This window comes from Geodermatophilus sp. SYSU D00525 (assembly GCF_054050475.1).
This window is the reverse complement of the sequence record NZ_JBJGZK010000003.1, coordinates 227,731-313,211: the sequence shown is the minus strand read 5'-3', so window position 1 is coordinate 313,211 and position 85,481 is coordinate 227,731. Positions and strand designations below refer to the sequence as shown.

Genomic DNA, 85,481 nt, shown 5'->3' with positions numbered 1-85,481 from the left:
CCCCCCCCCCCCCCCCCCCCCCCCCCCCCCCCCCCCCCCCCCCCCCCCCCCCCCCCCCCCCCCCCCCCCCCCCCCCCCCCCCCCCCCCCCCCCCCCCCCCCCCCCCCCCCCCCCCCCCCCCCCCGCGGGGGGATGCTCGGCGGCGTGAGGTCCTCGCCCGCCCTCCTCGTGGCCGCCGTCCTGCTGGTGACCGGCTGCACGAGCGACGGTGCCGGCGGGACCGGCGACCTGCCCGGTGCGCAGGAGGACGAGGCGGCCACCGAGGCCCCCGACGGCGGGGTGACCGCGCCCGCCGGCCTCCCCCCGCTCCGGGTGGAGACCGTCCTCGGCGGGCTCGACCACCCCTGGGACGTCGCCCAGGCGCCCGACGGCACCCTGCTGCTCGACGAGCGCGGCGGCGGCCTCACCGCAGTGCTGCCCGACGGCACCGCCCGGGAGCTCGACGCCGACTTCTCCGACCTCTTCGCCGACGGCGAGACCGGCCTCATGGGCCTGACCCTGGACCCGGCCTTCGCCGACAACCGCCGGCTGTACACCTGCCAGGGCGTGCAGGAGGACGGCGGCGCGGAGATCCAGGTGATCGCGTGGACCGTCGACGCCGGCTGGACCCGAGCCACCCGCGTCGCCGCCCCGCTTCTCGGCGGCATCCCGGTCAACGAGCGCAGCGGACGGCACGGCGGCTGCCGCCTCCGCTTCGCGCCCGACGGCGCGCTGCTCGTGGGCACCGGCGACAACGCCGTCGGCAGCAACGCGCAGGACCGCACCACCCTCGCCGGCAAGGTGCTGCGGGTGGACGCCGCCACCGGTGGCCCGGCGCCGGGCAACCCGTTCGCCGCCGACCCCGACCCCGTCACCCGGCTGCTGCTGTCCTCCGGGCACCGCAACGTGCAGGGCATCGCGGTCCGCCCCGGGAGCGGGGAGGTCTACACGGTCGAGCAGGGGCCCGACCGCGACGACGAGGTCAACCTGTCGGTACCCGGCGGCAACTACGGCTGGGACCCCGACGGCGCCCGCGGCCGCTACGACGAGAGCGTGCCGATGACCGACCCCGGGCTGCCCGGCGCGATCCCGGCGGTCTGGTCCTCCGGGGACCCGACGATCGCCACCTGCGGCGCCGACTTCGTCAGCGGGACCGCGTGGGGTGGCTACGACGGCGTCCTGCTGGTCGGGGTGCTGAAGGACACCGGGCTGCTGGCGCTGCGACTCGACGACACCGGGCGGCTGGTCGAGCAGTTCCGGGTGCAGGAGCTCGAGGACGGCTACGGCCGGATCCGCACGCCGCGGCTCGGCGTCGACGGCGCGCTGTACGTCACCACCGACAACGGCGGCGGCGAGGACGTCCTGCTCCGCGTCACACCCGCGTAGCGGTCGCCGCGCCGAGTGGGCCCCGGAGGGCTCCGCGCAGGCGCGGCGGGTCCGGCTCAACGCGGGCCGGGGCGGCACCTGGCCGCGGTGTCGGCCGGCAGGCCGACGGTGTCATCGCGTCACACCCGCCGGCTGAGGACCCGGTCGGGCACCGGCGTCCCCTCGGGCAGCAGCGGGCAGGGCTCCGGCTCCCCGACGACGGTGCGCAGCGGCAGCACGCCGGCCCACACCGGCGCGGACAGGTCCTCCTCGTCGTCGACCGGCGGCCCGGTGCGCACCTTGACGCTGGCCTCGGTCAGGTCGAGGGCGAGCAGCGCCGTCGCGGCGAGCTCCCGGCGCGTGGGCCGCCGGGTCGCCGCCCAGGACCCCGGCGCCAGGTGCTCGGTGAGGACCTCCAGCCCGAGCAGCCGCTCCCCCGGGCCGGTCACCGGCCGCGCGGTCCCGTGGACGACGGCGCAGCGGTAGTTCACCGAGTGGTGGAACGCCGAGCGGGCGTAGACGACGCCGTCGAGGTGGGTGACGGTGAAGCACACCGGCGCCCCGGCGGACGCGGCGCGCAGCGTGGCCGCGCCGGTGGAGCCGTGCAGGTAGAGGGTGTCGCCGCGGCGCCCGTAGCCGGTGGGCAGCACGACCGGGGCGTCGCCGAGCACGATGCCGAGGTGGCCGACCAGCCCGGCGTCGAGGACGGCGTGCAGCTCGGCGCGGTCGGTGCGGGCACGCTTCGCGCCCCGGCGGACGGTGCTGCGGGCGGTGGGGGACAGCGGCGGCGCGGTGCTCACGCCGACCACCCTGCGACACCGACTGGCCTCCTCCAAGGGCCAGTACGCTGCCGTTCCGCCAGGCCAATCCGAGAGGGGTGAGCGTGCCGGTCCCGCCCGTGGTCCTCGACCGCACCGCCGCCCGCCCGCTCGCGGCCCAGCTCGCCGACGCCCTGCGGGCCGCGGCCACCGGCGGGGTGCTGTGCCCCGGCGACCGGCTGCCGTCCACCCGCGAGCTCGCCGCGGCCCTGCGGGTCAGCCGCACCGTGACCGCCGCCGCCTACGACCAGCTCGTCGCCGAGGGCTGGGCCGCGGGCCGGCGGGGCGCGGGGACCTTCGTCGTCGGCGCCGCACCCTCCGGGCGGCCGGCGCCCCCGCCCCGGCCCGGCCGGTCCCGCACGGTGCCCGCGGCGGTCGACCTCCGGGCCGGGTCCCCGTGCCTGGAGGTGCTCGACCGCGCCGCCTGGCGCCGCGCCTGGCGCGCCGCCGGGGACGAGCCTCCCGACGCCGCGCCCGAGCCCTCGGCCGACCCCGCGTTCCAGACCGCGGTCACCGCCCACCTGCTGCGGCACCGCGGCCTGCCGGTGGACCCCGCTGACGTCCTCGCCACCGCGGGCACCTCCGCCGCCGTCGCGGAGGTCGCCCGCCTGCTGCCGCCGGGCAGCCGGGTCGGCGTCGAGGACCCCGGGTACCAGCGGGCGGCCGGGGCCCTGCGGGCGGCCGGCGTCGAGGTGGTGCCCTGCCCGGTCGACGACGACGGCCTGGTCGTCGACGCCGTGCCCGGCGGGCTGGCCGCGGTCTACTGCACCCCGGCGCACCAGTGGCCGCTGGGCCGGCGGATGTCGGCGGCCCGCCGCGTCGCGCTGGTCGCCCGCGCGCGGGCCGAGGGCTGGTGGGTGCTCGAGGACGACTACGACGGCGAGCTGCGCTACGACGTCGCCCCGCTCCCGCTGCTGGCCGCGCTGGCCCCCGACGTCGTGGTGCACCTCGGCACGAGCAGCAAGATCGTCAGCCCGACGCTGGGCACCGGCTGGCTGGTGGCGCCCCCGGGCCTGCGCGCGGAGCTCGTGGCCGCCCGGACGGTCACCGGCACCCGCCCCGCCCGCGCCGGGCAGCGGGTCGTCGCCGCCCTGGCGTCCTCGGGCGACCTGGCCCGGCACCTGCGGCGACTGCGCCGGGAGCTGTCCGAGCGGCGGGCCCTCGTGGTGCGGGAGCTGGCCGCTGTGGGCGTGACCGTCGCCGGGGACCCGGCGGGCGCGCACGTGTTCGTCCCGCTGCCGGACCGCGCGGCCGAGGAGGCGGTGGTCGCGGCCGCTGCCGCCCGCGGGCTCGCCGTCGACGGCCTGGCCCGGCACCTCACCGGTCCGGGGCCGCACGACCCGGCGGCCGGCCTGGTCCTGGGCTTCGCCGCCCCGTCCCGCGCCGAGCTCACCCGGGCGCTCCCGGCGCTGGCCGAGGTCGTCGGGGAAGAGATCGTCGGCGAACGCGACCGGCCCGCCTCCCGGGTGGGAGACGGGGCGGTCGCGGGCGCACGGACCTAGGCGGACACGGTCCAGGTGTCGCTGCCGGCCAGGAGCGCGTCGAGGTCGCCGGCGCCGCCGGTGCGGGCCTCCTCGAGCTGGTCGAGCATCATCCGGTCGTAGGTGGGCTTGCGCACCGACCGGAAGACGCCCATCGGCGTGTACCGCAGGTCCTGGCTGGACAGCCGCGACAGCGCGAACGCGTAGGACGGGTCCTGGCGGGTCGCGTCGTGGACGACGACCTCGCTCGCGTCGACCTGGTTGGTCTCGGCGATCCGCAGGCCCCCGAAGTCGTCGCGGACCACGCACGAGGCGCCGTCCGGGCCGAACACCAGCGGCTCGCCGTGGACCAGCGGGATCGTCCACATCGGGCCGGTGGCCGGGTCCTTGAGCAGGTCGAAGGCGCCGTCGTTGAAGATGTTGCAGTTCTGGTAGATCTCGACCAGCGCGGTGCCCTCGTGCTCGGCCGCCTGCCGCAGCACCTCGGTGAGGCCCTTGCGGTCGGAGTCCATGGCCCGGCCGACGAACGTGGCGTCGGCGCCGAGGGCCAGCGACACCGGGTTGAACGGGTGGTCCAGCGAGCCCATCGGCGTGGACTTGGTGACCTTGCCGACCTCGGACGTCGGCGAGTACTGGCCCTTGGTCAGCCCGTAGATCCGGTTGTTGAACAGCAGGATCGTCATGTTCACGTTGCGGCGCAGCGCGTGGATCAGGTGGTTGCCGCCGATCGACAGCGCGTCGCCGTCACCGGTCACGACCCACACCGACAGGTCCGGCCGGGAGGCGGCCAGGCCGGTGGCGATGGCCGGGGCGCGGCCGTGGATCGAGTGCATCCCGTAGGTGTTCATGTAGTACGGGAAGCGCGAGGAGCAGCCGATGCCCGAGACGATGACCATGTCCTCGCGGGCGATCCCGAGCGAGGGCAGGAAGCTCTGGACGGCGTTCAGGATGACGTAGTCACCGCAGCCGGGGCACCAGCGCACCTCCTGGTCGGTCTTCATGTCCTTGGCCTTGAGGGCCGTCTGCTTCTCGCCCTGGCCGGCGACCGAGTCGGCGATCGCCTGCTGGATGCGGTCGTCGATCGGCGTCCCCGGCATGCCGAGGTCGTGCACGTGCGGGGAGGTGGTCACTGCAGGCCTCCGGTGCTGGCGGTCGGAGTGGTGGAGTCGATGACGTCCTGGACCACCCCGGCCAGCTCGGCGGCCCGGAAGGGCAGCCCGCGCACCTGGGTGTGGCTCTGGACGTCGACGAGGTACTTCGCGCGGAGCAGCAGTGCGAGCTGCCCCGTGTTCATCTCGGGGCAGACCACCCGGTCGTACCGGCCCAGCACCTCGCCGAGGTCGGCCGGCATCGGGCTGACGTGCCGCAGGTGGATCTGGGCGACCTTGCGGCCCGAGCGGCGGATCCGCCGGCAGGCGGCCCCGATCGGCCCGTAGGTGGAGCCCCAGCCGATGACCGCGACCCGCGCGTCGCCGTCGGGGTCGTCGACGTCGGTGGGCGGGATGTCGGCGGCGATGCCGTCGACCTTGGCCTGCCGCAGCCGGGTCATGAGGTCGTGGTTGGCCGGGTCGTAGGAGATGTTGCCGGTCTTGTCGGCCTTCTCCAGCCCGCCGATGCGGTGCTGCATGCCCGCGGTGCCCGGGACCGCCCACGGCCGGGCCAGGGTCTCGGGGTCGCGCAGGTAGGGCAGGAACTCCGGCGTCCCGTCGGCGGTGGCGCCGTTGGGCTCGGTGGCGAACTCCACCCGCAGGTCGGGCAGCTCGTCGGCGGCCGGGATGGCCCACGGCTCGGCGCCGTTGGCCAGGTAGCCGTCGGACAGCAGCATGACCGGCGTCCGGTACTTCAGCGCGATCCGCGACGCCTCGAGCGCGGCGTCGAAGCAGTCGGCGGGGGAGCGCGGCGCGATCACCGGCAGCGGCGCCTCGCCGTTGCGGCCGAACATGGCCTGCAGCAGGTCCGACTGCTCGGTCTTCGTCGGCAGGCCGGTCGAGGGCCCGCCGCGCTGCACGTCCACGATCACCAGCGGCAGCTCGGTCATGACGGCCAGGCCGATGGTCTCGGACTTCAACGAGACACCGGGGCCCGACGTCGTCGTGATGCCCAGCGCGCCGCCGAACGAGGCGCCCAGCGCCGCGCCGATGCCGGCGATCTCGTCCTCGGCCTGGAAGGTCCGCACGCCGAAGGCCTTGTGCCGGGACAGCTCGTGGAGGATGTCCGACGCCGGGGTGATCGGGTAGGCGCCGAGGAAGACCGGCAGGCCCGACCGCTGCCCGGCCGCGACCAGCCCGAGCGCCAGCGCCTGGTTGCCGGAGATGTTGCGGTAGCGGCCCGGCGCCATCGGGGCCGGCTTGACCTCGTAGGAGACGGCGAAGGCCTCGGTCGTGTCGCCGTAGTTGTAGCCGGCGCGGAAGGCGGCGATGTTCGCCGCGGCGATCTCCGGCTTGCGGCGGAACTGCCGCTCCAGGAAGCGCACGGTGCCCTCGGTGGGCCGGTGGTACATCCAGCTCAGCAGGCCGAGGGTGAACATGTTCTTGCTCCGCTCGGCCTCCTTCTTGCCGAGCCCGGAGTCCTTGAGCGCCTCGAGCGTCATGGAGGTCAGCGGCACGGCGACGACCTGCCAGCCGTCGAGCGAGCCGTCCTCGAGGGGGTTGGTCGCGTAGCCGACCTTCGCCAGGTTGCGCGGGGTGAACTCGTCGCTGTCGGCGATCACCAGCCCGCCGCCGGGCAGGTCGGCGAGGTTGGCCTTGAGCGCCGCGGGGTTCATCGCGACCAGCACGTCCGGGGCGTCGCCCGGCGTCATGATGTCGTGGTCGGCGAAGTGCAGCTGGAAGGAGCTGACGCCGGGCAGGGTCCCCGTCGGCGCGCGGATCTCGGCGGGGAAGTTGGGCAGCGTCGAGAGGTCGTTGCCGAAGGACGCCGTCTCGCTGGTGAACCGGTTGCCGGTCAGCTGCATCCCGTCGCCGGAGTCGCCGGCCAGCCGGATGACGACGCGGTCGAGTTCGACGACGCTCTTGACGAGCCCGCCGGGGGCCGAGCTGCCGGGCGTTGCGGGCGATCCGGTGACGGTCATCAGGGTTACCTCCGACGGCTCAGATTACGGGCCGGGTTGACGCGCCGGTCCTGTGAGGCGGCTCACGGGACCCGTCGCCGAGTACGGCATCCTGGGCTCCAACCCTCCCCGACGGGCCGCTGTTCCGCTCCCCTCCCGTCCGTGACGGGGGTCGCAGCGCGGGGGCCGGGAACGGCGGTCGCGGCCGTTCCGTTCACCGGGGCGTGCGGCGATGGGACAACGGGGTGCGGACCGCGCTCCTCCTGGGCCTGGTGGCCGGTCTCGCGCTCGCCGCCGGGGCACTGGTGGGCGGACGGGGCGGCCTGCTCGTGGCGCTCGCCGTCGCGCTCGGGGTCAACGGCTGGGCCTGGTACGCCTCCGACCGGCTGGCCCTGCGCGCGATGCGCGCCTTCCCGGTCACCGAGACGCAGGCGCCGGGGCTGTACGCGATGGTGCGCGAGCTGGCCACCCAGGCCCGCCAGCCGATGCCGCGCCTGTACGTCAGCCCCACCGACCAGCCGAACGCCTTCGCCACCGGGCGCACGCCGCGCCGGGCCGCCGTCTGCTGCACCCAGGGCATCCTCGAGTTGCTCGACCGCCGCGAGCTGCGGGCGGTGCTCGCCCACGAGCTCTCGCACGTCCGCAACCGCGACGTCCTGGTCGGTTGCGTCGCCGGCGCCCTGGCCAGCGTCGTCACCTACCTGGCGCACCTGGCCACGTTCGCCTCGGTGTTCGGCGGCCGCTCCGACGACGACCGCGACGGCGGCGTCCTCGGGACCCTGCTGCTGGTGCTGCTCGGCCCGCTGGCCGCCGGGCTGGTGCGGCTGGCGGTCACCCGCAGCCGCGAGTACGAGGCCGACGCCGACGGCGCCCACCTCAGCGGTGACCCGCTGGCCCTGGCCAGCGCCCTGCGCCGCATCTCCGCCGGCGCCACGGCCCGCCCGCTGCCCGCCGACGACCGGCTGGTCGCGCAGAGCCACCTCATGATCGCGGCACCGGTCCGCGCCGCGGGGCTGGCGGCACTGTTCTCCACCCACCCGCCCATGGCGCAGCGGATCGCCCGGCTGGAGCGGATGGCCGGGGAGTCCGGCCGCGGCTGACCCGGCCTCAGGCCCAGGACGTCGACAGGCGGACGCTGGTGCCCGCGTCGTCGCGGCGGATGGCCACGTGGTCGCACAGCTGGCGGGCCAGCCACAGGCCCATCCCGCCGTGGGACAGGTCCTCGCCGTGCGCGGGCCCGTAGCCGGCGAACGGGTCGTCGAGGCCGCCGCCGGAGTCGCGGATCGTGGCGACCAGCCGCCCGGGCGCCGTCCACAGCCGCAGCCCGGCGGGCGGGGAGCCGTGCCGGACCGCGTTCGAGGTCATCTCGTCGACCGCCATGAGGAAGTCCTCGAGCACGTCGGCCGGCCCGTCGACGGAGTCCAGGTGGGCGCGGACGGCGTGCCGCAGGCCGACGTAGTCGGCGATGTCGTCGTCGGCCAGCGCCGGGGCCGTGGCCTCCAGCGGCTCGTCGGGCACCGGCAGGGCCCTCAGGTAGGTGGCCGGGTCGACGAAGTCGGGGTTGTCCGTCCGGCCGTCGGGGGTGAGCACGCCGGGGTGGGTGTGCAGCGCGGAGGCCAGCAGCGGGTCGGGGAGGGCGGAGCTGAACACGCACAGCCCCCACAGCGGGAGGGGGGCGAACGCCTCGTTGATGACCGACTCGTAGGCCTGCCACTCCCGCCAGTCGGCGGGGCCGGCGCCGAAGTCGACCTCGCCGACGCAGCGGACCAGCCCGCCGGACGCGGCGTGCTGCTCGGCGAACCGGCGGAAGGCCGTGATCGCCGTGGGGGTGCGGGACCGGTACAGCTGGTGCCGCTCGACGACCACCACCCGCGGGTCCCGGCCGATGGCCTCCCACAGCGGGCCGGCGGTCTGCGGTCCGGTCGCGATGACCGCGGTGTCCCCGGCCGCCAGGCCCTCGAGCAGCCACGGGGCGGCCACGGCGGCGACGTCGTCGGCCGCGTCGTAGACGAGCGCGTCGTGGCGTGCGTCCGCGGGCGGTGGCGGACCCGCGTCGTGTGCGTCGTGGCCGGCGGTGGCGGACTCGTCGCGGCGCGCTGCGCCGTCCCCGGGCTCCCCACCGGTCCGCCGGCTCCCGTGGAGGACCATCACCCCCACCGTATCTGCCCCACCGGAGGAGACGCGCGCCCGCGGCCGGTGACCGCCCCGATCGGGGCGGCCACCGGCCGCGGACCCGCTGGTCAGCGGTAGTTGTCGAACTGGAGGGCGACGTCGAGGTCCTGCGCGCGCAGCAGCCGCTGCACCTCCTGCAGGTCGTCCCGCTTCTTGCCGCTGACCCGCAGCTGGTCGCCCTGGATCTGGGCCTGGACGCCCTTGGGGCCCTCGTCGCGGATGATCTTCGCGATCTTCCTGGCCACGTCGGACTCGATGCCCTGCTTGATCCGCGCCGACAGCTTGTAGGCCTTGCCCGAGGACTGCGGCTCGTCGGCGTCGAGGGCCTTGAGCGAGATGCCGCGCTTGACGAGCTTGTCCTTGAAGACGTCGAGGGCGGCGTTGACCCGCTCCTCGGTGTCGGCCTGGAGGAGGACGCCGTTCTCCCCGGCCCAGGCGATGCTGGCGTTGGTCCCGCGGAAGTCGAAGCGCTGGGCGAGCTCCTTGCCCGCCTGGTTGATCGCGTTGTCGATCTCCTGGTGGTCGACCTTGCTCACCACGTCGAAGGACGAGTCGGCCATGTCTGCTCCTCACCCCGTGCGGAGACCCGCGACGGGACCTGATCGGGCCGGTCCCGGCCCGTCTTGTACGCTCTCCCCGTGGGTCCACGGCGGGTTGCCCGAGTGGCCAATGGGAGCGGACTGTAAATCCGTCGGCTTAGCCTACGAAGGTTCGAATCCTTCACCCGCCACCCCCGGCAGAGCGGCCCCCGACCAGCAGGTCGGGGGCCGCTCTCGCGTTCTGCAGCCCGTGCGGGGGAGTCAGGGCAGCGTCGGCGAATGCGCGCCGGCCACGGCGGTGACCTCCAGCGGCCGCCCGCCGAGGAACAGCCAGCCGAAGGCGATCTCCACCGACCGCGTGCAGCGGACCGTGACCTCGGTGCCGTCGGTCTCCGCCGACCAGGCGTCCAGGGCGGTCCCCCCGTCGGCGAGGTGGTCGGCGACGGCGGCCCGTGCCGTCTCTCCGGTCAGGGGCAGCGCCGTGCCCACGCCGGTCGCGTAGACCCGCCCCTCGTCGGCCCGGTTGGCGGCGGCCAGCGCCGCGCCGTCGCACACCGCCTGCACGTCCTGGTGCTCGAGGAAGGCGTCGGAGGCGGCGACGGCGCCCAGCGCCATGAACGCGGCGACCAGCCAGCAGACGAGGACGAAGGGCATCGCGGAGCCGCGATCCGCCCAGGGGCCGGCCGGCCTCCTCCCTCGTCGCACGGCGCGCAGCGTAGGTGGGGGACGTCCTCTCGGACCGCCGTCCACAGACCGGGTCGATCACACGGGCACCACCCGTCACCCGTGCCGGTGACGTCCTGCTGATCAACAACCACCCTCCGTAGTGACACTACGGGCCGTCACCCGTTCGTGATGCTCCGTGCTTGCCTCGCCCGAGTGAGGGAAACGATGGTTCCGGGCGCGGTCCGTACTCGAACGACGCTCTGCCCCCGCGCCTGGGTGACAGCCGCAGCTGACAGCTGTCTTTTCCATGCCTGAGGAGGCGTCATGAGCGCGAACACCACCGACCGCGGCACCCGCTGGAACCGTGGCACCCGCTGGAACCGGGGCACCCGCTGGAACCGCGGTACCCGCTGGAACCGCTGATCCTCCGGTGGCAGGGGCGGCCGGCGTGCCGGCTGCCCCTTCCGGGGTAGGACCCCCAAGCGAGCAGGAGCTCAGAGGCCCGCGACGCTGTTAGCCTCTCGGCCGCATCTCTCCCTCACTTGCCGAGAACGGGTGGCCGTGTCCGAAGTCGATCCAGGCGCGCCCGCGCGGTGGTCGGCCCTCCGGCGCCCGGCCGTGGTGGCAGCAGGCAGCATCGTCCTGGCGCTGCCCGCCCTCGTCCACCTGCTGCGGACCGCGACGGCCTCGACGCACCTGTGGATGGTCGCGGCTTTCTTCGTGGCCTTCCTCGTCGCCGAGCAGCTGACGCTGGCGGTCGAGGTCCGCTCGCACACCTTCACCTGTTCGGTCGGTGAGGTCGTGCTGGTCGTGGCCCTGATCAACACGGGCGGCCTCTGGACGGCGGTCGCGTGGGCCGCCGCCATCTGGGTGATCAGCGTCCGTGACCCGATCGCCGTCACGAAGCAGCTGACCAACGTCGCGGTGACCGTCGTCCAGGTCGGGGTCGCGGTCCTGCTCCTGGACGCCCTGCCGGTCGGCTCGCTCAGCGATCCGGTCACCTGGCTCTGCTACGTCCTGGCCGTCACCACGGCCACCGCGGTCGGCACGCTGATGGTCGTCGCGGCCATCGCCATCACCCAGGGGAACCCGGGCCGGTTGCTGGCCCGGCTCTTCGTCCCCGTCCTGGTGGTCTACCCCCTGTCGGTCGTCATCGGGCTCGTCGCCTCCCTGCTCGTGGAGCGCACGGCCTGGGCGTGGCTGCTGCTCCTCCCGGTGCTGGTGGTCCTCGCCCTGGTGTACCGGCGGTTCGCGAAGGTCACGCGCGAGAGCGAGCGACTCGAGCGGGTCTACGAGTTCGCCCGGCGGATCGAGCAGGTCGACCCCGCCGAGGACGGCACCCGCCGGATCGTCGAGGCCGTCCGGGAGCTCCTGAACGCCGACCGGGTCGGGCTGTGGCTGCCGCCCTACCTCGACGAGCCGCCGCGGCTGGTCGTGGCCGGCGACGGCGGTGTCACCTGGTACGACGGGCCCGCCGACCCCGAGGACGTCCTGCGCCAGCGGGTGCTGACGCCGGGGTCGTCGGAGCCGGTCCTGGTGACCGCCGGCCGCGCGACGCCGGCCGAGACCGCCGCCCTGGCCCGCCGCGGCGCTCAGGAGGTGCTCGGCGCCCCGGTGGCGACGGCGGCCGGCGAGCCCGGCTACCTCGAGGTGTGCGACCGGCGCAGCGACGTCGTGTCCTTCTCCGGCAGCGACCGCTCCGCGCTGGACTCGATGCTGACCCACGTCAACGCGGCCATCCGCCAGCAGCAGCTGCTCACCCAGATCCGCTACGACGCCGACCACGACCGGCTCACCGGGCTGCCCAACCGGCAGCGGCTGGCCGCCGAGATAGACCAGATGCTCGGCGCCGACCCGGTCGGGGCGCGGGCCGGCCTGGTGCTCGCCGCGCTGGACAACCACACCGAGATCGTCGACACCCTCGGCCACGCCGCGGCCGACGAGCTGCTGCTGGTCACCGCGGGCCTGCTGCGCGAGCACGCGCCGCCGGACGCGCTGGTCGCGCGGATGGAGGGCGAGCAGTTCGCCGTCCTGCTGCCGGGGCTGTCCCTGCCGGCGACCGAGCGGGCCGCCCGGCGGCTGCGGGAGGCGACCTCCACCCGGGCGCGTGTGGCGGGGCTGGACCTGGAGGTCACGCTCACCGTGGGCGTCGCGGCCGCGCCGGTGCACGGCACGGACTCCGGCACGCTCATGCAGCGGGCCGACGTCGCGCTGCTGGCGGCCGCCTCCGAGAGCGGCGGCGTCGCCAGCTACCACCAGGTGCTGGACCAGCAGAGCCTGCGCCGCCTGCAGCTGGGCACCGAGCTCGAGCAGGCCATGGCCGACGGGCAGATCAGCGTCGTCTTCCAGCCGATCATCGACGCCCGCACCTCCGACATCGTCTCGGTGGAGACCCTCGTCCGCTGGGCGCACCCGCGCTTCGGCGCGATCCCGCCGGACGACTTCATCCACCTCGCCGAGCAGATCGGCCGCATCGGCCCGCTCACCGACCACGTGCTGGACCTCGCGCTGGCCCGCTGCCGGCGCTGGCTGGACCAGGACATCGCGCTGTCGGTCGCGGTGAACCTCTCCGCGCGCTGCCTGGCCGAGCCGGACCTGGTCGAGCGGGTGCAGCGGGCGCTGCGCCGCCACGGCGTCCCCGGGGAACTGCTCATCCTCGAGCTGACCGAGGGCAGCGTCGTCGACGACTCGGTGCGCTCGGGCACCGTCCTCACCGACCTGCACGCCCTGGGCCTGCGGCTGTCGATGGACGACTTCGGGACCGGCTACTCGTCGCTGTCGCAGCTGCGGCAGCTGCCGATCGACGAGGTCAAGATCGACAAGTCCTTCGTGCTGGGGATGTCCACCAGCCAGGGCGAGTCGTTCATCGCCCGCTCGATCATCGAGCTGGCGCACAACCTCGGCCTGCGCGTGGTGGCCGAGGGCGTCGAGGACGAGCTGACCCGCCGGCTGCTCACCGAGATGGGCTGCGACAAGCTGCAGGGCTTCCTGGTCAGCCGGCCGCTGGCGGACGAGGTGCTGGAGAAGTGGCTGCTCGCGCGCACCGGTGTCCGGTCCGCCGCGCCCGGTGCCCAGCACCGCCGGCTGTTCGTCCGCGCCTGACTGTTACAGTCGTCTGGCACACCCCGGAGGGGGTGCGAGACCGCCGGAGACGGTGGGGTAGAGTTCCCTCCGGCTCAGTGAGCACGCCCCTTTAGCTCAGTCGGCAGAGCGTCTCCATGGTAAGGAGAAGGTCTACGGTTCGATTCCGTAAAGGGGCTCCGACCCACCGGTCCTGTCGCGAGACCGGGCCGCGCGGTCTTCCCGGCGGTGTAGCTCAGCCTGGCAGAGCAAGCGGCTCATAATCGCTGTGTCACCGGTTCAAATCCGGTCACCGCTACCCCAGACGGACCCCGTGCCCCGGGGTCCGTCGCCGTGTCGGCACCCGCCGCCACGGTCCCCGGCCTCCGGGCCGGTCCGCACAAGGCGAGGAGTGCCCCGTGGCAGCCACCGACGTCCGTCCGAAGATCACCCTGGCCTGCCAGGAGTGCAAGAGCCGCAACTACATCACCCGCAAGAACCGGCGGAACGACCCCGACCGGCTCGAGCTGAAGAAGTACTGCCCGCGGGACAAGAAGCACACGGTCCACCGCGAGACCCGCTGACGCCGGTCCGCGAGGAGCGAGGGAGGGCGGGAGTGGCGCTGGACGCAGGACTGGTCGGGCGCAGCTACCCGCCCTCCGCCGTCTACGAGGTCGGCCGCGCGAAGATCGCCGAGTTCGCCGCCGCCGTCGGCGCGGTCGACCCGGTGCACACCGACGCCGACGCCGCCCGCGCGCTCGGGCACCCCGACGTCGTCGCGCCGCCCACCTTCGCCATCGTGGTCACCCTGGGCGCCGCCGACGTCGTGCTCGCCGACCCCGACGTGGCCCTCGACTACAGCCGGGTGGTGCACGGCGAGCAGCGCTTCACCCACCACCGCCCGATCCGGGCCGGTGACCGGCTGGTGAGCACCACGACGATCGAGGCGGTGCGCAGCGTGGCCGGCAACGACCTGCTCACCACCCGCGTCGACGTCGCCACCGAGGACGGCGAGGCCGTGTGCACCGCCACCTCGATGCTCGTGGCCCGGGGGACGGCGTGAGCGCCGGGCTGCGGGCCGCCGACGTCGCCGTCGGCACCGAGCTGCCCGAGCAGACGCACCGGGTCACCCGCGCGGACCTCGTCCGCTACGCCGGCGCCTCCGGCGACCTCAACCCGATCCACTGGAGCGACCGGGTCGCCACCGGCGTCGGCCTGCCCGGCGTCATCGCCCACGGGATGCTGACGATGGGCCTGGCCGCCCGCGCGGTGACGGACTGGGCCGGCGACCCGGGCGCCGTCGTCGAGTACCAGGTCCGCTTCGGCCGCCCGGTGGTCGTGCCCGACGACGACACCGGCGCCGAGGTCACCGTCCGCGGCAGGGTCGGCGCCGTGCTCGACGGCGGCCGGGTGCGCGTGGACCTCACGGTCACCAGCGGCGGCGAGAAGGTGCTGTCCCTCGCCCGCGCCACCGTCGCACTGGCATGACCCCCCGGCGGGCCCTGCCGACCGCGGCCGCGGCGCTGCTCCTGCTGGCCGGCTGCGGCACCTCCTTCAGCGACACGCTCGCCGCCGAGGACTCCGCGTCCGCGGCGCCGTCGTCGCCGGGCCAGGAGGGGGACACCGGCGGGGACGACGGCCCGAGCTGCCCGGCGGAGCGCGCCGAACCCGACCCCGACCGCCCCGTCGTCGACCTGGAGTTCCGGCTCTCCGACGACGGGCGCACCGTCACCGGCACCGAGAACGTCGTGTTCACGCCCGATCGCGCCACCGACGAGATGGTGTTCCGGCTGGTGCCCAACAGCCCCGGCGCCAGCGAGCTCGGCAACCGGATCACCGTCGACGACGTCCGCGGCGACGACGTCGACCAGGCCGGCTACGAGGACGCCGGCGCCGAGGGCCCCGGCGGGCTCTACGTGCTCCAGCTCGACGGCGAGCTCGACGCCGGCGAGTCCACCGAGGTGGAGCTGGACTTCACCGTCTCCCTCGGCGGGCGCGGCTTCGAGCGGCTCGGCACGGCCGAGGACGTGTCCTGGTGGGCCAGCGGCTTCCCCCTGCTGGCCTGGGAGCCCGGCGTCGGCTGGGCGCGCGACCCGTTCGTCGGCATCCTCGGCGAGACCGCCACCAGCCCGGTCGCCGACACCACGATCAGCGTCTCGGCGCCCGAGGACCTCGTCGTCCTCATGACCGGCGACCAGGACGAGCCCTCCGGACCCGAGGGCGGCCGGCGCACCTGGACCTCGCACGAGCCGGTCGCCCGCGACGTCAGCGTCGCCGCCGGGGAGTTCCGGACCGCCACCCTCACCTCACCGAACGGCGTCGAGGTCACCACCGGGGTGCTGCCGGACTCGCGGACCGGCCCGGGCGAGCTCGCCGACTGGGCCAGCGAGGACGTGACGGCCCTCGCCGACCGGTTCGGCCCCTTCCCGTACGACACGCTGACCGTGCCGCTGCTGCCCGACGAGGGCGGTGGCATCGAGTACCCGAGCTCGATCCTGCTCGCCGGCGCCAGCCGGGTCGTGCTCGAGCACGAGGTCGCGCACATGTGGTTCTACGGGATGGTCGGCGACTCGCAGTTCCGCGACCCGTGGCTCGACGAGGCCTTCGCCACCTACGCGGAGAGCGACGGCGACGTGCCGCAGGAGCAGCTCGACCGCACGCTCGCCACCCCCGGCGACGTCGGCGCGGCGATGGACGGGTTCGCCGACACCGGCACCTACTTCGACGTCGTGTACGGCAAGGGCGGCGCCGCCCTGCTCGCCGCCCGCCAGGCCGCCGGTGCCGCGGAGTTCGACGCGGCGCTGCGCTGCTACGTGCAGGTCAACGCGTGGACGATCGCCACGCCCGCCGACCTGGCGCAGGCGCTGGCCGACCTCCCGGCCGCCACCGAGGTGCTGGTGGCGGCCGGCGCCCTCGACGAGGACGACCTGCCGGACTGAGTCAGCGCAGCAGGCGCTGCAGCCGGCCGACGCCCTCGGCCAGGTCGTCGTCGCCGAGCGCGTAGGACATCCGCACGTAGCCCGGCGTGCCGAAGGCCTCCCCGGGGACGACGGCGACCTCGGCCTCCTCCAGCACGATCTCGGCGAACTCCGCGCTGCTCGACGCGGTGCGGCCGTTGATCGGCCGGCCCAGCAGGCCCTTGACCGACGGGTACACGTAGAAGGCGCCCTGCGGCTCGGGGCAGGTGATGCCGGGGATCTCCCGCAGCATCGACACGATCGTCTTGCGGCGCCGGTCGAACGCCGTCCGCATCGCGTCCACCGCCGACAGGTCGCCGGTCAGCGCGGCCACCGCCGCCGCCTGGGACACGTTGGCGACGTTCGAGGTGGCGTGCGACTGCAGGTTGGTCGCGGCCTTGACGACGTCCGCCGGGCCGACGATCCAGCCGACCCGCCAGCCGGTCATCGCGTAGGTCTTGGCCACCCCGTTGACGACGACGCAGCGGTCGGCGAGGTCGGGCACCACGACCGGCATCGACGGCGCGGTGACCCCGCCGTACGTCAGGTGCTCGTAGATCTCGTCGGTGAGCACCCACAGCCCGGCCTCCAGGGCCCACCGGCCGATGGCCTCGACCTGGTCGGGCGGGTAGACCGCGCCGGTCGGGTTGGACGGCGAGACGAACAGCAGCACCTTGGTGCGTTCGGTGCGCGCGGCCTCGAGCTGCTCGACCGAGACGAGGTAGCCGCTGTCCTCGTCGGCGACCACGGGCACCGGCACGCCGCCGGCCAGCCGGATCGCCTCCGGGTAGGTGGTCCAGTACGGCGCGGGCACCAGCACCTCGTCGCCCGGGTCGAGCATGGTGGCGAAGGCCTCGTACACGGCCTGCTTGCCGCCGTTGGTCACCAGCACCTGCGCCGGCGTGACGGCCAGGCCGGAGTCGCGCGCCGTCTTGGCGACGATCGCCTCCTTGAGCGCGGGCAGGCCGCCGGCCGGGGTGTAGCGGTGCATGGCCGGCTGCCGGGCCGCGGCGATCGCCGCCTCGACGACGTAGTCCGGCGTCGGGAAGTCCGGCTCGCCGGCGCCGAAGCCGATGACCGGCTTGCCCGCCGCCTTGAGCGCCTTGGCCTTCGCGTCCACCGCGAGCGTGGCGGACTCGGCGATGGACCCGATGCGCCGGGACACCCGGCGCTCGGCGGGGGAGAGGGCGGACTCCGACGGGGAGACGGCGGTCATGGGTCCATCGTGTCAGGCGCCACGCCCGCGGGGCCGGTCAGTTCCCGGTCCCCCGCGGCACGACGTGCGTGGACGGCCCCCGGCACACGGACTCGTCGCCCGCAGGCGGGAGGTCCTCCGGAGCGCGGTCACGGAGCGGTCCCGCGGTCCCGTACACTGGCAACCCTGGGGCGTTCGACCCCGCCACCGGCGTGCCCCGGATCCTCCCCGGGACCGGCGCGCCGACGGCGAGGCCTGACCGTCCCGGGGCAGCCCGGGGCCACCGGTCCCGGGCACTAGGGGTGTAGCTCAATTGGCAGAGCAGCGGTCTCCAAAACCGCAGGCTGCAGGTTCAAGTCCTGTCACCCCTGCCCGTGCCGCCGGCCCGTGCCGGCGGGCAGCACGACCCGGCCCGACCGCGCACCGGCTCCCCGGACGCGGCCGCCGGCCGGCGAGCACCACACCAGACGGCCCGACAGCAGCGGCCACCAACCACGACGCGAGCGAGGCGCAGTGAGCGAGAAGCCGGGCCGCGGGGAGGACCCCCGCACCGCCTCCGACGCCGAGCTGACCGACGAGCAGCTCGACCGCGAGGCCCCGGGCGTCGAGGACGCCGCCGAGCTGGAGGCCGCCGAGGACGAGGTCGCCGCCGAGGCCGAGGCCGACGAGGACAAGGTCGTCAGCACCCCGGCGCGCCGCCGCGGCGGCCGGATCACCGCCGGCGACGACGAGGACGACGAGCCGGCCACCCCGCGCACGCGGCGCCCGGCCCGCGAGAAGGCCGCCGGCGCCCGTCCCGCCGGACGCGCCGCCGAGGGCTCCGGCACCCGGTCCCGGGCCGCCGCGCAGCGCGCGCGGGCCGAGGAGGTCCGGCAGAAGCGCAGCCTGCGCCGGTTCCTGCGCGAGGTCGTCGCCGAGCTCCGCAAGGTCATCTGGCCGGGGCGCCGGGAGCTGATCACCTACACGACCGTCGTCATCCTCTTCGTGGCGTTCATGGTGGCGCTCGTCGCGGGCCTCGACGTCCTCTTCGCGCAGGGCGTGCTCGCCGTCTTCGGCTGACCGCCCCCTGCGCCTGACCGCACCCGACAAGGAAGAGACCACGTGACCGACCCCCGCGAGCCCTTCGACACCGACAGCGACGTCGAGGCCATCGACCTCGACGACGAGCGGATGGACGTCCGCGGCAGCGTCGACCTCGAGACCGGCGCGGACGAGCCCGGCTCCGCCGAGGGGTCGGTCGACACCACCGGCCAGGACACCGCCACCGGTGTCGCCGACGTGACCCCGGCGGTCGAGGGCGGCGGCCGCGACAGCCTGGTCGGCGACCCGCTGGCCGCGCCGGCCCCCGATCACGACCCGGTTGTGACCGAGGCCCTGGCCGAGGCGGAGGCCGAGGACCTGGACCCGCGCGAGACGCTCAAGCGGACCCTGCGCACCCAGTTCGGTGACTGGTACGTCATCCACTCCTACGCGGGCTACGAGAACAAGGTGAAGACCAACCTCGAGTCCCGCATCCAGTCGCTGGACATGGAGGACTACATCTTCCAGATCGAGGTGCCCACCGAGGAGGTCACCGAGATCAAGAACGGCAAGCGCACCCAGGTCAACCGGAAGAAGCTGCCCGGCTACCTGCTCGTCCGGATGGACCTCAACGACGAGTCCTGGGGCGCGGTCCGCAACACCCCCGGCGTCACCGGCTTCGTCGGTGCCACCTCGCGGCCCTCGCCGCTGTCGATCGACGAGGTCGTCAACCTGCTGGTGCCCGACGCCCCGCCGCAGGCGGCCAAGGCGACCGAGGCGGCCTCGCCCGCGGCGGCGTCCGCGCCGACCGCCGTCGTCGACTTCGAGATCGGCGAGTCGGTGACCGTCATGGACGGCCCGTTCGCCACCCTCCCGGCGACCATCAACGAGATCAACGCCGAGCAGCAGAAGCTGCAGGTGCTGGTCTCCATCTTCGGCCGGGAGACGCCGGTCGAGCTGTCGTTCACCCAGGTCGCCAAGATCTAGGTGCGCCCGAGCACCACCCCGGCCGTTCGAGCCTGAGTCACACGAGAAGGAAGTCATGCCCCCCAGGAAGCGGTTGACCGCGGTCATCAAGCTCCAGATCAACGCCGGTGCGGCCACCCCCGCGCCGCCCGTGGGTCCGGCGCTCGGCCAGCACGGCGTCAACATCATGGAGTTCTGCAAGGCGTACAACGCCGCCACGGAGTCGCAGCGCGGCAACGTGGTCCCGGTCGAGATCTCGGTGTACGAGGACCGCTCGTTCACCTTCGTCACCAAGACCCCGCCGGCCGCCCGCATGCTGCTCAAGGCCGCGGGTGTCGAGAAGGGCTCGGGTGAGCCGCACAAGACCAAGGTCGCCACGGTCACCCGCGACCAGGTCCGCGAGATCGCGCAGACCAAGATGCCCGACCTCAACGCCAACTCGCTGGACGAGGCCGAGCGGATCATCGCCGGCACCGCCCGGTCGATGGGCATCACCGTCACCGGCTGACGGAAGCCGCCGGAGACCGGCGGCGTTGCACCACCCGGGGCTCGTCCGAGCCCCGCACCTGTGGGAGGGCCTGCGCCAGGCCCGCACACCACGCGATCCCCGCACCCGCGGCGGGGGAGAGGAACCACCATGGCGAAGCACGGCAAGAAGTACCTCGAGGCGGCCGCCAAGGTCGACCGCGAGAGCCTGTACAGCCCGCTGCAGGCGGCGGGGCTGGCGAAGCGGACCTCGCCGACCACCTACGACGCCACCGTCGAGGTGGCCATGCGCCTGGGCGTCGACCCGCGCAAGGCCGACCAGATGGTCCGCGGCACGGTCAACCTGCCCCACGGCACCGGCAAGACCGCCCGCGTCATCGTCTTCGCGACCGGTGACAAGGCCGCCGAGGCCGAGGCCGCCGGCGCCGACGTCGTCGGCTCGGACGACCTGATCGCGCGCATCCAGGAGGGCTTCCTGGACTTCGACGCCGCGATCGCCACGCCCGACCAGATGGCCAAGGTCGGCCGGATCGCCCGCATCCTCGGCCCCCGCGGCCTGATGCCGAACCCGAAGACCGGCACGGTGACCCCCGACGTCACCAAGGCCGTCGCGGACATCAAGGGCGGGAAGATCAACTTCCGCGTCGACAAGCAGGCCAACCTGCACCTGGTGATCGGCAAGACCTCCTTTGACGAGACCAAGCTCGTCGAGAACTACGCCGCCGCCCTCGACGAGGTGCTGCGCGCCAAGCCGGCCGCGGCCAAGGGCCGGTACCTCAAGAAGGTCACCATCTCCACCACGATGGGCCCGGGCATCCCGGTCGACCCGAACCGCACCCGCAACCTGACGGTGGACGAGCCCACCGCCTGACGAAGGACCCCGTCCTCCCCACCCCTCGCACGCTCGGGGCGGGACCCGGGACGGGGCCACCCGCGAAGGACTCGGGGGCCCGCAGCGCACCGCGCTGCGGGCCCCCGTCGCGTCCGGGGCCGGTGAGGACCGCGACAGCGGCGCCCCCGCGGCGCGGTGTATGCTGGACGGCGTTCCCCCCACGACCGCTGGTCGTCGCACGTCCGCGTGCGATCGAAGGTTCCGGATCCCCGGGCGGCCCGCGCAGGAGGACGGTTCGATCGCCGCGGCGCCCCGTGCCCGCGTCCCTCGCCCCGTGCGCCCTGCGCCGGGGCGTTCCTCGTCTCCGGGCCCGATCGCCCGCTCTCGTGCGGCGCACGGGTGGTCACCCGTCCGACGAGAGGAGGCCCATGCCCACGCAGGCGAAGGCCGCGGTGATCGACGAGATCACCGAGCGGTTCCAGAAGTCCAGCGCGGCCGTGCTCACCGAGTACCGCGGGCTGACCGTGTCGCAGCTGACCCAGCTGCGGCGTTCCCTCGGTGCGGGCAGCAGCTACGCCGTCGTCAAGAACACCCTGACGAAGCGGGCGGCGGACTCGGTCGGCCACACCGACCTGGCCCCGCTGCTCAACGGCCCGACCGCGATCGCCTTCATCGAGGGCGACGTCGTCGAGGCCGCGAAGGCCATCCGCGACTTCGCGCGCGCCAACCCGCTGCTCGTCGTCAAGGGCGGCGTCGTCGAGGGCCGCACCGTCAGCCCCGCCGAGGTCACCGCCCTCGCCGACGTCGAGCCGCGCGAGGTGCTGCTGGCCAAGCTGGCCGGCGCGATGAAGGGCAACCTGACCAAGGCCGCCGGCCTGTTCCAGGCCCCGCTGTCGCAGGTCGCCCGCCTGGCCGCGGCGCTGCAGGAGAAGAAGGAGTCCACCGAGGGCTCCGCCGCTCCCGCCGCCGACACCGCTGCTGCCGACACCACCACCGACTCCGCTGACGCCGCGGACGCCGCGGCCAGCACCGACTGACCCCAAGGAGAGATCATGGCCAAGCTGTCCAGCCAGGAGCTGCTCGACGCGTTCAAGGAGATGACGCTGCTCGAGCTGTCCGACTTCGTGAAGCAGTTCGAGGAGACCTTCGAGGTCACCGCGGCTGCCCCCGTCGCCGTCGCGGCCGCCCCGGCCGCCGGTGGTGCCGGTGACGGCGGTGCCCCCGCCGCCGAGGAGCAGGACGAGTTCGACGTCATCCTCGAGGCCGCCGGCGACAAGAAGATCCAGGTCATCAAGGAGGTGCGCGGCCTGACCTCGCTCGGCCTCAAGGAGGCCAAGGACCTGGTCGACGGCGCGCCGAAGCCGGTCCTGGAGAAGGTCGCCAAGGACGCCGCCGAGAAGGCCAAGGCCGCTCTCGAGGGCGCCGGCGCCACCGTCACCATCAAGTGACGCCGTCCCCGGCCTGAGCCGGGGACCAGCACCACCCAGCACGCCACAGGGGCCGCTCTCCTCCGGGAGGGCGGCCCCTGTCGCGTCTCCTCCCGTTCGGGTGGTGTGACAGCGACCCGTGTCACGTCGACGGCGTGACCCACGTAACCTCCGCCTCCGGTCCTCGTTACCCGTGAGTACGAGGAGGCGGTGTCCCCGGCACGAGGGGACCCGCGTCGGGACGCGGTCCCGGGGCTCCCGCCGCGCGCGGGCCCGGGTCCAGGCGAGGAGGTCGACGGTGGGCGTCGCGGTCCAGGTCGAGGGGCTGACCAAGTCCTTCGGCAGCCAGAACATCTGGAGCGACGTCACCCTCACGCTGCCGCCCGGGGAGATCTCCGTGCTGCTGGGCCCCTCGGGCACCGGCAAGTCGGTCTTCCTCAAGTCGCTGGTGGGGCTGCTCAAGCCCGAGCGCGGCTCGATCGTCATCACCGACACCGACATCGTCCGGTGCGGCGAGGCGAAGCTGTACGAGGTCCGCAAGCTGTTCGGCGTGCTGTTCCAGGACGGCGCGCTGTTCGGTTCGATGAACCTGTTCGACAACATCGCCTTCCCGCTGCGCGAGCACACGCGGAAGAGCGAGTCCGAGGTCCGCCGCATCGTCCTCGAGAAGATGGACATGGTCGGCCTGCAGGGCGCCGAGGGGAAGCTGCCCGGCGAGATCTCCGGCGGCATGCGCAAGCGCGCCGGCCTGGCGCGGGCGCTGGTGCTCGACCCCGAGATCATCCTGTTCGACGAGCCGGACTCGGGCCTGGACCCGGTCCGCGTCGCCTACCTCAACCAGCTGATCGTCGACCTCAACGCGCAGATCGACGCCACCTTCCTCATCGTCACCCACGACATCGGCACCGCCCGGACCGTGCCGGACAACCTCGGCCTGCTCTACCGCAAGCACCTGGCCATGTTCGGCCCGCGCGAGCAGCTGCTCACCTCGCAGGAGCCGGTCGTCCAGCAGTTCCTCAACGGCCGGCGCGAGGGCCCCATCGGCATGAGCGAGGAGAAGGACGTCGCGCAGGTGGAGGCCGAGATGGCCGCCCTGCAGGCCCGCGGCGGCGACCGGCACAACGGCGTCGGGCCGAAGGGCGCCGTCGGCGGCGACGCCGTCCCGCCGCAGCTGGACCCCTCCCCGGGCCTGCCCGAGCGGCGCGCCCAGCGCCGCCGGCAGGAGCGCGTGGCCCGCATGCTGCACGAGTTCGACCCGGTCACCGCCACGGCGATCCGCGCCTCGCTGCCCGAGGACCTGCTCGCCCAGGTCGACGCCGGGGTGTTCGCCCCGACGACGGGCACGACCGGCCGGCACCGGGACACCTCGCAGGTGGTCGGCGCGACGGCGGCCGGCGGTTCCCTGCCCGGCCCGCGGGACGGCCGGTGACGGCCACCGGGAAGCCGGAGGCGCCGGGCCTGCTCGACGGGAAGCTCTCCCCGGCCCGGCCGCTGCGCGCCAGCGGCACGCTGTTCGCCTTCGCGCTCGACACCTTCCGGGCGATGCCCAAGCGGCCCTTCCAGCTGCGCGAGTTCGTCCAGCAGACCTGGTTCGTCGCCAGCGTGACCATCCTCCCGACGGCGCTGGTCGCGATCCCCTTCGGCGCGGTCATCGCCCTGCAGCTGGGCTCGCTGACCCGCCAGCTCGGCGCCCAGTCCTTCACCGGCTCGGCGTCGGTGCTCGCCGTGCTGCGCGAGGCCAGCCCGATCGTCACCGCGCTGCTCATCGCCGGCGCCGGCGGCTCGGCCATCTGTGCGGACCTCGGCGCCCGGAAGATCCGCGACGAGATCGACGCCATGGAGGTGCTCGGGATCAACCCGATCCAGCGCCTCGTCGTCCCCCGGGTGCTGGCCGCGATGCTCGTCGCCACCCTGCTCAACGGCCTGGTCAGCGTCGTCGGCGTGGCCGGCGGCTACTTCTTCAACGTCGTCCTGCAGGGCGGCACCCCCGGCGCCTACCTGGCGTCGTTCGGCGCGCTCGCGCAGGTCGAGGACTTCTGGTCCGGGGAGATCAAGGCCCTCGTGTTCGGGCTGATCGCCGGGATCGTCGCCTCGTACAAGGGCCTGCGCGCCGGGGGCGGACCCAAGGGCGTCGGCGACGCGGTGAACCAGTCGGTGGTCGTCACCTTCCTGCTGCTGTTCGCGGTCAACTTCGTGATGACGGCGATCTACTTCCAGCTCGTCCCGCCGAAGGGGCAGTGACCCGATGGCACTGCTCTCCCCGGTCGACCGGGTCCGCGGCGGCGTGCGCCGGCTGGTCCGCCGCGTCTACGGCCGCCCGATGGACACCCTCGAGGACCTCGGCGACCAGCTGTCCTTCTACGGCCGCGCCCTGGGCTGGACGCCGCGCACGCTGCGCCGCTACAAGCGCGAGACGTTCCGGCTGCTCGCCGAGGTCACCTTCGGCACCGGCGCGCTGGCGGTCATCGGCGGCACCGTCGGCGTCATCGCCTTCCTGTCCTTCTTCACCGGCACCGAGGTCGGCCTGCAGGGCTACGCCGCCCTCGACCAGCTCGGCACCTCCGCGTTCACCGGGTTCCTCTCGGCGTACTTCAACACCCGGGAGATCGCCCCGCTGGTCGCCGGCCTGGCGCTGTCGGCCACCGTCGGCTGTGGCTTCACCGCCCAGATCGGCGCCATGCGGATCAACGAGGAGATCGACGCCCTCGAGGTCATGGGCGTGCCCTCGCTGCCGTTCCTGGTGACCACCCGCATCGTCGCCGGCTTCGTCGCGGTGGTCCCGCTCTACGTCATCGGCCTGCTGAGCAGCTACTTCGCCACCCGGACCATCACCACCGAGGCGTACGCGCAGTCGGCCGGCACCTACGACCACTACTTCAACCTCTTCCTACCGCCGCAGGACGTGCTGTGGTCCTTCGTCAAGGTGCTCGTCTTCGCCGTCGTGATCATCCTGAGCCACTGCTACTACGGCTACCGGGCCAGCGGTGGCCCCGCCGGCGTCGGCCTCGCCGTGGGCCGGGCGGTGCGCTTCTCGATCGTGGCGGTCATGGTCATCGACCTGTTCCTGTCGCTGGCCATCTGGGGTTCGACGACGACCGTCCGGATCGCGGGGTGAGCGGGGCGATGAGCGGGGGCAGGAGCGCGGTGGTGCGCCGTCGGCTGCAGGGCGTGGCGTTCCTCGTCGTCCTGGTGGTGCTGCTCGCACTGACCGTGGCGCTCTACACGAAGGCCTTCACCGACACCGCCCGCGTGGTGCTGCACGCCGACACCGTGGGCAACCAGCTGCAGGAGGCCTCCGACGTCAAGGTGCGCGGGGTGATCGTCGGCGAGGTGCGCTCGGTCGACGCCGGCGCCGAGGGCGCGACGGTCGAGCTGGCCATCCGGCCCGAGTACCTGGAGCAGATCCCCGCCGACGTCACCGCCCGGCTGCTGCCCAAGACCCTGTTCGGGGAGCGCTACGTGTCCCTCGTGGTGCCCGAGCAGCCCTCCGGGGAGCGGCTGGCCGACGGCGACGAGATCGGCCAGGACCGCACCGAGAACGCCGTCGAGCTGCAGCGGGTCATCGACGACCTGCTGCCGCTGCTGCGGGCGGTCCAGCCGCAGGACCTCAGCCACACCCTCGGCGCGGTCGCCTCGGCGCTGCGCGGCCGCGGCGACCGGCTGGGGGAGAACCTCGCCGCGATCGGCGGCTACGTCGGCGAGCTCAACACCGTGCTGCCCGAGCTGCAGGCCGACATCAGCGGGCTGGCCGACGTCGCCGACACCTACACCTCGGCCGCCGACGACCTGCTCGCGGTCCTGGACAACCTGGCCGTGACGTCGCGGACGCTGGTCGACCAGTCCGAGCAGCTGCGGCGCACGTTCACCGTCGTCGGCGCCTCGTCGGCCACCGCCGCCGGCTTCCTGGAGACCAACGAGCAGAACCTCATCTCGCTGGCCGCCACCTCGCGGCCGGTGCTGGGGCTGTTCGCCGAGTACTCGCCGGTGTACCCGTGCCTGCTCGACGGCCTGGCCCGCTTCAAGCCGATGATCACCGAGGCCTTCGGCGGCGACGGCGACCCTGCGCTCAACCTGGACATCACCGTGACGCTGCCGCCGCGCAACCCCTACCAGCCCGGCGACCAACCGGCGTACCTCGACCGGTCCGGCCCCGACTGCCAGGGCCTGGACGACATCGACGCGATCATCGCGGCGGCCGACCGGGGCGAGTACTACTGCCCGGTGCCGCCGGTGGACGGTGTCGACTCGGCGGACAACCCGTTCAGCGGCAACCCCAACTGCCTGGGCGGCCGCGGGCCCGAGGACGTCCCCGCCGGCGCCGGCGAGCCCGACGGGAACGTGACCACCGACCTGTCCGCGTTCGGCAACTCGGTGCCGGGCCGGCTGGCCGGGTCGACGGCGGAACTGGACTTCGTGCGCAGCCTCCTCGGCTACCAGACCGGCGTGGACCCCGGCGAGGTGTCCGACCTGGCCGCCTCGACGATGGCGCCGCTGCTGCGGGGGACCCAGGTGGCGCTGCGATGAGGGGCCTCGCCGCGCCGCTGACCAAGCTGGCCGTCTTCGCCCTGGTGACCGTGCTCGCCAGTTACGTCCTGGTCAGCACCATCACCAACGCCGGGTACGGCGAGCCGCGGGAGTACCGGGCGCAGTTCACCGACGTCGCCGGCCTGGTGGAGGGCGACGAGGTGCGCATCGCCGGCGTCCGGGTGGGCCAGGTGACCGGCATCGGCCTGTCCGACGGGACCGACCGGCCGGTGGCCGAGGTGTCCCTCGAGGTCGACTCCGACGTCCCGCTGCCCACCTCGGTGCTGGCGACCATCCGCTACCGCAACCTCGTCGGCCAGCGGTACGTCGCGCTGACCGAGGGGGAGGGGTCGGCCGGGCAGACCCTCGAGGAGGGCGACACCATCCCGCTGGCCCAGACGACGCCCGCACTGGACCTCACCACGCTCTTCGGCGGGTTCCAGCCCCTGTTCCAGGCGCTGTCGCCGCAGGACGTCAACCGGCTGTCCTTCGAGATCATCCAGGTGTTCCAGGGCGAGGGCGGAACGGTGGAGAGCCTGCTCGGCCACGTCGGCTCGCTGACCTCGTCGCTCGCGGACAAGGACGCCGTCATCGACAGCGTCATCGACAACCTGACCTCGGTGATGGGCACGGTCGCCGCCCGGGACGAGCAGCTGTCGTCGCTGGTCGTCTCGCTGCAGCAGTTCGTCTCCGGGCTGAGCGAGGACCGCGACGCGATCTTCGACTCGCTGCAGACCATCGACGGCCTGGCGGTGAGCACCGCGGGGCTGCTCGAGGACGCCCGCGCCCCGCTGGCCGCGGACATCGAGGGCCTCGGCGACCTGGCCGGCAACCTCGCCGACACCGGCGACGTCGTGGAGGACTTCCTGCAGCTCGCCCCGACCAAGATCGACCTGATCACGCGGACCGCCGTCAACGGCAGCTGGTTCAACTTCTACATGTGCGGGGCGTCCGGGTCGGTCACCCTCCCCGGCGCCGGCGAGCCGAGCACCATCCCCGCGGGCGGGCTGTCCTCCGGCGGGAGGGGCTGCTGATGGCCCGCCGTCCGGCCAGGCCGTTCAGCGACCGCAACCCGGTCGTCATCGGGGCGATCAGCCTCTCGCTGATCGCGCTGCTGGTGCTGCTCGCCTTCAACGCCCAGTCGCTGCCGCTCATCGGCGGCGGCACCGTCTACCGCGCCCAGTTCTCCGAGGCCGCGGGCCTCAAGCCCGACGACCCGGTGCGCGTCGCCGGCGTCAAGGTGGGCCAGGTCGAGAGCCTGGCGCTGGAGGACGGCGCGGTCACCGTCGAGTTCCGCGTCCGCGACGCCTTCGTCGGCGACCGGTCCGAGGCGGCCATCAAGATCGAGACGGTGCTCGGCGCGAAGTACCTGGCGCTGGTCCCGCGCGGCGCGACGCCGCTGGACCCCGAGCAGCGCATCCCGCTGCAGCGCACCGCCTCGCCCTACGACGTCGTCGAGGCCTTCGCGGACCTGTCCACGACCGTCGACGACATCGACACCGCCCAGCTGGCGAGCTCCTTCGAGGTGCTGTCGGAGACCTTCGCCGACACCCCCGACGAGGTCCGGACCTCCCTGGACGGGTTGGCCCGGCTGTCGGACACCATCGCCTCGCGGGACGCGCAGCTGCGCCAGCTGCTGTCGGCCACCCGGGACGTGACCCAGGTCCTGGCCGACCGCAACGGCGAGTTCACCCAGCTGATCCTGGACTCCAACACCCTGCTCACCGAGGTGCAGGAGCGCCGGCAGCTCATCGACTCGATCCTGACCAACACCCAGACGCTGGCCCAGCAGCTGACCGGGCTGGTCGCGGACAACCGCGAGGCCCTCACCCCGGCGCTGCAGCAGCTGGCGGCCGTCACCGACATCCTGTCGCGCAACCGGCAGGCCCTCGGGGAGACCGTCGCCAACCTGGCGCCCTTCGTCCGGGTCTTCACCAACACCCTGGGCAACGGCCGCTGGTTCGACAGCTTCGTGGAGAACCTGCTGCCCGGCGCCGTCGGGGCGGTGCTCTGCGGGGGCACCGCCCAGGTGCCCGGCGGTGTCGTCTCCTGCGAGGAGGGGCAGTGAGCGGCACCCTGCAGCGCGGCGTGGCGCTGGCGGCCGCGGTGGTCCTGGTGGCCGCCCTGGGCTGGACGATCCTGCGGCCGGCCGGCCAGATGCGGGTGACCGCGTACTTCGGCCAGGCCGTGGGCGTGTACCCGGGCGGGGACGTGCGGATCCTGGGCATCGACGTCGGCGAGATCACCGACGTCGTCCCGATGGGCGACCGGGTGCGCGTCGACATGCTCGTCGACGAGGAGTACGACATCCCGGCCGACGCCGACGCGGTCATCCTCGCGCCGTCGCTGGTCAGCGACCGGTACGTGCAGTTCTCACCCGTCTACGACGGCGGCCCGACCATGGAGGACGGCGCCGAGCTGGACCTGTCGCGCACGGCCACGCCGGTCGAGCTGGACGCGGTGTACGGCGCGCTCGACGAGCTCTCGGCGGCCCTCGGCCCGACCGGCGCCAACGCCGACGGCGCGCTGCAGGACCTGCTGGCCACCGGCGCGGACAACCTCGAGGGCAACGGCGACGCGCTCAACCGGACGCTGACCGGGTTCTCGACCGCGGTGCAGACCCTGTCGGACAACCGCGACGACCTGTTCGGGTCGGTGGAGAACCTGCAGGCGTTCACCTCGGCGCTGGCCACGATCGACACCCAGGTCGGCCAGTTCAACGACGACATGGCCGCCGTCGCCGCCCAGCTCGAGGGCGAGCGCGAGGACCTCGCCGCCGCGGTGCAGCTGCTGTCCCAGGCGCTGGGGGAGATCGCGACGTTCGTGCAGACCAACACCGCCCTGCTGACGACGAACGTCGACCGGCTGGCCGACGTCACCCTCACCCTGGTCCAGCAGCGGCAGGCGCTGGCCGAGGTGCTCGACGTCGCCCCCGCGGCCCTGGGCAACGTGGCGCACGCCTACAACCCCGACTACGGCACCCTCGACACCCGCGACAACTCGCTGGGGTCGGCCAACCCGGAGGTCACCGTCTGCCAGCTGCTGGCCCAGGCCGGGCGGCTGCAGGTCGCCGGGGTGGGCCTCACCGACCTGAACGCCTTCCTGCAGCTGCCGCCGACCGAGCAGATCTGCCTGCGGCTGCTGTCGGGCGACCCCGGCAACGACGGGCAGCTCGACGACCTCAACGGCAACGGGGTGCCCGACCTGCAGGAGCTGCTCGGCACGCTGTTCGGCCGCAGCGCCACCCCGCAGGCCGGCGGCACCCCGCTGGTCGGCCTGCCGCTGGTGCCGGGAGCGCAGCAGTGACCGGGACGGGCCGGCGGGTGGCCGCGCTGGGCGCCGGGGTGCTGCTGCTGACCGGGTGCGGCTTCCGCGGCGCCTACTCCCTGGACCTGCCCGGCGGCGCGGACGTCGGGGACGACCCGTACACGGTGCAGATCCAGTTCCTGGACGTCCTGGACCTGGTCCCGCAGGCCGGCGTCCGCGTCGCCGACGTCCCGGTGGGCCGGGTGGAGGACGTGTCGCTGGGGGAGGACTGGACCGCCCTGGTCACCGTCGAGATCAACGGCGACGTCGACCTGCCGGCCAACGCGGTCGCGATGATCCAGCAGTCCTCGCTGCTGGGGGAGAAGTACGTGGAGCTGGCCGCCCCGGGCACCGAGACGCCCACCGGCGAGCTCACCGACGGCGCGCTGATCGGCCTGGACCGCACCAACCGCAACGTCGAGGTCGAGGAGCTCCTCGGCGCGCTGTCGCTGGTGCTCAACGGCGGCGGGCTGGCGCAGCTGCAGACCATCAGCCGGGAGCTGGCCGACGCCCTCGAGGGCCGCGAGGACGCCGTCCGCGCCACCCTCACCCAGCTCGACACGTTCATCGCCGGCCTCGACGAGCAGCGCGACGAGATCGGCCGGGCGCTGGACAGCGTGAACGCGCTGGCCGAGTCCCTCGCCGCCCGGACGGAGACCATCGAGACGGCGCTGGACACCATCGGGCCGGGCCTCGACGTCGTCACCGAGCAGCGCGACCTGCTCGTCTCGATGCTCGACAGCCTGTCCCGCCTCGGCGACGTCGGCACGCGGGTGATCCAGCAGGCCGGCGCGGACACCGTGGCCGACCTGCAGCTGCTGCAGCCGATCCTCACCCAGCTGGCCGCCGCGGGGCCCGACCTCGCCGAGTCGCTGGACCTGCTGCTCACCTACCCGTTCCCGGCCAGCTCGCTGTCGGCGCTGCAGTACCGGCCCGACGCGCGGACCGGCGGCTACGGCCTGTTCACCAACATGACCGCCAACCTGGACCTCGACCTGCGCGAGCTGCTCTGCCGCTACGTCGTCGACCCGGTCACCGGCGGCCTGGAGACCCTCGACCCGCAGGACCTCGTCGGCGACAGCTGCGGCAGCGCGGGCACGCCGCCGGCCAACGCCGGCGGCACGGGCTCCGGGTCCTCCACGCCGGCGCAGTCGCTCGCCCCGGGGCTGGGCGGGCTGGCCGGCACCGTCCCCGGCGGCGGCGCGCCGGCCGGCCTGCCCGGGCTGCCCGGCATCCCGACGGGAGGCACGCCGTGATCACCCGCAAGGTCAGGCTGCAGCTGCTCGCGTTCACCGCGGTCGCGCTGCTCGGCATCTCCTACGTCGGCTTCAACTACGTCGGCCTCGACCGGGTGCTGCTCGGCAGCGGCTACGACGTCGCCGCCGACTTCGCCGACTCCGGCGGCATCTTCGTCAACGCCGAGGTCACCTACCGCGGCGTCGCCGTCGGCCGGGTCAGCGACATGCAGCTCACCGACGACGGCGTCCGGGTCACGATGACCATCGAGCCCGACGCCGACCCGATCCCGGCCGACACCGACGCCGTCGTCGCCAACCGCAGCGCGGTCGGGGAGCAGTACGTCGACCTGCGCCCGGCCACCGCCGACGGGCCGTACCTGGCCGACGGCGCGGTCATCCCGCAGTCGCGCACCGCCATCCCGATCCCGGTCGAGCAGCTGCTGCTCAACGTGGACCAGCTGGTCACCTCCATCGACCCCGAGGACCTGCGCGTCGTCGTCGACGAGCTCGGCCGCGCCTTCGCCGGCGCCGGCGACGACCTGAGCCGGCTCATCGACAACGGCGACCTGCTGCTGGCCCGGGCCGAGGAGTCGCTGCCGCAGACGCTGCAGCTGATCACCGACGGGCAGACCGTGCTGCAGACGCAGGTCGAGAGCCGCTCGGCGATCGAGCAGTGGGCCGCCGACCTGCGCGCGATCAGCGACACGCTGGTCGACATCGACCCCGACCTGCGCGGGCTGGTCGTCAACGCGCCCGACGCCGGGGCGGCGCTGCAGGACCTGGTGGACGACGCGGGACCCGGCCTCGGCTCGCTGGTGCGCCATCTCGACGTCCTCAACGGCGTCACCATCCCGCGCCTCGACGGCGTCGAGCAGATGCTCGTCACCTACCCCGACGCCGTCAGCGGCGGCTTCAGCGTCGTCCGCGACGACGGCGGCACGATGCGCGCGCACTTCGGGTTCGTGCTCAACAGCGACGACCCGCGGGCCTGCACCAGCGGCTACGTCTCGACCGGGCAGCTGCCCAGCCCCGGGTCCGTGGCCGGGCTGGACGTCGACTCGATCGGCTGCGACGTCGTCGACGGCGCCGACCCGGACCCGGGCGACGGCGTGGACGAGTCGGGCTCGAACATCCGCGGCGAGCAGAACATCGGCCGCGACGGCGGCGTCGGGTCGCCCGGCCCGCAGGGCCAGGCCGGCGGCGGCGCGCCGGTGGCGTCGGTGGTCGACGACGTCCTCGGCGGGCTGCTCGGTGCCCTCCCCTTCGCACGCACGGCGGGCTGAGTACGTCATGCTCATCACCCAGCGCACACGACACGGCACAGCACGAGAGGAGGACGCGGTGACGCGCACCGGGCAGGACAGCGGGACGGCCCCCGGCGAGACCGTCGCAGAGCCCTCCGCCGGGACCTCCACCGCCGGAGACGCAGCCCCGGGCCGCCGGGCCCGCCGCGCCGCTGCCGAGGAGGCTCCCGCCGGGGCGCCGGCCGCCGCCGAATCCTCGGACGACGACGCCACGCCGCGCGTCCGCCGCCGGCCGTCGGTCCCGCTGGTGCCCGTGCTCGCGGTGCTGCTCGTCCTGCTGCTCGCCGCGGCCGGGTGGCTGTGGTCGACCCGCGAGGACGGGTCGCCGGTGCGCACCGACAGCTACGTCGAGGTCCTGCAGGCGGCCCGCTCGGGGATCGTCGACCTGACCTCCTTCGACGCGGTCACCATCGACGACGACGTCGAGCAGGTCCGCCGCGTGGCCACCGGCGACCTGCGCGACGAGTCCCTGGCCCAGCTGCAGGACCGGCGGCAGGAGCTGGTCGACGCCCAGGCGGTCGTGCAGACCGAGGTCGTGGGCGCGGGCGTGGTCAGCGCCGACGAGGACTCCGGCACCGTGCTGCTGGTCATCCAGTCGACGCAGCAGAGCACCGCCAGCCCGCAGGCCCAGGTGCTGCGCTACCGCATCCAGGTGGAGCTCGTGCGCGAGGACGGCCGCTGGCTGCTGTCCGGGATCTCGGGGAGGTGACCGGCGTGAGCGACACCCCGGGGGAGCGCCCCCGCCCCACGCCGCGCCCGCGCGCGGAGCGGCCCCGCCCGTCCCCACGCCCGCGGGTGGCCGGCAGCCGCCGGGACCGGGAGGCACCCCTCACGGAGGCGCCGGTCGTCGAGGCATCCGTGGCCCGGGCCCAGGCCCCGGCAGGGGAGACCGGTTCCGGCCGGCGCCGGGCCCGTCCCGGCCCGGTGGGCGGCGGCGCGGCCGTCTCGCTGACCAAGGGCCCGGCCCCCTCGCCCAGCGCCGGCGGGACGGCGACCGCGACCACCGGCGAGGAGGCGCCCGCCCGGCACGGCTCCCGCCGCGCCCGCGCCGAGCGCCCGGCGCGGACCCGCGCCGCCGGGCCGTCGCCGCGTCGTCGCCGGCTGCCGCCGGTGGCGGTCCTCGCGGCGCTGTGCGTGCTCGCCACCGCTCTCGTCGGCGTCCTGGCCTGGCAGCGGCTGCACCCCGAGCACGTCTCGCCGTCGGTGTTCGCCGCGGCCCGCGAGGACGTGCAGGCCCTCTACGCCTACGACTACCAGGACTCCGAGGGCAGCGTGCAGCGCAAGCTCGACGTCCTGACCGGCGACCTGCGCGACCAGTACGAGCAGGACCTGTCCCAGGGCGGGATCGTCGACACCTACGAGCAGGTGTCGGCCACCACGCGGTACGAGGTGCTCGACGTCGGCCTGCAGCAGGTCTCCGACGACCAGGACAGCGCGACCGTCGTCGTGTTCGGCCAGTACGTCGTCGAGTCGGTCAACAGCGGGACCCAGCCCGCCCCCGAGGGGTCGGAGTGCACGGTCACCCCCGAGGGCGCGCAGTCGTGCACCCAGACCGTCCAGGTGCAGATGACGAGGGTCGACGGCGACTGGAAGATCAGCGACCTGACGCTGCTCACGACCAGCTGACACGGGGCCGCGGGCCGGTCCGGCTCGCGCTCCCGGCGGCGTGGCGGAGACAGGGAGCCCCTCGGGCTGGCATCATGGCCGCGCGGAACGCCGCCCGGTCAGCCGGACGCCGTCCTTCCCGGAGTGTGGCGGGGCTCGCCCCCCACCCCCCGACGTGGACAGCGTGCGCCTGCGGGGGTAGGGTTCTCTGTTGCGCTGCCCCCTGACTGCCTGCCCGCCGAGACGGGTCGCCTGGGCTGCCCGGGATCGCTCCCGGCGGCCGGTCGACGCCCCGTTCCCCCAGCGGGCCGGACGCCGCGGACAGCCCCGCCATCACCGACGACGACCCAGGACGAACCCGCACCCACCGCCCGCACGTCGTGAGGTCCTTGGAAGGACGCATCTTGGCAGGCTCTCGCCCCACCAGCATCTCCCCCAGCACGACCGAGTCCGGCGGCTTCGGCCAGCAGAACCAGACTCCCCAGGCCGGCCCCCGCACCGGGGAGGCCGACCAGCAGAAGATCCCCGGCGCGCCGCTGCGCGTCTCGTTCGCGAAGATCTCCGAGCCCCTCGAGGTGCCCGATCTGCTCGCCCTGCAGACCGCGTCCTTCGACTGGCTGGTCGGCAGCCCCGAGTGGCGTGCCACCCTCTCGCCGGAGGAGCAGGCGACCGCCGTCGGCGGCCTGGCCGAGATCCTCGAGGAGATCTCCCCGATCGAGGACTTCAGCGGCTCGATGTCGCTGTCCTTCTCCAACCCGCGCTTCGAGGACGTCAAGGCGTCCCTCGAGGAGTGCAAGGACAAGGACATGACCTACGCGGCGCCGCTGTTCGTCACCGCCGAGTTCATGAACAACACCACCGGCGAGATCAAGAGCCAGACGGTGTTCATGGGCGACTTCCCGATCATGACGAACAAGGGCACGTTCGTCATCAACGGGACCGAGCGCGTGGTCGTCTCGCAGCTCGTGCGCAGCCCCGGCGTCTACTTCGACAAGACCCTGGACAAGACCTCCGACAAGGACGTCTTCAGCGCCAAGGTCATCCCCAGCCGTGGTGCGTGGCTGGAGTTCGACGTCGACAAGCGCGACACCGTCGGCGTCCGCATCGACCGCAAGCGCCGCCAGCCGGTCACCGTGCTGCTCAAGGCGCTGGGCTGGACCGAGGACCGCATCCGCGAGCACTTCCAGTGGTCGCCGACCGTCCTCGCCACCCTGGAGAAGGACCACATCGCCGGGCAGGACGAGGCGCTGCTCGACATCTACCGCAAGCTGCGGCCGGGCGAGCCGCCGACGCGGGAGAGCGCCCAGGCGCTGCTGGAGAACCTCTTCTTCAACCCGAAGCGCTACGACCTGGCGAAGGTCGGCCGCTACAAGGTCAACAAGAAGCTCGGCGTCGAGGTCCCGCAGGGCACCCTGACGCTGACCGAGGACGACATCGTCGCCACCATCGAGTACGTCGTGCGGCTGCACGCCGGCGAGCCCGAGCACGGCGTCGACGACATCGACCACTTCGGCAACCGCCGCCTGCGCACCGTCGGCGAGCTGATCCAGAACCAGATCCGGGTCGGCCTCTCCCGCATGGAGCGCGTCGTCCGCGAGCGGATGACCACCCAGGACGTCGAGGCGATCACGCCGCAGACCCTGATCAATATCCGGCCGGTCGTCGCCTCCATCAAGGAGTTCTTCGGCACCAGCCAGCTGTCGCAGTTCATGGACCAGACCAACCCGCTCGCGGGCCTGACCCACAAGCGCCGCCTGTCGGCGCTGGGCCCGGGTGGTCTGTCCCGTGAGCGGGCCGGCATGGAGGTCCGCGACGTGCACCCGAGCCACTACGGCCGGATGTGCCCGATCGAGACCCCGGAAGGCCCGAACATCGGCCTGATCGGCTCGCTGTCGGCCTACGGCCGGGTCAACGCCTTCGGCTTCATCGAGACGCCGTACCGCAAGGTCGAGAACGGTGTCGTCACCGACTCCATCGACTACCTGACCGCCGACGAGGAGGACCGCTTCGTCGTCGCCCAGGCCAACTCGCCGCTGGACGCGCAGGGCCGGTTCGCCGAGGACCGCGTCCTGGTCCGCACCAAGGGCGGTGAGGTCGACTACCTGTCGCCCGAGCAGGTCGACTACATGGACGTCTCGCCGCGGCAGATGACCTCGGTCGCGACGGCGATGATCCCGTTCCTCGAGCACGACGACGCCAACCGCGCGCTCATGGGCGCCAACATGCAGCGCCAGGCCGTCCCGCTGCTGCGCAGCGAGGCGCCGCTGGTCGGCACCGGCATGGAGCTGCGGGCCGCCGTCGACGCCGGCGACGTCGTCGTGGCGGAGAAGGCCGGCGTCGTCGAGGACTCGACCGCCGACTACGTCACCGTCATGGCCGACGACGGCACCCGGCAGACCTATCGGCTGCTGAAGTTCCGCCGCTCGAACCAGGGCACCTCGATCAACCAGACCCCCGTCGTCGACGAGGGCCAGCGGGTGGAGGTCGGGCAGGTCATCGCCGACGGGCCGTGCACCGACCAGGGCGAGATGGCGCTGGGCAAGAACCTGCTCGTCGCCTTCATGCCGTGGGAGGGCCACAACTACGAGGACGCGATCATCCTGTCGCAGCGCCTCGTGCAGGACGACGTCCTGTCCTCGATCCACATCGAGGAGTTCGAGGTCGACGCCCGCGACACCAAGCTCGGTGCCGAGGAGATCACCCGGGACATCCCGAACGTCTCCGAGGAGGTCCTCGCCGACCTCGACGAGCGCGGCATCATCCGCATCGGCGCCGAGGTCGTCCCCGGCGACATCCTCGTCGGCAAGGTCACGCCCAAGGGCGAGACCGAGCTGACCCCCGAGGAGCGGCTGCTGCGGGCGATCTTCGGTGAGAAGGCCCGCGAGGTCCGCGACACGTCGCTCAAGGTCAAGCACGGCGAGTCCGGCAAGGTCATCGGCGTCCGCGTGTTCTCGCGCGAGGACGGCGACGAGCTGCCCGCCGGCGTCAACGAGCTGATCCGGGTCTACGTCGCCCAGATGCGCAAGATCTCCGACGGCGACAAGCTCGCCGGGCGCCACGGCAACAAGGGCGTCATCGCGAAGATCCTGCCGCAGGAGGACATGCCGTTCCTCGAGGACGGCACCCCGGTGGACATCGTCCTCAACCCGCTCGGCGTCCCGGGCCGGATGAACGTCGGCCAGGTCCTGGAGACCCACCTCGGGTGGATCGCCAAGTCCGGCTGGCAGGTCGAGGGCACGCCCGAGTGGGCGGCCAACCTGCCCGAGCAGGCGCGTCAGGCGGAGCCGGGGACCCGGACCGCGACGCCGGTGTTCGACGGCGCCCGCGAGGAGGAGATCATCGGTCTGCTCGGCTCGACGATCCCCAACCGCGACGGCAACCGGATGGTGCAGGAGACCGGCAAGGCGCGGCTGTTCGACGGCCGTTCCGGCGAGCCCTTCCCCGAGGCGATCTCGGTGGGCTACGTCTACATCCTGAAGCTGCTGCACCTGGTCGACGACAAGATCCACGCCCGGTCGACCGGCCCCTACTCGATGATCACGCAGCAGCCGCTGGGTGGTAAGGCGCAGTTCGGTGGCCAGCGCTTCGGTGAGATGGAGTGCTGGGCGATGCAGGCCTACGGCGCGGCCTACGCGCTGCAGGAGCTGCTGACCATCAAGTCCGACGACATCCTGGGCCGCGTCAAGGTCTACGAGGCCATCGTCAAGGGCGAGAACATCCCCGAGCCGGGCATCCCCGAGTCGTTCAAGGTGTTGCTCAAGGAGCTGCAGTCGCTCTGCCTCAACGTCGAGGTCCTCTCCGGCGACGGGCAGGCGATCGAGCTGCGCGACACCGACGACGAGGTGTTCCGGGCCGCGGAGGAGCTGGGCATCGACCTGTCCCGCCGCGAGCCCTCCAGCGTCGAGGACGTGTGATCGGCCGCCGGCCGGCCCTCCGCGTGACGGGCCGGCCGGCGTCCCCAGCCAACGACTAGAAGTGCAGTAACGAGCCCCGGGAAAGGGGTCCACTCAGTGCTCGACGTCAACTTCTTCGACGAGCTCCGCATCGGCCTGGCCACCGGCGACGACATCCGCCAGTGGTCGCACGGTGAGGTGAAGAAGCCCGAGACCATCAACTACCGGACGCTGCGCCCGGAGAAGGACGGTCTCTTCTGCGAGAAGATCTTCGGTCCCACGCGGGACTGGGAGTGCTACTGCGGCAAGTACAAGCGCGTCCGCTTCAAGGGCATCATCTGTGAGCGCTGCGGCGTCGAGGTGACCCGGGCCAAGGTCCGCCGCGAGCGGATGGGTCACATCGAGCTGGCCGCGCCGGTCACCCACATCTGGTTCTTCAAGGGCGTCCCCTCGCGCTTGGGCTACCTGCTCGACCTGGCGCCCAAGGACCTCGAGAAGATCATCTACTTCGCCGCCTACCTGATCACCTCGGTCGACGACGAGGCCCGCCACCGCGACCTCCCGACCATCGAGGCCGAGATCAGCGCGGAGAAGCACAACCTCGAGAGCCGGCGCGACGCCGACGTCGAGGCCCGCCAGCAGAAGCTCGAGGCCGACCTGGCCGAGCTCGAGGCGGAGGGCGCCAAGTCCGACGTCCGCCGCAAGGTGCGCGAGGGCGGCGAGCGCGAGATGCGCCAGCTGCGCGACCGCGCCCAGCGGGAGATCGACCGCCTCGAGGAGGTGCTCGACACCTTCCGCAAGCTCGAGGTCAAGCAGCTCATCGCCGACGAGGGCCTGTACCGGGAGCTCCGCGACCGGTTCGGCGAGTACTTCGAGGGCGGCATGGGTGCCGCGGCCCTGCAGAAGCTGCTGGCCGACTTCGACCTCGACGCCGAGGCCGCCTCGCTGCGCGAGACCATCCGCAACGGCAAGGGCCAGCGCAAGCTGCGGGCCCTCAAGCGGCTGAAGGTCGTCGCGGCGTTCCAGCAGACCCGCAACTCGCCCATGGGCATGGTGCTGGACTGCGTCCCGGTCATCCCGCCGGACCTGCGCCCGATGGTGCAGCTCGACGGTGGCCGCTTCGCCACCAGCGACATGAACGACCTGTACCGCCGGGTCATCAACCGGAACAACCGGCTCAAGCGGCTGCTCGACCTCGGCGCGCCCGAGATCATCGTGAACAACGAGAAGCGGATGCTCCAGGAGTCCGTGGACGCGCTGTTCGACAACGGCCGCCGCGGCCGTCCGGTCACCGGCCCGGGCAACCGTCCCCTGAAGTCGCTGTCCGACCTGCTCAAGGGCAAGCAGGGCCGGTTCCGCCAGAACCTGCTCGGCAAGCGCGTCGACTACTCCGGCCGGTCGGTCATCGTCGTCGGCCCGCAGCTGAAGCTGCACCAGTGCGGCCTGCCCAAGCAGATGGCGCTGGAGCTGTTCAAGCCCTTCGTCATGAAGCGGCTGGTCGACCTCAACCACGCGCAGAACATCAAGTCCGCCAAGCGCATGGTCGAGCGCGCCCGTCCCGTCGTCTGGGACGTGCTCGAGGAGGTCATCACCGAGCACCCGGTCCTGCTGAACCGGGCGCCGACGCTGCACCGCCTGGGCATCCAGGCCTTCGAGCCGCAGCTGGTCGAGGGCAAGGCCATCCAGATCCACCCGCTGGTCTGCACGGCCTTCAACGCCGACTTCGACGGTGACCAGATGGCGGTCCACCTGCCGCTGTCGGCGGAGGCGCAGGCCGAGGCCCGCATCCTCATGCTGTCCAGCAACAACATCCTGAGCCCGGCCGACGGTCGCCCGATCACCGCGCCGACCCAGGACATGGTGCTGGGCCTGTACCACCTGACCACCCTGGTGCGGAGCCGGCACGAGGCCGACGGTGGCCGTCCGGCGGCCTTCGGGTCGACGGCCGAGGCGATCATGGCGTTCGACAAGGGCGCCCTGGGCCTGCAGGAGCGCGCGCTGATCCGCCTCGACGAGGTGTTCGGCGTCGACAACGGCAAGGTCAACGAGCCCTGGACCCAGCCCGAGGACTGGACCCCGGGTGCGTCGGCGATCGTCGAGACCAGCCTGGGCCGGGTGCTGTTCAACGAGGCCCTGCCCGAGGACTACCGCTTCGTCAACTACCAGGTGCCGAAGAAGGAGCTCGGGGCGATCGTCAACGACCTCGCCGAGCGCTACCCCAAGGTGCAGGTCGCGGCGACGCTGGACGCCCTCAAGTCGGCCGGCTTCCGCTGGGCCACCCGCTCGGGCGTCACGATCGCCATCGACGACGTCGTCACCCCGCCGGCCAAGCAGGAGATCCTGGACCGGCACGAGGCCGAGGCGCGCGGCATCGAGCGGCAGTACGAGCGCGGTGTCATCACCGACGCCGAGCGTCGTGGCGAGCTGATCGAGATCTGGACCCGCGCGCGGGCCGAGGTCTCCCAGGCGATGGTGGACAACTTCCCGACCACCAACCCGGTCTGGGTCATGGTCAACTCGGGCGCCCGGGGCAACATGATGCAGATCAGCCAGATCGCCGGCATGCGCGGCCTGGTGGCCAACCCGAAGGGCGAGATCATCCCGCGGCCCATCAAGGCCAACTTCCGGGAGGGTCTGTCCGTGCTGGAGTACTTCATCTCCACGCACGGTGCGCGCAAGGGTCTGGCCGACACCGCGCTGCGGACCGCGGACTCCGGGTACCTCACCCGCCGGCTGGTCGACGTCTCGCAGGACGTCATCATCCGCGAGGAGGACTGCGGCACCGAGCGCGGCGTGATCATGCCGATCGCGACCGTCGTCGACGGCGTCCTGACCCGGGACGCGCACGTCGAGACCAGCGTCTACGCCCGCTCCCTGGCCGCCGACGTGGTGGCCGAGGACGGCACGCTGATCGCGCAGGCCGGCCAGGACCTGGGTGACGTGCTGATCGGCCAGCTGGTCGACGCCGGCGTCGCCGAGGTCAAGGTCCGCTGCGTCCTGACCTGCGAGTCCCTGCTGGGCACCTGCGCGACCTGCTACGGCCGGTCGCTGGCCACCGGCAAGCTCGTCGACGTCGGCGAGGCGGTCGGCATCATCGCCGCCCAGTCGATCGGTGAGCCCGGCACCCAGCTGACGATGCGCACCTTCCACACCGGTGGTGTCGCGGGTGAGGACATCACCCACGGTCTGCCGCGTGTCGTGGAGCTCTTCGAGGCCCGCGTCCCCAAGGGCAAGGCCCCGATCGCCGAGCTGGCCGGCTCCGTCCGGATCGAGGACGGCGAGCAGTTCCGGAAGCTCACCATCACCCCGGACGACGGCTCCGACGAGGTCGTCTACGACAAGCTGTCGCGCCGGTCGCGGCTGCGGGTCGAGGACGGCGCCCACGTCGAGGTCGGCGAGCAGCTCACCGAGGGTGCGGTGGACCCGCACGAGGTGCTGCGGATCATGGGCCCGCGCGAGGTGCAGCTGCACCTGGTCCGCGAGGTCCAGGAGGTCTACCGCAGCCAGGGCGTGTCGATCCACGACAAGCACATCGAGGTGATCATCCGCCAGATGCTGAAGCGGGTGACCATCATCGACTCGGGCGCCACGGAGTTCCTCCCCGGTGCGCTGGTCGAGCGGACGCTGTTCGAGACCGAGAACCGCCGCGTCGTCGCCGAGGGCGGCGAGCCGGCCTCGGCCCGTCCGGTGCTCATGGGCATCACCAAGGCCTCGCTCGCGACCGAGTCGTGGCTGTCGGCCGCCTCCTTCCAGGAGACGACCAAGGTGCTCACCGACGCCGCGATCCAGGGCAAGAGCGACTCGCTCCTCGGCCTCAAGGAGAACGTGATCATCGGCAAGCTGATCCCGGCGGGTACGGGCATCAGCCGCTACCGGAACATCACGGTCGAGCCGACCGAGGAGGCCCGCGCCGCCGTCTACACGATGGCCGGGTACGACGACGGGCAGTACTACAGCCCGGACGTCTTCGGGTCGGGCTCCGGTGAGGCCGTCCGCCTCGAGGAGTACGACTGGCGGGGCTGATCCCCGGTAGCACGTGAGAAGGGCCCCCAGGTCGACGACCTGGGGGCCCTTCCGTGTACAGGGAAGTGCCGCGGACACCCGTCACAGTGACGGAACGGTGGCGGGGTCCCGTCCCCGGCCGGGGACGGCACCTCCTCGGAGTGGGCCCGTCGCGGGGCCCGGGGGTCCCCGACGGGGACGCGGGAGGGGCTCCACGGAGGCCGGGACGGCACCTGGCCGCGGTGTCGGCCGGTGGGCCGACGACGTGCCTAGCGGTCGGCCAGCTTCCGCATGGTCTCCACCGTCCGCAGCCGGCCCTCGCGGCTGTCGTCGAGGGGCTGCAGCGCGATCGTGGTGACGCCGGCCTCCGCGTAGGCGGCCACCCGCTCGGCGACGTAGGACTCCGGCCCGATGAGCGACACCTTGCGGACGAACTCCTCGGGCAGCGCCGCGGCCGCCTCGTCCTTCTTGCCGTCCAGGTAGAGGTCCTGCACGGTCCCGGCGGCCTCCTCGTAGCCGTAGCGGCGGGCGAGGTCGTTGTAGAAGTTCTTGCCCCGGGCGCCCATGCCGCCGACGTAGAGGGCCAGCTGCGGCCGCACCAGGTCGTGCAGGTGGTCGACGTCCTCGCCGATCGCCACCGGGACGCCGCAGATGACCTGCAGGTCCCCGAGCTCGGGGTCGCGCTTGGCCTTCCCTGCCCGCAGCGAGTCGCCCCAGACGTCGTCGGCGCGCTCGGGCATGAACCAGATCGGCTCCCAGACCTCGGCGATCTCCGCGGCCAGCTCCACGTTCTTGGGGCCGAGCGCGGCCAGCATCACCGGGATGCGCTCGCGCACCGGGGTGTTGATCAGCTTCAGCGGCTTGCCGAGGCCGGTGCCCTGCTCGGCCGGCAGCGGCACCGTGTACTTCGGCCCCTCGTGCACGAGCCGCTCGCGCCGCCACACCTGCCGGCAGATCTCCACGACCTCGCGGGTGCGCTGCAGCGGGGCGTCGTAGGGGACGCCGTGCCAGCCCTCGATCACCTGCGGGCCGGAGGCGCCCAGGCCCAGGGTGAACCGCCCGCCGGAGACGAAGTCCAGCCCGGCCGCGGTCATGGCCGTCAGGGCCGGCGTCCGGCTGTAGATCGGCAGGATCGCGCTCATCAGCTCGACCCGCTGCGTCACGGCCGCCAGGTACCCGAGCTGGCTGACGGCGTCGAAGGTGTAGACCTCCGCGCACATCGCGAGGTCGAGCCCGGCGGCCTCGAGGTCGACGATCTCCGCCGCCGTCTCCTGGAAACCCCCCGCGTAACTGGCCTGGATGCCGATGCGCACCTGCACTCCTCTGGTCGGCGGCGCCCGCGTCGGCGCCTCCGGCGACCGTAGCGGGTGCGCGCGGGCGGGCCGGAGGCTCAGGCGGTGCGGCTGCGCAGCGGGCGGATCACGCCGACGACCTCGGTGACCACCCGGACGCCGTCGACGTCGCGGGGGACCAGGCCGGCCGCGTCGGCGTCGGCGACGTCGACCTTGACGACGTAGCCGCTGTCCCGCCGGGCCAGGCCGATGCCGACGACCCCCGGCTGGGTGGAGAGCTGGTCGGCGAGGACGCCCTTGGCGGCGCGGGCGGCGGCACGGTCGGTCACGAGGTCTCCTCGCTGACGCCCGCGCGCCGGGTGTCCGGGACGAGGGAGGTCCCGGACGGCCGTGCGGGCTCGGTCACCTCCCCATGGTGCCTCGTTCCCGCCCGGAGCGACATCCCCCTGACCTGGGAGAGGACCTCAGGAGGTCAGGAAGCGACCCACTCCGCCCCCAGGGTGGCCAGCACGGTCGACAGGGGGTTGGCGAAGGTCAGCCCGGCGCCGTTGCTGCCGCCCTGGTCGCTGCCGGCGAACAGCAGGGCCAGCGGGACGCGGTCGGCGCTGCGCCAGATGACCGAGCCGCTGTCCCCGCCGGCGGAGAAGGGGCCCGACAGGCCCTCGATCTCGATCTGGTCGTCGAAGACGTGCACGCCGTCGTCGTACTGGACGGCGACCCCGTCGACCTCGACGGCGGTGACCCGTCCGCGGGTGTGCCCGGTGGTGCGGCCGACCTTCTCGACCTCCTCGTCGGGCTCCACCTCCAGCCCGTCGGCCACGGTGCCGGCCAGCGGGCCGCCGGGGACCCGGCCGGGCTCGGCCTCGACGCCCGCGTCCAGGACGGCGACGGCGGCGTCGACCTTGTTGCGGCCCTCGGTGAAGCGCTCGAACGCGGTCAGCGTGGCCACCCGGTCGGCCGGGACGCCGCCGTCGGCCGGTCCGGGCTGCAGCACCGCGTCCCCGACCGCGCCGGCGTCGCTGGCGGCGAGGACGTGGTTGTTGGACAGGATCGCCAGCCGGCCGTCCACCCGGACGAAGCCGCCCAGCGTCCCGGCCGTGACGGCCGGGTGGGCCACCGACAGCCCCGGGCGCAGCGGGCGGGTGCGCTGCTGGAGCTCGGCGGGGGTGGGGGAGGACAGCGGCACTATCGGCCCGGTCACCCGGACGTCGATCTCCGCGCGCACCACGTCGTCGAGGTCGGTGAGCAGCACCCGGGCGTCGGCCTCGGCGGCCACGCGGATCGCCAGGTGCGCCCGCCCGGGGGCGACGGGCGCCAGCCCGATGGCCGGCCGCGTCCACACGCGGCCGCCGAGGTCGCTGGCCCGGACCGGGGGGAAGCCCTCGGCCAGGCGCGCGGACAGCCGTGCCTTGAGCTCGCGCGCCGTGTCGATCAGCACCAGGACCTCCGTAGCGGTGAGTGGTCTCGTTGGGACCGACGGTAGGGGGAGGGGCTGACAGTCGCGCGCCCACCGGGGACCGCGGGCGCGGCGTCCTCCCCTGGCGCGGGGCCCTCGCCGCGGTATGGTGCGACCTCCCCCCGGGGCCGTGCGGCACGGTCCCCGCGGCCGCCGGGAATGGCCGGCGTCACCGCGCCGTTGTCCCCGTCGAACGGGCCCGGGTGGCAGGCAGACCCTGCCCGCTCGGCTCCCGGGACCCGGCTTTGACCGCCTCCCAGCACGCGGGTATCGTGGTCAGCCGTGCCCAGGGTGCCCTGGGCCTGCTCCCGTTCGCGGTGCGCCTGGGTGTCCGGAGGTCCGCCTCCAGGCCGCGGGTCCGCCCCGGTGGGCCGTCCACGGAGGACGGTGTCCGGAGGTGGCGGCGCCGAGTCGCGGGGGGCGACCTGTCCGGTTCGACCGCCGGCCGGTCCTGGGGAAGGCGACACGCCCGACCGCGGGGACCGGTGAGTGGCTCGCGACCTGGGCGGATGACCCCGGCAGGACCGGCACCGGCGACACGACAGCAGCACCGTCCACAGCACGACCCAGCGCAGGTAGGAGATCCAGGCCACCCATGCCCACGATCAACCAGCTGGTCCGCAAGGGCCGCGAGGACAAGGTCGAGAAGACCAAGACCCCGGCGTTGAAGGGCTCCCCTCAGCGTCGAGGCGTGTGCACCCGCGTGTACACCACGACGCCGAAGAAGCCGAACTCGGCGCTCCGCAAGGTCGCTCGCGTCCGCCTCACCAGTGGCATCGAGGTGACCGCCTACATCCCGGGCGTCGGCCACAACCTGCAGGAGCACTCGATGGTGCTCGTGCGCGGCGGCCGCGTGAAGGACCTCCCGGGTGTGCGTTACAAGATCATCCGCGGCTCGCTCGACACCCAGGGTGTCCGCAACCGCAAGCAGGCTCGCAGCCGGTACGGCGCGAAGAAGGAGAAGAGCTGACATGCCGCGCAAGGGCCCCGCGCCGCGCCGTCCGCTGGTCAACGACCCGGTCTACCAGTCGCCGCTGGTCACCCAGCTGGTGAACAAGGTCCTCGTCGACGGCAAGCGCTCGGTCGCCGAGTCGATCGTCTACGGCGCCCTCGAGGGCTGCCGCGCCAAGACCGACACCGATCCTGTGGTCACGCTCAAGCGCGCGCTGGACAACGTCAAGCCGGCCCTCGAGGTCCGCAGCCGCCGCGTCGGTGGCGCGACCTACCAGGTCCCGGTCGAGGTCCGCGCCTCCCGCAGCACCACCCTCGGCCTGCGCTGGCTGATCCAGTACAGCCGGGCCCGCCGCGAGAAGACGATGACCGAGCGCCTCATGAACGAGCTGCTCGACGCCAGCAACGGCCTCGGTGCCGCGGTCAAGCGCCGCGAGGACACCCACAAGATGGCCGAGTCGAACAAGGCCTTCGCGCACTACCGCTGGTAGTCGCACCCCCGCTGGGGACACCCCCGTCCACCAGCACCCGCCGGCGGGAACGCCGGGCCACCCCCGGACACCGCACGCGGACCAGAGACAAAGAGGAGTGAGGAATGGCCGACACCAAGGCCCAGCTCGCCAGGACCCGCAACATCGGGATCATGGCGCACATCGACGCGGGCAAGACCACGACGACCGAGCGCATCCTCTTCTACACCGGTATCAACTACAAGATCGGTGAGGTCCACGACGGCGCGGCCACGATGGACTGGATGGAGCAGGAGCAGGAGCGCGGCATCACCATCACGTCCGCCGCGACGAAGTGCTCCTGGAACGACCACGACATCAACATCATCGACACCCCGGGGCACGTCGACTTCACCGTCGAGGTGGAGCGGTCCCTGCGCGTGCTCGACGGTGCCGTGGCCGTCTACGACGGTGTCGCCGGCGTGGAGCCGCAGACCGAGCAGGTCTGGCGGCAGGCGGAGAAGTACGGCGTCCCGCGCATGTGCTTCGTCAACAAGCTCGACCGGACCGGCGCGAACTTCTTCCGCTGCGTCGACATGATGGTCGAGCGGCTCGGCGCCAACCCGGCCGTGCTGCAGCTGCCCATCGGCGCCGAGGCCGACTTCATCGGCGTCGTCGACCTGGTGCAGATGCGCGCGCTCACCTGGCGCGGTGAGACCAAGATGGGCGAGGACTACGCCATCGAGGAGATCCCCGCCGAGCTGGCCGACCAGGCCGCCGAGTACCGCGACAAGCTGCTCGAGACGATCGCCGAGACCGACGACGCGATCATGGAGGCCTACCTGGGCGGCGAGGACATCCCCGTCGACCAGCTCAAGGCCGCCATCCGCAAGGCGACCATCGCCGCGCAGATCAACCCGGTCCTCACCGGCACGGCGTTCAAGAACAAGGGCGTGCAGCCCCTGCTCGACGCCGTCGTCGACTACCTGCCCAGCCCCCTGGACATCGAGGCCATCGTGGGCACCGCCCTCGACGGCGAGACCGAGGTCCTGCGGCACGCCGACGAGGACGAGCCGTTCTCGGCGCTGGCCTTCAAGATCCAGACCGACCAGCACCTCGGCAAGCTGACCTACGTCCGGGTCTACTCGGGCCGGCTCAACTCCGGGTCCCCGGTGCTCAACAGCACCAAGGACCGCAAGGAGCGGATCGGCAAGATCTACCAGATGCACGCCAACAAGCGCGAGGAGCGCGAGGGCGTGGGCGCCGGCCAGATCGTCGCCGTCGTCGGCCTGAAGCAGACGACCACGGGTGACACCCTCTGCGACCCGCAGAACCCGGTGATCCTCGAGTCGATGACCTTCCCGGCCCCGGTCATCTCGGTCGCGATCGAGCCCAAGACCAAGGGCGACCAGGAGAAGCTCGGCACCGCCATCCAGAAGCTGGCCGAGGAGGACCCGACCTTCCAGGTCCGCCTCGACGAGGAGACCGGTCAGACGGTCATCTCCGGCATGGGCGAGCTCCACCTGGAGATCCTGGTCGACCGCATGCGGCGCGAGTTCCGCGTCGAGGCCAACGTCGGCAAGCCGCAGGTCGCCTACCGCGAGACCATCCGCAAGGCGGTCGAGAAGATCGACTACACCCACAAGAAGCAGACCGGTGGGTCCGGCCAGTTCGCCAAGGTGCAGGTCAGCATCGAGCCGCTCGAGGTCAGTGGCGACGGCCCGACCTACGAGTTCGTCAACGCCGTGACCGGTGGTCGCATCCCGAAGGAGTACATCCCCTCGGTCGACCAGGGCATGCAGGACGCCATGCAGTACGGCATCCTCGCCGGCTACCCGATGGTCGGCGTCAAGGCGACCCTCGTCGACGGGCAGTACCACGAGGTCGACTCCTCGGAGATGGCCTTCAAGATCGCCGGCTCGATGGTCTTCAAGGAGGCCGCCCGCAAGGCCAGCCCGGCCCTGCTCGAGCCGATGATGGCCGTCGAGGTCGTCACGCCCGAGGACTACATGGGTGACGTCATCGGCGACCTGAACTCCCGGCGCGGGATGATCCAGGCGATGGAGGAGCGCTCCGGCGCCCGCGTCGTCCGGGCCCTGGTCCCGCTCTCGGAGATGTTCGGCTACGTGGGCGACCTGCGCAGCCGCACCCAGGGGCGGGCGAGCTACACCATGGTGTTCGACTCGTACGCCGAGGTCCCGCAGAACGTGGCCAAGGAGATCATCGCCAAGGCCACCGGCGAGTGACCCGCCGGGCGGGGTACGTCCCCGCCCGGCACCCCCAGCAAGCCCACCCCAGAGTTCCCGCGCACGACGCGAGACCACGAGGAGAGGAACCCAGTGGCCAAGGCCAAGTTCGAGCGGACCAAGCCGCACGTCAACATCGGCACCATCGGGCACATCGACCACGGCAAGACCACGCTGACCGCGGCGATCACCAAGGTGCTGCACGACAAGTACCCGGACCTCAACGAGGCGTCGGCCTTCGACCAGATCGACAAGGCGCCCGAGGAGAAGGCCCGCGGCATCACGATCTCGATCGCCCACGTCGAGTACCAGACGGAGAACCGTCACTACGCGCACGTCGACTGCCCCGGGCACGCCGACTACATCAAGAACATGATCACCGGTGCGGCGCAGATGGACGGCGCCATCCTGGTGGTCGCCGCGACCGACGGCCCGATGCCGCAGACCAAGGAGCACGTCCTCCTGGCCCGCCAGGTCGGCGTCCCCTACATCGTCGTGGCGCTGAACAAGGCCGACATGGTCGACGACGAGGAGATCCTCGAGCTCGTCGAGCTGGAGGTCCGCGAGCTGCTGTCCGAGTACGAGTTCCCGGGCGACGACGTCCCCGTGGTCCGCGTCTCGGCGCTGAAGGCCCTCGAGGGCGACGCCGAGTGGGGCAACAAGCTCATGGAGCTCATGGACGCCGTCGACACGGCGATCCCGGAGCCGCAGCGTGAGGTCGACAAGCCCTTCCTCATGCCGGTCGAGGACGTCTTCACCATCACCGGTCGCGGCACCGTCGTCACCGGTCGCGTGGAGCGCGGCATCGTCAAGGTGTCGGAGGAGGTCGAGATCGTCGGCATCCGTTCCTCGTCGACCAAGACCACCGTCACCGGCGTCGAGATGTTCCGCAAGCTGCTCGACCAGGGCCAGGCCGGCGACAACGTGGGTCTGCTGCTGCGCGGCATCAAGCGCGAGGACGTGGAGCGCGGCCAGGTCGTCGTGAAGCCCGGCTCGATCACCCCGCACACCAACTTCGAGGGTTCGGTCTACATCCTCTCGAAGGACGAGGGTGGCCGTCACACGCCGTTCTTCAACAACTACCGTCCGCAGTTCTACTTCCGGACGACCGACGTCACCGGCGTCGTGACCCTGCCGGCCGGCACCGAGATGGTCATGCCGGGCGACAACACCGAGATGACGGTCGAGCTCATCCAGCCGATCGCCATGGAGGAGGGTCTGCGGTTCGCCATCCGCGAGGGTGGCCGCACCGTCGGCGCGGGCCGCGTCACCAAGATCATCAAGTAACACCCCCGACGGGCGGCGGCGCACCCCTGCGCCGCCGCCCGTCCCCGGGTGTGCGTGCTGCGTGTGTGCACCGCCACCCTCCCCGCTGGGGCCAGACCGGATGACGTCCGGGCGCACCCGGCGTTCCCCAGCTAGCAGAACAGCGATCGGCAGGAGCGAGAGACAGCGATGGCGGGACAGAAGATCCGCATCAGGCTGAAGGCCTACGACCACGAGGCGATCGACGCCTCGGCGCGGCGCATCGTCGACACGGTGACCAAGACCGGTGCGCGCGTCGTCGGCCCGGTGCCGCTGCCGACGGAGAAGAACGTGTACTGCGTCATCCGCTCGCCGCACAAGTACAAGGACTCGCGCGAGCACTTCGAGATGCGCACGCACAAGCGGCTCATCGACATCCTCGACCCGACGCCGAAGACGGTCGACGCGCTCATGCGCATCGACCTGCCGGCCTCGGTCGACGTGAACATCCAGTAAGGGACCGAGTCCAGTCATGGCGAGTACGTTCCGCGGGCTCCTCGGCGAGAAGCTGGGGATGACCCAGGTCTTCGACGAGAACAACCGCATCGTGCCGGTGACCGTCGTCAAGGCGGGCCCGAACGTGGTGACGCAGGTGCGCACCCCCGAGGTCGACGGCTACTCGGCCGTCCAGCTCGGCTTCGGCGAGATCGACCCCCGCAAGGTGAACAAGCCCGAGGGTGGCCACTTCGCCAAGGCCGGCGTGACGCCGCGCCGCCACCTGGTCGAGCTCCGCACCGAGGACGCCGGCCAGTACACGGTCGGCCAGGAGCTGACCGCCGAGGTCTTCGACGGCGTGGCCAAGGTCGACGTCATCGGCACCAGCAAGGGCAAGGGCACCGCCGGTGTCATGAAGCGTCACGGCTTCAAGGGCCTCGGCGCGGCGCACGGCACTCAGCGCAAGCACCGGTCGCCCGGCTCGATCGGCGGCGCCTCCACCCCCGGCCGCGTGTTCAAGGGCCTGAAGATGGCCGGGCGCATGGGCGCGGTGAAGACCACGACCCTCTCGCTCGTCGTCCACAAGGTCGACACCGAGCGCGGCCTCATCCTGATCAAGGGCGCCGTCCCCGGCCCGAAGGGCGGGCTCCTGCTCGTCCGCTCGGCCGTCAAGGGCGGTCCCGTGGGGAGTGACAACCAGTGACCCAGTCGACCGCGACCGCGACCACCAGCACGGCCGCGCGCGCCGACCGCCAGGTCGACGTCCGCACGCCGGCGGGGGAGACCTCCGGCAGCGTCACGCTGCCCGGTGACCTGTTCGACGCGAACGCGAACGTCGCGCTCATGCACCAGGTCGTCGTCGCCCAGCTGGCCGCGGCCCGCCAGGGGACCCACGCGACCAAGACGCGTGGCGCCGTCAGCGGCGGTGGCGTCAAGCCCTACCGCCAGAAGGGCACCGGCCGCGCCCGCCAGGGCTCGATCCGCGCGCCGCAGTTCACCGGCGGTGGCACGGTCCACGGCCCCCAGCCGCGCGACTACTCGCAGCGCACGCCCAAGAAGATGAAGGCCGCCGCCCTGCGCGGTGCCCTCTCCGACCGGGCGCGCGACGGCCGCGTGCACGTCGTCACCACCTTCGTCGACGGCGACGCGCCGAAGACCAAGGCGGCCCTGGCCACCCTCGACGCGGTGACCGGCGCCAAGCGGGTGCTCGTGGTCCTCGACCGCGACGACGTCCTCAACTGGGTGAGCCTGCGCAACGAGCCGCGCGTGCACCTGATCGAGGCCGGCCAGCTCAACACCTACGACGTGCTGGTCAGCGACGAGGTGGTCTTCACCGAGACCGCGCTCGCCGAGTTCGTGGCCGGCCCGCACGGCGGCACCGGCGGCAAGGGCGGCACCTCGCTGACCAAGCCGGACCTGACGACGCCGGACATCCCCGGCGCCATCCCGTCGATCCAGCCGGCCGAGGGCACGACCGACCTGGACCTCGAGCAGAACGAGGCCACCGACACCACCGAGGAGAAGGCGTGAGCGTCCGCGACCCCCGGGACGTCCTGCTGTCGCCGGTCATCTCGGAGAAGAGCTACGGGCTGCTGGACGAGAACCAGTACACGTTCGTGGTGCTGCCCGAGGCCAACAAGACGCAGATCAAGATCGCGGTCGAGCAGGTCTTCAACGTGAAGGTCCTCGGCGTGAACACCATCAACCGCCAGGGCAAGCGCAAGCGCAGCCGGGGCAACAAGCTCGGCAAGCGCAAGGACACCAAGCGGGCCATCGTCTCGCTGGCGCCCGGCGACCGGATCGAGATCTTCGGGGGCCCGGGCGCCTGAGCCCCGGGACTGCCGGACCAGAGACAGAGGAACCGAGTCAGCAATGGCTATCCGCAAGTACAAGCCGACGACGCCGGGCCGCCGCGGCTCCAGCGTCGCCGACTTCGCCGAGGTCACCCGCGACCACCCCGAGAAGTCGCTGGTCCGGCCGCTGCACGGTCGTGGCGGGCGCAACGTCCACGGGAAGGTCACCGCTCGCCACCAGGGCGGCGGCCACAAGCGCGCCTACCGCGTCATCGACTTCCGTCGGGCGGACAAGGACGGCGTGCCGGCGAAGGTCGCGCACATCGAGTACGACCCGAACCGCACCTCGCGCATCGCGCTGCTGCACTTCGCCGACGGCGAGAAGCGCTACATCATCGCGCCGGCCCGCCTGAAGCAGGGCGACACGGTGGAGTGCGGCCCCGCGGCCGACATCAAGCCGGGCAACAACCTGCCGCTGCGCAACATCCCCGTCGGCACGGTCGTGCACGCGATCGAGCTGCGGCCGGGCGGCGGCGCGAAGATCGCCCGCTCCGCCGGCACCAGCGTCCAGCTGGTCGCCCGGGAGGGCCGCTTCGCCCAGCTGCGCATGCCCTCGGGCGAGATCCGCAACGTCGACGTGCGCTGCCGCGCCACCGTCGGCGAGGTGGGCAACGCCGAGCAGTCGAACATCAACTGGGGCAAGGCCGGCCGCATGCGGTGGAAGGGCAAGCGCCCGACCGTCCGCGGTGTCGCCATGAACCCGGTGGACCACCCGCACGGTGGTGGTGAGGGCAAGACCTCCGGTGGTCGCCACCCGGTGAACCCGAAGGGCAAGCCGGAGGGCCGCACGCGCAAGCGCAAGGCCAGTGACGCCCTGATCGTGCGCCGCCGGCGCACCAACAAGAAGCGCTGAGCGGTTAGAGGAGTCCGACAGACATGCCACGCAGCCTGAAGAAGGGCCCGTTCGTCGACGACCACCTGCTCAAGAAGGTGGACGTGCAGAACGAGAAGGGCACCAAGACGGTCATCCGGACCTGGTCCCGCCGCTCGACGATCATCCCGGACATGCTCGGCCACACCATCGCCGTGCACGACGGGCGCAAGCACGTCCCGGTCTTCGTGACCGAGGCCATGGTCGGGCACAAGCTCGGCGAGTTCGCCCCGACCCGGACCTTCCGGGGTCACGTCAAGGACGACCGCCGGTCGCGGCGCGGCTGAGCCCGGTCCCGAGAGAGAGACTCGATATGACTTCCCAGCTGGGAGAGGAGACGCAGGTCGCCCGGGCCGTCGCCCGCGGCGTCCGCGTCACCCCCATGAAGGCACGCCGGGTGGTGGACCTCATCCGCTACCTGCCCACCGACGAGGCCCTGGCCCTGCTGCGGTTCGCCCCGCAGGCGGCCAGCGAGCCGGTGGCCAAGGTCGTCGCCAGCGCCGTCGCCAACGCCGAGCACAACCTGCGGCTGGACCCGGCCGCGCTCGTCGTCAGCGCCGCCTACGTGGACGAGGGCCCGACCATGAAGCGGATCCGGCCGCGCGCCCAGGGCCGCGCCTACCGCATCAACAAGCGGACCAGCCACATCACCGTCGAGGTGAGCGAGGTCGGCTCCAGCGCCGAGCTCGCCGGCAAGTCCCGCACCGCCCGCCGGCGCACCGGCCAGTCCGGCCCGGCGACGCAGCAGCAGGGCACGCAGCAGCGCTCCAACACGAGGGGAGGGACCCGCTAGTGGGTCAGAAGGTCAACCCGCACGGGTTCCGCCTCGGCATCACCACCGACTACAAGTCCCGGTGGTACGCCGACAAGCTGTACAAGGACTACGTCAAGGAAGACGTGGCCATCCGCAAGCTCATGTCCAAGGGCATGGAGCGCGCCGGCATCTCGAAGGTGGAGATCGAGCGCACCCGTGACCGGGTCCGGGTCGACATCCACACCGCCCGGCCGGGCATCGTCATCGGCCGCCGCGGCGCCGAGGCCGACCGCATCCGCGGCGAGCTGGAGAAGCTCACCGGCAAGCAGGTGCAGCTGAACATCCTCGAGGTCAAGAACCCCGAGGCCGACGCCCAGCTCGTGGCCCAGGCCGTGGCCGAGCAGCTGTCCAGCCGCGTCAGCTTCCGCCGCGCCATGCGCAAGGCCATGCAGTCGGCCCAGCGCAGCCCGCAGGTCAAGGGCATCCGGGTGCAGTGCTCCGGGCGCCTGGGCGGCACCGAGATGAGCCGGTCGGAGTTCTACCGCGAGGGTCGCGTGCCGCTGCACACCCTCCGGGCGAACATCGACTACGGCCTGTACGAGGCCCGCACCACCTTCGGCCGCATCGGCGTGAAGGTGTGGATCTACAAGGGCGACGTCAGCGGCTCGCGTGCCGAGCGCGAGGCCCTCGAGGCCCTCGCCGCGCGGCAGCAGCGCCGGGAGCGCCCGCAGCGCCCCCGCCGGTCGGGCTCCAGCGGCACCACCGCCGGTGGCACCGAGGCCGGCCGCGCCGCCGCCGAGTCGACGACCGGTCCGGAGACCGCCGCCGACAGCACCGTGGCCGTGACCTCGGGTGAGGTCGCGCCCGAGCAGACCGTCGCCGAGGCCGCCGGCCCCGAGGCGACCGCCGCGGCCGAGACGACCGCGACCGAGAACACGGAGGGCTGACACGTGCTGATCCCCCGGCGCGTCAAGCACCGCAAGCAGCACCACCCGGACCGCTCCGGCCGGGCCAAGGGCGGCACGGCGATCAACTTCGGTGAGTACGCCATCCAGGCCCTCGAGCCGGCGTACGTCACCAACCGCCAGATCGAGTCCGCCCGTATCGCCATGACCCGGCACATCCGCCGTGGCGGCAAGGTCTGGATCACGATCTACCCGGACCGCCCGCTCACCAAGAAGCCGGCCGAGACCCGCATGGGCTCCGGCAAGGGCTCCCCGGAGTGGTGGGTCGCCAACGTCAAGCCGGGCCGCGTCATGTTCGAGCTGTCGGGTGTCCCGGAGTCGGTGGCCCGCGAGGCCATGCGCCGCGCCATCCACAAGCTGCCCATGAAGGCTCGCTTCATCACGCGTGAAGGAGAGGTGTGATGGCCGCCGGTCTGACCGCCCCGGAGCTGCGCGAGCTCTCGGCCGAGGAGCTCGCCACGCGGCTGCGTGAGCACAAGGAAGAGCTGTTCAACCTGCGGTTCCAGGTGGCCACCGGCCAGCTGGACAACAACCGGCGACTGCAGACCGTCCGCCGCGACATCGCCCGGATCTACACGATCATGCGCGAGCGCGAGCTGGGCCTCTCGGTCGCCCCGAACGAGGGTGTGGCATGAGCGAGCCCGACAACACCGCTGTCGCCAGCGGCCCCGGCCTGGCCGGCCGCGGCTACCGCAAGGTCCGCGAGGGCCTCGTGGTCAGCGACAAGATGGACAAGACCATCGTCGTCGAGGTCGAGGACCGCGTGAAGCACGGCCTCTACGGCAAGGTCATCCGGCGCACCAGCAAGCTGAAGGCCCACGACGAGCAGGGCGTCGCCGGTGTCGGCGACCGCGTGCAGATCATGGAGACCCGGCCGCTGTCGGCCACCAAGCGGTGGCGGCTGGTCGAGGTCGTCGAGAAGGCCAAGTAAGACGCGTCGGGGGTCCGCGGGCCCTGTGACCGACGCCCTGTGGGGCGGGTCGCGGGACCGGGTACCCTGGACGACTGGCGCCCCTCCGGGTGAGCGCCACATCCCGGTACCCGTGTCGGACGCACCGGCGGCATCAGTCGCCGGTGCGTCCGCGCGTGGGTACCGGACAGCCGGTTCACCGTTCCGGCCCGGCTGTCACCACTGAGATTGGGAGTAGGACGTGATCCAGCAGGAGTCGCGGCTCCGGGTCGCCGACAACACCGGTGCGAAGGAGATCCTCTGCATCCGGGTGCTCGGCGGGTCCGGGCGGCGCTACGCGGGCATCGGCGACGTCATCGTGGCGACCGTCAAGGACGCGCTGCCCGGTGCCGGCGTCAAGCGCGGCGACGTCGTCAAGGCCGTCGTCGTCCGCACGCGGAAGGAGCGCCGTCGTCCCGACGGCTCCTACATCCGCTTCGACGAGAACGCCGCGGTGATCATCCGCGACAGCGGCGACCCGCGCGGTACGCGCATCTTCGGTCCCGTCGGCCGCGAGCTGCGCGACAAGCGCTTCATGCGGATCATCTCGCTCGCCCCGGAGGTGCTCTGACCATGGCTGCCAAGAAGACCCCGCCGGCCAAGACGCCGGGCATGAAGGTGAAGAAGGGCGACACCGTGGTGGTCCTGTCCGGCAAGGACAAGGGCGCCAGGGGTCGCGTCATCGCCGCCTACCCCAAGCTGCAGAAGGTCCTCGTCGAGGGCGTCGGCCGCGTCAAGAAGCACACCCGCATCAGCTCGAACCAGCGGGGCGCGCAGCAGGGCGGCATCGTCACCCAGGAGGCTCCCATCCACGTCAGCAACGTGATGGTGATCGACTCCGAGGGGACGCCGACCCGGGTCGGCTACCGCAAGGACGAGGAAGGCCGCAACATCCGGGTGTCGCGGCGGACCGGTAAGGACCTCTGACGATGACTGCACCCACCCGTGAGCTCCCGCGCCTGCTGGCGCACTACCGCGAGTCGATCGTGCCGGCGCTCCAGGAGGAGTTCGGCTACGAGAACGTCATGCAGATCCCGCGGCTGACGAAGATCGTCGTCAACATGGGCGTCGGCGAGGCCACCCGCGACGCGAAGCTGATGGACGGCGCGGTCCGCGACCTCACCGCCATCACCGGCCAGCGCCCGGCCGTCGTCCGGGCCCGCAAGTCCATCGCCCAGTTCAAGCTGCGCGAGGGCATGCCCATCGGCGCCAAGGTCACCCTCCGCGGCGACCGCATGTGGGAGTTCCTCGACCGGCTCCTGGCGCTGGCCCTGCCCCGCATCCGCGACTTCCGCGGCCTGAACGCCAAGCAGTTCGACGGGCACGGCAACTACACGTTCGGGCTGACCGAGCAGTCGATGTTCCGCGAGATCGACGTCGACAAGATCGACCGTCCGCGCGGCATGGACATCACGCTGGTCACCACCGCCACGAACGACGAGGAGGGTCGCGAGCTGCTCCGCCTGCTGGGCTTCCCGTTCGCCGGCCAGCCCGTCGTCACCACCATCCGCTGAGCCGGGCCGAGGAGACACCGAGATGGCCAAGAAGGCGCTGATCAACAAGGCGGCCCGCAAGCCCAAGTTCGCGGTCCGCGGCTACACCCGCTGCCAGCGGTGCGGTCGTCCGCACTCGGTCTTCCGCAAGTTCGGCCTCTGCCGGATCTGCCTGCGGGAGATGGCGCACGCCGGCGAGCTGCCGGGCGTGAGCAAGTCCAGCTGGTAGTCCGCAGTCCCCGCCCCGCGCGCTGACCGCGCGGGGCGGGCCCCCAGCTCCACCGGTCGCCGAGAGGCCCACGCGAGGGACGCGTGAGGAACCGCGGCGAGAGAGGCACGACACCCATGACGATGACCGACCCGATCGCGGACATGCTCACGCGGCTGCGCAACGCGAACACGGCCTACCACGACTCGACGCGCATGCCGTCGTCGAAGCTCAAGACGCACATCGCCGAGATCCTCCAGCAGGAGGGCTACATCGCCGGCTGGCGCGTCGAGGACGTCGAGAAGGACGGCGCCACCCGCAAGGAGCTGGTGATCGACCTGAAGTTCGGCCCCAACCGCGAGCGCAGCATCGCCGGGGTGCGCCGGGTGTCCAAGCCGGGCCTGCGGGTCTACGCGAAGTCGAACGCCCTGCCGAAGGTCCTGGGCGGCCTGGGGGTGGCCATCATCTCCACCTCGACCGGGCTGCTGACCGACCGGCAGGCGACCAAGAAGGGCGTGGGCGGGGAAGTCCTCGCCTACGTCTGGTAAGAGGAGCGAGCGAGATGTCACGGATCGGACGACTGCCGGTTCCCGTGCCCGGTGGCGTGGACGTCACCATCGACGGCCAGACGGTCAGCGTGAAGGGCCCCAAGGGCACCCTGTCCCACACCGTCGCGGCGCCCATCACGGTCGCCCGGGGCGAGGACGGCACGCTGAGCGTCCAGCGGCCCGACGACCAGCGCGAGAGCCGGGCCCTGCACGGCCTGTCCCGCACCCTGATCGCCAACATGATCACCGGCGTCACCGAGGGCTACACCAAGACCCTCGAGATCGTCGGCGTCGGCTACCGCGTCCAGGCCCGCGGCTCGGACCTGGAGTTCGCGCTCGGCTACAGCCACCCGGTGCCGGTGCGTGCCCCCGAGGGCATCACCTTCACCGTCGAGTCGCCCACCCGCCTGCGGGTGACCGGCATCGACAAGCAGCAGGTCGGCCAGGTGGCCGCCAACATCCGCGGCCTCCGCAAGCCCGACCCGTACAAGGGCAAGGGCGTGCGCTACCAGGGCGAGGTCGTCAAGCGCAAGGTCGGGAAGACGGGTAAGTGATGGCACAGACCGAGAAGGCCGCTCGGGTGCACACGCCCGTCGGCACCGACATCAGCACCGCGCGCCGCGTCTCGCGGCTGCGCCGGCACAACCGGCTCCGCAAGCGGGTCTCCGGCACGCCGGACCGCCCGCGCATGGTGGTCAACCGCAGCACGCGGCACATCCACGTGCAGGTCGTGGACGACACCGCCGGCCGTACGCTGGTGAGCGCCTCGACGCTCGACGCCAGCCTGCGCGGGGCCGAGGGCGACAAGTCCGCCCTGGCCCGCCGGGTCGGCGCCCTGGTCGCCGAGCGCGCCCAGGCCGCCGGCATCACCAAGGTCGTGTTCGACCGCGGGGGCAACCGCTACCAGGGCCGCATCGCCGCGCTGGCCGACGGCGCGCGTGAGGGCGGGCTGGACTTCTGATGAGCAGCACCGCCAACCAGCAGATCGAGAGGGACGTCTGATGCCAGGACCACAGCGACGCGGCGGCGGCGCCGGCGGCGGCAACGACCGCCGCGACCGTCGTGACGGCGGGCGGGGGCCCGGCGGCGCGCCTGCCGAGAAGAGCAACTACATCGAGCGCGTGGTGGCCATCAACCGCGTGTCGAAGGTCGTCAAGGGTGGTCGGCGCTTCAGCTTCACCGCCCTGGTGATCGTCGGCGACGGTGACGGCACCGTGGGCGTCGGCTACGGCAAGGCCAAGGAGGTGCCCGCGGCGATCGCCAAGGGCGTCGAGGAGGCCAAGAAGCACTTCTACAAGGTGCCGCGCATCGCCAGCACCATCCCGCACCCGGTGCAGGGTGAGGCCGCTGCCGGTGTCGTGCTGCTCAAGCCGGCCAGCCCCGGTACCGGTGTCATCGCCGGTGGCCCGGTGCGTGCCGTCCTCGAGTGCGCCGGCATCCACGACGTGCTCTCGAAGAGCCTCGGCTCGTCGAACCCGATCAACATCGTGCACGCCACCATGCAGGCGCTGAAGGAGCTCGTCCGCCCCGAGGAGATCGCCGCCCGCCGCGGGCTGCCCCTCGAGGACGTCGCCCCGGCCGCCATGCTGCGGGCGCGTGCGGGCCAGGGGGTCTGACATGGCGCAGCTGAAGGTGACCCAGGTCCGGTCGGCGATCGGCACGAAGCCCAACCAGCGGCAGACGCTGCGGTCCCTGGGCCTCAAGCGGATCAACGACACGGTCGTGCAGGAGGACCGTCCCGAGATCCGCGGGATGGTCGCCACGGTGACGCACCTCGTCGCCGTCGAAGAGATCTGAGCAGGGACTCGTCATGACTCTCAAGGTCCACCACCTGCGTCCGGCCCCGGGCGCCCACACCCCCAAGACGCGCGTCGGCCGGGGTGAGGGCTCCAAGGGCAAGACCGCCGGTCGCGGCACCAAGGGCACCGGGGCGCGCGGCACCACGTCCGCGCGCTTCGAGGGCGGCCAGACGCCGCTGCACATGCGGCTGCCCAAGATGTCCGGCTTCAAGAACCGCAACAAGGTCGTGTTCCAGGTCGTCAACCTCGACCGGATCGCGTCCCTGTTCCCGCAGGGCGGGCACGTCGACCCCGACACGCTCGCCGACGCCGGCGCGGTCCGCCGCGGCCAGCCGGTGAAGGTCCTCGGCACCGGTGACCTGGGCGGCGTCCAGGTCACCGTGCACGCGCACGCCTTCTCGGCCTCCGCCGCCGAGAAGATCGCCGCGGCCGGGGGCAGCACCACCCGCATCTGACCGCCGACGACCCCCGGGTGCCCCATCGCCCCGGGGGTCGTCTGCTGTCCGGCCCGGGCGCCCGCGCGCCCGAGCCCCGGGGAGCCGATCCGTCCCCGCCGGTCTGCCACCGGTGAGGGAGGGTGTGACCGGTGCGACCCCCGTCGTTGCTAACCTCATCCGACCGAGCAGGGGAGGGCACGTGCTGCAGGCGTTCGCCGCGGCGTTCCGGACGCCAGACCTCCGGCGCAAGTTGCTGTTCTCCCTGGCGATCATCGCCGTGTACCGGCTGGGCGCCTCGGTGCCCGGCCCGGGGGTCTCCGTCGAGGCGATCAACAGCTGTCTCGAGCAGGCGCAGGCGGGCAGCCAGCGCGACGTCTACTCGCTGGTGAACCTGTTCTCCGGCGGGGCGCTGCTCCGGCTGTCGGTCTTCGCGCTGGGGATCATGCCGTACATCACCGCCAGCATCATCGTGCAGTTGCTGGTCGTGGTGATCCCGCGGTTCGAGCAGCTGAAGAAGGAAGGGCAGTCGGGCCAGCAGAAGCTGACCCAGTACACCCGCTACCTGACGATCGCCCTGGCGATCCTGCAGAGCACCGGCATCATCGCCCTGGCCCGCAGCGGCCAGCTGTTCCCCGGCTGCCAGCAGGACATCATCCCGTCGGACAGCATCTGGACGACGATCGTCCTCGTGGTCGCGCTGACCGCCGGCACCGCGGTGATCATGTGGCTCGGCGAGCTGCTCACCGAGAAGGGGATCGGCAACGGCATGTCCGTGCTGATCTTCACCTCGATCGCGGCCCGCATCCCGGCCGAGGGCGGCTCGATCCTGCAGACCCGCGGCGGTGTCGTCTTCGCCGTCGTCTGCGCCTTCGCCCTGCTGATCATCGGGGCCGTCGTCTACGTCGAGCAGGCGCAGCGACGCATCCCGGTCCAGTACGCCAAGCGCATGGTCGGCCGCCGCATGTACGGCGGCACCTCGACCTACCTCCCGCTCAAGGTGAACCAGGCCGGCGTCATCCCGGTCATCTTCGCCTCGTCGCTGCTGTACCTCCCGCAGCTGATCACCCAGCTCCAGGGTGACGAGACCGGCCCGGTCCGGCAGTTCTTCGAGAACTACGTCATCGACCAGAGCAGTCCGGTGCACGTCGCGCTGTACTTCGGCCTGATCGTGTTCTTCACGTACTTCTACGTGTCGATCACCTTCAACCCGGAGGAGCGGGCCGACGACATGAAGCGCTACGGCGGCTTCATCCCCGGCATCCGCCCGGGCCGGCCGACGGCGGAGTACCTCCAGTACGTGCTGTCCCGGATCACCCTCCCCGGGTCGATCTACCTGGGGATCGTCGCGGTGCTCCCGAACTTCTTCCTGTCGATCACGCAGCAGGGGGCGAACCAGAACTTCCCGTTCGGCGGGACCGCAGTGCTGATCATGGTGGGAGTGGGCTTGGAGACCGTGAAGCAGATCGAGACGCAGCTCAACCAGCGCAACTACGAAGGGTTCCTGAAGTAGTGCGCATCGTGCTGCTGGGTCCGCCGGGAGCCGGCAAGGGGACCCAGGCCCAGATCATCGCCGGCCAGCTGGGCGTGCCCGCCATCTCGACCGGCGACATCTTCCGCGCCAACGTCAGTGGCCAGACCGAGCTCGGCCGCAAGGCCAAGGTCTACATGGACGCCGGCGACCTCGTCCCCGACGAGATCACCGTCGCGATGGTCAAGGACCGGCTCGCCGAGCCCGACGCCAAGGCCGGCTTCCTGCTGGACGGCTTCCCCCGCACCATCGCCCAGGCCGAGCAGCTGCGCGGCTCCCTGGAGGAGCTCGGGCACGGACTCGACCGCGTCGTCGAGCTCGTCGTCGAGGAGGAGGAGCTGGTGCGCCGGCTCTCCGGGCGCCGGATGCTCGTCGACGGCGAGTGGGTGCAGCGCGACGACGACCGGCCCGAGACGGTGCGGCACCGCCTCGAGGTCTACCGGGAACAGACCGCCCCGCTGTCCGGGTTCTACGACGGCGAGGGGTTGCTGTCGCGCATCGACGCGATCGGCACCATCGAGGAGGTCACCGCCCGGGTGATGACCGCCCTGGGCCGGCCCGTGCAGCCCGGGCAGCCGAGCGACAGCTGAGGGGACGGCGCCGCCGATGTCGGCCGGGATCCTGGCCCGCCTCCCGCTGCTGGCGAAGTGGAGTGGACGCATGATCCAGATCAAGACACCGCACGAGATCGAGCTCATGCGCGGTGCCGGCCTCGTCGTCGCGAAGGCGATCGCCGCTGTCCGCGCGGCGATCCGCCCCGGCGTGACCACCGGGGAGCTCGACGCGATCGCCGAGGACGTCATCCGGTCCTCGGGGGCGATCCCGTCGTTCCTCGGCTACCACGGCTTCACCGGCAGCATCTGCGCGTCGATCAACGACGAGGTCGTGCACGGCATCCCGAACCCGGAGCGCACCCTCGCCGAGGGCGACAACATCTCCATCGACTGCGGCGCGATCCTCGACGGCTGGCACGGCGACTCGGCCGTCACCGTGACCGTGGGTCCGCCGTCGGCCGAGGACGCGGCGCTCATCGACGTCACCGAGCGGTCGATGTGGGCCGGGCTGGCGAGGGCCGTCGCCGGCGGGCGGCTCACCGACATCAGCTCCGCGGTCGAGCAGGCCATCACCGCCGAGTCGCACCCGTACGGGATCGTCGACCACTACGGCGGGCACGGCATCGGCACCGAGATGCACCAGGACCCGCACGTCCTCAACTACGGCCGGCCCGGCCGCGGCCCGCGGCTGGTCCCCGGCCTGGCGCTGGCGATCGAGCCCATGGTCACCGTGGGCGACCCCGCCACCGCCGAACTCGAGGACGGCTGGACCGTGGTCACCAAGGACGGCTCCCGGGCCGCCCACTTCGAGCACACCGTCGCCATCACCCCCGAGGGGCCCTGGGTCCTGACGGCGGAGGACGGCGGCGTGGCGGGGCTGGCCCCCTTCGGGATCACCCCGCGCACCTGAGCGAGGACCCCCCGCCGCTCGCAGGCTCCTGGCGGGCCCCGCGAGGGGGCCACCCCGGGCGTTCCGTTGTGACGGAGGCCGGGTTGGAGCGCCCCGCTGCAGCGGGGTACAGTGAACGACGGCGTTCGCGCCGTCCTGTCGTCGTGCTGTGGCCGCACGACCCGGGACGCCCTCGCGGGAGCGCCTGCACCACCTGGTCTGCAACCACCGCGTACGACCCGGCCGGCTCCGGCGCGGGCGCATGCGACTCCAGCACCACACCAACCAGCACCACCGAGTCAGGGAGGCCGTGTCGGGCATGGCGAAGAAGGACGGGGCCATCGAGGTCGAGGGTCGCGTCGTCGAGCCGCTGCCCAACGCGATGTTCCGGGTCGAGCTGCAGAACGGGCACCGGGTGCTCGCCCACATCAGCGGCAAGATGCGCCAGCACTACATCCGCATCCTGCCCGAGGACCGCGTCGTCGTGGAGCTCTCGCCCTACGACCTGACTCGCGGTCGCATCGTCTACCGCTACAAGTGACCGCCGCCGGCGCGGGGCACCTCCGGGTGCCGCGCGGGCGGCCATCGATCGACAGGAATGAGGGGCGGCACCGGTGAAGGTCCAGCCGTCGGTGAAGAAGATCTGCGACAAGTGCAAGGTGATCCGCCGGCACGGCCGGGTCATGGTCATCTGCGACAACGCCCGCCACAAGCAGCGGCAGGGCTGAGGGAGTACCTGAGACATGGCACGACTGGCCGGCGTCGACCTGCCCCGCGAGAAGCGGATGGAGATCGCGCTCACCTACATCTACGGGATCGGCAAGACCCACGCCAAGGAGACCCTCGCGGCGACCGGCGTGAGCCCCGACCTGCGGGCCAAGGACCTCTCCGACGAGGACCTGCTCAAGCTGCGCGACTACATCGACGAGCACTTCCGCGTCGAGGGTGACCTCCGCCGCGAGGTGGCCGCTGACATCCGCCGCAAGGTGGAGATCGGCTGCTACCAGGGCCTGCGCCACCGTCGTGGCCTGCCCGTGCACGGCCAGCGCACCCGCACCAACGCGCGCTCCAGCAAGGGCCCGCGCAAGACCATCGCCGGCAAGAAGAAGGCCGGCAAGAAGTAAGCCGTGAGGCGCGCTGTCGCACGACCCGTGAGGGCGGGAGCGACGGTGCGCCCCTCGTGCTCATCTGGCCACTGAACGCTCAGAAGGAAACCGGAGAGACATGCCTCCCAGGGCTCGCGCCGCGGCTGGTGCCAAGAAGGTCCGCCGCAAGGAGAAGAAGAACGTCGCCCACGGCGCCGCGCACATCAAGAGCACGTTCAACAACACGATCGTGTCGATCACCGACCCGACCGGCAACGTGATCAGCTGGGCCTCCGCCGGCCACGTCGGCTTCAAGGGCTCGCGCAAGTCGACGCCGTTCGCCGCCCAGATGGCCGCCGAGAACGCCGCGCGCAAGGCCCAGGAGCACGGCATGCGCAAGGTCGACGTCTTCGTGAAGGGCCCGGGCTCGGGCCGCGAGACCGCGATCCGCTCGCTGCAGGCCACCGGCCTCGAGGTGGGGCAGATCCAGGACGTGACGCCGCAGCCGCACAACGGCTGCCGCCCCAAGAAGCGCCGCCGGGTCTGACCGGCCACTGACGAGAAGAACGAGGAGTACCTGACGTGGCCCGTTACGCCGGAGCCGACTGCCGCCTCTGCCGGCGCGAGAAGATGAAGCTGTTCCTCAAGGGCAGCAAGTGCGAGTCCCCGAAGTGCCCGATCGAGATCCGGCCCTACCCGCCGGGCGAGCACGGCCGGGGCCGCAGCAAGGACAGCGAGTACCTCCTGCAGCTGCGCGAGAAGCAGAAGGCCCGCCGCATCTACGGCGTCCTCGAGAAGCAGTTCCGCGGCTACTACGAGGAGGCCAACCGCAAGACCGGCAAGACCGGTGAGGTCCTGCTGCAGATCCTCGAGTCCCGCCTGGACAACGTCGTGTACCGGGCCGGCTGGGGCGAGAGCCGCGACATGGCCCGCCAGCTGGTCAAGCACGGCCACATCCGGGTGAACGGCCGCAAGGTCGACATCCCGTCCTACCGGGTCAGCGCGAACGACATCATCGAGGTCGCCGAGAAGTCGCGGCGGATGGTGCCCTTCGAGATCGCCCAGGCCCGCGCCGGCGAGCGCCCCGTGCCGCCGTGGCTGGAGGTCATCAGCGGCCAGCTGCGCGCCGTCGTGCACAGCGTCCCGGCCCGCCAGGTGATCGACACCCCGGTGCAGGAGCAGCTGATCGTCGAGCTCTACTCCAAGTAAGGGCTCGCAGCACCACACAGCACCACCGGCCCCGGCGGGCGGACCGATGTCCGCCGGGGCCCGCACCACCCCCTCACGGCGTCATATGGCGGGCGCCGGAGGAACCGGAGGAGAACACCATGCTCATCGCACAGCGTCCGACGCTGACCGAGGAGACCCTCACCGAGCAGCGCTCGCGGTTCGTCATCGAGCCGCTCGAGCCCGGCTTCGGCTACACCCTCGGCAACTCGCTGCGCCGCACCCTCCTGTCCTCGATCCCCGGAGCTGCCGTCACCAGCATCCGGATCGAGGGCACCCTGCACGAGTTCACCACCGTGCCCGGGGTCAAGGAGGACGTCACCGAGATCATCCTCAACCTCAAGGGCCTGGTCGTCAGCTCCGACTCCGACGAGCCGGTGACCATGTACCTGCGCAAGCAGGGCCCCGGTGAGGTCACCGCCGCCGACATCGCGCCCCCGGCCGGTGTCGAGGTGCACAACCCCGACCTGCACATCGCCACCCTCAACGGCAAGGGCCGGCTGGAGATCGAGCTGGTCGTCGAGCGGGGCCGCGGGTACGTCCCGGCGCCGCAGAACAAGCAGCCCGGCCAGGAGATCGGCCGCATCCCGGTCGATTCCATCTACTCGCCGGTCCTCAAGGTCACCTACGCCGTCGAGGCCACCCGCGTCGAGCAGCGCACCGACTTCGACCGCCTCGTGGTCGACGTCGAGACCAAGCCCTCGATCGCCCCGCGGGACGCCATCGCCTCCGCCGGCTCCACGCTGGTCGAGCTGTTCGGCCTGCTGCGCGAGCTGAACGTCGACGCCGAGGGCATCGAGGTCGGGCCCAGCCCGGCCGAGGCCGCCGACATCGCGAACTTCTCGATGCCGATCGAGGACATGGACCTCACCGTCCGGTCCTACAACTGCCTCAAGCGCGAGGGCGTGCACACCGTCGGCGAGCTGGTCACCCGCTCGGAGGCCGACCTGCTCGACATCCGCAACTTCGGGGCCAAGTCGATCGACGAGGTCAAGATGAAGCTGGCGGCCATGGGCCTGGCGCTCAAGGACAGCCCGCCCGGGTTCATCCCGACCTCGGTCGAGAGCTACGACGAGGGCTACGAGACCGACGCCTACCAGGGCCACGGCGAGTACGGCACCGAGTACGGGCAGGTCCAGTACGACGACGGCTCCTACCAGGAGACCGAGCAGCTCTGACGCTGCACCGGCCGGGCGGCGGGACGACCGCCGCCCGGCCGGACCGCGTGGGCCCGGTCGAGGCGGGTCCGCCACACTGACACAGCGACGACAGCACCACCTGGATGCAGCCGGCACACGCCCGCCCGGCCGCCTGAGGAAGGACCGACATGCCCACCCCCACCAAGGGCCCCCGTCTCGGCGGGTCCGCCTCCCACGAGCGGCTGATGCTGGCGAACCTGGCCACGTCGCTGTTCGAGCACGGGCGGATCACCACCACCGAGGCGAAGGCGAAGCGGCTGCGCCCGTTCGCCGAGAAGCTGGTCACCTTCGCCAAGCGCGGTGACCTGCACGCGCGCCGCCAGGTGATGACGGTCATCCGGGACAAGGACGTCGTCCACCACCTGTTCGCGGAGATCGGCCCGCGCTTCGAGAACCGGCCCGGCGGCTACACCCGCATCACCAAGGTCGGCCCGCGCAAGGGCGACAACGCCCCCATGGCCGTCATCGAGCTGGTCGAGGCGCTGACCGTGGCCCAGCAGGCCGTCGGTGAGGCCGAGCGCGCCCGCGGCACCCGCTTCGCCGCCGGCGCCGGCGCGGCCGCCGCCTCCGGTGAGGTCACCGCGGACGCCGTCGAGACCGCCGCGGCCGACGAGGACACCACCGCGGCCGACGAGACCTCCGAGGCCACGGACGCCGACGTCACCGAGGCCGAGGTCACCGAGGCGACCGACGCCGACGACACCGCCGTGGCCGCTGACGCCGAGGCCCCGGCCGAGGACGCGGACGGCTCCAAGTGACCGAGCAGCCGGGCCAGCGCGGCGACGCCGGCGCGGCCGGGGTCTCCGCCGGCGGCGGCGACCAGGGCGCGACGTTCGAGGGCGAGACCACCGGTCCCGGTGGCGACACCTCGCCGGCCGTGACCTCCGGTGAGGTCGACGCCGAGGCCCAGGAGGTCGTGACCGACCTCTACAACCCGGACGGCGAGCGCCAGGACGACGGCGACGTGACGCCCGAGCCCAAGGCCGAGAACCTGGCCGTGGTCGAGGACCCGGCGCTGTCCCCGGACGTGGCCGCCGCGGCGGCCGCCGAGGTCGAGGCCGCCGAGATCGGCGACGCCGCCACCGCGGGCACCCACGCCCCCGGCGGCGAGTCCGCGCCCGACCCGAAGTGACCCGCCGCTGACCACCGAGCACCACCGCGACGAGCCCGCTCCCGATCCCGGGGGCGGGCTCGTCCGTCTCCGGCTGTCCGTCGCCTACGACGGGACGGACTTCTCCGGCTGGGCCCGCCAGCCCGGGCGGCGCACCGTGCAGGGCGAGCTGGAGTCCGCGCTGGCCACCGTGCTGCGCGCGCCGGTCGAGCTGACCGTGGCCGGCCGCACCGACGCCGGCGTGCACGCCACCGGGCAGGTCGCGCACGCCGACGTCCCGCGCGTCGCCTGGGAGGAGCAGCGCGAGCGCCTCGTCCGCCGGCTGCGCGGCCTGCTGCCGCCGGACGTGGCGGTGCCCGCCGTCGCCGAGGCGCCCCCGGGCTTCGACGCCCGCTTCGGCGCCCTGGCGCGGCACTACGTCTACCGGCTCACCGACAGCGACGCCGGGCCACCGCCGCTGCGCCGGGCGGACACCGTCGGCTGGCCCCGCCGGCTCGACGCCGCCGCCATGGACGCCGCCGCCCGCCTCATGACGGGCGCGCACGACTTCGCCGCCTTCTGCCGCCGCCGCGAGGGCGCCACGACCGTCCGCACCCTGCTGGAGCTGGCGGTGGCCCGCGACGGCGACCTGGTGACCGTCACGGCCTCCGCGGACGCCTTCTGCCACTCGATGGTGCGCAGCCTCGTGGGCTCGCTGGTGGCGGTCGGGGAGGGGCGCCGGGCGCCGGAGTGGCCGGCCGGGCTGCTCGACCGCCGGGAGCGGGCGGGCGAGGTCGTCGTCGCCCCACCCGGGGGGCTCACGCTGGTGCGGGTCGACTACCCGGCCGACCCCGAGCTCGCCGCCCGCGCGCTGGTCACCCGCGCCCGCCGCGACTAGGGGAGCGCGGCGACCGCCTCGGCGACCGGTGTCTCGCCGGACACCAGCTCCACGACCTCGTTCGTCTTGCCCGAGTCGAGGAAGGCCAGCAGGACCGCGGCGACGTCGTCGCGGGGGACCTCGCCGTACCCGACGCCGTGGGCGAGAGTCACCCGGCCGGTGCCGGGCTCGTCGGTCAGCCGCCCGGGCCGCACGATCACGGTGTCCAGCGCGGTGCGCGGCAGGATGACGTCCTCGGCACGCAGCTTGGCCTGCAGGTAGACGGCGAACACCGGGTCCATGCCCTTCGGCGTCCCCTGCCGGGCCTGCTCGACGCCCATCGAGGACACCAGCAGGTAGGGGCGGACGCCGGCCCGCTCGGCGGCGTCGGCCAGCAGGACCGCGGCGCGGTGGTCGACGGTGTGCTTGCGCTCCGCCCCGCTGCCCGGGCCGGCGCCCGCGGCGAACACGACGGCGTCGGCGCCGCGGACGACCTCCGCGACGTCGTCGACCGAGGCGGACTCCAGGTCCAGCACCGCGGGCGTGACGCCGTCGGCCTCGAGGTCGGCGGTGTGCTCGGGGTTGCGGACGATGCCGACGACGGTGTCCCCGCGTCCGGAGAGCAGCCGGCCGAGGCGGCGGGCGACCTGACCGTGGGCACCGGCGATGACGACGCGCATGCCGCCGTCCTACCACCCGGCGGCCGGGGCGGTCACCCGCCGGCGTCCCTGCGGGCCCGGGCGAGGTCGGCGGGGGTGTCGCAGTCGGTCCACGGCGGCGGGGTGCCCGGCTCCCGCGCGGGGGACCACCGGGTGACCGCCAGCCGGCCGACCACCCGGCGGACCGGCACCGGGCCGTCCACCTCGGACACGGCCGCCCGCAGGGCCGCGGTCCGCCAGACGCCGAGCAGGTACTGGTCGCGGCCGGCGTCGTCGACGACCAGGACGCCGTCGGCGGTCAGCCGCGCCCGCAGGTCGCGGAGCAGCGCGGGGGTCACGAACGGCAGGTCGCCGGCGAGGACGGCGACCACCGCGGTGTCGACGGCGGCGAGGCCCGCCCGGATCGCCGCGACCGGCCCGCCGCCGGCCGGCCGCTCCCGGACGACGCGGACGCCGCCGGGCACCGGCTGGGGCGGCCCGACGACGACCCGCGGGTCCGCGTCGCGGACGGCGGCGAGGACGGCCTCGAGCATCGTGCGGCCGCCCACCTCGAGCTGCGGCTTGGCCTGCCCGCCCAGCCGGGCCGCGCGGCCGCCGGCCAGGACCACCGCCGCGTACGGCGGGAGCGGGTCCGGCGCGGTCACGGTCCGACCGTAGGGGCCCGGCGTGGGTACCGTCCCCGTCCGTGGGACGAGTCACCAGCCGCACCCCCGTGCTGCGCATCCGGGGCCCCGTGCGCACCACCCGGCCCGACACGGTGGCCGCCGAGGAGCCCCTGGAGATCCGGCTGGCCGGGTCGCCGCTGGCGGTCACCATGCGCACGCCCGGCGCGGACTTCGACCTGGTGCACGGCTTCCTGGCCACCGAAGGCGTCATCGGCGGCGTCGAGGACGTCGCCGGGCTGCGCTACTGCGACTCGGTGGACGCCGAGGGCCGCAACACCTACAACGTCGTCGACGTCGACCTGGCGCCCGGCGTCGACCCGCCGGACACCGCGCTGGACCGCAACTTCCTCACGTCGAGCTCGTGCGGCGTCTGCGGCAAGGCGAGCATCGACGCGATCCGCACCCGCACGCGGTACGACGTCGCCGGCGACGGCACCCGGCTGGAGCTGGCCACGCTGCTGGCGCTGCCCGACCGGCTGCGCGCGGCGCAGGAGGTGTTCACCAAGACCGGCGGCCTGCACGCGGCGGGCCTGTTCACCGCCGACGGTGAGCTGGTGGTGCTGCGCGAGGACGTCGGCCGGCACAACGCGGTGGACAAGGTGGTCGGCGACGCGCTGCGCGCCGGCCGGATGCCGCTGGCCGGGCACGTGCTCATGGTGAGCGGGCGGGCGAGCTTCGAGCTCACGCAGAAGGCGGCGATGGCCGGCATCCCGGTGCTCGCCGCGGTGTCGGCGCCGTCGTCGCTGGCGGTGGAGCTGGCCGCCGACGTCGGCATCACGCTGGTCGGCTTCCTCCGCGGCGACGGCTGCAACGTCTACACCCGGCCGGAGCGCATCGTCCTGCCCGACGACTAGCGGGGAGTGGACTCGAGACGGAGTCCGACGAGGACGCCGCTCTCCCGCACCGAGACCGCGCGCATCTCCCCGTCCCGGTCGGTGTCGAACCACCGCGGGCTGCGGTCGACCGGCCGCAGGGTGAACCCGCCGTCCACCGGGACGTACGTCCGCGGGGGCACCAGGCGCCAGGTCTGGACGACGACGTGGACGCGGACGACGCGGCCGGTGACCGGCGGCACCCGATCCGGGACCTGCCCGTGCGCGTCGGCCACGAGGGCGCCGCGGGCCGGGACGTCCTCGCGCGGCTGTGGCCACCACGCAGCGAGGAGGCCGTGGCGGAGGACGAGCCCGTCGTCGGCCGGCGCCCGCACCTGCCAGCGGAGGTCCCGCGCACCGGGACCGACGGGGTCGTCGACCCACTGCAGCCGCCAGCTCACCCGGTCGCCCTCCCCGGGCGGCGGCCGGCAGCACTCGATCTCCCAGTCGGCGAGGAACACCTCGACGTGGGGGTGCTCGCTCAGTGGTCGCCGCCGCGGAGCTGGCTGACCACGTGGGGGAGGAGCGGGCCGAGGACGGCGAGCCCGTCGCGCACGCCGCCGGTGGAGCCGGGCAGGTTCACGACCAGCGTCCGCCCCGCGGTGCCGGCGATCCCGCGGGACAGCACCGACGTCGGCACCTTCCCCTCGCCGTACCGGCGCACCGCCTCGGCCAGCCCGGGCGCCTCCCGTTCGACGACCGCGCGGGTCGCCTCGGGCGTGACGTCGGTGGGGGAGAGCCCGGTGCCGCCGGTGGTGAGGACGACGTCGGCGCCGGAGGCCACCGCCTCGCGGAGGACGGCGGCCAGCGCGTCGACGTCGTCGGGGCGCACGTGCGGCCCCTCGACCGCGAACCCCAGCGACCGCAACCCCTCGGCCAAGGCCTGCCCGCTGCGGTCCTCGTAGACCCCGGCCGAGGCCCGGTTGGAGGCGGTGACGACGACGGCGCGGGCGCCCTCCGGCAGGGTCACCGCCGCCACTCGCCGCTCTTGCCGCCGGACTTGGCGAGCAGCCGCACGTCGGTGATCGAGGCCCGCGGGTCCACGGCCTTGACCATGTCGACCACCGTGAGCCCGGCGACGGCGACCGAGGTCAGTGCCTCCATCTCCACGCCGGTGCGGTCGGCGGTGCGCGCGGTGGCGGTGATCTCCACGGCGTCGTCGGTGACCTCGACGTCGACGGTCACGCCGTGCAGCGCGATCGGGTGGCACAGCGGCACCAGGTCCGGCGTCCGCTTGGCCCCGGCGATGCCGGCGATCCGCGCGACGGCGACCGCGTCGCCCTTGGGCACGCCCTCGCCGCGCAGCAGCGCGACCACATCGGGGCTGACCAGCACCCGGCCGGCGGCGGTGGCCTCGCGGGCGGTCACCGGCTTGGCGGAGACGTCGACCATCCGGGCGGCGCCCTTCTCGTCGACGTGCGTCAGCTCGCTCACTGCAGCGCTCCCTCGATCAGGACGACGTCGACCTCGGCGCCCGCGGGCAGCTCGGTGACGTCCTCGGGCACGACGACCAGGCAGTTGGCCCGGGCCAGGTGGGCGACCAGGTGCGAGCCGGGCCCGCCCACCTGGGAGACGCGGCCGGCGTCGTAGCGGCCGCGGAGGAACTGGCGCCGCCCGGCGGGGGAGCGCAGCGGCGCGGTGAGCACCGCCGGCGCGCGCAGCCGGCCGGGCGCGGCGTGCCCGAGCGCCTGCCGCAGGGCCGGGCGGACGAACACCTCGAAGGACACGAACGAGCTCACCGGGTTGCCCGGCAGGGTGACCACGGGGACGCCGTCGACGGTGCCGGCGCCCTGCGGCCCGCCCGGCTGCATGGCCACCTTGACGAACTCGACGGTGCCGAGCGTGCCGAAGGCGTCCTTGACCACCTCGTAGGCGCCGGCGCTCACGCCACCGCTGGTGACCAGCAGGTCGGCGTCGGCCAGCTCGGCGCGCACGGTGGCGAGGAACTGCCCGACGTCGTCGGGCACGAAGTGCAGCCGCCGCGCGGTGCCGCCGGCGTCCTCGACGGCGGCGCACAGCAGCAGCGAGTTCGACTCGTACACCTGCCCGGGCAGCAGCGGCTCGCCCGGCTCGACCAGCTCGCTGCCGGTGGACAGCACCAGCACCCGCGGGCGGCGGCGCACCCACAGCGTCCGGGCGCCCACCGCGGCGGCCAGGCCGAGCTGGGCGGCGCCGAGCGGGCTGCCGGCCTCCAGCGCGACGGTGCCGGCGGTGATGTCCTCACCGGCGCGGCGCAGGTGGGTGCCGGCGGCCGGGGCGTCGCGGACCTCCACGACGTCGGTGGCGGCGTCGGTGAGCTCGACGGGGACGACGACGTCGGCGCCCGGCGGCAGCAGCGCGCCGGTCATGATCCGCTGCACGGTGCCCGGCGCGAGGGGGACGACGTCGGTGCGGCCGGCCGGGACGTCGTCGGCCACCGGTAGCCGGGCGGGCAGCGCGCCGAGCTCGGCGGAGCGGGCGGCGTAGCCGTCCATCGCCGAGTTGTCGAAGCCGGGCAGCGGCACCCCCGCGACGACGTCGCGGGCCAGGACCCGGCCGTGCGCCGCGGCCAGCGGCACCTCCTCCGCGCCGAGCGGGGCGAGCAGGGCGGCGACCACCGCCTGGTGTTCCTCGACCGTGCGCACCCGGTCATCCTGGCGGATGGGCCCCGGCCCGGCTGGCGGGTGCCCGGGGCCCGGGGCAGCGTGGGCGGCGTGACCGACGTCGTCGTGCTCGGGCAGGTGGGGCGGGACCTGGTGCTGCGGGTCGGGCGGCTGCCCGCCGCGGGCGGCTCGGTGGACGTGGACCGCCGGGTCGAGGTGCTCGGCGGCAAGGGCGCCGACCAGGCGGTGGCGCTGGCGCAGCTGGGCGTCCCCGTCGCGCTGGTCGGGGTCGTCGGCGACGACGGCGACGCGCTGCTCGCCGCGGCCGCCGACCTCGTCGCCAGGTGCCAGGCGCTGTCCCTGCAGCTTCGGCAGCCGGGCGAGGCGGTGCGCGCGGCGCTGGACCTGGTCCGCCCGGACGCGCTCGTCGTCGCCGACGGCGCCCCCGCCGACGCCGCCACCCGCGACGCGGTGCTCGCCCGCGCGGCCGTGCTGCGCGCCGACGCCGTGGAGGCCGCCCTGCTGGTGGGGCGGGAGCTCGACGGCGTCGACGACGTCCGGGAGGCCGCGCTCGAGCTGCGGGCGGCCGGACCGCGGCTGGTGGTCCTGTCCGCGGGCGCCGACGGGGAGGTGGTCGCCTGGCGCGCCGGCCGGTCGCGGGCCACGGGTGGCGCCGACTGGCCGGCCGCCGGCGTGGCCCGCGTGCCGCTGTCGGACACGGCCCCCGTCGACCCGACCGGCGGCGGGGACGCCTACGTCGCCGGGCTGGTGGCCGCGCTGCTCGGCGGCGCCGGCCCGGCCGAGGCCGCCCGGACCGCCTCGGCGGTGGCCACGCTGGCCGTCCGGCGCCTCGGCGGCCGCCCGGACCTCTCGCCGGCGGCGCTCGCCGGCCAGGTCGCCCGCGAGCGCGTGGTGCGGGCATAGGAAGCTGTCCCCACGTCCGCGCGCCCGAGACGTGCGGAGAGCTTCCTTTGCCCCACCACACGAGAGGAGCGCCCGCGTGGCCGAGTACGAGCGGATGCTGGCCGCCAACGAGGACTGGGCCCGCGACTTCACGGGCGGGCTGCCGGTGGCCCCGGCCCGGAAGGTCGCCGTCGTCGCCTGCATGGACTCCCGCATGCCGCTGTTCCCGCTGCTCGGCCTGGCCGTGGGCGACGCGCACGTCATCCGCAACGCCGGCGGCGTGGTCACCGAGGACACCATCCGCTCGCTGACCATCTCCCAGCACGTGCTGGGCACCCGCGAGATCGTGCTGGTGCACCACACCGACTGCGGCCTGCAGAAGACCGACGACGCCTCGTTCGCCGACCTGGTCGAGCAGGCCACCGGCGTCCGGCCGCCGTGGCCCGCGCGCACGTTCACCGACGTCGACGAGGACGTCCGCGAGTCGATCCGGCTGCTGCGGGAGAGCCCGTTCCTGCTCTCCAAGGAGATCTGCGGCACCGTCTACGACGTCGAGACCGGGCTGCTGCGCCGCGTCGGCTGACCGCTCCACCGGCCCGGGGGCGATCCGGAACCCCTCCGTTCGCGGGTGACCGCCATCACGGTTACCGTACGCACTGCCGTCTTCACGGCACGTGTCCCCTCGGAACGGAGAGAGCATGCAGAGGTCCGGCAGGCGACTGGGTCGCCTCCTCGTCGGTGCCGCGGTGATCGCCGCGACCGGCGTCCTCGTCCCCACCGCGGCCACCGCCGCACCGGCCGGGACGACCGGTGCGACGGAGAACCACCTCGTCGTCTTCAAGGGGTCGCGCAGCCCCGCCGACGCCGCCCGGATCGTGACCGCCGCCGGCGGCACCGTCGTCGCCGACTACGCGGCCATCGGCGTGCTGGTCGCCCGCGGCGACAGCGGCTTCGACGAGCGCGTGCGGGCCGACGGGAAGGTGGAGGGGGCGACGGCGACCGGCGCCTACGCCACCCGCCTGGACGGCGGCGCGGCCGTCGACGCCGAGGCCGGCCCGCCCCCGGGCGACCTGCCGAACGCGCCCGCCACGGACGGCGACTCCCTCTCCTGGATGCAGTGGGACATGCGCCAGATCCAGGCGCCCGAGGCCCACGCGGTCACCGGCGGCAGCCGCGAGGTGGTCGTCGGGACGATCGACACCGGCGTCGACTTCCGCCACCCGGACCTGCGGGCCAACATCTCCGACGCCGACAGCGCCAACTGCGTCACCGGCGCCCCGGTGCCCGGCGCGGCCGCCGCGGACGACGACAACGGCCACGGCACCCACACCGCCGGCACCATCGCCGCGGCGGCCAACGGCCAGGGCGTCGTCGGCGTCGCGCCGAACGTGCGCATCGCCGGCATCAAGGCGGCGACCGCCGAGGGCTACTTCTTCCCCGAGGCCGTCGTCTGCGCGTTCGTGTGGGCCGGTGACCGCGGCATCGACGTGACCAACAACAGCTACTTCGTCGACCCCTGGCTGTTCAACTGCCGGAACGAGGAGGAGCAGCGGGCCATCTGGAAGGCCGTGCAGCGCGCCGTCCGGTACGCCATGAACCAGGGGACGACGGTCGTGGCCTCCGAGGGCAACAACAGCGAGGACCTCTCCCACCCGACCGCCGACGCCACCAGCCCCGACCACCCGGCGGGGTCGGAGCAGGAGCGCGAGGTCACCAACGCCTGCGTCGTCGTCCCGGTGGAGATCCCCGGCGTCATCGGCGTGACCTCGACCGGCAGCCTCGCGCAGGGGACGCAGGCCGGCGCGTACCCCGACCACCTCAAGGCCTACTACTCGTCCTACGGCGTGAGCACCGCCGACGTGGCGGCGCCCGGTGGCGACTTCTACTTCCGCGGCAGCGACCCGGGGGCGCAGGCGATCCAGGGGCAGGTCCTGTCCACCTGGCCGGCCGACATCCCGTGCAGCCGCAAGCGGCAGGAGGCGACCGGGGACCCGGCCTACCCGACGGCGGTCTACTGCGGCATCCAGGGCACCTCGATGGCCGGCCCGCACGTGGCCGGCGTCGCCGCCCTGGTGATCAGCCGGTACGGCGACGCGCGGACCCCGCAGAACGGGGCGATGCGGCCCACGCAGGTGGAGGCGCTGATCAGCCGGACCGCGGACGGGCAGCCGTGCCCGGAGGCGCTGCCGGCCGCGAACAGCGGCGCCCACACCGGCCGCCCGTACGCGGCGTTCACCGGGTCGGAGAGCGGCGCGGTGCAGCAGTGTCAGGGCGGCTCCGGCCACACCTCCTGGTACGGCACCGGTGAGGTCGACGCGCTCGCCGCGGTGACCGCCGCCCGCTGACCGGACGGCACGACGGAGGGGCCGGGTGCGCGCCGCACCCGGCCCCTCCTGCGTGACCTGCACGGATGCCGTCCCTAGGCTCACGGCCCGTGACGGGGACACGGGGACGACGGCTGGGCGCTGCGGGCGCCGCGGTGGCCGTGGCGGCGCTGCTGACGGGGTGCACGAGCACGGTGAGCGGGACGGCGACCCCGCCGGCGAGCGCCACGCCGACGACGAGCGAGCCGCCGGCCACGGCGACGCCGTCCGGGCCGCCGGTCGACGTCACGCCGGCCCCCGAGCCGACCGTGGGCACCCTGCTGGAGGCCCAGCGCATCGCGTCGGTGACCTCGCTGGTGCAGGCCACCTTCCCGGGGCGGACCGACACCTGCTTCCCCTCCGGGCCGTGGAGCGACTCCGGCGCCCTCGACGCGGCCTACTTCGGCACCGGGACGGCGGGTCCGATCCTCGACCGCTGGGGCTTCGTCACCGCCTGGGGCCAGTGCAACAGCGACCCCGCCGACGGGGCGGGCACCCTGACCATGGTCGCCGAGCTGTCCGACCCCGAGTCCGCGCGGCGGGCGGCCGCGGAGCTCGCCGCCGACCAGGCCAGCGGCTACCAGCAGGCCGAGATCCCGGGCGTCGACGGCGAGGTGCTGCTGCAGGAGGGCGGCGGGGAGGACGTCGTCCAGGCGTTCGTGCCGGTCGGCCGGATGCTGGCCTACGCGTACCACAGCACCGGCCCCGGCCAGGGCCTCGACGACGTCGGCCGGCTGATGACCGACCAGGTGGGCCTGCTGCGGGGCTTCACGCCCACCCCGCAGGACCAGGTGCCCTCGCTGCCCACCGACCCGGCCGGGCTGCAGTCGCTCACCCTCGACCCGCCGGGTGAGTTCACCGAGTTCTCCGGCCCCTACGACCTCGAGGGCTACCTGCGGCTGGCCATCGACCCGGCCCGCGAGCGCGACCTGCTCACCGCCAACGGGTTCACCGGCTTCTACTCCAAGCAGTCCGACGAGGCCGACCTCAGCTACGCCGTCGCGCTGTACGCCTTCCCGACCTCGATGCAGACCAACGCCGTCTACACGGCCTTCGCCGAGCTCGAGGACGCCGAGTTCGGCGGCACCCGGTTCCAGCTGCCGTCGATCCCCGACGCGCCCTGCTTCTGGTTCGAGTCGGGGGAGAGCTACTACCAGCGCTGCTACGTCGGCTACGGCAGCCACCTGGCCAGCGTCGACGTCCTCGGCCTGGACGCCGCCGACGACGTCGCGGCGATGGACCGGCTGCTGCCCGCCCAGCGGGACCTGATCACCGGCTGACGGAGGACCCCGTCGCCCCCCACCCCTCGCTCCGCTCGCGGCGGGGCCCCGCGACGGGGCCGTTCCAGCACGTCACCTCGGCCCTCCGGGCCGGCTGGTATCGTCGTCGGCTGGTGCGCGGCCGCCGGCTGGTGCGCGCGCGCCGTCGGCGTCTCCCGTCCTCGGTGAGGCGATCCCACCAGCCATCCCGACGACGACGGAGGACACGAGCGCCGTGCGCACGTACTCACCCAAGCCCGGCGAGGTCACCCGCGCCTGGCACGTCATCGACGCCACCGACGTGGTGCTCGGTCGACTCGCCAGCCAGGTCGCGACCCTGCTGCGCGGCAAGCACAAGCCCCAGTTCGCCCCTCACGTCGACGTCGGTGACTTCGTCGTCGTCGTGAACGCGAACAAGATCGCCCTCACCGGCTCCAAGCGCGACCAGAAGACCGCCTACCGGCACTCCGGCTACCCGGGCGGCCTGCGCGCCATCAACGTCGGCGAGCAGCTGCGCAGCCACCCCGACCGCGTCGTCGAGCGCGCGGTCAAGGGCATGCTGCCGCACAACAGTCTCGGCCGGCAGATGATCAAGAAGCTGAAGGTGTACGCGGGCCCCGAGCACCCGCACGCCGCCCAGCAGCCCCAGACCTTCGAGATCAAGCAGGTGGCCCAGTGACCTCCGCCCTGACCGTGACCGACGCCGAGGGGCGTCCCGTCCAGACCGTCGGCCGGCGCAAGGAGGCCGTCGTCCGCGTGCGGCTCGTGCCCGGCACCGGCCAGTTCCGCCTCAACGGCCGCAGCCTCGAGCAGTACTTCCCGAACAAGGTGCACCAGCAGCTCATCCGCGAGCCGTTCGTGACCCTCGAGAAGGCCGAGCAGTACGACGTCGTCGGCATCCTCAAGGGCGGCGGCGTCACCGGCCAGGCCGGCGCGCTGCGCCTGGCCATCGCCCGCGCCCTCATCGAGGTCGAGGCCGAGGACCGCCCGGCCCTCAAGAAGGCCGGCTTCCTCACCCGCGACGCGCGGGTCAAGGAGCGCAAGAAGTACGGCCTCAAGAAGGCCCGCAAGGCGCCTCAGTACTCGAAGCGCTGACCGGCACCGCCGTGGGTCGCCTCTTCGGGACCGACGGCGTCCGGGGTCGGGCCAACGCCGACCTCACGCCGGAGTTGGCCCTGTCGGTGGCCCGTGCGGCCGCCGGTGTGCTCGCCGACCGCGACGGGACCTCGCGTCCCGTCGCGGTCGTCGGCCGTGACCCCCGCGCCAGCGGGGAGATGCTCGAGGCCGCCGTGGTGGCGGGCCTCGCCAGCGCGGGCGCCGAGGTGCTGCGCGTGGGCGTGCTGCCCACCCCGGCCGTCGCCTTCCTCACCGCCGAGACCGGCGCCGACCTCGGCGTCATGATCTCGGCCAGTCACAACCCGATGCCCGACAACGGCATCAAGCTGTTCAGCCGCGGCGGCCACAAGCTGCCCGACGCGGTCGAGGCGGCGATCGAGCACACCCTCGCCGCCTCCCACGGCACGACCGGCGACCACCGCCCGACCGGCGCCGGCATCGGCCGGGTCCGCGACGTGCCCGGCGCCGTCGAGGACTACGCGAAGCACCTGCTGTCGACGCTCCCGTCGCCGGTGTCCGGCCTGCGCCTGGTCGTGGACTGCGCGCACGGCTCGGCCGCCACCGTCGCCCCGGACGTCTACCGCCGCGCGGGCGCGGAGGTCACCGTCATCGGCGGGGAGCCCGACGGCTGGAACATCAACGACGGCATCGGCTCCACCCACCTGGGCCCGCTGACCGACGCCGTCCGCGGGACCGGCGCGGACCTGGGCATCGCGCACGACGGCGACGCCGACCGCTGCCTCGCCGTCACCGCCGACGGCCGGGTGGTCGACGGCGACGCGATCCTCGCCGTGTGCGCGCTCGCGCTCAAGGAGCGAGGGGAGCTCGCCCGGGACACCGTCGTCGCCACGGTGATGAGCAACCTCGGCTTCCACCACACGATGCGCGACGCCGGCATCGCGGTGCACACCACCGCCGTCGGCGACCGCTACGTCCTCGAGGCGCTGCGCGAGCAGGGGCTCAGCCTCGGCGGGGAGCAGAGCGGACACCTGGTCTTCCTGGACCACGCGACCACCGGCGACGGCCTGCTCACCGGGCTGTCGCTGCTGTCCCGCATGGCCGCCACCGGCGCCTCGCTCGCCGAGCTGGCCTCGGTGGTGCGCCGGCTCCCGCAGACCCTGGTCAACGTCCCGGTCCGCGACCGCATCGCCGTCGTCGAGAGCGAGGAGGTGGCGGGCGCGGTCAACGCCGCCGAGGCCGAGCTCGGGGACGACGGCCGGGTGCTGCTGCGGCCCTCCGGCACCGAACAGCTCGTGCGGGTGATGGTCGAGGCGCCCACCCAGGAGCTCGCCGACGGGATCGCCTCCCGGCTGGCCGCGGTCGTCGCCGCCGTCGACTGACCGCGGGGGCTGGACCGGGGCGGTGCCCCGGGACGAGCATGGCGCCCACCGGCCCGGCGGGAGGACGACCGTGACCGTTCGGATGCGCGACCTGGTCGGCGGGGCCGTCGACCAGCTCCGGTACGAGCCCACCGCCAAGCGGGTGCGGGCCGAGGTCGACGGCGTCGTCGTCGCGCTCACCGACCGGGCGCTGCTGGTCTGGGAGCCCCGGCGGGTCGTGCCCGCCTACGCCGTCCCCCGCGAGGACCTCCGCGGGACCCTCACCGCCGCCCCGGCGCCGGTCCCGGCACCGGACGTCCCGGCGGGCACCGGCTTCGCCATCCCGGACGTCACCCGGCTGCGGGTCCTCGACCCCCGGGTCCCGTTCTCCGTGCGCAGCACGCCGGGGGAGCCGGTGGCGCTGCGGGTGCCGGGCAGCGACCGCGTCGTCGAGGGGTTCTGCCCCGCCGACCCGGCGCTGGCCGGGTACGTCGTCCTGGACTTCGGCGGCTGCGACGCCTGGTACGAGGAGGACGAGCCGCTGCACGGGCACCCGCGCGACCCGTTCCACCGGGTCGACGTCCGGGCCGGCTCCCGGTCGGTGCGGGTGTCGGCCGGCGGGCAGCTCCTGGCGGCGTCCTCCCGGCCGCGGCTGGTGTTCGAGACCCTGCTGCCGGTGCGCTGGTACCTGCCGGCCGAGGACGTCGTCGCGGACCTGGTGCCCAGCCCGACGCGCACCTGGTGCGCCTACAAGGGCCAGGCCGAGTACTGGTCGGTGCGGACCGGCGACGGGCTGCTCCCGGACGCGGTGTGGAGCTACCGGGACCCGCTGCCCGACGCGGCCCAGCTCCGGGGGCTGCTGTGCTTCTTCGACGAGCGCCTCGACGTCGCCGTCGACGGGGTGCCCCGCCCGCGCCCGGTGACGCCCTGGTCCTGACCGGGACGGTGGGGCGCGTGGAACGGGTCCCGCGTCTCACACCGCGGGAGGACGGATCGGTCCGCCCGCCCCGGTAGCCTCGGTGCACATGTGCGGCATCGTGGGTTACGTCGGCCCCCAGAACGCCCTGGACGTCGTCGTGGAGGGCCTGCGCCGGCTCGAGTACCGCGGGTACGACTCCGCGGGCGTCGCCGTCCGGGTGGACGGCGGGGGCTCCGGGGAGCTGGCGTCCGCCAAGAAGGCGGGCAAGCTGGCCAACCTGGAGAAGGTCCTGGCCGACGCCCCGCTGCCGGAGTCGACGCTGGGCATCGGGCACACCCGCTGGGCCACGCACGGCGGCCCGACCGACCGCAACGCCCACCCGCACCTGTCGGCCGACGGCCGGGTCGCGGTCATCCACAACGGGATCATCGAGAACTTCGCGCACCTGCGCGCCGAGTGCGAGGCCGCCGGCGTCGAGATGCGCTCGGAGACCGACACCGAGGTCGTGGCGCACCTGCTGGCCGCCGCCTACGCGGAGCTGCCCGCGGGCCCGGGCCGGTTCGCCGAGGCGATGCGCGTGGTCAGTCGGCGGCTGGAGGGCGCGTTCACCCTCGTCGCCGCGCACGCCGACGAGCCCGACACCCTGGTCGCCTCCCGCCGCAACAGCCCGCTGGTGGTCGGCGTCGGCGACGGCGAGTACTTCCTCGGTTCCGACGTCGCGGCGTTCATCGCGCACACCCGCGAGGCGCGCGAGCTCGGCCAGGACCAGGTCGTCGAGATCGACCGCGCCCGCGGCCTGACCGTCACCGGCTTCGACGGCGCGCCCGCCGAGCCCACCGCCTACACCGTCGACTGGGACGCCGCGGCCGCCGAGAAGGGCGGTCACGACTGGTTCATGCTCAAGGAGATCGCCGAGCAGCCGCAGGCGGTCGCCGACACCCTGCGCGGGCGCCTGGGCGACGACGGCGAGCTCGTCCTCGACGAGGTGCGGCTGTCCGACCAGGACCTGCGCGACGTCGACAAGGTCTTCGTCGTCTCCTGCGGCACCAGCTACCACGCCGGGCTGATCGCCAAGTACGCCATCGAGCACTGGACCCGCATCCCGGTCGAGGTCGAGGTGGCCAGCGAGTTCCGCTACCGCGACCCGGTGCTCGACCGCTCCACGCTGGTCGTCGTCATCAGCCAGTCCGGCGAGACGATGGACACCCTCATGGCGCTGCGGCACGCCAAGGAGCAGAAGGCCCGCGTGCTGGCCATCTGCAACGTCAACGGCTCGACCATCCCGCGCGAGTCCGACGCCGTCCTCTACACCCACGCCGGCCCGGAGATCGCCGTCGCCTCGACCAAGGCGTTCCTGGCGCAGATCGTCGCCTGCTACCTGGTCGGGCTGTTCCTCGCCCAGGTGCGCGGCATCAAGTACGCCGACGAGGTCGGGTCGATCGTGGAGCAGCTGCAGCGGCTGCCCGAGGCGGTGGAGCAGGTGCTCACCCAGATGGAGCCGGTGCGGGAGCTCGGCCGGTCGCTGGCCGACGCGGACACGGTGCTGTTCCTCGGCCGCCACGTGGGCTTCCCGGTGGCGCTGGAGGGCGCGCTCAAGCTCAAGGAGCTGGCCTACATCCACGCCGAGGGGTTCGCGGCCGGCGAGCTCAAGCACGGCCCGATCGCGGTCGTCGACGAGGGCACGCCGGTGGTGGTCATCGCGCCGTCGCCGGCCGGGCGCAGCCTGCTGCACGGCAAGGTCGTCTCCAACATCCAGGAGATCCGGGCCCGCGGGGCGCGCACCATCGTCATCGCCGAGGAGGGCGACGAGGACGTCGTCCCCTACGCCGACCACCTCATCCGGGTGCCGCGCACGCCGACCCTGCTCGCCCCGGTGGTGACCACGGTGCCGCTGCAGATCCTCGCCTGCGAGATCGCCGACACCCGCGGGTTCGACGTCGACCAGCCCCGCAACCTGGCCAAGAGCGTCACCGTCGAGTGAGCCGCGCCGTCCTCGCGGCGTGGTGCCCGTCCTCACCCCGCGGCGCGGGGTCGGGCACCGCACGGTGAGGCCGGCCGGTCGGCGGCGGGCGCGGGCGCACGGCAGACTGGCCCGGTGATCGTCGGGGTCGGGATCGACGTGGTCCCCGTGACCCGTTTCGCCGAGTCGCTGGAGCGCACCCCCGGGCTGCGGGACCGGCTGTTCACCGCGGAGGAGCAGACGACGCCGTCCGGCAGCCCCCGCACCGCGGAGTCGCTGGCCGCGCGGTTCGCCGCCAAGGAGGCGGTCGCCAAGTCCCTGGGCGCGCCGGGCTCGCTGCGCTGGCACGACGTCGAGGTGATGGTCGGCGACCGCGGTCGGCCGCACCTGGAGGTGCGCGGCACCGTCGCGCAGCGGGCCGCCGAGCTCGGCATCACCTCCTGGCACCTGTCGCTGAGCCACGACGGCGGCATCGCCTCGGCGGTGGTGGTCGCCGAGGGCGGCGTCGCGCAGGGGAGGGCCCGGTGATCGGGCTGTCCACCGTCGCGGAGGTCCGCGCCGCGGAGGACGTGCTGCTGGCCCGCACCCGCGAGGGCGCGCTCATGCAGCGGGCGGCGACCGGCCTGGCCACCGTCTGCCTGCGGCTGCTCGGCCGGGCGCACGGTGCCCGGGTCACCGTCCTCGCCGGCGGTGGCGACAATGGCGGTGACGCGCTGTTCGCCGGCGCCCGGCTGGCCGCCCGCGGCGCCCGGGTCACCGCCGTGCTGCTCTCCCCGGACCGCGTGCACCCCGCCGGGCTGGCGGCGCTGCGCCGCGCCGGCGGGCGGGTCACCGGCCCGGACGGGCCCGACGGGCTGGACCGCGCCGACCTCGTCCTCGACGGCGTCGTCGGCATCGGCGGCCGCGGCGGGCTGCGGCCGGACGCCGCCCGCCTGGCCGAGCGCGCGGCCACCGGCCCCGGGATCACGGTCGCCGTCGACGTGCCGAGCGGGGTGGACGCCGACACCGGCGCCGTCGAGGGCGCCGCGTTCGCCGCCGTCCACACGGTCACCTTCGGCGCGGTCAAGCCCGGCCTCGTCGTCGGCGAGGGGCGCGGGCACGCCGGCACGGTGCACCTGGTCGACATCGGCCTGGGCCCGCACCTCGCCCCGGCGCGGGCCCACCAGCTGACCGACGACGACGTCGCCGCGCACCTGCAGCCGCCCGGCGACGTCGACGACAAGTACTCCCGCGGCGTCGTCGGGATCGTGGCCGGCTCCGCCACCTACCCCGGCGCCGGGGTGCTGTGCACCGGGGCGGCGCTGCGCACCCGGCCGGGACTGGTCCGCTACGCGGGCACCGCGGCCGAGGGCGTGCGCGCCGCCTGGCCCGAGGCGATCGTCACCGCGGGCCGCCCCGGCGACGCCGGCCGCGTGCAGGCCTGGGTGGTCGGCCCCGGCACGGGCACCGACGACGACGCCCGCAGCGTGCTCGCCGAGGTGCTGACCACCGACCTGCCGGTGGTGGTCGACGCCGACGCGCTGACGATGGCCGCCCGCGAGCCGGACCTCGTCCGCCGCCGGAGCGCCCCCACCGTGCTCACCCCGCACGACCGCGAGTTCGAGCGCTTCGGCGTCGCGGTCGGCGCCGACCGGATCGGCAGCGCCCGCCGGCTCGCCGCCGACCTCGGCGCGGTCGTGCTGCTCAAGGGCAGTGCCACCGTCGTCGCGGACCCGGACGGGACGGCGTACGTCAACGGCACCGGCACCCCGGAGATGGCCACCGCCGGTACGGGGGACGTGCTGTCGGGGATCCTCGGCGCCCTGCTGGCCGCCGGCACCCCGGCCGCGGAGACCGCCGCGGCGGCCGCGCACCTGCACGGCCGCGCCGGTCAGGTCGCCGCCGAGACCGGGCCGGTGGTCGCCGGCGACCTGGTGCGGCGGCTCCCCGGGACGGTGGGCCGGGTGCGCGGCAGCGGCCTGCGAGACTCGGGGGTGTGAGCGAACCCCGGGCCGAGGTGGTCGTCGACCTCGACGCGATCGCGGCGAACACCGCCGTGCTGCGCGAGCGGGTCGGCCGGCCGCTCATGGCGGTGGTCAAGGCCGACGGATACGGGCACGGGCTGGTGCCCGCCGCCCGGGCGGTGCTGGCCGGCGGTGCCGACGCGCTCGGCGTCGCCGTGCTGGAGGAGGCGCTGGCGCTGCGCGCCGCGGGGGTGACCGCGCCGCTGCTCGCCTGGCTGCACGCCCCCGGCACCGACTTCGCCCCGGCGCTGGAGGCCGACGTCGAGGTGTCGGTGAACGCGGAGTGGGGGCTGGCCGAGGTGGTCGCCGCCGCCCGCGCCACCGGCCGGACCGCGCGGCTGCACCTGTCCGTCGACACCGGCCTGTCCCGCGAGGGCGCCACGACCGCCGACTGGCCGGGCCTGGTCGCCGCGGCCGCCCGCGCGCAGGCCGACGGCGACGTCGAGGTGGTCGGCCTGTGGAGCCACATGGCCTACGCCGACGCGCCCACCCACCCGACGATCGGCGCCCAGGTGCG

Annotated in this window: 93 protein-coding genes and 4 tRNA genes (1 of these 97 running past the window's edge); 81 read left to right on the top strand and 16 right to left on the bottom strand. The window is 73.4% G+C overall.

All coding sequences use genetic code 11. The annotated features are described in order from the left end of the window. The first annotated feature begins 144 nt into the window (after positions 1 to 144). Positions 145 to 1,365, top strand: coding sequence for a PQQ-dependent sugar dehydrogenase (locus tag ACI796_RS04900; protein WP_456940119.1), 1,221 nt, complete (start codon positions 145 to 147; stop codon positions 1,363 to 1,365). Between the two features lie 119 nt (positions 1,366 to 1,484). Here ACI796_RS04900 and ACI796_RS04895 read toward each other — a convergent pair whose 3' ends face one another. Further along, positions 1,485 to 2,144, bottom strand: coding sequence for a pyridoxamine 5'-phosphate oxidase family protein (locus ACI796_RS04895; protein ID WP_456940118.1), 660 nt, complete (start codon positions 2,142 to 2,144; stop codon positions 1,485 to 1,487). An 83-nt stretch (positions 2,145 to 2,227) separates the two neighbouring features. Between ACI796_RS04895 and pdxR the strand changes: the two genes are divergently transcribed. Further along, a complete protein-coding gene (gene pdxR, locus ACI796_RS04890; protein ID WP_456940117.1) occupies positions 2,228 to 3,664 on the top strand; it encodes a MocR-like pyridoxine biosynthesis transcription factor PdxR in 1,437 nt (478 codons plus the stop codon). Here pdxR and ACI796_RS04885 read toward each other — a convergent pair. After that, positions 3,661 to 4,773, bottom strand: a complete 1,113-nt coding sequence (locus tag ACI796_RS04885; protein WP_456940116.1) for a 2-oxoacid:ferredoxin oxidoreductase subunit beta — start codon at positions 4,771 to 4,773, stop codon at positions 3,661 to 3,663. The two genes, pdxR and ACI796_RS04885, sit on opposite strands and share 4 nt — an antisense overlap. Continuing rightward, positions 4,770 to 6,713: a 2-oxoacid:acceptor oxidoreductase subunit alpha gene (locus ACI796_RS04880; RefSeq protein WP_456940115.1), complete on the bottom strand. Its 1,944-nt coding sequence runs from the start codon at positions 6,711 to 6,713 to the stop codon at positions 4,770 to 4,772. Before ACI796_RS04880 ends, ACI796_RS04885 begins: the two co-directional genes overlap by 4 nt. Positions 6,714 to 6,916: 203 nt before the next feature. Here ACI796_RS04880 and htpX point away from each other — a divergent pair, with 203 nt between their 5' ends. Then, complete coding sequence (htpX, locus tag ACI796_RS04875; protein ID WP_456940114.1) at positions 6,917 to 7,792, top strand: zinc metalloprotease HtpX; 876 nt, start codon at positions 6,917 to 6,919, stop codon at positions 7,790 to 7,792. Positions 7,793 to 7,799: 7 nt separating this feature from the next. On the opposite strand, the gene ACI796_RS04870 is transcribed toward htpX, so the two are convergent. Then, complete coding sequence (locus ACI796_RS04870; protein WP_456940113.1) at positions 7,800 to 8,840, bottom strand: anti-sigma factor RsbA family regulatory protein; 1,041 nt, start codon at positions 8,838 to 8,840, stop codon at positions 7,800 to 7,802. A 92-nt stretch (positions 8,841 to 8,932) separates the two neighbouring features. Beyond that, positions 8,933 to 9,424, bottom strand: a complete 492-nt coding sequence (locus ACI796_RS04865) for a YajQ family cyclic di-GMP-binding protein (RefSeq protein WP_456940112.1) — start codon at positions 9,422 to 9,424, stop codon at positions 8,933 to 8,935. Positions 9,425 to 9,512: 88 nt separating this feature from the next. On the opposite strand from ACI796_RS04865, the gene ACI796_RS04860 reads away from it, so the two are divergent. Then, positions 9,513 to 9,594 (top strand) — tRNA-Tyr (locus ACI796_RS04860). A gap of 70 nt (positions 9,595 to 9,664) precedes the next feature. On the opposite strand, the gene ACI796_RS04855 is transcribed toward ACI796_RS04860, so the two are convergent. Then, positions 9,665 to 10,057 carry a pilus assembly protein TadG-related protein gene (locus tag ACI796_RS04855; RefSeq protein ID WP_456940111.1) on the bottom strand — a complete coding sequence of 131 codons (393 nt, stop codon included), beginning with the start codon at positions 10,055 to 10,057 and terminating at the stop codon, positions 9,665 to 9,667. A gap of 633 nt (positions 10,058 to 10,690) precedes the next feature. On the opposite strand from ACI796_RS04855, the gene ACI796_RS04850 reads away from it, so the two are divergent. From ACI796_RS04850 to ACI796_RS04820, 7 genes are all read left to right on the top strand, one after another. Further along, positions 10,691 to 13,171 carry a putative bifunctional diguanylate cyclase/phosphodiesterase gene (locus tag ACI796_RS04850; RefSeq protein WP_456940110.1) on the top strand — a complete coding sequence of 827 codons (2,481 nt, stop codon included), beginning with the start codon at positions 10,691 to 10,693 and terminating at the stop codon, positions 13,169 to 13,171. Between the two features lie 85 nt (positions 13,172 to 13,256). Further along, positions 13,257 to 13,329 (top strand) — tRNA-Thr (locus ACI796_RS04845). A gap of 45 nt (positions 13,330 to 13,374) precedes the next feature. Continuing rightward, positions 13,375 to 13,448, top strand: a tRNA-Met gene (locus ACI796_RS04840). A 100-nt stretch (positions 13,449 to 13,548) separates the two neighbouring features. Next, positions 13,549 to 13,713, top strand: coding sequence for a 50S ribosomal protein L33 (gene rpmG / locus ACI796_RS04835; RefSeq protein WP_387987806.1), 165 nt, complete (start codon positions 13,549 to 13,551; stop codon positions 13,711 to 13,713). 32 nt (positions 13,714 to 13,745) lie between these two features. After that, a complete protein-coding gene (locus ACI796_RS04830; RefSeq protein ID WP_456940109.1) occupies positions 13,746 to 14,192 on the top strand; it encodes an FAS1-like dehydratase domain-containing protein in 447 nt (148 codons plus the stop codon). Continuing rightward, positions 14,189 to 14,617 carry a MaoC family dehydratase gene (locus tag ACI796_RS04825; protein ID WP_456940108.1) on the top strand — a complete coding sequence of 143 codons (429 nt, stop codon included), beginning with the start codon at positions 14,189 to 14,191 and terminating at the stop codon, positions 14,615 to 14,617. Before ACI796_RS04830 ends, ACI796_RS04825 begins: the two co-directional genes overlap by 4 nt. Continuing rightward, a complete protein-coding gene (locus ACI796_RS04820; RefSeq protein WP_456940107.1) occupies positions 14,614 to 16,068 on the top strand; it encodes a peptidase M1 in 1,455 nt (484 codons plus the stop codon). The genes ACI796_RS04825 and ACI796_RS04820 overlap by 4 nt, the downstream gene beginning before the upstream one ends. 1 nt (position 16,069) lies before the next feature. Here ACI796_RS04820 and ACI796_RS04815 read toward each other — a convergent pair whose 3' ends face one another. Further along, the gene (locus ACI796_RS04815) at positions 16,070 to 17,302 is read right to left on the bottom strand and encodes a pyridoxal phosphate-dependent aminotransferase (RefSeq protein WP_456940106.1); all 1,233 of its coding nucleotides are present in this window, start codon (positions 17,300 to 17,302) and stop codon (positions 16,070 to 16,072) included. A gap of 277 nt (positions 17,303 to 17,579) precedes the next feature. On the opposite strand from ACI796_RS04815, the gene ACI796_RS04810 reads away from it, so the two are divergent. The 20 genes from ACI796_RS04810 to ACI796_RS04715 all read left to right on the top strand — a co-directional run bounded on the left by ACI796_RS04810 (position 17,580) and on the right by ACI796_RS04715 (position 41,905). Next, positions 17,580 to 17,652, top strand: a tRNA-Trp gene (locus ACI796_RS04810). Positions 17,653 to 17,794: 142 nt separating this feature from the next. Beyond that, positions 17,795 to 18,340, top strand: a complete 546-nt coding sequence (gene secE / locus ACI796_RS04805; RefSeq protein WP_456940105.1) for a preprotein translocase subunit SecE — start codon at positions 17,795 to 17,797, stop codon at positions 18,338 to 18,340. A gap of 42 nt (positions 18,341 to 18,382) precedes the next feature. Further along, on the top strand, positions 18,383 to 19,288 hold the full coding sequence (gene nusG / locus ACI796_RS04800; protein ID WP_456940104.1) for a transcription termination/antitermination protein NusG: 906 nt from the start codon (positions 18,383 to 18,385) through the stop codon (positions 19,286 to 19,288). Between the two features lie 55 nt (positions 19,289 to 19,343). Then, a complete protein-coding gene (gene rplK, locus ACI796_RS04795) occupies positions 19,344 to 19,775 on the top strand; it encodes a 50S ribosomal protein L11 (RefSeq protein WP_387987792.1) in 432 nt (143 codons plus the stop codon). A 129-nt stretch (positions 19,776 to 19,904) separates the two neighbouring features. Next, complete coding sequence (gene rplA, locus ACI796_RS04790) at positions 19,905 to 20,624, top strand: 50S ribosomal protein L1 (protein WP_456940103.1); 720 nt, start codon at positions 19,905 to 19,907, stop codon at positions 20,622 to 20,624. Positions 20,625 to 21,013: 389 nt separating this feature from the next. After that, positions 21,014 to 21,622, top strand: coding sequence for a 50S ribosomal protein L10 (gene rplJ, locus ACI796_RS04785; RefSeq protein ID WP_456940102.1), 609 nt, complete (start codon positions 21,014 to 21,016; stop codon positions 21,620 to 21,622). 15 nt (positions 21,623 to 21,637) lie between these two features. Further along, positions 21,638 to 22,033 (top strand): 50S ribosomal protein L7/L12, encoded by a 396-nt coding sequence (gene rplL, locus ACI796_RS04780; RefSeq protein WP_456940101.1) that lies wholly within the window; start codon positions 21,638 to 21,640, stop codon positions 22,031 to 22,033. Between the two features lie 277 nt (positions 22,034 to 22,310). Further along, entirely contained in the window at positions 22,311 to 23,441 is a 1,131-nt protein-coding gene (locus tag ACI796_RS04775) for an ABC transporter ATP-binding protein (RefSeq protein ID WP_456940100.1), read from the top strand. Continuing rightward, a complete protein-coding gene (locus tag ACI796_RS04770) occupies positions 23,438 to 24,253 on the top strand; it encodes an MlaE family ABC transporter permease (protein WP_456940099.1) in 816 nt (271 codons plus the stop codon). Before ACI796_RS04775 ends, ACI796_RS04770 begins: the two co-directional genes overlap by 4 nt. A 4-nt stretch (positions 24,254 to 24,257) precedes the next feature. Continuing rightward, positions 24,258 to 25,127, top strand: coding sequence for an MlaE family ABC transporter permease (locus tag ACI796_RS04765; RefSeq protein ID WP_456940098.1), 870 nt, complete (start codon positions 24,258 to 24,260; stop codon positions 25,125 to 25,127). Positions 25,128 to 25,135: 8 nt separating this feature from the next. After that, positions 25,136 to 26,536, top strand: a complete 1,401-nt coding sequence (locus ACI796_RS04760) for an MCE family protein (protein ID WP_456940097.1) — start codon at positions 25,136 to 25,138, stop codon at positions 26,534 to 26,536. Next, on the top strand, positions 26,533 to 27,570 hold the full coding sequence (locus ACI796_RS04755; RefSeq protein WP_456940096.1) for an MCE family protein: 1,038 nt from the start codon (positions 26,533 to 26,535) through the stop codon (positions 27,568 to 27,570). The genes ACI796_RS04760 and ACI796_RS04755 overlap by 4 nt, the downstream gene beginning before the upstream one ends. Next, complete coding sequence (locus tag ACI796_RS04750; RefSeq protein ID WP_456940095.1) at positions 27,570 to 28,604, top strand: MCE family protein; 1,035 nt, start codon at positions 27,570 to 27,572, stop codon at positions 28,602 to 28,604. Before ACI796_RS04755 ends, ACI796_RS04750 begins: the two co-directional genes overlap by 1 nt. Beyond that, a complete protein-coding gene (locus ACI796_RS04745) occupies positions 28,601 to 29,842 on the top strand; it encodes an MCE family protein (RefSeq protein WP_456940094.1) in 1,242 nt (413 codons plus the stop codon). Before ACI796_RS04750 ends, ACI796_RS04745 begins: the two co-directional genes overlap by 4 nt. Then, complete coding sequence (locus ACI796_RS04740) at positions 29,839 to 31,098, top strand: MCE family protein (RefSeq protein ID WP_456940093.1); 1,260 nt, start codon at positions 29,839 to 29,841, stop codon at positions 31,096 to 31,098. Before ACI796_RS04745 ends, ACI796_RS04740 begins: the two co-directional genes overlap by 4 nt. Further along, on the top strand, positions 31,095 to 32,363 hold the full coding sequence (locus ACI796_RS04735) for an MCE family protein (RefSeq protein ID WP_456940092.1): 1,269 nt from the start codon (positions 31,095 to 31,097) through the stop codon (positions 32,361 to 32,363). The genes ACI796_RS04740 and ACI796_RS04735 overlap by 4 nt, the downstream gene beginning before the upstream one ends. A 58-nt stretch (positions 32,364 to 32,421) precedes the next feature. Beyond that, positions 32,422 to 33,093 carry a hypothetical protein gene (locus tag ACI796_RS04730; RefSeq protein ID WP_456940091.1) on the top strand — a complete coding sequence of 224 codons (672 nt, stop codon included), beginning with the start codon at positions 32,422 to 32,424 and terminating at the stop codon, positions 33,091 to 33,093. Between the two features lie 5 nt (positions 33,094 to 33,098). Beyond that, complete coding sequence (locus ACI796_RS04725) at positions 33,099 to 34,010, top strand: hypothetical protein (RefSeq protein WP_456940090.1); 912 nt, start codon at positions 33,099 to 33,101, stop codon at positions 34,008 to 34,010. Between the two features lie 383 nt (positions 34,011 to 34,393). Next, complete coding sequence (rpoB, locus tag ACI796_RS04720; protein ID WP_456940089.1) at positions 34,394 to 37,903, top strand: DNA-directed RNA polymerase subunit beta; 3,510 nt, start codon at positions 34,394 to 34,396, stop codon at positions 37,901 to 37,903. A gap of 96 nt (positions 37,904 to 37,999) precedes the next feature. Then, positions 38,000 to 41,905 (top strand): DNA-directed RNA polymerase subunit beta', encoded by a 3,906-nt coding sequence (locus tag ACI796_RS04715; RefSeq protein ID WP_456940088.1) that lies wholly within the window; start codon positions 38,000 to 38,002, stop codon positions 41,903 to 41,905. A gap of 248 nt (positions 41,906 to 42,153) precedes the next feature. On the opposite strand, the gene ACI796_RS04710 is transcribed toward ACI796_RS04715, so the two are convergent. The 3 genes from ACI796_RS04710 to ACI796_RS04700 form a co-directional block, all read right to left on the bottom strand. After that, entirely contained in the window at positions 42,154 to 43,197 is a 1,044-nt protein-coding gene (locus ACI796_RS04710; protein ID WP_456940087.1) for an LLM class F420-dependent oxidoreductase, read from the bottom strand. 77 nt (positions 43,198 to 43,274) lie between these two features. Then, positions 43,275 to 43,505, bottom strand: a complete 231-nt coding sequence (locus ACI796_RS04705) for a hypothetical protein (RefSeq protein ID WP_456940086.1) — start codon at positions 43,503 to 43,505, stop codon at positions 43,275 to 43,277. A gap of 143 nt (positions 43,506 to 43,648) precedes the next feature. Continuing rightward, positions 43,649 to 44,614, bottom strand: a complete 966-nt coding sequence (locus ACI796_RS04700; protein ID WP_456940085.1) for a hypothetical protein — start codon at positions 44,612 to 44,614, stop codon at positions 43,649 to 43,651. 613 nt (positions 44,615 to 45,227) lie between these two features. Between ACI796_RS04700 and rpsL the strand changes: the two genes are divergently transcribed. The 37 genes from rpsL (at position 45,228) to truA (ending at position 68,365) form a co-directional block, all read left to right on the top strand. Further along, positions 45,228 to 45,602, top strand: a complete 375-nt coding sequence (rpsL, locus tag ACI796_RS04695) for a 30S ribosomal protein S12 (protein ID WP_012950487.1) — start codon at positions 45,228 to 45,230, stop codon at positions 45,600 to 45,602. Position 45,603: 1 nt separating this feature from the next. Then, complete coding sequence (gene rpsG / locus ACI796_RS04690) at positions 45,604 to 46,074, top strand: 30S ribosomal protein S7 (protein WP_075013303.1); 471 nt, start codon at positions 45,604 to 45,606, stop codon at positions 46,072 to 46,074. Between the two features lie 104 nt (positions 46,075 to 46,178). Beyond that, a complete protein-coding gene (gene fusA, locus ACI796_RS04685) occupies positions 46,179 to 48,278 on the top strand; it encodes an elongation factor G (RefSeq protein ID WP_456940084.1) in 2,100 nt (699 codons plus the stop codon). Positions 48,279 to 48,371: 93 nt separating this feature from the next. Further along, positions 48,372 to 49,565 (top strand): elongation factor Tu, encoded by a 1,194-nt coding sequence (tuf, locus tag ACI796_RS04680; protein ID WP_456940083.1) that lies wholly within the window; start codon positions 48,372 to 48,374, stop codon positions 49,563 to 49,565. Positions 49,566 to 49,733: 168 nt separating this feature from the next. Beyond that, positions 49,734 to 50,039, top strand: a complete 306-nt coding sequence (rpsJ, locus tag ACI796_RS04675) for a 30S ribosomal protein S10 (protein WP_014742859.1) — start codon at positions 49,734 to 49,736, stop codon at positions 50,037 to 50,039. Positions 50,040 to 50,055: 16 nt separating this feature from the next. Beyond that, a complete protein-coding gene (rplC, locus tag ACI796_RS04670) occupies positions 50,056 to 50,721 on the top strand; it encodes a 50S ribosomal protein L3 (protein WP_456929502.1) in 666 nt (221 codons plus the stop codon). Next, the gene (gene rplD / locus ACI796_RS04665; RefSeq protein WP_456940082.1) at positions 50,718 to 51,548 is read left to right on the top strand and encodes a 50S ribosomal protein L4; all 831 of its coding nucleotides are present in this window, start codon (positions 50,718 to 50,720) and stop codon (positions 51,546 to 51,548) included. Before rplC ends, rplD begins: the two co-directional genes overlap by 4 nt. Beyond that, positions 51,545 to 51,847: a 50S ribosomal protein L23 gene (rplW, locus tag ACI796_RS04660; protein ID WP_100497379.1), complete on the top strand. Its 303-nt coding sequence runs from the start codon at positions 51,545 to 51,547 to the stop codon at positions 51,845 to 51,847. Before rplD ends, rplW begins: the two co-directional genes overlap by 4 nt. A gap of 43 nt (positions 51,848 to 51,890) precedes the next feature. Continuing rightward, entirely contained in the window at positions 51,891 to 52,724 is an 834-nt protein-coding gene (gene rplB / locus ACI796_RS04655; protein WP_073421345.1) for a 50S ribosomal protein L2, read from the top strand. A 23-nt stretch (positions 52,725 to 52,747) separates the two neighbouring features. After that, on the top strand, positions 52,748 to 53,029 hold the full coding sequence (rpsS, locus tag ACI796_RS04650) for a 30S ribosomal protein S19 (protein WP_073421347.1): 282 nt from the start codon (positions 52,748 to 52,750) through the stop codon (positions 53,027 to 53,029). Between the two features lie 26 nt (positions 53,030 to 53,055). Further along, entirely contained in the window at positions 53,056 to 53,535 is a 480-nt protein-coding gene (gene rplV, locus ACI796_RS04645; RefSeq protein ID WP_456940081.1) for a 50S ribosomal protein L22, read from the top strand. Then, on the top strand, positions 53,535 to 54,443 hold the full coding sequence (gene rpsC, locus ACI796_RS04640; protein ID WP_456940080.1) for a 30S ribosomal protein S3: 909 nt from the start codon (positions 53,535 to 53,537) through the stop codon (positions 54,441 to 54,443). The genes rplV and rpsC overlap by 1 nt, the downstream gene beginning before the upstream one ends. A 3-nt stretch (positions 54,444 to 54,446) precedes the next feature. After that, positions 54,447 to 54,863, top strand: a complete 417-nt coding sequence (rplP, locus tag ACI796_RS04635; protein ID WP_387987743.1) for a 50S ribosomal protein L16 — start codon at positions 54,447 to 54,449, stop codon at positions 54,861 to 54,863. Continuing rightward, the gene (gene rpmC, locus ACI796_RS04630; protein WP_387987741.1) at positions 54,863 to 55,096 is read left to right on the top strand and encodes a 50S ribosomal protein L29; all 234 of its coding nucleotides are present in this window, start codon (positions 54,863 to 54,865) and stop codon (positions 55,094 to 55,096) included. Before rplP ends, rpmC begins: the two co-directional genes overlap by 1 nt. Continuing rightward, a complete protein-coding gene (gene rpsQ, locus ACI796_RS04625; RefSeq protein WP_456940079.1) occupies positions 55,093 to 55,392 on the top strand; it encodes a 30S ribosomal protein S17 in 300 nt (99 codons plus the stop codon). The genes rpmC and rpsQ overlap by 4 nt, the downstream gene beginning before the upstream one ends. A gap of 220 nt (positions 55,393 to 55,612) precedes the next feature. Then, positions 55,613 to 55,981, top strand: coding sequence for a 50S ribosomal protein L14 (gene rplN / locus ACI796_RS04620; RefSeq protein WP_387987738.1), 369 nt, complete (start codon positions 55,613 to 55,615; stop codon positions 55,979 to 55,981). A gap of 2 nt (positions 55,982 to 55,983) precedes the next feature. Continuing rightward, entirely contained in the window at positions 55,984 to 56,337 is a 354-nt protein-coding gene (gene rplX, locus ACI796_RS04615) for a 50S ribosomal protein L24 (RefSeq protein WP_456940078.1), read from the top strand. A gap of 2 nt (positions 56,338 to 56,339) precedes the next feature. Further along, entirely contained in the window at positions 56,340 to 56,924 is a 585-nt protein-coding gene (rplE, locus tag ACI796_RS04610) for a 50S ribosomal protein L5 (protein ID WP_456940077.1), read from the top strand. Between the two features lie 22 nt (positions 56,925 to 56,946). Beyond that, complete coding sequence (locus ACI796_RS04605) at positions 56,947 to 57,132, top strand: type Z 30S ribosomal protein S14 (RefSeq protein WP_012950469.1); 186 nt, start codon at positions 56,947 to 56,949, stop codon at positions 57,130 to 57,132. Positions 57,133 to 57,254: 122 nt separating this feature from the next. Beyond that, a complete protein-coding gene (gene rpsH / locus ACI796_RS04600) occupies positions 57,255 to 57,659 on the top strand; it encodes a 30S ribosomal protein S8 (protein ID WP_456901390.1) in 405 nt (134 codons plus the stop codon). Positions 57,660 to 57,673: 14 nt separating this feature from the next. Continuing rightward, entirely contained in the window at positions 57,674 to 58,213 is a 540-nt protein-coding gene (rplF, locus tag ACI796_RS04595; RefSeq protein WP_456940076.1) for a 50S ribosomal protein L6, read from the top strand. Beyond that, the gene (gene rplR / locus ACI796_RS04590; RefSeq protein ID WP_387987729.1) at positions 58,213 to 58,620 is read left to right on the top strand and encodes a 50S ribosomal protein L18; all 408 of its coding nucleotides are present in this window, start codon (positions 58,213 to 58,215) and stop codon (positions 58,618 to 58,620) included. The genes rplF and rplR overlap by 1 nt, the downstream gene beginning before the upstream one ends. 40 nt (positions 58,621 to 58,660) lie before the next feature. Beyond that, positions 58,661 to 59,275 carry a 30S ribosomal protein S5 gene (gene rpsE, locus ACI796_RS04585; protein WP_387987727.1) on the top strand — a complete coding sequence of 205 codons (615 nt, stop codon included), beginning with the start codon at positions 58,661 to 58,663 and terminating at the stop codon, positions 59,273 to 59,275. Between the two features lies 1 nt (position 59,276). Then, positions 59,277 to 59,456, top strand: a complete 180-nt coding sequence (rpmD, locus tag ACI796_RS04580) for a 50S ribosomal protein L30 (RefSeq protein ID WP_387987725.1) — start codon at positions 59,277 to 59,279, stop codon at positions 59,454 to 59,456. 13 nt (positions 59,457 to 59,469) lie between these two features. Continuing rightward, positions 59,470 to 59,913 carry a 50S ribosomal protein L15 gene (gene rplO, locus ACI796_RS04575; RefSeq protein ID WP_456940075.1) on the top strand — a complete coding sequence of 148 codons (444 nt, stop codon included), beginning with the start codon at positions 59,470 to 59,472 and terminating at the stop codon, positions 59,911 to 59,913. A 181-nt stretch (positions 59,914 to 60,094) separates the two neighbouring features. Continuing rightward, positions 60,095 to 61,405, top strand: coding sequence for a preprotein translocase subunit SecY (gene secY, locus ACI796_RS04570; RefSeq protein WP_456940074.1), 1,311 nt, complete (start codon positions 60,095 to 60,097; stop codon positions 61,403 to 61,405). An 8-nt stretch (positions 61,406 to 61,413) separates the two neighbouring features. Next, entirely contained in the window at positions 61,414 to 62,013 is a 600-nt protein-coding gene (locus ACI796_RS04565; protein WP_456940073.1) for an adenylate kinase, read from the top strand. Positions 62,014 to 62,083: 70 nt separating this feature from the next. Then, the gene (gene map, locus ACI796_RS04560; RefSeq protein WP_456940072.1) at positions 62,084 to 62,887 is read left to right on the top strand and encodes a type I methionyl aminopeptidase; all 804 of its coding nucleotides are present in this window, start codon (positions 62,084 to 62,086) and stop codon (positions 62,885 to 62,887) included. Between the two features lie 298 nt (positions 62,888 to 63,185). Further along, the gene (gene infA / locus ACI796_RS04555) at positions 63,186 to 63,407 is read left to right on the top strand and encodes a translation initiation factor IF-1 (protein WP_012950459.1); all 222 of its coding nucleotides are present in this window, start codon (positions 63,186 to 63,188) and stop codon (positions 63,405 to 63,407) included. A gap of 73 nt (positions 63,408 to 63,480) precedes the next feature. Beyond that, the gene (gene rpmJ, locus ACI796_RS04550) at positions 63,481 to 63,594 is read left to right on the top strand and encodes a 50S ribosomal protein L36 (RefSeq protein ID WP_012950458.1); all 114 of its coding nucleotides are present in this window, start codon (positions 63,481 to 63,483) and stop codon (positions 63,592 to 63,594) included. Positions 63,595 to 63,609: 15 nt separating this feature from the next. Continuing rightward, positions 63,610 to 63,990 (top strand): 30S ribosomal protein S13, encoded by a 381-nt coding sequence (gene rpsM, locus ACI796_RS04545; RefSeq protein ID WP_456548794.1) that lies wholly within the window; start codon positions 63,610 to 63,612, stop codon positions 63,988 to 63,990. Positions 63,991 to 64,090: 100 nt separating this feature from the next. Beyond that, the gene (gene rpsK, locus ACI796_RS04540) at positions 64,091 to 64,498 is read left to right on the top strand and encodes a 30S ribosomal protein S11 (RefSeq protein WP_012950456.1); all 408 of its coding nucleotides are present in this window, start codon (positions 64,091 to 64,093) and stop codon (positions 64,496 to 64,498) included. A gap of 35 nt (positions 64,499 to 64,533) precedes the next feature. Beyond that, positions 64,534 to 65,160, top strand: a complete 627-nt coding sequence (gene rpsD, locus ACI796_RS04535; RefSeq protein WP_456929490.1) for a 30S ribosomal protein S4 — start codon at positions 64,534 to 64,536, stop codon at positions 65,158 to 65,160. Positions 65,161 to 65,279: 119 nt separating this feature from the next. Next, complete coding sequence (locus ACI796_RS04530; RefSeq protein ID WP_387987713.1) at positions 65,280 to 66,356, top strand: DNA-directed RNA polymerase subunit alpha; 1,077 nt, start codon at positions 65,280 to 65,282, stop codon at positions 66,354 to 66,356. A 149-nt stretch (positions 66,357 to 66,505) separates the two neighbouring features. After that, complete coding sequence (gene rplQ / locus ACI796_RS04525; RefSeq protein WP_456940071.1) at positions 66,506 to 67,135, top strand: 50S ribosomal protein L17; 630 nt, start codon at positions 66,506 to 66,508, stop codon at positions 67,133 to 67,135. Next, on the top strand, positions 67,132 to 67,509 hold the full coding sequence (locus ACI796_RS04520; RefSeq protein WP_456940070.1) for a hypothetical protein: 378 nt from the start codon (positions 67,132 to 67,134) through the stop codon (positions 67,507 to 67,509). Before rplQ ends, ACI796_RS04520 begins: the two co-directional genes overlap by 4 nt. 7 nt (positions 67,510 to 67,516) lie before the next feature. Next, a complete protein-coding gene (gene truA / locus ACI796_RS04515) occupies positions 67,517 to 68,365 on the top strand; it encodes a tRNA pseudouridine(38-40) synthase TruA (RefSeq protein WP_456940121.1) in 849 nt (282 codons plus the stop codon). Here the strand turns inward: truA and ACI796_RS04510 are convergent. Together ACI796_RS04510 and mobA are read right to left on the bottom strand one after the other, a co-directional pair. Beyond that, positions 68,362 to 69,024, bottom strand: a complete 663-nt coding sequence (locus ACI796_RS04510) for an NAD(P)H-binding protein (protein ID WP_456940069.1) — start codon at positions 69,022 to 69,024, stop codon at positions 68,362 to 68,364. The two genes, truA and ACI796_RS04510, sit on opposite strands and share 4 nt — an antisense overlap. Before the next feature lie 32 nt (positions 69,025 to 69,056). Then, the gene (gene mobA, locus ACI796_RS04505) at positions 69,057 to 69,647 is read right to left on the bottom strand and encodes a molybdenum cofactor guanylyltransferase (RefSeq protein ID WP_456940068.1); all 591 of its coding nucleotides are present in this window, start codon (positions 69,645 to 69,647) and stop codon (positions 69,057 to 69,059) included. 41 nt (positions 69,648 to 69,688) lie between these two features. Here mobA and fdhD point away from each other — a divergent pair, with 41 nt between their 5' ends. Next, complete coding sequence (gene fdhD / locus ACI796_RS04500) at positions 69,689 to 70,522, top strand: formate dehydrogenase accessory sulfurtransferase FdhD (RefSeq protein ID WP_456940067.1); 834 nt, start codon at positions 69,689 to 69,691, stop codon at positions 70,520 to 70,522. Here the strand turns inward: fdhD and ACI796_RS04495 are convergent. From ACI796_RS04495 to moeA, 4 genes are read right to left on the bottom strand one after another with little or no spacing between them, the layout of a single operon-like run. Further along, positions 70,519 to 71,001, bottom strand: coding sequence for a DUF6578 domain-containing protein (locus tag ACI796_RS04495; protein WP_456940066.1), 483 nt, complete (start codon positions 70,999 to 71,001; stop codon positions 70,519 to 70,521). The two genes, fdhD and ACI796_RS04495, sit on opposite strands and share 4 nt — an antisense overlap. 20 nt (positions 71,002 to 71,021) lie before the next feature. Beyond that, positions 71,022 to 71,510 carry a MogA/MoaB family molybdenum cofactor biosynthesis protein gene (locus tag ACI796_RS04490; protein WP_456940065.1) on the bottom strand — a complete coding sequence of 163 codons (489 nt, stop codon included), beginning with the start codon at positions 71,508 to 71,510 and terminating at the stop codon, positions 71,022 to 71,024. Further along, positions 71,507 to 71,974, bottom strand: coding sequence for a cyclic pyranopterin monophosphate synthase MoaC (gene moaC / locus ACI796_RS04485; RefSeq protein ID WP_456940064.1), 468 nt, complete (start codon positions 71,972 to 71,974; stop codon positions 71,507 to 71,509). Before moaC ends, ACI796_RS04490 begins: the two co-directional genes overlap by 4 nt. Then, positions 71,971 to 73,164 carry a molybdopterin molybdotransferase MoeA gene (gene moeA, locus ACI796_RS04480; RefSeq protein ID WP_456940063.1) on the bottom strand — a complete coding sequence of 398 codons (1,194 nt, stop codon included), beginning with the start codon at positions 73,162 to 73,164 and terminating at the stop codon, positions 71,971 to 71,973. Before moeA ends, moaC begins: the two co-directional genes overlap by 4 nt. A gap of 69 nt (positions 73,165 to 73,233) precedes the next feature. Between moeA and ACI796_RS04475 the strand changes: the two genes are divergently transcribed. The 12 genes from ACI796_RS04475 to alr all read left to right on the top strand — a co-directional run. After that, positions 73,234 to 74,046: a PfkB family carbohydrate kinase gene (locus ACI796_RS04475; RefSeq protein WP_456940062.1), complete on the top strand. Its 813-nt coding sequence runs from the start codon at positions 73,234 to 73,236 to the stop codon at positions 74,044 to 74,046. Between the two features lie 76 nt (positions 74,047 to 74,122). Next, positions 74,123 to 74,608, top strand: a complete 486-nt coding sequence (locus ACI796_RS04470) for a beta-class carbonic anhydrase (RefSeq protein WP_456940061.1) — start codon at positions 74,123 to 74,125, stop codon at positions 74,606 to 74,608. Positions 74,609 to 74,771: 163 nt separating this feature from the next. Next, positions 74,772 to 76,370: a S8 family peptidase gene (locus tag ACI796_RS04465; RefSeq protein ID WP_456940060.1), complete on the top strand. Its 1,599-nt coding sequence runs from the start codon at positions 74,772 to 74,774 to the stop codon at positions 76,368 to 76,370. 89 nt (positions 76,371 to 76,459) lie between these two features. Next, positions 76,460 to 77,668, top strand: coding sequence for a DUF7373 family lipoprotein (locus ACI796_RS04460; protein ID WP_456940059.1), 1,209 nt, complete (start codon positions 76,460 to 76,462; stop codon positions 77,666 to 77,668). Between the two features lie 214 nt (positions 77,669 to 77,882). Beyond that, positions 77,883 to 78,326, top strand: coding sequence for a 50S ribosomal protein L13 (gene rplM / locus ACI796_RS04455; protein ID WP_456940058.1), 444 nt, complete (start codon positions 77,883 to 77,885; stop codon positions 78,324 to 78,326). Beyond that, positions 78,323 to 78,742: a 30S ribosomal protein S9 gene (rpsI, locus tag ACI796_RS04450; RefSeq protein WP_456940057.1), complete on the top strand. Its 420-nt coding sequence runs from the start codon at positions 78,323 to 78,325 to the stop codon at positions 78,740 to 78,742. The genes rplM and rpsI overlap by 4 nt, the downstream gene beginning before the upstream one ends. Before the next feature lie 11 nt (positions 78,743 to 78,753). Further along, positions 78,754 to 80,103, top strand: coding sequence for a phosphoglucosamine mutase (gene glmM / locus ACI796_RS04445; RefSeq protein WP_456940056.1), 1,350 nt, complete (start codon positions 78,754 to 78,756; stop codon positions 80,101 to 80,103). Between the two features lie 70 nt (positions 80,104 to 80,173). Beyond that, complete coding sequence (locus tag ACI796_RS04440; RefSeq protein WP_456940055.1) at positions 80,174 to 81,019, top strand: DUF427 domain-containing protein; 846 nt, start codon at positions 80,174 to 80,176, stop codon at positions 81,017 to 81,019. Between the two features lie 88 nt (positions 81,020 to 81,107). Beyond that, positions 81,108 to 82,982 carry a glutamine--fructose-6-phosphate transaminase (isomerizing) gene (gene glmS, locus ACI796_RS04435; protein ID WP_456940054.1) on the top strand — a complete coding sequence of 625 codons (1,875 nt, stop codon included), beginning with the start codon at positions 81,108 to 81,110 and terminating at the stop codon, positions 82,980 to 82,982. 114 nt (positions 82,983 to 83,096) lie between these two features. Next, positions 83,097 to 83,489: a holo-ACP synthase gene (locus tag ACI796_RS04430; RefSeq protein ID WP_456940053.1), complete on the top strand. Its 393-nt coding sequence runs from the start codon at positions 83,097 to 83,099 to the stop codon at positions 83,487 to 83,489. After that, positions 83,486 to 84,940, top strand: a complete 1,455-nt coding sequence (locus ACI796_RS04425; protein ID WP_456940052.1) for an NAD(P)H-hydrate dehydratase — start codon at positions 83,486 to 83,488, stop codon at positions 84,938 to 84,940. The genes ACI796_RS04430 and ACI796_RS04425 overlap by 4 nt, the downstream gene beginning before the upstream one ends. Beyond that, positions 84,937 to 85,481: the start of an alanine racemase gene (alr, locus tag ACI796_RS04420; RefSeq protein ID WP_456940051.1), read on the top strand. 586 nt of this gene lie beyond the right edge of the window; 545 of the gene's 1,131 nt are visible here — the first part of the coding sequence; it begins with the start codon at positions 84,937 to 84,939; the stop codon falls past the right edge of the window. The genes ACI796_RS04425 and alr overlap by 4 nt, the downstream gene beginning before the upstream one ends.

What these genes read in the sequence shown, in the direction of transcription:
- ACI796_RS04880 (WP_456940115.1), bottom strand. Translation starts at nt 6,713, where the DNA reads ATGACCGTCACCGGATCGCCCGCAACGCCCGGCAGCTCGGCCCCCGGC.
- ACI796_RS04870 (WP_456940113.1), bottom strand. Translation starts at nt 8,840, where the DNA reads ATGGTCCTCCACGGGAGCCGGCGGACCGGTGGGGAGCCCGGGGACGGC.
- ACI796_RS04865 (WP_456940112.1), bottom strand. Translation starts at nt 9,424, where the DNA reads ATGGCCGACTCGTCCTTCGACGTGGTGAGCAAGGTCGACCACCAGGAG.
- ACI796_RS04855 (WP_456940111.1), bottom strand. Translation starts at nt 10,057, where the DNA reads ATGCCCTTCGTCCTCGTCTGCTGGCTGGTCGCCGCGTTCATGGCGCTG.
- ACI796_RS04820 (WP_456940107.1), top strand. Translation starts at nt 14,614, where the DNA reads ATGACCCCCCGGCGGGCCCTGCCGACCGCGGCCGCGGCGCTGCTCCTG.
- ACI796_RS04815 (WP_456940106.1), bottom strand. Translation starts at nt 17,302, where the DNA reads ATGACCGCCGTCTCCCCGTCGGAGTCCGCCCTCTCCCCCGCCGAGCGC.
- rplK (WP_387987792.1), top strand. Translation starts at nt 19,344, where the DNA reads ATGCCCCCCAGGAAGCGGTTGACCGCGGTCATCAAGCTCCAGATCAAC.
- rplA (WP_456940103.1), top strand. Translation starts at nt 19,905, where the DNA reads ATGGCGAAGCACGGCAAGAAGTACCTCGAGGCGGCCGCCAAGGTCGAC.
- rplJ (WP_456940102.1), top strand. Translation starts at nt 21,014, where the DNA reads ATGCCCACGCAGGCGAAGGCCGCGGTGATCGACGAGATCACCGAGCGG.
- rplL (WP_456940101.1), top strand. Translation starts at nt 21,638, where the DNA reads ATGGCCAAGCTGTCCAGCCAGGAGCTGCTCGACGCGTTCAAGGAGATG.
- ACI796_RS04765 (WP_456940098.1), top strand. Translation starts at nt 24,258, where the DNA reads ATGGCACTGCTCTCCCCGGTCGACCGGGTCCGCGGCGGCGTGCGCCGG.
- ACI796_RS04760 (WP_456940097.1), top strand. Translation starts at nt 25,136, where the DNA reads ATGAGCGGGGGCAGGAGCGCGGTGGTGCGCCGTCGGCTGCAGGGCGTG.
- ACI796_RS04755 (WP_456940096.1), top strand. Translation starts at nt 26,533, where the DNA reads ATGAGGGGCCTCGCCGCGCCGCTGACCAAGCTGGCCGTCTTCGCCCTG.
- ACI796_RS04750 (WP_456940095.1), top strand. Translation starts at nt 27,570, where the DNA reads ATGGCCCGCCGTCCGGCCAGGCCGTTCAGCGACCGCAACCCGGTCGTC.
- rpsL (WP_012950487.1), top strand. Translation starts at nt 45,228, where the DNA reads ATGCCCACGATCAACCAGCTGGTCCGCAAGGGCCGCGAGGACAAGGTC.
- rpsG (WP_075013303.1), top strand. Translation starts at nt 45,604, where the DNA reads ATGCCGCGCAAGGGCCCCGCGCCGCGCCGTCCGCTGGTCAACGACCCG.
- fusA (WP_456940084.1), top strand. Translation starts at nt 46,179, where the DNA reads ATGGCCGACACCAAGGCCCAGCTCGCCAGGACCCGCAACATCGGGATC.
- rpsJ (WP_014742859.1), top strand. Translation starts at nt 49,734, where the DNA reads ATGGCGGGACAGAAGATCCGCATCAGGCTGAAGGCCTACGACCACGAG.
- rplC (WP_456929502.1), top strand. Translation starts at nt 50,056, where the DNA reads ATGGCGAGTACGTTCCGCGGGCTCCTCGGCGAGAAGCTGGGGATGACC.
- rplB (WP_073421345.1), top strand. Translation starts at nt 51,891, where the DNA reads ATGGCTATCCGCAAGTACAAGCCGACGACGCCGGGCCGCCGCGGCTCC.
- rpsS (WP_073421347.1), top strand. Translation starts at nt 52,748, where the DNA reads ATGCCACGCAGCCTGAAGAAGGGCCCGTTCGTCGACGACCACCTGCTC.
- rplV (WP_456940081.1), top strand. Translation starts at nt 53,056, where the DNA reads ATGACTTCCCAGCTGGGAGAGGAGACGCAGGTCGCCCGGGCCGTCGCC.
- rpmC (WP_387987741.1), top strand. Translation starts at nt 54,863, where the DNA reads ATGGCCGCCGGTCTGACCGCCCCGGAGCTGCGCGAGCTCTCGGCCGAG.
- rpsQ (WP_456940079.1), top strand. Translation starts at nt 55,093, where the DNA reads ATGAGCGAGCCCGACAACACCGCTGTCGCCAGCGGCCCCGGCCTGGCC.
- rplX (WP_456940078.1), top strand. Translation starts at nt 55,984, where the DNA reads ATGGCTGCCAAGAAGACCCCGCCGGCCAAGACGCCGGGCATGAAGGTG.
- rplE (WP_456940077.1), top strand. Translation starts at nt 56,340, where the DNA reads ATGACTGCACCCACCCGTGAGCTCCCGCGCCTGCTGGCGCACTACCGC.
- ACI796_RS04605 (WP_012950469.1), top strand. Translation starts at nt 56,947, where the DNA reads ATGGCCAAGAAGGCGCTGATCAACAAGGCGGCCCGCAAGCCCAAGTTC.
- rpsH (WP_456901390.1), top strand. Translation starts at nt 57,255, where the DNA reads ATGACCGACCCGATCGCGGACATGCTCACGCGGCTGCGCAACGCGAAC.
- rplF (WP_456940076.1), top strand. Translation starts at nt 57,674, where the DNA reads ATGTCACGGATCGGACGACTGCCGGTTCCCGTGCCCGGTGGCGTGGAC.
- rplR (WP_387987729.1), top strand. Translation starts at nt 58,213, where the DNA reads ATGGCACAGACCGAGAAGGCCGCTCGGGTGCACACGCCCGTCGGCACC.
- rpsE (WP_387987727.1), top strand. Translation starts at nt 58,661, where the DNA reads ATGCCAGGACCACAGCGACGCGGCGGCGGCGCCGGCGGCGGCAACGAC.
- rpmD (WP_387987725.1), top strand. Translation starts at nt 59,277, where the DNA reads ATGGCGCAGCTGAAGGTGACCCAGGTCCGGTCGGCGATCGGCACGAAG.
- rplO (WP_456940075.1), top strand. Translation starts at nt 59,470, where the DNA reads ATGACTCTCAAGGTCCACCACCTGCGTCCGGCCCCGGGCGCCCACACC.
- map (WP_456940072.1), top strand. Translation starts at nt 62,084, where the DNA reads ATGATCCAGATCAAGACACCGCACGAGATCGAGCTCATGCGCGGTGCC.
- infA (WP_012950459.1), top strand. Translation starts at nt 63,186, where the DNA reads ATGGCGAAGAAGGACGGGGCCATCGAGGTCGAGGGTCGCGTCGTCGAG.
- rpsM (WP_456548794.1), top strand. Translation starts at nt 63,610, where the DNA reads ATGGCACGACTGGCCGGCGTCGACCTGCCCCGCGAGAAGCGGATGGAG.
- rpsK (WP_012950456.1), top strand. Translation starts at nt 64,091, where the DNA reads ATGCCTCCCAGGGCTCGCGCCGCGGCTGGTGCCAAGAAGGTCCGCCGC.
- ACI796_RS04530 (WP_387987713.1), top strand. Translation starts at nt 65,280, where the DNA reads ATGCTCATCGCACAGCGTCCGACGCTGACCGAGGAGACCCTCACCGAG.
- rplQ (WP_456940071.1), top strand. Translation starts at nt 66,506, where the DNA reads ATGCCCACCCCCACCAAGGGCCCCCGTCTCGGCGGGTCCGCCTCCCAC.
- ACI796_RS04510 (WP_456940069.1), bottom strand. Translation starts at nt 69,024, where the DNA reads ATGCGCGTCGTCATCGCCGGTGCCCACGGTCAGGTCGCCCGCCGCCTC.
- glmS (WP_456940054.1), top strand. Translation starts at nt 81,108, where the DNA reads ATGTGCGGCATCGTGGGTTACGTCGGCCCCCAGAACGCCCTGGACGTC.